Genomic DNA, 115343 nt, shown 5'->3' with positions numbered 1-115343 from the left:
GGCGCATGTGATAATACAGCGCTAACAGGCTGCTTAACTGACGACATTGATGTATTAATTATTTCGCAGCACCTGCGTACAGAACATAACACTGAGATAATAGCAGCAGCGGTAAAACAAGCTCTAGCACGAGATATAGCGGTACTTTATATTCAACGAGATGGTAGTCAAACACCGTTAGGACAAGCCTTGTTTGAGCTTATGAATATAAATGTTATTGCAGATAATTACTGGCATCGACTAGAGCTGAAAGATTGGGATTCAAACGGACTTAACAACACTTTACCCGCAGCGGCTCAAGTAGTTAAAGATCTACTGTTACGATTTAAAAACGATAGCTTCACTGTCGACCTTTCGAGCTGTGATACACGCAGTTGCCCAGATCAAAGCCAGTACCAACAACAGTTTGCTGATGCCGCAGAAATTATCAAAAATGACTTAAGAGAGTTTGATCTTAATAAACGTATGATATTTGAAAGTGAGGGGCATCGTTTTCATAAGTTACTAGCGTTATTAGGCGATCACTATCGCCAAACAGTCATATTTCCGATGGATAAACTAAGTAGTGATACGAATGCTTTTTTTAAATCATTATTTGCTGATCATTCGGTTGTGAATCTACGAAAAGTGAACCCAAAGCAAACCGACATGGGAAATTTTAGCCGCAGCGATTTTAGCCATGTAACGCCTAAAGTGGTAACCGTGACTATGGTAAGCAAACCCAAATTTCGCTCTGCTGGGGTATATGCTTTACCTGGGCAAACGTTTTCTATTACTCGCACTGATAATCAAGCGGTATCTACCAAAATATTTGTTAATTCACTACGCGATGGTGCCACTCATTTTATGAGCGAAAATGGTTATAACCGACCGTCTAAATTACAATCGATTCATGTTCCAGTTGCTAGCAATGAAACGGTATATTTTACGTCACCTTATGGTGGGCCTATCCAAGTTGAGTTTGATAAAAATAATATATCGGTCAGTTTTAAGTTTGAAAGTGTAGGGCAGCATCCATATTGGCGAAGCCCCGTTGATGATGTGCTTTTTGCAGAGCAACTAGAAAAAGGCGATTTCGATTGGGCTGAAGTGGCAACGGATGGCTTTGAAATACATTCAAAACTTGAGAAAATGCGACAATCGATTAATGAAGGTTACTGGCCAATCGCTTCTGACTTTGCTAATGCGGTTGTGCGTTATACGCATAATTACCCTCATGTGTTAGCGGGCTTTAAAGGTCCTGGTATTTCTGTGATTAATGAGATCCATGACTTTGCCACTAGCCGTAATCTTGAAGTGCAAACAATTGATATTGTAAAGCACATGAATGCAGATCAACCTACATGCGGTTGGGGGTGTTCTGGTAATCCATATGATGCAGGTTGGAATTTTAACCCTGTTGGTCATGGTGATATTCATGAGCTTGGCCATGGGTTAGAAAAAGGGCGTTTTCGTATAGATGGGTTTGGCGGTCATTCAAATACAAACTTTTATTCTTATTACACTAAATCGCTTTTTGAAGATGAGACAGGTAATTCAGCAAACTGCCAAAGTTTACCGTTTGAAAGTTTATTTAACCATTTACAACATAGTAAAAAGCAGCCTGATCCATTTGCTTACATGCAAGGGTTGGCTATGTCCGAATGGTCACAAAGTCATGCCATTTACCTACAAATTATGATGGCGGCACAAGCATATAACAAACTTGAAAATGGTTGGCATTTATATCCACGACTACACATTATAGAACGTGCTTTTAGCCAAGCCGATAACAATGAGAGTAATTGGCAAGCGCAAAAAAATGCATTGGGCTTTAATGACTACACACTCGCAGAGGCAAAGTTGATAACTAATAATGATTGGTTACTGATTGCATTGTCAGAGGTGACGTCGCTTAATTTAAGCAATTATTTTACTCTGTGGGGAATGGCAACTTCGGCTAAAGCGCAGCAGCAAGTTAATAGTAAAAATTATCCCGTATTAGGCGATGTGTATTTTGCTGCGAGTGAAAAAGGTTATTGCAGTTCGTTAAATCACACTCAAGTTGAAGTGGATGGTGTGCAAATATGGCCAAACAATTAATAACCTGTCTATAAAAGAGCAGGCCGAAAGTGTTGTTTCGACCTGTTTTATGTCGTTAATTTGATATTACATACCCAAGCCACCTCAAAATGCAGAATTCAGCGTTTCACAGTGGCTTAATATCAGCGTTACTTTGCAACAATGGCAATCCCTTTTAAGAAGTAACAATGATGAGAGTAAGTCCCAGTTAAACGCCCCGCGGGTTGGTTTTAAAGCGATTTATACTAGGTTACTTTTATAAGGGATTGATTTTAAAAATAGAACCATTATTACTAGCAATCAATGCCTTGCCTAAATCGCTTTAAATTCCAACGACGCTCGCATCTTTAGGTGGTTTGGGTATATGAGCTACTTCATTGAGCGCCATGCAAATGTAGAAGCGGCGATTACAACGGCGGTAGCAATACCTAAATAAAGAGTCTCTAAGGCGCCGCCAAATTCAACAGCATGCTCTAAAAATACGATAACCAGTACGACAGAAGTGACTTGCACGAGTGTTATTTTTAAGTCATGAAAGTCCTTGATGTGGAATGCGGCTAAAAATTGAATCTCATTTGACTTAGGGGGCGCTATAAATAGACGATACAAACTGATGGCGATAACTTGTAATGTGATCCCGATTAAGAGTAAATCGAGAATTTTAAGTAACTCTACTATGAGTTCTTTCCCACCTTTAGCCGAGTCAGGCAAATTGAATATAGTTATTTTTACTATATTAAACACAATATTAATGCATGACACGTAAACCAGCAGTGCTGATAATGCTGCGGTGATTACGGCTATGATGACTAAAAATCGACTATTTTGAAAAATCTTTTCCATGTTATCCAACTTATAACTTTACTAATGCCTATACGAATTTTAGTTTAACAAAGTTTACTTAATAGGTATTTTTATTTATTCGTTTTGGGGGGCGTGGGGAATTTGATTGAACCACTACCAGCTTGGTAAAGCTAATAGTGGTTTATGATTCTCGTTATAATGCTTTTAAGCTTTTTTCTAACATTGCTTGAATTTGTTTAACTATCTTTGCTTCTGTTTCTGGTTCAAATTGTGCAATGCGTGGAGTATGGATATGCCCTGTGGGAATGCTTGAATTTAACTCGTTACGCAGGCGAATACTGCGATACGAAATTTCATTCGATAGGTAGCCACCACCACCGCCTTTTACTGCAATGGCATTTTTTAGTTTATTCAAACTGTTGGGTTCAAATGCTTTTTCAAGTGTAATGACTTTGTGGTTATCATTTATGGTAAATGGCCCTTTAGCTTGTTGTATTTGTGTAACGGGTAGGCTGAATTCTACAAATTCGTTACCCGGTAGCGGGCGCTCGTTTAAGCTTGGTATTTTAGGGGCTGTTGCTGTGCCACCATAAACAATATTGGCGTTGTCTGGAGCGGTGACGCTGCGGCGTTTGCCCGGAAAGCGCTCAAGGTCAAAGTCTTTACCCCCCATACTTACAGTTACTATCATATCGACATTATTTAATAAATAGCTGAGTGTCAGGCATGGATCTTGCTCTGACCAAATATTGAGTTGTTTAGTTAAACTAAGACGATTTTATTTTATATAAAAAGGCGAATTTATGTGAATTCGCCTTTCTTAAAATGAATGACGCAACGCTTAATTATGTGTTGCGTAAAGATCATTATTGTTTCTTTTCACTTACAACTGGTTTGCCATAATTAGGCGAACGAGGGCCATGTAATAGACCGTTGTATGCATCTGATGAAAGTAAGCGGGTTGATGCAATGGCTGCAATTTCAAAACCTTTATCAGTTACTGTTTCTGCAATTTGGTTAATTGCAGCAACAACAAGCATACCAATCAGTCCGCCGCCGCTATTATTACTTTGTTGCTCAGCTGAAGAAGCTCTTGCTTTATCTTTCCAAAGTACATCACCTGTACGTAAGTCAACCAGTGAAGCCGAAACTGTCACTGCGGTTTCACTTGAAATAACAACGTAGTTGGTACCGTACTCTTCGATTGTGATGTACAGTGCAGTATCAGCACCAAAAATATCATGCAATTTTTTTACTGGCACTTTATGTACATCACTAGCAACAGTTAGGCCATTGCCTTTAAATGTTTGCTCAACAACAGCAACAGGAAAGACATAAAATCCTGACTCCGCAATAGGCGCAACCATTTGTGTCATAACACTCGAAGAGGCAATAATTTCAGGTGTATTATTAAGCGGTGGCAAGATAATAATTGAGTGAGGATCAGCTTGCTTAAAAGCGGTGTAGTCGTGCGGAGGTGGCGGCGAAACACAGCCTGCAAGTAATGTTATTAATGCTATGGTCGTAATTGATTTTAAGTTAAACATATTAAGAGCCTTTAGCAGAAAGTAGAAGGAAGTCGATATACTGGATTGACTCTGGAAACAGTGACTTTTCAGTTTCAAAATGTGTCGTACCTAATACTGTGTCACCTGTTTCAAAGTACAACATACCTAAATGTGCATGTAGTCCAGGAGCAACCGTTTTACTTTGGTTTGCAGCATCTGTAACAACTTGTTCCAGCATGCTAATCTGTTCTTCAATAGTCACTTGATCTGCTTTAAAATAAGCGTATAAGGCAGTATTGTATTCACCATAATAATAAATAGGCTCTTTAGTTGTCTTGCAACCTGTAAGCGTCATAAAGACTAATGCCAGAATGATTATTTTTTTCACTATTTATTGCCCCATTGACCAGATTCGAGACCGGTTACAAGTTTGTTAACAACTTCACGAATGGCTAAATCTAAAACTTTACCATTTAATGTTGCGTCGTAAGATGCAGTGCTACCAAATCCTATAACTTCGCGCTCTGATAGGCTATATTCGCCTGCACCTTGTACAGAGTAGATGACTTCAGAAGTCGTTACGTCAACAACGTTCAGTGTGACTTTGGCATATGCTATTTGTGATTTACCTTTACCAAGTAAGCCAAATAATTGACGATCGCCAATTGCTTTACGCCCAAATTCTGTTACGTCACCAGTTACAACAAATTTAGCGCCGCTTATTACTTGTTTTGTGCTTGTTAATTTAGCTTCTTCAGCGAGTGCTTTCATATTATCGCGGTCAAGCACACTAAAACGATTTGTCTGTTGTAAATGACTCATTAAAGTTGTTTTAGCTTGACTACCTAAACGATCTTGGCCGGAAGAAAAAATTCCATTTTGAAAACTAGAACGGTTAACAAATTTTCCAACAACCAATTTACTTTTAGCTCCAGAGTAATTAGTGTTGTAGCTTGCAACTGTTGGTGTTTCAATTGATTTTGACGATGTTGTGGCACAACCACTTAAAGTTGAAACAGTAAGTGTAGCAATTAGAATTGTTTTTATTGGTTTCTGGCTTATATCCATAATTTATTATTTCCATAAAAGGTGGTATTGGAGAATCACTTACCTCTCAAGCGATTGATTTTTATGCTGTAAGTGAGTTTTTAGTGCAATGTGCTATTTCATATTAGTTTATAAACAAAATCGAACAAAATGGCAATGTTATTTATTTTCTATGCATAACCCATACTATTTATTTTCAATAAATAGTATGGGTTATGCATAGAAAATACTTATTCAAGCTATCTAGAAGTGCATAATACTTTGTTTCATTGGACTTTAGTGTCAAGAAAGCACATTGCGAGAATGCTATTCTCTTTTACGATGTAGCATAGATGTAACCAAGTGCTAGGGCGTGTTGACCTTTGTTTATTGAAATTTGTTCAATCTAGAGGCGATTTAATCGCGGCGCGAGGTTTGTAACCTAGTGGGCTAAGTAAAAATCGAGCAAAGCTTCCGCGCCTGCTCACGCCGCTTACCTACATCCATGTAGGTAACAAAGAGTCAATCGCCCCTAGGAAGAATCCTTTGGGCAGCGCATGTTTGGAATTTATACTGCGTTATCGCCTATTTATCGGGAACACCACACACCATAGGCGCTGCCTTGCCTAAATACCAAACATACTGCTGCAAAATTAATCACGAAAGGTCAACACGCCCTAGTGATGTCTTTAACTAGTTGGTTTAAATAGGGCTTATACTGCGTTATTGATTTTAACAAGGGGCTAACTATTATTTGCAATCAACACTTTGTCTAAAAAATAAACATGCAGCTGTAAATTTAACCTCGAGAGTAAATAAGGGTCAGTGCAATACTTTTTCTATAAGGCTTCTAGGCTTTTTTCTAACATTGCTTGAATTTGTTTAACTATCTTTGCTTCTGTTTCTGGTTCAAATTGTGCAATGCGTGGAGTATGGATATGCCCGGTGGGAATGCTTGAATTTAACTCGTTACGCAAGCGAATACTGCGATACGAAATTTCATTCGATAGGTAGCCACCACCACCGCCTTTTACTGCAATGGCATTTTTTAGTTTATTCAAACTGTTGGGTTCAAATGCTTTTTCAAGTGTAATGACTTTGTGGTTATCATTTATGGTAAATGGCCCTTTAGCTTGTTGTATTTGTGTAACGGGTAGGCTGAATTCTACAAATTCGTTACCCGGTAGCGGGCGCTCGTTTAAGCTTGGTATTTTAGGGGCTGTTGCTGTGCCACCATAAACAATATTGGCGTTGTCTGGAGCGGTGACGCTGCGGCGTTTGCCCGGAAAACGCTCAAGGTCAAAGTCTTTACCCCCCATACTTACAGTTACTATCATATCGACATTATTTAGTGCGTAGTAAGGTGCAAGTAGGGCTTCAATAATGCCTTGATCAAAATCTTCGTAGCGCACAGGCACCATCACGGTATTTATTTCTGCGCTAATGCCTTTATAAGTGATCACTTGTCCGTCTAATAATAATGCGGCTACGCCAGATGGATTACTTTGGTTGATGTTTCGATCAAGTAAGAATGGGTCAAAACCAGTCAGTAAAATCTTCTTTGCGGTGCTTTTAGAGTAGGCAAGATCAGTGCGGCCACGGCTGCCGTTTTCTAACATAGTTAACAGGGTACTCTGCTGTGCTGGAGTTAAGGGGAATTCAGTTTTTGTGGTGCGAATTACTTTGCTCGAAAGTAAGCGAGCCCAGTATAGTTCGCGATCATCGTAACTTTTACTGGTTACAATACGGGTTTTAGCGTCTTGCCAAAGTTGGCTTGAGTAATCATGTATTAAGTCTGTTGCTTGCTTGAAGTTTTTTAGGCTTTTCCAGCTGTGTTCAAATTGCGTTAAATCATCAGAAAATGCAGCTAAAACCTGTGGCATTGCTGTTGCGGCTTTTTCAAGGCGTAACTCTTCAACTGTTAAGTTAGCGCTCAAGGTAGAAAAAGAAGATAGCATTAAGCTAGTGGCTAATAGTTGTTTGATCATGGAGGTCCTATGCGGTTAGCGCTATTTATTAGACTTACTATCTTATTAATGCGTTGCTGGTGCAAATAAAATCGCTGAGTGCCGGTTAATACAAGCCAAGATGGGAAGTGAGCATATGCAGAGTTGGTATACCTTTGTACTAGCTTAGGCAAATTTAGTAATGAGCTCCGTTAGAAAACTATCATATACCCAAGCCACCTCAAGATGCGAGCGTCGTTGGAATTAAAAACGATTTAGGCAAGGCATTGATTGCAAATAATAGTGGTTCTATTGTTAAAATCAATCCCTTATAAGAATAACGCTGTATAAATCGCTTTTAAGCCAACCCGTTGGGCGTTTCACCGGTGTTCACTCTCATCGTTGTTACTTCTTAAAAGGGACTGCCATTATTGCAAAGTAACGCCTTGATATTAAGCCTCTGTGAAACGCTGAATTCTGCATCTTGAGGTGGCTTGGGTATAAATCAAGAAAGAATAGGTTGGTGTGTAAAAGGTAAAGTTTTAAGTAGCTAAAACTAAAAAGCTATTGGTGCTTAATGGTGGGGTTGGTGGGGTTGGTGGGGTTAATCAAACGAGCTGCGATGAAAATAATATGCACAGATTGCTTTTTGACTGATCTAATAATTAAGTGAAGGCGTATTATGCTGCGTATAGGTTAAGGTCAGTAATGGGTAAGTTTTTGAGTAACTTTATTTTCGCTTTTGTTTACAATTTATTGCAATTCTTTAACTTTCAACCTGTTATAGCACGCTCTTAGCTGAGATAATAAAAATAGCATAAAAACTGAATGGATTAATAATGAATAAATATATACTTACGCCGCTTGTGGCTGCACTTACAGTAGCATTAACAGCATGTGGCGGGTCATCATCTAATAGTGATAATACGACCCCTACAACACCTGGTTCTAATGGTGGGAATTCTAATCAAGCACAGACTATTTCACTACAAGCGCTTTCTTATCAATGCGAGATTGATACGCCTTACCAAGCTGACATCGTTTTTCATAATCAAGATGGTAACTCAATAGGTTCAGCAAAAACGGATGAACAAGGCCTATTTTCTGGTGAATTACCCACTGGCACTAAGCATCTTTCAGTATTAGGTGATGTGACGGACTATCAGCAAGAAGAATACACACAGATATTAACAGAGCTTGATATTGAAAATAGAAACAACCTAGGTAAGTTTTATTTCGAAAACTACAATCAAAATTGTGGTTGTGAGGAATATAGGGTGGATACAATAAACCTAGGTGATATTGCAGCTTACTATAAAGTATACAAAGCAGGGAATGAGCTTACAGATACAGTATATATTTGCCCAGGTGAAGAAAAACTCTATTTAACGGCAATTACTGAATCTGCTGTTGAAGCTAAAGCAGCCGTAATAGCAATACCTCAAGATTCCAAAGTTATCAAATTGACCGAAGCTGATTTTAGCCATGAAGGCGTAGAAGTGGCCGTACAGCAAACTCAAGAAAATGGCTATTCTAGCACAAGAGGTTATATCGAAGAGGCGAGTAAATATCAGTTTGTACAGTTCGTATCTTTTAGTGGTGATGATTCTTTATTCGTATTCCCAACAGTTACTGAGCATAACTTTTATGTTCAAGTTAACTCACAAAAAAGTAATGCGAATAATGTAGAAGTGAGCTTCAACAGCTACGCTCGAAGCAGTGTCAATGCTGATGGCAGTTATATACCTACAGATTTACCAGAGATATCATCGGGGTTGGGCTTCGATTTAATGCAGTTTGCAAACGATTCGCAGTTAAACTTTGATTTTAGTAATGTCGATGAGAGGTTTGCTAGAGCGCGCTGGGGCTATAGCTTTTTGGTGAGTGATGCAGCTGAAACTCGATTTGATTGGGATATCAGTGGCGGTGTTTCAGGGCAAATCCCTAACTTGTCTTTTGGCAGTGTTTTTCCTGAACCTGTAGACCAAGTGGTGTTGGAAGAGTTAACTTTATTGCTATATGGTTATGGTGGCAATGCGACTGATGCTCAAAGCTATGCAAAATTATTAGATACGATAGCTGAAGGTGGGCATATAACTAAACCTGAGTTTAGTAATTATGTGTATTTATTTATGAGTGCACAGCTAGACTAATATAAAAATAACAAAGGCCGTTCTCGTGGCCTTTGTTATTTTTGCAACTGAAATGAAAGATAGAACAGCCATATCGTTTTTTTGAAAATAAGTTCGTCTTTTTATACGCCTGTATTTACCTCTTTAATTACAGCTTATCCGCTATAAAAAAGCTTTTTACTTGTACTTGCTCTTTGATGGTGAGTGGAATATTTAAAGCTTGGCACTGTTCGCGTAAATATTTTAAAAACGCATTTGTGAGTGTTTTAGTACAGTCATTATCAGAAAAATAATGACCCGAATTCTGCAAGTGGGTAATGATATTTTCAATGTGTTTCGTTTTTACAGTATTACCTGACTTAACGACTTCCTCAGTGACAAAATTTGACAGTGCTTTTGGGCAATAAAGGCTTAACGCAATACCTTTAGACAAAACAGAAAAAATGCGCGTAAACACGTTATTATTAAATAAAGGAATTTCTAATCTATCAAGTACTTTTTGTAATTTATCGTTTAACGAAGTCACAGGTTGCTCATTTAAAGCTTGTGAATTTGATGTCTCATCATGAGGCAAATTAATAATCACACAGTTGGGGTGAGCACCCGTGATGAGATGTTTTTTGGGATGAAAAATATAACCGCTATGATAGCATAATTCATCTAGTTTCAAGCTAGCAATAAGCAAAGATATTGTCTTAAAGCCATATTGTTTTCTTGCTGCAATAAACTCAGATAATGGGGTGTTATGTATGCAATTAGATACATGAATAGGCTTATTCGTTAGTGTAATCTGAGTGTTTAACCAATCAGCTATATTGGATTTATCAGTGTCACACAAGACTAGTTTGGTTGTATTATTTAATTTATTAGATGGTGTTAGCGTAATAATTTGCGCATCTGGATAGTTACCTTTTATAGCATGATAAGCAGGGTCATATAGATAGGAGGAATCAGATTTATAAGGGTGCAAATTAAGGTGTTTGAGCAACTGCGTAACATTTTTAAACCCCCAGCGATGTTTTGGAATTTCGATATCCTCTAGTGCACCATTAGTTGTAATATTACCGATGTAAATCGGTTTTTTAATTGTTGCTAAGTAGGACACTAACTTACTTTCTAATTTATGCTTTACTGATTTGGGAAGCGGTGGAGTGTGTGTTAGCTCTAAATGTAGATCATTTTGTGTATAGCCAATAAGCTCATTGAGTTTATAAACGGAGTCTGCAACTGATAGGTAGCACTTACTAGCTTTTCCTGCAAAGCTGATCCCGGTTTGTTTACCAAGTGCACGGGCATTACGTAAAACCGGTGTGAAATCGGCATCGGCACTCATGATAAAGTATTCCTCTATATGAGGCTGCGTTATCAAGCACATAGTTGCATCGACCGCTATTTCTTGATCCGTTGCTGTTTTACCAAGAGTCGTAACGGGTGGGCAGTCGATTACTTTAAATCCATGCTCTAAAAATGGCTGTCGATATTGAGAGAATGAGATAGGGTTCATGTAGACTTGTTTAACATTAAAATGTCGGGTTTGACTGAGCTCTTTGAGCCATGAGGATATTTTATCAATAAACAAATGTCCGATCTCTTCATAGCTAGCGCAAATGAATATATTATCGAAATCAATGAACAGCGCACTATTTAGTTTAGACATGTTTTACCCTATTTATTTTGCTATTACCCTTCAAACATCCTCTAGTTGATTACGCTGATCAAGTTATTTTGTATTAATAATTTTCAGGTGAAATTTTGGACCTTTAATTGAAAATTATGACAGTTCTGCTAGTCGATATAGTATATGGGTAAATTTGTATAATTAATTTAAAAATTGATTATTCGGAAGTCTTTTTTGATTAATTAATGTTCTTCTTTGCAGGCGTTAAAGCTTGTTATTATTTATCCTCTTTCCCATAACTGTTATTCTATGTCCATTAATAAGTAATAAGTAATGAACATGATTAACGATAATGATGTAATAGATACACTTGACGAACTTGAAGCCTTTTTATTTTTAATTGATAACGGCGGCTTGGGTTTAAAAAATGTAACAGGTGTGGCATTGGCCACTAATAATACAAATGGTCGCCCGTTTGTCGCTGTGCTTGATGATCAGCATAAGTTGTTATTAGGTCGCTGGGTAACACAGGATGTATTTGAAAATGGGAAAGATTTGGTTCGCCGAGGGCCTAAAAAATCACATTAATGGGCCGAACTGTTTTTTCAGGTAGCTTGAATATCAAGTCAGGTTACCATTTCATTTTCAATTATTAATCGCTGCGATGTTGGTGCGATTACTCTCTTAGTTTTAATCTAATTTTAATGTTCCCTATAAGTTTTTTTTAGATACTTTCAATAACATGAGTTTATGAACTTTAACAAAAGGCATAAATGAAAATGAAAAAAATGAAAAAAACAATGATTGCAAAATGTGCATGTATTATTAGCTTGTCGGCATTTACTTTAACGAGTGCTATGGCTGGTGCAAAAACAGTGAGTGATAGTGTGATTGCAGAGCAGCGCGTAGCACTTGAAAAAAACACGAATGGCAAAGGCTTTGGGCCACAATCACCACGTGATATAGATCAAGGTTACGGAACTAATTTACGTAGCTTTGGTACTGCGCCTAGCCGTAGCGATCTTAATTTATGTAATATTCATTTTCATAAAAATGCAGAGCATAAAGGTGGCGAGTTTACCTCTTTTGCAGGCAACGGTGATGGGAAAGGTCATCACACCGGTTATATCTATGATGGTAAATTATCAGCAGCCCAGTTAAAACCCGTTAATAGTAATATTTGTTCTGCAAAGGGGGATTCATTAAACGTAGGTGATACGCTAGAAGTTCACTTTGTTTATTCATCAGCACAAGTTACACCAGGGCCAACATTAGGCGCGTGTTTAGCTGAAAGTACGATGAATCCGGGCTTGAGAGTTGAAGGGCAGGTGATTGTTTTAGCGAATGATAAAAATGCGCTTAACTTTTCACAACTTACTGATGTTGAAAAAGTAAATGGCTATTACCAAGCGCCTAATATACCAACTAATATGGGGGTGCCTGTTGAATACCTAGGATCGACTACTGGCCCATCATATAATGAAAAAGCGTCACCGTTACAGGTGAGCTGGAGCGTCCGACCTAATGTTGCAATGGTTGATATTAACAGTGTTGGTAAGTGGTGTAATGATAATGTATTTAATGAAGATCATGCCCACGCTGTGCGAAACTTAGTGCAAAACCCTAAGTTGTTATCGCCTATTTCACTTTAATATAATTAAAGCGCGAGTGACCCGCTCGCGCTATTTTAGACTCATTCTATAACCATTTCCGCGCAATGTTTGGATAGTTAAATCAGGTTCGCTTTCTATTTTCTTTCTTAATTTACTAACATAAACATCAACAATATTAGTATTTGGCTCATTATAGGTTTGCCATACACGGCTCAATATTCGCTCTCGAGATAGTACTTTGTCTTGATTTTCAACAAAATAAAGCAATAACTCAAACTCAATTTTTGTCAGCGGTAACTCTTTATCATTGAGTAACGCTATACGTTGTTGGATCAGTAAAGCGAGTGAACCGATGTTTTGTGTTGTTTGATTATGCTGTTGCGATGTATTCATGCGTCGTTTTAATGCGAGTACACGGGCTAATAGCTCATCAAAATCAAAAGGTTTACATAGGTAGTCATCAGCGCCCATTTCGAGTCCTTTAACGCGTTCAGATACTTCATCCAGTGCAGTTAACATCAAAATCATGGGGGGGGTTGGTAAGGCTTTTATAGCTTCGAGTATTGATAAACTATCTTGTGAACCAAATAGCCTATCGAGGATCACTAGTTGAGGGGAGTGCTTTTTAATAAACGGGAGCACTTCGTGTAGTTCATTTAGGTTTGTACATTCATAGCCTTCAGCTCGTAAACCTCGCGATAAAAAATTTAATAGAGGTAATTCATCGTCTGCGAGTAATATATTCATCATACATGTCCTAAAGGTAAAGAGATTGAAAATACAGATCCCTGTCCTTGGGTAGATATAACGCTAATGCTGCCATCGTGAGCTTCAATAATGGCTTTTGCGATTGGTAGCCCTAAACCTAAGCCTTCACTGTGTTTACTAAAGCGCACAAAACGTTCAAAAATATTATCAACTTCAGCAGCAGAGATCCCTTCACCATGATCTTTTATGGTAATCGTAATAAGTGACTCTGTTTTATGTAGACTGATGTCGATGGGTTGATCTGATTTTGAGTATTTAATGGCGTTGTCGAATAAAATTGCTAGCACTTGCAGTATTCTTTGAGTGTCTATTGTTACGACTAAATCGTCTAGATTTGAGTGAGTTACGCATGCAATGCTGCGACTTAGGTTCAGTTTTTGCCATTTAGCAACTTCAGTTCTTATTAATGGCACTATTTGGGTTGGTAAAACCTCTAAGCCTATTTGGTTCATCTCTGCGCGTGTTAACAGTAGTAGGTCGTCAACTAAACGGCTTAGACCCACGGCTTGTCCGAGTATTGAGGTTAGTGTTTGGTTAAAGTCATCAACCGATACAGACTGCATTCTCAGTGTTACTTGTGCTTCACCTCTGATTATCGTTAATGGTGTGCGTAATTCATGTGAAACATCGGCAATAAATTGACGACGCCTTGAGTCAATTTTAGTTAATAAAAGGTTGGCTTCAGTGAGTTCACTGGTACGTTGTTTTACTTCTTGTTCTAATTGTTTTCTAGATTGTATTGCATTGTTTTCATGCTCTTGAAGGCGCAGAGCGAGTTGATTTATCGAGGTGGCAAGTTCTTCAAACTCATCATCTAGTTTTACAGATATAGGTTTTTGGTAGTGGCCCAGCGCAATAGAATTTGTTGCGTTAGCAATTAGTATAAGAGGCTGATAAAGCTGGTTAAAAAGCCAATAGCAGCCATATAATATTAGTGGAATAGAAAGAGCGCCTAGGCCAATAGCAAACCATAATATAGTGGTGTTGAGCATATCCATTTTGGCATTAATTGCTGTAACAACACGGGTTTGGCGAGCCACGGCTGAATTGATAGCCTCTCTAAACTGATCATCAATGGTTACTTCTAATAAGCGTTTTAGTTGTGCCTGTTGATTTAACGGTGCTTTATTTCCGCTGCTCACAACCGCTCTAAATTCAATGGTGATTTCATCAATCATCCGTACAAGCTCATCTGTATCTTCGATGCTTCCTTTGGTAAAAGATATACCAAGTGCTTTTCGTTGTTCAATTTCGAGCTTTTTAATTTGATTGAGTGACTGCTGAATTAAATTTTGTTTTTTACGTACGTAAGCTTGGTTGGCATTTTGGCCAAAAATTATTTCATCGGTCAGTTGTTTAAAAAGTCGGTATGAAATACTTGATAGCTTTTCATGCTCTACAAGTAATGAGTGCGCTATATTACTTTGTAATAAATTTTCACGTGTTAAATGCGACGATATTGCGGTGCTAAGCAGGGCCAAAAATAAAAAGAAGGCGGTTGTTAGGCCAAAATAAAAAAGTTTACGCTTATACATAATAGTTACTTATTCTAAAAGTCAGGTAAGGGTACATGTAAGGCTTTTACGACGCAATAAAAGCCACTTAGGGTTGTATTGTAATTAACCAAAAATCTGGATAATAAACCTCTCTACGATGGCTATTTTCAACGCTAACAGCCTATTCAAAAGGTGGATATGCCATTTTCCCCAGGTAAAGAGCTAAGTAAGTGGTGAGTAAGCAAAAGTGTTTTCCAAGAGTTTTGCACGTAAGGTCTACAAATAGACAAATTCAGTGTGAGTGATTATTATAATCGAAAATTTATTTACGCGTGCTTACTTATGTCTTTACCCCTTTGCCCAAAATGCCAATCTGAATATGTATACCAAGATCACACTTTATTGATTTGCCCTGAGTGTTCACATGAATGGGATCCTGTCAGTGATGCCTTAGAAGATGCAGTTAACGTTAAAGATGCCAATGGCACTTTATTAGCCGAGGGCGATAAAGTAACTGTGGTTAAAGATCTAAAAATTAAAGCCAGCTCGCTCGTTATTAAAATTGGCACCAAAGCGGTGATCCGTTGGATTAAAGATACGAAAGACCATCAGCTCGATTGTAAGGTCGATGGGGTAGGCGAAATGATGATAACGGCTAAGTTTGTGAAAAAAGCGTAGGACCTGTTTATTTTTTGAGGTTGAGTTTACAGCAGCATGTTAGGCTTTTAGACAAGGCAGAGCCTATGATATGTGACTATTAAAGTAATTATATTATCCCTTGCTGTGTAATTTTTACAGCTAAGCGATTACGAAATAGTTGTTTTATGTTCCTAATTCCAACGATGTTCTCATCTTGAGGTGACTTGGGTGTCTAGGCCAAAGTATGATATTTGGCATTCGCAATTGTGTTGATTGCAGGTACTGGTTGCTATAAAGTGGTTTTTTTAATCAGAAGGAAATGACGTGAAAGAAAAAATATATTGCGTACTGCACTGATCGCTTCTTCGTTAATAATAACGAATACTTTTGCCACAGAAGACCCCTTTCTATGGCTAGAAGAGGTTGAAAGTAAACAAGCTCTTGACTGGGTTAAAAAACAAAACGATGAATCTTTAACGCACCTTAAATCCCAGAAAAGCTATCAAGCAACATTTGATAACACGTTAGCGATTTTAAATGACAAAAAGCGGATACCGTATGCCGCAGAACGTGCGGGTTATTATTATAATTTTTGGCGTGATGAAACACATGTTCGTGGTGTTTATCGCCGTACTACATTTGCTGAATATCAAAAAGATTCACCAAAGTGGGAAACGGTTTTAAATCTAGATGAATTAGCTGAGCAAGAAAATGAAAACTGGGTATATAAAGGTATGAATTGCCATTACCCTCGCTATCAGCGCTGTTTATTATCATTATCTCGTGGCGGTGCGGATGCAACCGTTGTAAGAGAGTTTGATATTAGCACCAAGTCATTTGTTAAAGATGGTTTTAGTTTACCAGAAGCAAAATCATCTATTTCTTGGTATGACGAAAATACAGTATTTGTTGGTACTAATTTTGGCGAAGGTTCAATGACTGACTCTGGTTATCCAGGGGTAGTAAAGTTGTGGAAGCGAGGCACCAAATTAGAGTCCGCAAAAACAGTATTTACTGCGAGTAAAAGTTCTGTATCAGCAGGGGGATATACGGCTTATGACGGCGATAAAACGCATCATTTGATTTATGATGGTACAAGTTTTTATACGCGTGACATGTATGTTTTAGCAAAAGATAAACTCGTTAAGCTTAATCTTCCTAATGATGCGTCTGTAGTCGGATTAAATAACGATAAAGTGTTTGTACAGCTAAAATCGCCATGGAAAAAATTTGTGCAAGCGGAGGTTATTTATACTGACGTCAACTCTTTAATTGCCGACAAAGCTGAGTTTATCAGTTTTATTAAACCTACTGAGCGCGTTTCAATTGAAAGCCTTCGTTTTACAAAGTCAGCTATTTTAGTCACTGTAATGGAAGATGTAAAAAACAAACTCTATCATTATACCCCAGCTAAAAATGATGAATGGAAAATAGAGCAAGTCGATTTTCCTACGACGGGAAGTATCTCGGTCTTCAATACAGATCCAGATAAAGATGATTTCTTCGTAAACTACACTGACTTTTTAACACCTTCAAGTTTGTATTTAGTTGATGGTAAAAACCTCAGTCCTAAAGTAATAAAAAGTGCAAAGTCTCACTTTGATGCAAGTAAGTATGAATCGAAACAACATTTTGCAACGTCAAAAGATGGTACTAAAGTTCCTTACTTTATTGTTCATAGCAAAAATCTAAAGCTCGATGGTAAAAATCCTACCTTGTTATACGGCTATGGCGGTTTTGAGGTATCAATGCAGCCTTATTATTCAGCAAGTTTAGGAAAGAACTGGTTAGCTAATGATGGTGTATATGTATTGTCGAATATTCGCGGTGGCGGAGAGTATGGACCAAGCTGGCACCAAAGTGCACAAAAAGAGAATCGTCATAAAGCTTTTGAAGATTTTGAAGCTATTGCAGAGGATTTGATTGCTCGAAAAATAACGTCACCAAAACACTTAGGAATTCAAGGTGGTAGCAACGGTGGTTTATTAGTTGGGGCTGCATTTACACGTCGACCTGATTTATATAATGCGGTTATTTGCCAAGTCCCATTACTTGATATGAAACGTTTCAATAAGTTATTAGCTGGTGCTAGTTGGATGGGGGAGTACGGAAACCCTGATGTTGCAAGTGAATGGAATTATATTAAAACGTATTCGCCTTACCATAATTTGAAAAAGGAAACAGACTATCCAAAAGTGTTTTTTACTACTTCTACACGTGATGACCGTATACACCCTGCACATGCACGTAAAATGGTAGCAAAAATGCAAGGCATGGGTCTTGAAGTTCTTTACTTTGAAAATATGGAAGGTGGTCATGCTGGCGCTGCTAATAATGAGCAAAGCGCGATGGTGAGTAGTTTAAGCTATGTTTATCTTATGGAAAGATTAAAGTAGAGCATACTTCCAAATAAATAAAAGGTCAGGCTAATATCTGACCTTTTATTTTATAATCAATATATTATCTTTTTTTGAATTCAAGAATTAAGTTTAGTTGTTATGCACTTGTGATACTAATCTATGATAACCCTCGCCTGTTGTTAAGTTTGCAGGGCATTGAACATGACCTGAAAAATATTTGGTTCTTGTATTTGGCTCGTGAGGGGCACCGGCAACTTTTTGATATTTACACGTTGTATATTTATTCGCGGCTTCACTATCAAAGCTAGTTGTAGTAACTAGTGTCACTGCAAAAGCGAGGCTCAATGTTATAAATCTCTTCATTATTATTTCCTATTGATTGTTTACCCTGTTGGGTAATAAAAACTTAGCACTGTGAGTTTGGCTTTAATATTGAATAGTTTTCATATCGTCGAATGAAAATCATACAATTTAAGGTGTTGACTTGATTGGTTTGTTTTACTCAATAAAGATAAAAGGCCACCGTTGGCAAAAACTATTATTTAATGTTGATATAGCGCTATACCCACCACTCAAATAATTTTATTGTTGAGTTTAATGGGATGAGTATTTTTCATCCATTAAGCAGTGTGTTTTTATTATTACTAAGGCGCTATTTGATTTTCTCCAAATAAGTCGACTTGTTTAATAGGCTGACTGACGCTGTTTTTTCGCAGGGCAACATATAGGTCTGAGTGGATGTAGATCCCTTCTTTGCCAGTTGTCATGCCTGCGATTTCAAACCACGTAAGTAGCTGGCGCTTTCTGCCTGCAAGCTCTAAACGAATATCGCGCTTTTTAAAAATCACATCTAAATCGGCTAGCATTGCCATGACACTTAAATCTAAGTGCGTAAAACAGGGCACAGCATCAATAATCACGCATTGTGTCTGTGTGTCGTCTTTTTGTCGTGCGTATTGCTCAAGAAGCCTGCGTTTAAAATAGCCTGCATTAAAGTAGGTTAGAGGAGAATTAAACCGATAAATAAATACACCTTGTACGGCTTTTGCTTTATCTGTGGTGTCTAAACTTCTTACTACGCCTTTTACATCAACGCCGAGCACATTGTCTGTTGGGCGCATTACAGTTCGAATAAATTGAAATAAACCTAATAGTACAGCAAGTGTGATCCCCGGTATTACACCAATAAAGAGCACGGCGAACAAGGTTGCTAAGGCAAGGTAAAATGCGTGTTTGTCTTTGCGTTTTAATTGCCATACAGCTTTTAAATCTAATAAATGAATAGAGGCAATAATAAGCACCACACCTAAAGCTGCGCTGGGAATAAACTCAAGGGGGGCTGTTAAAAACAGTGCAATGATAGCGATTATGCCAGCTGCAATGATTGACACTAACTGTGTTTTACCGCCAGAGTCGTCGTTAACAGCAGTGCGTGAGTCTGCGCCACTGACAGCAAAGCCTTGTGATAAAGCTGAGCCAATATTAGCAACACCCAGTGCTCTAAATTCTTTATCAGCATCTATGTCGTAACCATTTTTTGCGGCAAAACTGCGCGCAGTAAGCATCATACTTACAAAGCTAACAATAGCTAAATTAAGTGCAGGCACCACCAGCTCACGAATAATCCCAAAATCATATACGGGGAGGTGAAATACCGGTAATCCACCTGTAACAGTTCCAATAGTGTTTATATCAAACTGTTTTAAATTAAACAGCCATACGAGTATTGCGCCAAATGCTATGGCGAACATAGATGCAGGCCAGGTGGGCTTTAGGCGTTTCATTGTAAAATAAACAGCAATTGTAAAGAAGGTCATTAAAAGAGTTGGAATATGAGTATGGGATAAGTATGTTGGTATTGCGGCTAAACGCTCCAATAAATACTTTTCATCAAAAGTGAAGCCAAGTATTTTTGAAAATTGACCAACAATAATAGTAATCGCGACACCATTTAATAAACCCATAAGAATCGGCTTAGATAAAAAGTCAGCTAATACTCCCAACTTAAAGCGGCTTGCAATAAAGCACCAAAAGCCGGTCATTGCAGTCATGGTGACAACAAGTTGCCAATGCTTGAAACTATCACCAGCTGCCAGTGGTGTAACGACTGCTGCAATAACAGCGCAAGTTGCTGCGTCAGGTCCGACGATGAGCTGTCTTGAAGTGCCAAATAATGCGTAAAGGATCATCGGTAAAATACAAGAGTATAAACCTACCGCAGCGTTAACACCGGTGAGTTGTGCATAGGCAATCGCAACTGGTAATGCCACCGCTGCGACAGAGAGTGCAGCTCTTACATCATCAGCAAACCATTTTCGTTCATAGTGAAGTAACGTATTTAAGCCGGGCATAAAATTATATAAACGAGAGAGCAGCATAGCTTCCTTTTTACACTTTGGTAGTAAATTTAATCTAATCAGTATAGCGCAGAGTCTGTTTTTTTACTTAATAGCAATAACTTAGGTTATATAAAATAACCTATTTTTATGTAAGCAGAAAATGATTGATTGGCTGACGAAAGTTTAGCTTAAATATAATTTGAGTTAAGATGCTTACTCCCCTATGGATAGAGATATTAAAATGGATTTTTGGACCTGTATTTTTGTATTGTTTGCTTTTTTTGCCGTGCTACAACTTTTGAACTCACTATTTCCTACGCTTAAAAATAAGAGTACGTTGTTTAATTTTTTAGTAAGCCCGTCAATGGTTTTTTCAGGACCTGTTGATAGTGAACGCTCGGATTCATATTATTACTCGGTCAATAAAAAGCAGATCCGTTTTTCTCCAATGGGAAACTGGTTTTCACTCGGTAATAGCTTAGTTGAAGGCGCTGATATTGATTCATTTGAAGTCATCGCGCGTAACTTTGCAAAAGATAAGTATCAGCTTTATTACGGTTGCCATGTTATTTCAGGTCAAGTGGATTACGATAGCTTTGAAATTATAGAGCACGATGTTATTCGCGATAAATACCATGTTTTTATTCATAAGCGCAGCGTGTCTTTTGCCATGGCGAGTCAATTAAGACCAGAACAACAGTTCATCATTCTAGATGGTGCAGATCCTGCCACATTTATCTTAATGAATGATTTTTGGGCAAAAGACTGCAACCACCATTATTATAACTTTGTACGCCAGAATATCGGTTACGACACGTTTTCACATTTAACTGAGTCTATAGTGAAAGATCAACATAGCGTGTTTATTAAATGCGATGATATGTTTAATAGAACGGCTGTCAGTGGCGTTGGAGTAAAAGCATTTGATGAGCGCTACATATACGACGATAACCACTTATATTGGCATCAAGGTAAATATGAGCAGGATATTGATGGTTCTTTTAATACAACAACATGGCTTGAATGCGTGCCATACAAAGATATTAATACACTAAAAGTACTCGACGACGATTACTTTATTATTGATAGTAAAGTGTATTTAGGGGCTGAGGAATTACCTAATGCCAAAGCTAATGAGTTTGAGCTATTAAGTAACTTTGCATTTGGGTGTGACTCACAGCAGGTTTTTTACTTAGCTAAACCACTAGAAAAAGTAGTGCCTGAACATTTTACATTATTATCTCCATCCGGAAATTACTCCAGCGATAAAAATCATCTATATTTTAAACAACAGCTTATTGGTCCTTATAGCGACGAGCGAGTAGAGCTAAGCAACAATGATTTTTTAAAAACGACTGATGCGGTTTACTATCAAGGCACGCAATTGGAATCTGTTGATGTACAGGAGTTTGCGCTATTAGAGCGGTTTGCTATGTATGGCTGTGACGGAAAAACAGTGTATTTTGGTCACCATAAAATACATGGGGTAGATCTTGATAGCATGGAAGTTGTTAATCGAGATAAGCTGCTAAAAGATGCTGATGCCGTGTATTGGCACGAGAAAAAAGTACTTGGAGCTGACCCTAAAACGTTTACTATAAGTCATCGAGACTATGATAAATATGACTGCGAAGACGATTATTATTTTTATAAAGAAGCTGAGCGCGTAGGTAAAAAATAGCGACAAAAAACCCTGCACTACGGGCAGGGTTGTCTGGGTATTATGGGGGTTATTTGGTTTTTAGTTCCCCAGTTGACGACTCTAAGTGCGCACGAACAAACCATTGAAACTGCTCAAGGTCAGCAAGTTGTGCGATGATCATGTCTTCAGACACAGGATCTAATTCAGATAGCTTTTCAAGAGCTTTGCGGTGATCACCATTAATGCCGTTATATACTTTATCAAGTGCTACTAGGTGATCTTTTACCAAGCCTTTGCCAATTGAATAATCTTCCCATGAGCGGCGATCGACAATGGATTTAGGAGTACCGATTGGCACACCACCTAGCGTGGCAATTCGCTCAGCGATGGTGTCGGTCATTTCTCGAACTACCTCCACTTGCGGATCAAGCATTTCATGTACGCCAATAAAGTTAGGACCTACTACGTTCCAATGAATATGCTTTAAAGTCAGTTGTAAATCAATCAGGGCCACCATGCGGTTATCGAGTAGATCAATGGTGCGTGTTGCAGATTCGCTAGTCATACCGGGAGCTGTAAATTCAGCAACTTTACTATTACTCATAATTTCTCCTGCTTAAATAAATTGATGCTTTAAATAATCTATAGGATATAAAGCAATGGTCATGCCGAGGGTGAGTTTAAATTAAATCTATTTAAATACAATTGGTTGGAACTTTAACTTATCACTGTGATTGTTTTTATATAATTTTTTTATGAAAAGTTTGCAGGCATTTGTAAAATCTGCAAACTTCACAAGATAATTATATTAACGTGTAGGTAGAACAATCGTGGCTTGTACGCCGCGCTGAGTATCACGATTTTCTATGTGTAGATCGCCATCATGGTTCATGGCTATTTGCCGACTGAGTACTAACCCTATACCACTACCTTGGGTTTTAGTGGTGTAAAATGGCACAAATAAGTTATCAATATTCGCTATTCCAACGCCTGAATCCAGTAGTTGTATTAATAGCTTTCCCTCACTAATTTTCCATTGCAACGTTAAGCTAATCGCTTCTTTATTGCTGGCTGATTGGTTTGTGTTTGAAGCTTCAATTGCATTAGTGATCAAGTTTACCAACGCTTGTTGTAATTGTTGGCAGTCAACAAAAAAGGAGATGTCTGGGCTTTTAGGTAACTGCCAGTTTATTTGCGGGTAAAGAGCCGTGGTGCTGTGGATAAAATCAGCGACAGACATAAGAGACTTTACTGGTGGTGGAAGGGTAGATAATTGCTGATAGCTTTTAATAAATGTATTGAGCGAATGCGCGCGCTCTGAAATAACGCATAAGCCTTGATGTAAATCTGCTTTATTGTCTGCTTGGGTTAAATCGGCCCTCGTGAGCTTTGCTAAAGACTCGCTTATTGAGGCTATCGGCGCTAATGAATTATTAATTTCATGGCTTAATACTCTCACTAAGCGTTGCCATGCAATTCGCTCTTCTTCGCGCAGCAGTTGCTGAATATCCGTGATAAATATCAAATTATGTGTTTGGGTATTAACTAAATACTTATCAACGTGCAGATACACTTTTTTACGGTGCTGCTTTAATTGAAATTCAACCACCTTTTGACCACCCACGTTTAACGCATCTTGCAAACCTAACTGATTAATTGGCCCACCGATAACGGCTTCAAAACGACAGGCAAAAAGCTTTTCAGCGCTGGGGTTCATTAAAACAATCGCGTTATTATGATCAGTGGTAATAATGGCAACATCGATTTGATTGATGATTTTTGTTAATAGTAGCTGTTGTTCTTTTAGCTCTTGTTTGTGTGTACTAATCGCCGACGATAAACCTGTAAGGGTGTGGTTAAACTCAGCAAGCGCACCTTGTTTGTATCGACTAACAGGGCGCGTCGTGCCATCGCCAAAAATAACGGATTCGATAATGTTTATAGATGTGCGTAATTGGTAGGTTATTTTTTGCCAGATACTGAAGCAGCTATAGCCGGTAACAATAACTACAAAAAGTATAATCAGTATTTTTAAGTAAATTGATATACCTGCTGATATGACAAAATAAAATAACAAAGCACTTGGTAAAGCAGTTGCTAGTAACACTAAACGTATAATATCGCCTTCGTAGCTCTTTACTATTTTGCGTTTAATTTTCGTCATATAGTAACTTATATTTATCTAAACGTCGGTAGTATGCGCTGCGACTTAAACCTAAAGATAGCGCTGTTTCGTGGGCTTTATTATCAAACAAAGCAAGGCGCTTTTTAATTACATGTGATTCGATATCGTCTAATGTTGCTTCATCAAACGCGAATGCTTCGGGCTTATCTTGTGTTGCTAGGCCTAAATCACTGACTTGTATCTCATCGTGCTGGGCTAAAAATAATGCGCGTTCAATAATATGGCTTAATTCTCTGATATTGCCGGGCCAATGATAGCTATGCAATGCTTTAATGGCACCTTTTGAAAACGGTTTGCACGATAAGCGGTATTTTTCACAAAACTGTGTTTGAAAATAATGGGCTAAAGGAAGTATATCAGCAGTGCGATCACGCAGTGCAGGAATGCGTATTTCGGCAGTATTGAGTCGGTATAGCAAATCTTGCCTAAATTGTCCTTGTTCAATCAAACTAGGTAAATCAGCGTTGGTTGCTGAGACTAGGCGAACATTAATTTTTTGGGTTTTAGAGCTCCCCACTTTTTCAAATTGTCGCTCTTCAAGCACCCTTAATAATTTTGCTTGTTGCGATAATGGAATGTTGGCTATTTCATCTAAGAAAATAGTGCCGTTATCAGCCATTTCAAAACGGCCAATACGGGTTTCTTTGGAGTCAGTAAAGGCGCCTTTTATATGACCAAACATTTCACTTTCAAATAAGTTTTCGCTAATAGCCCCCATATTGACGGACAAAAATGCTTGTTGGGCACGGGCAGAACATTGATGTAAATAATTAGCGAGCATACTTTTACCTGTACCATTTTCGCCAGTAAAAATAATATTCATATCACTGAGAGCTAAGCGTTCAAGCTGGTTGATGATCGACTGCATTGCAGAAGATTGGCTTATTATTTGGCTTTTTGGTAGTTGTGATTCTTGTTTAAGTAAGGCGTTTTCTTGGGTTAAACGTTGTCCTTGGCGGGTTAAAGTACTGAGTTTGATTTGTGCGTTAACCTTGGTAATTAGGTCGTTATTTTTCCACGGTTTCTGTATGAAATCGACAGCCCCTAATTGCATTGATGCAACGGCAATATCAATGCTACTAAACCCGGTCATAACGATGACTGGGACTTGTTCGTCAAGCTCTCTAATTGCAGTAAGTAGCTCAAATCCTTCGTGTCCGGATGTGGTATCGCGGTGATAATTTAAATCCATTAATACACAGGCAAAGTCTTTTCGTTTTAATAGCTGTAATACATCAAACGGCTTTTCAACGGTGGTTACTTCAAAACCTTCTGATTTAAGTAGCATTTTTAAAGCGATGAGTACGTTAGCATCGTCATCAGCGACGAGTATCGATGGGGTATTTGGTGTCATTAGTTTACCATTTTAACAGCGAACAACTTATTTAGAGCTGTTCGCATAAAAGAAATATTAAGCATTAATCGTGATGTAATGCGTCACTGGGCTCCATTTTGATCACTTTTTTAGCGGGTATAAAGGTAGCTAATAAGACCATTGCTGTTATTAATAATGGGACACAAATTAGACTTAATACATAACTGGTGTTACTTATCACTAATGTATTAGTCATGGTACTGACTAATAATAGCGACAGACAAACACCGATTGCAAGGCCGATAGCTAACTGCTTAATGGCTTGATTCATAAATAATCTAATAATGTCATTATCAGGTGAGCCTAGGGCTCTGCGAATACCAATTTCTTGAGTGCGCTGAGTAATGCTATTTGCAGCCATTGCGTAAATGCCACTGGCTGCCAAAAATGCAGCGATTACCCCGCACAGTAAAAATATTTTACTCACTGACAGCACCAGTAACATTGGTTGATTAATTAGATCGTCATAATTTTGTATATGATAAATACCAAGATCAGGGTCAACATTATTTACAGCATCCATTAGGGCTTGCTTAATAGCAGCTTCATTGCCTTGATAATGTAATGCGACATATAGCCGCCATGGACCAATGTTATCCATTGAATGATAGGAGTTATAAGAGGCACTAGAGGATCGCATAGTTGAACCATGAAAGGTATCAGATACAACGCCAACAATGGTATACCAATCGTCAGATGCGCCCCTTGCATTAACACGCCTTACACGCTGACCAATGGCATCATTTTCTGGAAAAAACTGCTTGGCGATGGTTTGATTAACCATAATACTAAGCGCACCGTCTTCTCGGTCTCGGTAATCAAAAGCACGACCTTGAATTATTTCCATGCCAATGGCTCGCCATGAATCATGGGCAACGAGCTCATTATTACTGTAAGGGTTTTCATTCCAAACTTGTGCGGCGCGTCCTTCAATTTCAAAATAACTGGTGCCTTCCCCTCGACCAGGTAGTTGTGACATGAAAGAGACGGCTTCTATACTTGGCATGGCTTCAAGTGTTTCCTTTAATTTATAGTACATATCAGAACGATTTATACGGTCTTGGTATTCAAACTCAGTATCGTATCTTACAGGGTATTTTTCAGGTGACAGTTGTACTTGTGCTGTAAGGCGCTTGTCGGTATCAACACCGTAATCAGCGGTGCCTGCAGAGTAACCTGTGACAAGTAAAATAGTGGCAATGACTAATACAACACAGGACAGTAAAATCTCAGAAATGACTAACACTCTGCCAGCTTTAGCTGCTTTTTTACTTAAAGCACCTCGTGTGCCATCTCGTATCACTGCATTAAAATCATTTGATAACGAGCGAATCGCAGGGAGCAGGCCAGTGATTGCAATCATTAACACCACAGAGACGATTAATAGCACTATAGCGCTTGGCTCAAGTGATAGATCCCACCAAAATGGCTTTTTATTTTCGACAGTAAAATTGGCGTTAAGTATTTCGTTACTGACTTCTAATCCGTAAGCGGCAAATAACAATGCAAACAGTCCACCAGTACAGCATATAAAGACGCTTTCCCACAGCATTTGTAAAATTAAACGTTTTCTAGGAATACCGAGAGCAACACGGATCGCGACCTCTTTTAGACGTTCGTTTACACGTGCAAGGAGTAAGTTACTTACATTGATGCAGGCAAGCGTTAATATAAGAAATACCACAACAAACAAGGCAACAAAAATAGTGTAATACTGCACAATACTGGCGTGTTTGTAGGGTTTTGCAATTAGGTATTCGCCGTTATCGCTGAGTCTCCAACGAAAATCCTTCATTAACTCAGGCTCAATTTGCGTATTGAAAGAGGCAACCCCGGCTTCGACTTGTGCGAATGTGGCATCTGGTTTTAGGCGAGCAATACCAAAAGCGCTGTTTCTGGTTGCTTCAATTGGGTTTAAGTAATCAGGACCCAAAGGTTGCCATATTTGTGCATATTGTGGAAATGAAAAGCCTTCAGGCATAACACCAATTACACGTGAGGGCATGGCATCAAGTGATACTGTTTGGCCAACTATTTTAGCGTCGCTATTAAAGTCTCGTTGCCATATTTCATAACTGAGTACAAATACAGACTCCGCACCGTCATAAAAATCCTCAGGTGCGAACCCTCGCCCCAGTATGGGTTGTACACCGGCAATTTCAAAAATATTCCAACTGGTGTAAGTTGCATTATATTTTTTTGCTTGTTGGAGCTTACTATTGGTTGATTTTGCGCCTCCTGCAATAGTCGTTCCTTCATAATAATAGGCAACATCTGTAAATAACCCTAGTTGTTGGTCTAATTGCAGTAAATGAAAAGGATCTGCTTGCATTCGGTATTGATGGTTATAATTATATTTAGCTTCAATGGCGACAAGTGGCGTGTCGCCATTCATGGTCATGGGTTTAAACACCAAATTATTTAAAATTGAATAGGCGTAAAGTGTTAAACCAAGGCCAATTGAGACAATCAAGATGGTTAAAGCAGTAAACATTGGCTTTTTTAGTAACATTCGTGCGGTATATTTTAACTCGATAGCTAATGACATCATTTTGTCCTTTTATACCGTAATTGCAGCTGACTGCTGATTGTTTTCGTGATCGGCAACAATCTTGCCATCGAATATTTCAATTGTGCGTTTTGCACGACTCGCGCCACGCGGATCATGAGTAACCATGCAAATAGTCGCGCCTTCTTGGTGAAGTTGGTCGAGTAAGTTCATCACCGCTTGCGCATTTTTTGAATCAAGGTTACCAGTGGGCTCATCGGCTAAAATAATCGACGGGTTGCCTGCTATCGCTCTGGCTACGGCAACGCGTTGCTGCTGCCCACCTGATAACTGAGAAGGAAAGTGATTAACTCGGTGAGCCATGTCAACTTTGGCTAAAGCATCAGCAACCATGGTTTTACGTTGCTCTTTGCTAATGTCTTTACGATAGGTTAATGGCAGCTCAACATTTTCGGCAACGGTTAAATCACTAATTAAGTTAAAGGCCTGAAATATAAAACCAATTTTTTCATTGCGAATATGTGCGCGCTCATCACGATCAAGGTTTGACACGTCGTGATTAGCTAATAAATAATGTCCTTGCGAAAGGTTATCTAATAAACCCAATAAAGAAAGTAACGTAGATTTTCCACAGCCTGACGGGCCTGTTATTGCAATGTATTCACCTTGGTTAATCAACAGGTTTATGTCATTTAAGGCATGGGTTTCAATGTCATCAGCAACAAAAACTTTTTTCAGTTGTTTGAGTTCGACTAGTACAGGGTTTGAGTGCGTTTTCATAGTGCTTCCTAATTAATTTTTATTTGTTGATGACCATCCCACGCGGAGACATCTGAGACGACAATGTTGTTGCCTGTCGCTAATCCTTGTTTTATTTCAATATGGGTTGCTGACATTTGTCCAAATTCGACTGTTGTTGATTGGGCATATTCGTTGGCTGTATCTAATGCGTAAATGGTGCCTGTGCTGTTTGCTTTAGCAAACATGGGACGTTTTACAAATAACACATCATCGAGTTTTGCTATTTCAATAATGCCGTCAACAGACAGTTCAGGGCGTGCTTCTTTTGGAATGTCACCGACTAATTCAACATCGACTTGTACAGAGCCATTGATCACCGCAGGATCAATGCGTTTGACAATGCCTGTTGTGATATTTGCGCGGGTGTCGATGGTGACGTGTTGACCTAGAGCAACATGGCTGACTTGTTTTTCGGGAACGCGTAGTTCAGCTAAAAATTCGCCACTTTTGGCAAGGCGGGCTAGATTAGTGCCTGCATTTACACGTTGGCCAAGCTCCAGCGGCATTTCTTGTACAATACTATCAATCGTTGCTTTAACCGTTAAGCCGTCCACTTGGCTTTGCATTCTGCTGACTATATGCTGCATGCGTTTTGATCGCGCTGAAAATGCTTTTATTTGTGCTTGCATGTTTTCGCGGCTTTTTAGTAAACGCTTTTGTTCTAGTAGCCAACGCTGCTTAAATTGGTTTACATCAATTTTTACTTCTTCATGAGCTATTTTTGATACCGCGACGATATCTTGTGCAATTAAAGATTCTTGCGCATTAAGTGTTAGTAGGGCACGTTCATAATTTAATTGGCTATTGATCACTAAAGCTTCTTGATCAAATACTTGTGACTCAAGGGCAATTTTTTGAGCATGAAGTTGCGCCTTCATTTCTTCTAATTCCCACTGGCTTTCTTCAAGTTGTTGCTCAAGCTCCGGGTTACTTAAAACCATTAAGATATCGTCAACTTTTACGCTGGCACCGGCTTTAGCATAAATAGCTTCAACACGACCACTGATATTGGTGGCTACCCAGCGAATATCTTTGGGTACAAGCACTCCGATACCACGAACGGTCACCTCAAATTGCCCCCGTTTTACGGTATCGATTAACAAGGTGTCTTTAGTGGCAATTATATTACTGACATTTGAGCGTGATGTTTGCCAAATCACCATCACTAATACTAAGCATATCCCAGCAATAATATAAGGTTTCTTGTTTGCTGCTTTTTGTTTTTTTCGGATTATATCCATTTAAAGTAACTTAAAAATGCTGATCATAACTAGATATAGCAGTTTCAATGCCAATAAAAATAACCTTTAATTATCAATTGACTAATTTTTATTTTGCACAGAGTAAAGTCACAGTGTGTCGATAATGGGACTGATAAAAAGGCGCGGTGTGTCGTTATTGGGATCGCTTTAATTAAAAAATTTAGAGCATACTAAAAAGTACAGAAGCGACGAGCAGTATCGCCATAAAAATATTGAACGCTTGTAGACGTTCAGGGTGACTTAGCCATATTTGTAATTTTTGCCCAAGTAATGTCCACGCGCTGACACAAGGCAAATTTACCAAGCCAAAAATAACACCGACAATCACGATCGCCCCGATGCCTTTAGAAGGCGCATATACACTCACTGCGCTTAATGCCATGGTCCACGCTTTCGGGTTTACCCATTGAAATAAAGCCGCTTGGACAAAGGTAAAGGGTTTAGTATCGCCATTTTCAGCGCCAACAGGTGTTTTATTACTGGCAATTTTATAAGCAAGATAAAGTAAATAAGCAATACAAAGCACTTTTAATAGTTGATAACTTAACGGAAAAACATCAAATAATTGCATTACTCCTAAACCAACCAGCACGAGCATTATCACAAAGCCAATTGTTACGCCCAATAAGTGTGGCAAAGTGCGCCTAAAACCAAAGTTAGCGCCAGAGTTCATCAGCATTAAGTTATTAGGTCCAGGCGTGACAGAAGAAACAAGCGCAAATAGCGCCAATGCTGATAATAATTCAATATTCATATTTAATGCTCACTTAGTTGCTTGTATTTATGCAATTATATGTTTATTACCTCGCAATTTTTGCGCTTATTAATGCAACTAAAATTATTTTTGACAATTTAAAATGAAAAAAGATCGAATAAACGACAGAATATTGCAAGAGCTAAAGCTCAATGGCCGAATTGCAAATGCTGAGCTTGCAGAGCGAGTTGGTTTATCGCCATCAGCTTGTTTGCGCCGTGTGCAAGAATTAGAAAAAATAGGTGTGATCACGGGGTATCGTGCAGTGATAAATAATCATGCGTTTGGGCTGGGGTTTGTTGCATATGTTGGTGTGGGCTTAAATGAGCATTCTACTAAATCACAACGTACTTTTGAGCAAGCGCTGGAGTTTATTGATGAAGTAAAAGAATGTCACAATGTGACCGGTGCATTTGAGTATTTATTACGAATAGAAACCGCAGATATTAAATCTTATAAAGCGTTTCATGCGGATGTGCTAGGGTCGATACCACAAGTGCGTACAATAACCTCTCATGTTGTGATGGATTCACCTAAAGATGAGCGGGCGTAGAAGCTCATTTATCTGCGATTAATTTAGCCATTAAAGTACCTGCGTTAATTTTTGAACGAAGGTACTTTTTTGATAAAGCGACAGCTTAAGCGTTTATAAATCCGACTTTTGAGCTAACTACTCACTTTCTCCACGGGCAGCTTTTGTTAATTTAACTAATGCCTTACGCACAGCCATAGGGCTGTCACAAAGTGCATTAAATGCAATGTAATAGTTACGTTGTTGGCTTTGCAGGTAAAACCCCTGTGGTAATAGGCCGCTCATAATGGGTGATGGGTCATTTACATGGCAGTGTTGTTTTAAAATTAAGCTCATGGCATCTAGATGATCGCCGTTCATATGCTCAATCATATGTTGTTCTTGTTCTTCATCCCACGGCTTAGAGGGTTGTAGCCACTCATCTTGTTCTAACCAAAATATTTTTCCAAAGCCCCCGATATAACGCACGCGTATTGCATCTAATTGCCAAAGATTAAAATCATGAGCGTTACGATAGCTTTGTGCTTCTGGGTAAAGGACTATGTATTTGTCGATTAACGATTCAGCTTTATCGGTGTCAACTAAACGGCCATCCCCCACTATTGTTACACGGCCATGCTCATTTTGATCGCCTTGCTCGGCGGCATCAAATACCGTTAAACTCATGCGGCTATCATGTTGTAGGTTTTTGGTATGCTGGGCGATATTGCTAATAAAAAAGTAAATACGGCCTTGCTCGTCGCACATATAAGGGGCGACGGAGCCAAAAGGGTATCCTCTTAAGTTATGAGAAAGGGTCGACATAACCCCACTACTTTTTGTGAATACTAACGTTTTTGCATCGTGAAGGGCTTGCTGCCTCATAAAAATTCCTGGCGTTGAAAGTCGCAAAATCTAGATTTGTTTATTGTTACACGTAATTCTGCTGTTAAAATTACTATTTTGCAAATGATTCTTGTTTACGGTGGAGTGATTGCTTTATATTAGGCACATTCTTATCAAGTTGCTCATGCATGTTGTTACTTGTTGGCGTTAATCGAAATTTTATCCAAGCACTCATGCGGTGTTAATAGGATAGAAAAGGGAGTTATTTTGAATATTTATAAGTATTGTTGGTATGTATGCTTGATGCTTTTTAGTGCATTTAGCTCTGCGGCTGAGACCGTTAATGTTGTTACCCAGCAAGTTGAGCAGCAGCAACTTGCTCCTAAAGTGACGCTTACGGGGTCATTAAAAGCGCAGCGTCATGCGCAACTTTCGGTACTTGCTGAGGGGGTAGTCACCGATATTTATGCTGAGGCAGGTCAATACCTAAAACAAGGCGAACCTTTACTCGCGTTAGATTCCGCATTAATTAAAGCACAATTACAAGCCAATAAAGCGGCTGTAGCTCGTGCGCAAGTAACCGTTGATGATGCTAAGCGTCGTTATACTGAAGCGCAATCTTTATCCAAACAAAAATTATTTGCAGAGACCGAACTTGCGCAGCGCTACGCAGCCGTTAAAGGTGCTCAAGCAAGTTTACTTGAAGCCCAAGCGAACGAAACTTACCAACAACAGCTTTTAGTGCGTCATCAGCTAGTTGCTCCTTTTAGTGGCATTATTGCTAAGCGTATGGTGAATGTAGGGGAGTGGGTTACCCGTGGTCAAAGCGCCTTTGAATTAGTGAACAATGACAAGCTGTGGCTTGATTTATATATGCCTCAAGAGCACTTTGCAGCAATAGATATTGAAACCATAGTTGAAGTGTATTTAGCTTCACGGCCAAATGAAGCATTTACAGCAACAGTCATTGCGAAAGTACCTGTGATAAATATCACTCATCGTAGTTTTTTATTGCGTTTACAACTTAATAATACGGGTGACTTACAAGTTGGTTTATCGGCAAGTGCAGCAGTGTCATTAAAGCCAACGGCTAAAGCCAGTGTTGTTATCGATAGAGATGCGCTGTTACGCCACCCTGATGGAGGCTTTAGTGTTTTTACTGTACTTGAAGGAGTCGCTGTAAGGCAAAGTGTTCAAGTAGGCGCGCGTATGAATAGCCAAGTAGAAGTAATTGAAGGTCTAAAAGCTGGGCAATGGGTGGTAACTCAAGGCAATGAATTATTACAAGATGGTCAAGCAGTTAAGGCGATATCGCCAACGGGGATTCAATAATGCTCGAAGGCGCAGTTAAACATGCAACATTGGTGACGGTTGCGGTACTTATTGCATGTATTTTAGGATTAGTAGCCGCGTTTAAAATTCCTGTTCAGATGATCCCTGATTTAGATGTTCGCACTATCACTGTGGTGACCCAATGGCCAGGTGCTACACCACAAGATGTTGAAAAAGAAATACTCATAGAGCAAGAACGCTATTTACGCTCGCTCCCAAATTTAAAGCGTATGTCGAGTTATGCTAATACCGGCGAAGCTGAGGTTGAACTCGAGTTCCCATTTGGCGTTGATGTTAATGAGGCGCTTATCAATGTTAGTAACGCATTAGCACAAGTGCCTGATTACCCAGAAAACGTCGATCAACCCGTGCTCTACAGTAGCTCATTTTCATCCAATGCTTTTATGTTTTTTTCATTAAAACCGCAGGCGGGTAATCCGCTTAATATCGATATCGACATGCTACGTGATTTTGCCCAAGATAACGTACGTCCAGAAATGGAACGTGTGGCTGGTGTATCACAGGTTAGCGTTCGAGGCGGGGCGTTGTATCAAATACAGATATTGATCGATCAGCAAAAGCTTGCAAGTCGAAATATTAGTTTGATAGCAGTGCGAAATGCGATACGTAGCCGCAATCAAGATGCTTCAGCGGGTGATATAGATAGCGGAAAACGCCGTTACTTACTGCGTATGGTTGGGCGCTTTCAATCGGCGCAAGAACTAGAAGAGTTAGTCATTGCTCAGCATGAAGACCGCACTGTACGTCTTAAAGATGTTGCGAAAATAAAATTAGACCATTATGAACTGAGAAACATTTCTTATAACGATGGCGAGCGTAATTTAATGCTATCGGTACGCCGCGAAAGTGGCTCAAATGTAATGGCAATTAAAGACGAAATGACGCAAGTTGTACAGCGTATTAACCGTGATTTATTAGCGCAAAATGGCCTGCAATTAACCCTACTCAGTGACGACGTGCGTTATGTAAAAGGCTCAGTTAAAAATGTATGGACTAACTTAGCTATTGGGGCGTTACTGGCAACTTTAGTGATGTTCTGGTTTTTAAAAAGCCCGCGTTCTACGTTGATTGGTGTAATGGGTGTACCAATTTGTACGATTGCCGCATTTTTAGGTTTATTACTCTTTGAGCGAACCATTAATGTTATTTCATTAGCGGGGGTTGCCTTTGCGATTGGCATGACGGTTGATAATACCATTGTGGTACTTGAAAATATTGAGCAAGCTAAACAACGTGGTCTGTCAAAATTAGCAGCCGCTATTGCTGGCGTGCAAGAAGTATGGCCTGCGGTTTTAGCTTCAACAATGACCACAGTATTGGTGTTTGCACCTATTTTATTTATTACACAAGAAGCAGGCCAGTTGTACTCAGATGTTGCGATTGCCATTTCTGGGGCCATTATAGCTTCTATGCTGGTCGCGTTATTAGTTGTACCCGCGGCTTCTGCACGGTTTGCTTGTGTAACAAAGTCTGATGGCACAATGACATCGAAAATGCGACTACCTCAGTTTATTCCTGCATTTTTAGCCTCTAAAGTTCAGCGTTCAGTGTGTGTTGTTGTGGCTGTAATCGGTTTAATTGGTGGCGCTTGGTTATTTATGCCGGAAGCCGAATATCTTCCTGAAGGTGAAGAACCAAAAGCGTTTTCAATGATGATAGCACCCCCAGGATATAACTTGAGCCATATGCAAAAAATTGGTGATGAGTTATTGACCTATTTTAATAATCATTTAAATGCACCAAGCAGTGACTTTGCGCAGGGGAAAACCGATTTACCATCATTAAAGTATTATTCGTTATCGGTTGGGGTGGGCAATATTTGGTTTTTAAGTGAGCCGAATAATCCAGAGCATATTGACGAAATGATGGCGGCGATAACCGCTAAATTTAAAAGTTACCCAGGAATGCGAGCATTTTCATCACGAGGCTCGATTATCTCTAGTAACGACGGTGGTACGCGCGCGGTAGCACTAGATATTAGTGGTACAGAGCAAGTGGACTTATACCGTGCTGCCGATGCTGTATACCGCCTTGCGAGTGAGGTGTTTGATAATCCACAAGTTGACTCTGAGCCGTCTTCACTAACGCTTGATCAGCCATTAATTGAAATTCAACCTCGTTGGCAGCGTCTTGCTGAGGTGGGCATGACCGCCGATGAGCTGGGCTATACCGTTGCAGCACTTAGCGACGGGGCCTATGTTGATGAATTAATTTTAGGTGATGATAAAGTGGATGTGTTTATATTCTCAGAGGCAGGTAACAAGCAAAGCTTAGAGGGGCTTGAGCAAGCACCCGTCGTAACATCGCAAGGTTTGTTGCCGTTAAACGCCTTGGCTAATTTAAGCGAAAAAGCCGACAGTGACAGCCTACGCCGAGTAGATGGACGCCGTACAGTAACTGTTTATATTATTCCACCGAGGGATGTAGCTCTAGAGCGTGCCCAACAAATGGTCCGAGAAAAACTATTGCCACAGCTGCAAAAGCAGGGCGATTTATTACCTGGGGTAAATATAAGTATTGGTGGCGCTGCAGATCAGCTTGAAAAAACACGCAATGCATTAAGCAGTAACTTTATAGTGGCTTTAGCCTTGTGTTATTTGCTTTTAGTGGCAATTTTTAAACACTGGGGACAGCCTTTATTTATTATGGCAACGGTGCCTTTAGGCATGGCTGGTGGCCTACTTGGATTAAATGCAATTAACGCTGTAGGTTCTGTATTTGGTGGGTTTTATCAACCGTTTGATATGATCACTATGCTCGGCTTTTTGATTTTACTGGGCACAGTGGTGAATAACCCAATTTTAATTGTTGATCAAAGCCGTCGTAATTTAGCCGCAGGGCTTGAGGCTTATCAAGCTGTTATTGGTGCACTGGAAACGCGATTAAAACCAATCGTTATGTCAACAATGACGACCTTATGTGGCTTAGCGCCATTGGTATTTATACCCGGTGAAGGCTCTGAGTTATATCGTGGAGTCGGGATCATTGTCCTATGTGGCATTGCTGTTTCAACGGTTGTAAGTTTAACCGTATTACCAGCTTTGCTATTAATGGTTTATAAGCGCAAGGATTAACACCACGAAATTAAGCTCGGCGTTAGTCGAGCTTAATAGTTAAAGCTGTGGTGATATAAATTGAAATTGCACAGCGTATGAGGTTAATGGCTTACGATTTGGCTTATTTATTTAGCTGATAGTATTTTAAAGCTTTGCTTAGCTTATTAATGCTGTCATATTTTAGCCCGTAGTTAGAAGGAGTAGCTAAATGAAGACGGTCGTTGTGTTAGGCGGATATGGTAACTTTGGTAAAAGAATTGTTGAAAATCTAGCAAAAACAGCAGGAATAACAATACTTATTGCAGGTAGGAATAACGATAAAGCAATTGCACTTGCTAAGCATTTACAACCGAAAGTAGCCGCTATTTTAGCGCCTTTAGTTATTGATATTTTTGCTGATGATTTTAAAGCTAGATTAACAAGCCTTGCGCCATTTTTGGTTATTCATACTAGTGGGCCTTTTCAAGGGCAAGATTATAGAGTACCCAATGCGTGCATTGAGTGTGGATCACATTATATTGATTTAGCTGATGATCGCAGGTTTGTTTGCGATATTAATCAGTTGGATAGCAAAGCTAAAGAAAAGGGCGTACTTATAGTTAGTGGTGCCAGCTCTGTGCCGGGTTTATCTTCTGCGGTTGTCGATCATTATCAAAATCAATTTAGTACTATTGAATCAATTAATTTAGCGATTGCGCCAGGCAATAAAGCGGAGCGAGGTGTGGCTACCGTTGCTGCAATATTATCTTATACCGGACATCCGCTAAGTGTGTTTAAAAGCGGTCATTGGCAAGATGTCTATGGTTGGATGGACTCAAGGGTAAATGATTTTGGCAGCTTTGTTGGTAAGCGTTGTTTAGCCAATGTGGATGTGCCCGATTTAGAGCTTTTCCCGAATCGCTATAACGTATCACAGCAAGTGAGTTTTCAAGCGGGTTTAGAGTTGGGCATATTGCATTGGACGATGGTGGGGATGGCTTACTTATCAAAAATTGGCATTGTGAAAAGTTGGGCGCCGTTAGCGAAAGCCATTGTGAGCACGAGTAATCTTTTTTTACCATTTGGCACACAAGATGGTGCAATGGAAGTACTCATTAGTGGGCAAGATCATAGTAATAAAACAAAACAAATTAAATGGACACTGTACGCACCAAAAGGTAATGGTCCATATATTCCAACGCTTTCAAGTATTGTATTAGCCAAAAAATTGTTGAGCAGTGAGGCGTTTATTGCAAAGCAGGGCGTGGGTGCAATACCATGCGCAGGGTTATTTGAGCTTGATGATTTTAGTCATTATTTTGATACGCTCGGTATCACATATCAACAAGAAATGTCGTTAGATAATCAAGTGCAGTACATATAATGGAATATTATTTGCTCTTAAAGTTACTTCATATTCTTGCTGCAGTTGTGGTAACGGGAACTGGCGGCGGTATTGCTTTTTTTATGTTTATGGCAAATCGTTCCAACAATCCACAGGTTATTTATATTACGGCTAAGCACGTTATTTTAGCAGACTGGATTTTTACAACCCCAGCAGTCATTATTCAAATTGTCACGGGCATAATGTTGATGGGCAAGCTAGGGTACTCGTTTTCAGCCCCTTGGTTTTATTGGGTTGTTGGGTTATTTACTTTTATAGGTGTGTGTTGGTTGCCTGTGTTGCGTATTCAATACAAATTACGTGAGCTTGCTAAATTATCGGTAGAGTTAAATCAAGTTACAGCAGAGTTTAAATCATTGATGAAAACGTGGACATTATTAGGAATTCCCGCTTTTGCCGCTATTTTAGGGATATTTTGGTTAATGGTGTTTAAACCATTTTCGCTTGTGTGAGGTGGCTTGGGTATGTATAACTTTAAGCAAGCAACATTGCTGTATGCTACAAAATACGCATTGGCATTTTTGTGGATTTTTACCGGTTTAACCTCCGTATATTTTGCACCTGACGTTGGCTATGAAATTCTTGCGGGCGCCAATATTGTAGGTCTACCAGCTAAAGCTGCAATTTACGCTGGTGGTATGTTAGATATAGCACTTGGGCTTTGGCTCGTTACATCTTTTAAAACCCAAGTTTGCTGTCTTGTTCAAGTGGCGGTAATCATTACTTATACTGCGCTGCTAACGTTGATAGATGCAAGCTTTTGGCTGCATCCGTTTGGGCCAATTACTAAGAATATTCCAATTGTTGTTTTGATCTGTTTTTTATTTAGTGAAAATAAAAGTCAAATTACAATTAAGTAACAAAGGGCTAGCGTTGACTCGCCCTCTATTTATTTACTCATACCCTCTGGCCTTTTTAGTTTTGATTATCGCAATATAGCCATGCCAGCTGGCGTAACTAAGTAGCGGCATAATCACAATAAACCCTGTTGCTCCGGTTGCAAAACCCAGCGCCACAAGTACAAAAATACAGATAGACCACACCACCATTGCAGAGAAATTAGTTTTAACAGCGTGCATGGACGACATGACAGCGGTCATAATATCGACCCGTCTTTCCATCATTATTTGCGGCGTAAACGCTGAAATTGCAAATACAGTGACTAACAAAACCCCGCCAATAATGGAGCCTAAGGTTAAAAATGCTGATAATTCTTCAAAGGTAGGGTTAGCATGGCTTGGGTAAAGTGCATGTACTAAGGCTGCAAGGCGCATCCAAACAATCATAATAACCATCAACAAAATTGCAAAACCCCATTCCCCAACAGGATTCCTAAACATTGATTTTAACGAATGTGTAAGTGTGGGTTTATGCCCTTTTTCAAGCTCCCATGCTACATCATATAAGCCAACAGCAAATGCAGGCCCAATTAGAGCAAACGCGACGGTTGCAGGAATAATCACAATATAAGTTCCTGCAAATACGGCGGTGTAAACAATAGCTAAAGGAATAATAGTAAAAATTAATCCGTAAATTAAGCTCAGTATTGGTGCTCGCGTCATATCTTTAAACGCAAGAGCAAGCCAATGAAATGCAGCGAATGTATTTACCTTATTGCATTGCAAACAGCGGGCAAACTCTGTGTTTTTATCAACCGTATTCGTTGTCGGCATAAAAGTGCTCCATTTGATAGGTACTCTTTAGGTTTAGAACATAGATGTATTATTTACAAATCATCAACTAATTATTTGTAGCTTGCTATTAGGGCGTGTTGACCTTTCGTGATTGATTTTGCAGCAGTATGTTTGGTATTTAGGCAAGGCAGCGCCTATGCAGTGTGGTTGTTCCCCATAAATAGGCGATAACGCAGTATAAATGCCAAACATGCGCTGCCCAAAGGGTTCTTCCTAGGGGCGATTGACTCTTTGTTGCTCGGTTTTGACTTAGCCCGCTAGGTTACAAACCTCGCGCCGCGATTAAATCGCCCCTAGATTGAACAAATTTCAATCCACAAAGGTCAACACGCCCTAGCATCTTCAATGGCTGTTAAGTGGTCGCTTGTTTAAAAACTAATTAATTAGTTGATAGATGGAATTATGCGCGCTATAGTATTTAAAACTAATTAATTAGTAGATTAAAAGAAAGGGTTAAATACGATGACTAGAAATAAATCAAACCAGCTTACCGATGGTGAGCAAAGTATTATGGAAGTGCTTTGGAAAAATGGTGAAGCATCTGTGCGCGACATAACAGATGAACTATCAAAAGAGAAGCAAACGGCTTACACCACAACACAAACCCTGTGTAAGATCCTTGCTGAAAAAGGCTATGCTGATTTTAGAAAAGAGGGTAAAGCGTTTATTTATATCCCTAAAATCACTCAAAAAGAGGCCCGACAAAGTGCATTAACCTCAATGTTAAACAAGTTTTTTGGTGGCTCACCCAAGGTGTTGGCGCAACACTTAATGCAAGAGACCGACATAGACCTTGATGATCTAGAAGCGCTGCAACGTAAAGTCGACCAAAGTAAAGACTAACAAACCAAGATAAGGACGCCAAGGCTATGATGATTGAATATACTTTATTAACAACGTTGGCATTTCACCACCTAATTATTGGTTTTATCCTTTTATTGGGAATTGCGTTGATTAATAAGTGTGTACCATCGAGTGCGGAGCTGCGCAGTTGGTTATGGATGACGGCATTTATTGTCGCAACAGTCATCCCCTTCACTTTGATCACAATGGATGCAGATAAAACTTCAAGCGTTATAAATTCAGTTGCGCAATCGGTTGATTTAAAAATAGAAGATAGCTTTTCAGCAACTGATAATAAAGTCGCTATGAGTGATCAGGAGAGTAACTGGCATTTACCCAGTGAGATTGTATTTAACTTCTCTTTTTTACTCAGTATTGGTGTCCTACTTTGGTTTATAGGTAGTATATGGCGTGGATTTACGGTGTTATCGTCATATGTGCAAACACGAAACTTGCTTCGCTCTACGATAGAAAAAACGCCGCACTTATCGGCCCATATTAATACAGATGTTTATACTTCAAGCAAAGTATCCTCGCCTTTGGTTATTGGGTTTAAGCAACCTAAAATCATCCTTCCAAAAAGCATTACTGAACAACTCAAGCATGAGCAATTACTGGCGATAGTGCTCCACGAAAACGCGCATATAAAACGTAAAGATAACTGGTTTGGCTTATTTCAGGAGATCATTGCTATCTTATTTTGGTGGAGCCCAGTGATCCGCCTGCTTAATAAGCAAATTCATGTAGAGCGTGAAATAGCGTGTGATTTACGCGCAGTGAACGAAATTAAAAATACGCAGCAATACGCGCAGTCACTGATTGATTGTGCAAAATTAATGGTGATGGAGCAGCGGAGCGTGTTGGCAATGGGACTATTTAGTAAGAAAAAAGAGCTGAATTATCGTATCGGCGCGGTTTTAGAAAACAAGCAATTTAAAAAGCCACGTATCACGATCATTATGCTGGTATGTGCAGGGCTAACAGTCACCACAATTCAAGCTACACAGGCCTTTTCACCTAAAGTCAGTATTAAACACACCGTCGTTGATGCTCGACATTACTCACTATTACCGCAATTTGAAAGTACCTTACTGATTGATGCCGTTACTCGTAATGACATTGGCGCAATTAAAGCACTGAAAAATGATGGGGTTGATATTAACGTGCCAGTTATTGGCGATGGCACTGCGTTGATGATTGCGGTGAAACAAAACAACAAAGCAATGACACAGGCATTGATTGACTTAGGCGCTGATGTAAATCAGTCATCAAGTGGTGATGGTAACCCGCTGATAGTCGCTGCGATGAGTAATAATATTGAACTGGCAACGCTATTGTTAGATAACGGCGCTGATATAAATGCAATTGTGCCGCGAGATGAAACACCGCTTATCAATGCAGCGTATTTTGGTTTTTACGACATGAGCCAATTACTAGTTGCACGCGGAGCTGATGTTAACTTAGCGGTTACGACAGGGGTTTCTGATGGTTATCAGCGACGATCGCCTCTAAATCGTGCGCGTACTGAGTCAATTAAAGCGCTACTAATAGCTAATGGCGCACGCGAATGATCTATATCTTACTTCACTTACCACCTTAGCGTGCTTTAAGTCAGTTGGCTTTATTTAGCCTGCATCACATTTATTTAAATTACTTCAATTAATTGTTGATTGATTTTCACCCTACTTTTAGTGGGTTAGCCAAACTCGTTCTAAATAAAGGAAATAGTATGTTTATACCCAAATATTCCTTATCAAAGAACACATATCACACAAGAAATAACAACGAAGGTGACACCATGATCTTTAATACCCCCATATTCTTTTGGTTTTTTGCCATTTTTATTTTGTTTTACGGGTTTGTGTTTTTAAAACAAAAACCCAAAGTGTACTTAATTTTAGTTGGTAGCTTAGTGTTTTACGGCGCGTGGAATTATAGTTTTATTCCCTTGCTGGTGGGCAGTGGGGTAGCCGATTACTTTATTGCCCAAGCTATTTATAAAGCATCAACGCTGCAACGTAAAAAACAATGGGTGACTTTATCTGTGGTGCTTAATTTAGGTTTACTTGCAGTGTTTAAATATGCCGATTTTGCACTTAACTCTGTGTCTGAGTTGTTATCTTCGCTTGGTTACAATGCCTCTATTGAAACATTAGGTTGGGTGCTGCCCGTTGGTATTTCTTTTTATACTTTTCAAAGTTTAAGTTACACCATTGATGTTTATCGTGGCGACATGAGGCCACGTAAAGGCTTAGTTGAATTTGTTGCTGCGTTATCGTTTTTTCCTCAATTGGTTGCAGGGCCTATTCTTCGTGCAAGCCATATATTGCCACAAATGCACGCCATCGCATTACCTAAATATACGGCTGTAAAACATGGCTTTTTACTGATCACTGTTGGGCTTATCAAGAAAACGGGGGCTGATATATTAGCTATCCCAGCGCAACATGCTTTTGAAGCAAAAGGCCCTATTAGCACGCTTGAACTTTGGACTGGAGTACTGGCATTTGCAGGGCAAATCTATGGCGATTTTTCGGGCTATACCGATATAGCAATTGGTATTGCGCTGATACTTGGTTTTAGTATTCCATTGAACTTTAGAGTGCCTTATTTTGCGCTTTCTCCGGTTGATTTTTGGCGTCGTTGGCATATCTCCCTCTCTACATGGTTACGCGATTATTTATATATCTCATTAGGTGGAAACAGAAATAATAACCGTACCCGTAATGTGTTTTTAACTATGTTATTGGGTGGTTTATGGCATGGTGCGGCGTGGACCTTTGTTGCGTGGGGCGCATTTCATGGCGCTATTATTACTGTCACGCACTATTTAGCAGGGTTGAAAATATTTGCACGTTTTAATCAATCCAACGCGCTGCTTGTTACTTTTATTAAGTGGGCCATCACGTTTTATTTAGTCCTTATAGGTTGGGTATTTTTTGCAGCCAACGACTTAACTTCTGCCATAGATATTATTACTAATTTACATGTATTTAATTCAACAATAGCAGCAGGAAGCAACGCAATGATTATTTTTGTAATGACCAGTATATGGGTGCTACTTGTACATATTATGGATTTTTACGTAATAAAGGGCGCTGACAAGCTGGAAAATAAACCCTGGCTATTTTGGCTGTTAATGATGTTAGGGCAAGGCGTGTGTTTATTTATCGGGGAGCCAAGTAATGAGTTTATCTATTTCCAATTCTAATCATCAAGGTACAGCAACAATGACATCACAAAAATTATATGGAAAGTCGATTCTTGTTATTGGCTTATGTATGGCTTTCGCACTTATCAGTATTCATCTTATTTTGCATGGGATGGGGGCAAATTCACAAGGCGTATTAGGCAGGGTCACTGAGTCACGGGCGGCTTTGCCACAGATAGTGAAAGAACCAAACGATGTTGTGATGTTTTTTGGTTCATCAATGACGCGAGCTGGGTTTTCGCCGCGAAAATTTGATGCTGATTTAGCGCAGCGGGGTAAGCAGGTTAAATCGTTTAATTATGGCTTTGGTGGGCTAAACCCATATTTTCAAGATTTTTTGTCACGGCGTATTGCGGATGAATTTATCGAAGAAGATCGCAAAATAAAGCTAACCATGATTGAGTTTAATCCGTTTCAAACCACGCAAACACGCTGGGATAGAGCTGCGCCAGTTTTAGACTCATTTTTAACGTTGCTTGCCAATGACGAGGAGTTAATGGAAATTGCAAAAAATGATCTTACTCGTGGCGTACGGTTATTCAATATAAAGTATTTGCGCGGTAATATATCAGCTGAAATGATCACCAGCTTTTTTGGCAGAGGGATGTTTCCTCCTCAGTCACATCAAACGTTTAAAGATGATGATGAAACTATTGCGCAACGTCGTCGCTTAGGGCGATTGCTTGGTCAGAAGTTTGATGAAGAATACCCTGATCATAAGCCGGTAGAATGGAGCTATGAATGGCAAGGTGGCGGGACTATTCCACAAGAGCGTTCAGCAGAAACATTAGCCATATTTAACGACTATTACCGCGTTACGCAAACCGATAACGCAATGAGAAATGACCGCCTCAGTCGCATTAGTAGTGCCGATATAGAGCAGCTTCATTTTGAGCCATTATTAGTTGATCACTTTATTAACATTGTAAAAAACTTTCAACGTGTATCTGATAACGTTGAAGTGATCATGCTGCCAAAAAACAGCAAGTGGATAAAAACAACACCAGAGGCTGAAAAACGTTTAGCTGCGGTAATTACGCAAATAGAACAAGCTACTGGTATTAAGCTGAAAAACCATCAAAATATACCGCAAATAACCCCGCAAATGTACCGTGATACCACGCATTTATCGCGTTATCGTGGCGATATTGCTTACACAGATTATCTAATAGATCAGTATCAAAGTTTGTTTTAGTTTTTACAGTGGTTAGGCTGAATAAGTTACATGCATCAGCGGGTGAGAAAGATCCTAACTTATCACGTTGATGCTTTTCGCCATTATTTGGTGAGAGTTGTTATTCAATATTGTTTATTTAAAAATTTTAAAATTTAAGTTGTTGATTATTAATTGCTATTTATATGGCTTAATATTTGCTGAATGAGTGTAACTTAATTAGGAATAGACACTCATGCTATTAGATATTCAATCATTACGTCATCAATATAATAAAAGCAAAGATGCAAAATGCGCAATTAATACATTATCGTTGCAAGTTGAACCTGGTATTTTAGCCTTGTTAGGCCCTAATGGAGCAGGAAAATCTAGTTTGATGAGAATTCTGGCTACCATTACTAAGCCAACACAAGGTGTCATTTTATGGCAAGGCCAAGATATTGTTAAATCACCACAATTGTTACGCAAAGAGCTGGGCTATTTACCTCAATATTTTGGCGTGTATGAACAGCTGTCGGGTATTGAGTTTTTGCAATACATGGCAGGGCTTAAAGGGCTTGAAAGTTCCCATGCCAAGAGTGTTATTGATGATTTACTTAATAAACTTAATTTAACTCACGCCGCGCATCAGCCGCTAAAAGGCTACTCTGGCGGTATGAAACAACGCATTGGAATTGCGCAGGCGTTATTAAATGATCCTAAATTATTGATCATTGACGAGCCGACAGTTGGTCTTGATCCGCATGAACGCGCCAACTTTAGACAGTTATTGACCGAGCTTGCGGCGGATCGTTGCATTATCTTCTCTACACATATTGTGTCAGATGTTGAATCGATAGCGGATCGCATTGTAATTATGCGCGGTGGCACGCTTATCCAATCAGCAACAGCAGATGTATTACAGCAAAAAGTGGCTGATAAATGCTGGACACTAACGGTTGAACCATCGGAGCTGAAACAGATCCAGCATGAGTATATTGTTAGCCACAGCATTCGAAAAGAAGGAAAGCTTGAATTAAACCTTGTTGCGGATCATTGCCCTGACTCTAAAGCTACGGAACGGGTGCCATCACTCGAAGATGCTTACTTGTATTTTACCAGCGAGCAATCAGCATCTCACAGCGCAGCGAGGATCCGTTAATGAAACAGATTTGGCAATGTATGGTAGCTGACTTTAAACAACGCACACGCCAACAAAGTTATATGGTGACCTTGTTGGCTATGTCTGTATTAACGTTATTGTATTTTCCATCCCCTGATGCGCAGTACCAAACTTTGGTTATTAATGGCTACCGCGGGATTTATAACAGCGCGTGGATTGGCGTATGTTTAGCGATGCTGAATGTCATGTTCTTACCCATTATTTGTTTTTACTTAGTTAAAAATGCACTTGAGTTAGATAGGCAATCAAAAACGTGTGAGCTTATTGCAGCAACGTCGATTAGCAAACAGGCTTTTTTATTCGCTAAGTGGGGAGTAAATGTACTGATTTTACTTTCAATTGTATTGGCGATGTTGCTCAGTAGTGTATTGATCCAACTTTATTATGGCGAAAGCTACCAGATTGATATGTGGGCACTTGTTTGGCCGCAATTAGTGTTTGTTTTACCGCTGTTATTAGCAATTGCATCAATTGCTATTTTGTTTGAGTCGATAACGTGGCTCAAAGGTGGTTTTGGTAATGTGGCGTATTTTTTCTTGTGGATTGGCTCGATAACGCAAAGCATTGCAGGAGTGTCAGGCATTGGTGCGGTGCTTGAAAGTTTAGATATGGAGGTTGCTGCGCGTTTTCCAGCAGAGCAAGGTGGCACCAATGTTGGCATAACAGCGAGTGAATCTGTAAGCACATTTGTTTGGCATGGGTTTGAGCCAAGTGTTGTGCACCTCTTAGGAATGCTGCCTTTGTTGATGATCAGCTTAATAGGTTTGAGTTTAGCATTTTTATTTTTTGATCGTTTCAGTAATGGCTCACTGAAAGAGGCTAAAAAGCCATGGCGAATAGTCAGCGTAATTGAAAAAGTCACAGGAATACTCGATAGATTATTTGCTGGCGCAACAAAGTCATTCGCTTTTACACGTTTATTACGATTAGAGTTTAAGTTAATGCTCAAAGGGCAAACAAATCTGTGGTTCATCGGGTTGGTCACTTTGAATGTATGCCAAGCTTTTGTTGATCAGGAGCTGTTATTGAGCCTTTTTTTACCTATCTCATTGCTGTGGTGTGTATTGGTTATATCACCATTAGGGCAGCTAGAGAGGCAAACAAATACCTTTGAAATTATGGCTTACAGTAAGCAATCCCCATTATTGCAAAATATGGCGAGTTTTAGTGCTGGCTGGGGACTGTTAGCATTAGCGTGTTTAGGTAGTATTGCGCGGTACGTAGTAATGGCGGAGTGGTTGCTGCTGGTACAATTGTTTGTGGCTATTTCGTTTATGGTTTCATTAGCCTATTTTTGCGGTGCATTTACGCAAACAAAGCGAATGTTTGAAGTCGTGTTTTTAGTTATTTGGTATATAGGGCCTCTGCAAGCTGGATTATATTTAGACTTTTTAGGCGTGAACAGTCAGTCGAGTTGGGGTGCAGGAATGCCTTATTACTTTTTGGCTATTGCTAGTGGATTATTGCTATTAACAATGAGTATTAAACGAACCCGTTAATTAAAAGAGTATCAGGGGACTTTACCTGATGCTCTTTTGTGTACTTGGGGGTTACGAACTTTAATTGTTTACGAGATATAAAGGCTATCATCACTAACACGTAGTGCCATACAATCGCTCTGGCCATTTATAATCATACTTTTATCAACGCGTACCCCAGTACCTGCGTATTTCCCTGCGGCGGTAAAACTACATATCTGTACAAAGTAGTCACCAACTTTAGGCAGTGCAAATAGTTGCTGGTATATTTGATCTTGTGCGGCAAAATGACCCACGGTTTTTTCTATGACTTGCTGTTGTTCATCAACGAGTTGAATATTAGCACCGCATCGGCCAACGATCGGTTTAACTACATAACCTGTTTGTAATAATTCATCATTTAGAGCAAATGCAGTATTGAGTAAAAATCGATGGTTTGGAAATAAGCTCCATAACACAGGTAAAATCGCTTTATTACTTGGGATCAAGGTCCAAAGTGGCTCAAACACCATGACGTTTTTACGCAGCAGTACATCAACTAAACGTGGCGTTTTACCCGCTTGCCACTGAGGTTCAAAATCATCCCCTTGGGATTGATCTGCTTCACACTCTTGCCTTATTTGATCTAATGCAGTTTCCCATGACCATGTTTTCCAGACAAAGTTGAGCTTTTCACCATCAGCATCAACTATATTGCCGGAATCATCCCAGCGTAAACTCTTTAAACCAATAATTACTTTGCATTCAAAACCAGCAGCTTCAATAGCTTCTTTCATAAATAACGCGTGATAATGCTCTTCTGGTTCGTCATCTTGTAAAATATGTATAAGGCCTTTTACTTCACTTTTTCGCCATGCTTTAACTAAATCTTTAAAGAGATCATGGCCTGCATCAACACCTGTTTTAACACCAAAATGTTTAGCCCATTTACCCTGTATTTTACCGCTTTCCATATAGCATGACGCGGAGTCACAGTTGTATTCATATACTTTTAATCCGGCAGGTGTGAGTGCAAAATCAAACCGGCTGGTGATCAGTTGGTTTAAGCGATTATCCCATGATTGGCGAATTTTATTGAGTACGACATCAGGTAAATTAAACTTTTTTAATAATCCAGGGTGCTGCAACACATAATCTGTAGCATGCATAAATAAGCCATGTAACTCATTGGTGGCATGTTCAATCGTTTGTTGTGCAGTATTTGATATAGCAAAGTAATGATGTTGATCAGCACTTACTGAAGTTAGTTTATGGCCTTGCATCATATCTACGTAGGCGGCTTCGTCGTCATTAGCAATGTTAAGCCATGACTTTTTGGCCTGTCCAGAGTCAGTTGCATGTTGAGGTTTGATAGCAAATAGATCTGTACTTACTTCAGGCGTTGGCTCGCTAAATTCGCTCTGATCAGTTTGTGTCATCCAGCCTAAAATAGTGGCATCGCTGTAAGAACACTCAATCCAGTAGTCACCTTGCTGTGTGATTTTAGCTTTGAGTTCACGGCACCATTGCTGGCCCTGCGGCCATACTTGATGGCCAACATTTTGTTCTGCTAGGCGAATTTTATCTGTATGGACTTCAACTATAACAGCAACATGACCTGTTTCTTCAAACTCTCCGCCTTCTTCCCAAATGAGTAAACTTCCCACTGTTGGGTGGTGTTTTGCACCATTACGAAATGCATGCAAAGGAAGTCTAGTTTGGCTGTTTATATCACGTACCGAGCGTAGCTCAAAAATATCATAAGCCATTGCAATGTCATCAAATATATAGCCGTGATTGAGATACATCCAGCGGCGCGCAAATTCAACACATTGCCATTTATAGCCCATGTAAATGCCATCGAGATAACTTCTGTAGGCACTCCTATTTGGGTAGGCTGTTTCATCAGCACTGTCGTAGTCAGACGAATAAACAGCAACATTACCAAGTGCATAGCCTAATAGCTCTCCAAAAGGGCTAGCAGGTACGTGAGATTTTTTAGACAAAGTAGTTCAAAAATTAGGGAGTGATAATCTGCAGACTATAGAAGTGTATTGGTTTGATAGCAAGTTAAAAACAGAGCCTTCAAGTACTTTTTATTTAGTTAAAAGAGTTTAAAATTTAATGCTTTTTGTTAGGAATAATAAGCGGTAATTGGTTGTCTCTTATTATCCGAATTTTTAGGGATGATAAAAATTAATACGTGTTTTTTACAGCACTTAAATAGCACTTAAATAGCACTTAAAAAGTCGCTTTTTAGGCCAGTAAACATTTAAGCAATTATAAACTAGATAGCAAAGTATGTAGTGGCGATGCTGATTAAATAAACTAAACTTATCATATCGCTTCTTTGAGAGCATATTATGTGAAGTATTTAATTATTGCTGTGTTGTCCTGTGCGATGTTTAGTAATGTAAGTTATTCAGCTGAGAACACGTGCCAGATTATTGTTCGCTTTGAAAATTATGCCGCACAATCGCATCAAAATGAAGACTTAACCTGGCATGGACTTGATGTTGATTTTGCAAAAGCATTGCTTGATGAGGCTGGCTGTGAGTATCGCTTTGTAAGTATTCCTTGGGGGCGTTCATTAAAAATGCTCGAAAATGGCGAAGTGGACTTAATGCTTAGCGTATCTAAAACAGCACAACGTATGCGTTTTGCTTATTTCATAGGCCCTCAAAAGCAGGAGAATATTGTATTTGCTATGAATGCAGAACGTTCTTACAGCATAAATACTGTAAGTAGTTTATTTGAACTTGATGCACCAATAGCAATTCAACGTGGTGCTTATTACGGTAGTACATTTGAAAAACGTTTTATAGAAGAGCAAGATACCGATGAGCGATTTATTTACGTACCAGATAACCAATTAAAACTGGATTTGTTACGCCATGGGCGTATTTCTGGCTTTTTAGAAGAAAAATATAACATCGTTTATCAAGTGCAAAACAATCCAGATTTTATGAAAGTGACAATTAGCCCATTTGTAATTAATTCTGAGCCTGTTTATTTTGCATTTAGTAAAACATCGGTGTCAAAGTTACAAATAAAAAAATTTGAAAAGGCATTTTTAAATATTAAAAAGTCAGGGAAATTGGCAGTAATTCTAAAAAAATACAATTTAGAATAAGCATGAAGTTTATCTTCCTGAATTTAAGTTTTTGGGTACATATTTTTTATTAGGATATACCCCGGATGAAGAAAGTAAATCATACCTCTAAGCACCCTGAATTTCTCTTGAAGTCAGCCTTAAATGTGTCCCTCGTTAGTGTAATAGCAATAGCCCCTTTTACTGTGTATGATTTTTATGTGATTAAAAATGGCATGGGTTTTCTGGGGGTTATTGCTATTTTATTTTGCACTTTTAATGCCGTATTGTGTTTTAAAGGGACCTATAGCCTGCCATTAAACTTATTTGCGACGATGCCAATAATGGCAGGCTGTTCACTTGCTGCAATTAATGTATGGGGTGTCACAGCATCGTTTTGGGCATACCCAGCTGTTTTAACTTGTTATTTTGTTTTGCCGCTGCATTTAGCGCGATTAGCGAACATTCTTTATTTAGCCATAATTTTGCCATTCGGTTGGTATAATTTATCACCTGATGTATTTGCGCGTTTTTATGCTGTGTTAATTAGCATTAGTATTTTTGCTTATTTAACTCTTAAAGAAATCGCCCTACAGCATGCTCAGCTACATAGGTTATCTATAACAGATGTATTAACGGGTCTAAACAATCGCTTTTTACTTAGTGACTCTTTAGAAAATGCCATCTTTATAAATCAATGCGAGAAAGCCCCTATGTCAATTTTAATGTTGGATCTTGACCATTTTAAAAAGGTAAATGATCAATATGGACATGACGTAGGTGATGAAGTTTTAAAAGGCTTTGCAGCTATAATGAAAGCAAACTCGAACAGCAACGATATATTATTTCGCTTAGGAGGCGAAGAGTTTCTAATTTTATTGCACAGTGCGGATGAAAACCAAGCAATACAAGCGGCAGAACAGATACGCAGCCATGTGCAAAAGAGTAAATTACTTCCTGAGGGCGAATTAACGGTCAGTATTGGTGTATGCGAACTTGTTTGTAATAAACACAGGAAAGATTGGTTAAAACAGTGCGATGCGAATTTATATTTAGCTAAAAATAGAGGGCGTAATAAGGTTGTTGCCTGTAGCCAGTGTTAAGCATGAACGAAATAATGTTTTAGTTAACTCTTTGTTATATATGGTATATTTAATACTGGGTGACCTTTGTAGATTGAAATTTGTTCAAGCTAGGGGGATTTAATCGCGGCGCGAGGTTTGCAATCGAGTGGGCTCGATAACTGCTCCTGCGTTATTCTACTGGCTCACATCCATGTGAGAATAAGTAAAAACCGAGCAAAGCTTGTGCGCCCTTCTTACGCCCTTTCCTACATCCGTGTAGGTAACAAAGAGTTAATTGCCCCTAGGAAGAGCCCTTTGGGTAACGCATGTTTGGCATTTATACTGCGTTTCGCCTATTTATGGGGAACAACCACACACCATAGGCTCTGCCTTACCTAACTACCAAATAGACTGCTGCAAAATTAATTACGAAAGGTCAACACGCCCTAGAGCACCGATCAGTATACATTCTAACCAGATCGACATTTACTTCAATTCATGATCAAATAGCGTGTCTTAGCTAACGTAGTCATATCATGAAATATAATCGCCATTGGCAATGCCCTGAAGCATTGAGTAAAAAAGAAAAATTAATCTGTAGCCGTTTAAAAACACATGGCAAACTCTTCGTATTTCTTCGTGAATATCGACATGAAATTCTCAATGAAACCATCGAAAGTCAACTTATTGAAATGTATGCCGATCACCCGAAAGGAAAGCCCCCTGTTCCTGCAGCTCAGCTAGCTATGGCAACAATTTTACAAAGTTATAAACAAAAATCAGATGCAGGGGCAACCCTTGATGCAATGTTTGATATGCGTTGGCGAATGGTGCTCAATTGCTTAGATGATGAAAATGCGCCTTTTTCACAAGGGACTTTGTGTGATTTTAGGCATCGTTTAGTGAAGCATAATATGGATGAAGTGTTACTTGAACATACAGTTAATGTGGCTAAATCTTTCAGTAAATTTGGTCACAAAAACTTACGCGTTGCTTTAGATTCGGCACCGTTACAGGGGGCTGGACGTGTCGAAGACACTTTTAATCTCGTGAGTCATGCGCTTGAACTAATTGTAGATTGTTTAGCATATATTCAACAAACTGATGAAAAATCGATTATCTCACAAACGGGTTTGAAACTCGTTGGTCAAAGTAGCGTTAAGGCTGCGCTGGATATAGATTGGTCTGATGCAAATGAAAAGCATCAAGCAATCAATACATTATTATCTGATGTTGAGACGCTTAAAACATGGTTAAAAGCAGCCCCTGTTAGTATAAGGGAGCATAAATCTTTAAAAGAGTGCCTGTCCTTATTAGAAACAGTATTAGCGCAAAATATTACACCAGATCCTGAAGGTGGTGGGCACCAAATTAAAAAAGGAACAGTCCCTGATAGGAGAATTTCAGTCTCAAATAGTGCGATGCGCCATGGTCGAAAATCAAGTTCACGCACTATCAATGGATTCAAACAACATATTGCAGTTGACTTAGATTCTAAGCTCATTCTTGCGACTTGCGTCCGTCCAGCGAATGAACCAGAGCATAAAGCCAGTGAGCAACTCAAACCTAAAGTATTAAACTATGAAAAAGTGACCGAATTAAGTATCGATAGAGGTTATTTAGCAGCAGATTGGACGTTAGATATGTATCAGGAGGGCCTCACGGTAGTTGCCAAACCTTGGACACCTCCAGCAGTCAAAGACAAATTTAGTAAAAAATCATTTTTAATTGATTTAGATGAAAATACAGTCACTTGTCCAAACAATATCACCGCATCAATACAAGGAAGAAAGAAAAAGTTTGTCAGATTTCCAAAATATGAATGCAGTGTTTGTCCTAGTAAATCCAAATGTACGGATTCAGAAAATAGCCGCGTTGTTTCAATCCACGAGCATGAATCTATGATGCAAGATTTAAGTGTATACGTCACGACTGCTGAGGGTCGAGCTAAAGCAAGAGAGCGTGTTAAAGTAGAGCACGCTCTTGCATCTGTATGTAACCGTAAAGGACCTCGAGCACGATATAGAGGAATAAGACTCAATGAATATGATTTAAATCGTACAGCCATGATCACTAATTTACATATATCACTGAAATTAGCTGCATGATTTTTAAACTATATGGTGCTCTAGGCTTTTTTAGCCCTTGCGTATGGATCGTTTGTTACTGTGCATTTGTCGTTTAAGTTGCCAAAAATAGGCGGCTGCTCAATAAGCTCTTCACCTTCAAGTGTCATTACTTGGACTCGCTGACATGTTGTAATTTCAGTGGAAAAATCTAGCCAAACTTGTGCCATGTTACACATATTTAAGAAATAATAGGTGCCACTTGCTTGATCACTAACGTTTGACCAAATAGTGCTTGAGCTAATACTTGCACTTCTTGGATTAAATCCATGTGGTACAGCGCAGGCTGCAACCATTGAGCGTGTTTGTGATACGGCTTTTATTGTTGAATTAACGGGTTCGCTAAGTGATATGTAAAAAGAAGCTCGCTCAAAGTTTTGGGTTGAAGAAACGCCACCAGGCACGGTGTAAAGAGGTCGAGAGTTGGGCGTCTCAGCCTTGCCCCACATGTACTGCCAATACTGATTTATTTCTAGTTGGGTTTTGTAATTAGGTTCATTAGTGGCAACTCTAAATTTTTCGCTTTCATACACAACGAATGCGTTATTATTGACTTCAATTATGGCGGAGTTTCCGGTTTTGTCTGATAAACAAAGGTGAAGTGTTGCGGGGGTTGATTTCCCTAAACCATCAGGAACATTCTCTTCTACAATTTGAATTTTTTGTTTTCTGAAGTACTTTGCAGCAGCTTTGACACATCCGAATTTATCGAGTGTGAACTGCGCCCAACTGAGCACACTTAATACTTTTTTACTTTCTTCAAGAGGGGAGTGCTCAGTTTGGCGTTTATTCAGCAAAGGCGAACTATTGTCTGCGCGTATAGGTATGTAATCTGCTCCTGTATCGTATAAAGCATTGACCACGAGGCCTGCCGAATTAATGCCATCAGCTGTGCCCATTCGTTTATCACCCATTACAGTTGCAATACTTGAGTAATGAGATTTCCACTTGAGTATTTGCCTTTGGGGTACTTTAAATTGATCCGTATCTTCAGGTATGAAGCCGATACGTTTTAATCCGACCGGAAAAGTGTATAAAAAAGCATTTACGCCTGCAAACCAATCCATATTTCTAGCTGTTACTGGAAAATCTGGGTTTAGACTGTTAAAAATACGCGTACACATGTAAGTTATCCTATTATTTTCTGGATTGTTTTGTCCCTATGTTATCTAATTACTTTATTAATACAATGACTATAAAGAATGTTAAAAATGGCTGTTATGGATACGTTTGATCTTGATTACACGTTAAGGCTCAGACTTAAAGTAATAAGGGGTATGACAAGTGTCACTTTATTGCTCGCTTTGGGTTTGGGGCTCCTTAATATCTTTATCGGCCAACATTTTATCTATGGGGGTATGCAATGTCTTTACGCCTTTTTTTCACTTGGTTTATATTTAAACGCGAGTAAAACAGACAGCTTGCACTGGTCAAAGCAGCTGTATGTGTATTCACTCGTTGGGCTTATTGCAAGTGGCGCACATATGGCACCACTAGTGTCATACCTTTTAATGTGGGCGCTCGCTCTGCCAATTGTGTTTTATCTTTTATTAGGTAAGCGTTTTGGGATTGTTTTAAGTGGTTTTTACTTTGTTGCTCAAATCACTATTATCTATTTTAAAACAGAGACGTTTTACACATCACCGTTATTGAACTTTGCTTTTAGTTACCTTCTTGTTTGGGGGATTTCTCATACATATGAGACATCACGCGCAAACTCAGAGAAAGCGCTGCGTACACTAGCATTAAAAGACCCGTTAACAGGGGCTTTTAATCGACTTAGTTTAACCAAAACGTACTCCCAATTAAATAAAAGCCAACCAGTTAGTTTAGCGCTTTTGGATATTGATTATTTTAAAAATGTTAATGACTCATACGGTCACCCATTTGGTGATGAAGTGTTGAAGAAAATAGCGCAGGGCTTGACCTCAGCTACAAATCGAAATAGTGTATTTAGAATTGGAGGAGAAGAATTTTGTATTTTAATGGAAAATGTAACACCTGAACTTGCTGTTATTAAAGCTGAGGAAATTAGATCGAAAGTAGCGGCCGAATACGTTACCCATGGCAAAGATAACATCCATGTTACAGTGAGTATTGGTGTTTCGACATCAACTGATTCTAGTCTTTCTGAACTTTTAAAAGCGGCAGATGTAAATCTTTATTTAGCAAAAGAAAAAGGCCGTAATTGTGTGGTTTATAAATAATAATTTGCAATCTAGATGCTGTTTTTACGTAAAAATACGTTTCATTTTAAAAGTCTTCTGTTTGAGTGTTTAATAATTTTTAGTGCAAGTATCTACATTTCTCTTAGTGCAATAGTGAAAATCTAAGTAGTAGAAAGGCTTTTCAGGTTTCTTATCATTCACAATAAAGTTGTACATTAACTCTGCGCTTAAGCGACCCATTTCAAATGGATTTTGACCAATATTAGATTGCGATAGACCTTGCTTTAAAGCTCGTAACTGCACCTCTTCAGTATCTGCTGAAATAATGACGACATTACCAGATTCTATCCTGCTTTTATGCGATTGTACTGATTTAATGTAATCAGAGTTGAACTGAGCAAACCCTGCAACAGCCAAGAAAAGAGGGGGGTGCTTCATTTTTAATACGTTTTTTAACTGCTCCAAGGAAGTCCCCCTTTTTCCTAAACTGTATAAAGGGCAGCGGCTAAACTCATCCCAACCATTTTCACCTGATAGTCGTTTCTCACTTTTGCCTGAAAGTGCAAATCTTACACCAGCGATCCGCTCATTGAGATTAGGTGTTGTTTGATGGCCAGATTGAATACACACGGTATTTAGGGGAGAATCTTTCGCAAATAATTTAATTTGATTACCAAGTGCAACACCAAACTCAAAATTGTTTGTACCAACATACGCAAGCCTATATTGATGATCTTTAGGCAGTAGATCTGAGTCAAAAGTGATCACGGGGATATTTTGTCTATCAAGATCCTTTAATACCCTGCTTACTAAGTAATCCGAATCCGTCGTTGCTAAGAGTAAACCGTCGATCTCATCTTTTACTAAGTCCTGAATAATGAGTGATTGCGTTCGAATATCTTGATAATCGTCAGGGCCATCATATACGCAGGTAACATCAGGCATTGATTCTGCAAACTTTAGACAACCCTTAAATGATTGTATATAAAAGCTGTCATTTTTTGTTTTCCCGACGATACCAATCACAATTTGTGCCTTGGCATGTAGAGTAAATGTGACACACACCGAGCTAATTAAAAACAACAATGCAATTTTTATGTGTTTAAAACGCACAGATGAACGCTGTGACATAAGTAAATACTCTCTCTTTAAAAATTATCTTAAGCTATAAGTGCTATTAACTAAGTTTGAATGTAGCATTTATTTAACACAATAATTACCTGTTTTAGCTTTTTATTAAAGTCGTAAGGTAACAATAGAAAGCGGCCAGCTAGTCACTGCTTTGAATAATACCTATGCGATTGATACACAATTAATTGGCTGATGCGATTTTAGCAAAGTATTACAAATCACAACGTTGATTGAAGGATAATGAATCTTTTATTGTTGCTTTAGCGTATATGTATAAAAATTATCACTTAAACGCCTTAAAATTACAGGTTGAATAATAAACAAAAAGAGACGTGCATATGTTTAGATTATTAATTATTACTTTTGTATTCATGGTATTGACTGGCTGCTCAAGTCAATACCCAAACCAAGACGTGAGTGGTCAACAGTTCCCAATTGTAAGCGGTGAAAATTTAGAGAAGAAGCGGATAACGATCCCCACTGATTTTAACGAACAACTTAGTTTACTATTGATAGGCTATAAACAAGATAGTCAGTTTGATATTGACCGCTGGTTAATAGGTCTTGATATGACTGGTGTAACAATACCTACTTATGAGTTACCAACAATTCAAGGTATGGCGCCGCGCATGTTTAGCACACTGATAGATAACGGTATGAGAAAGGGCATCCCAAAAGAATTGTGGGGTGGAGTTATCACAATTTATAAAGATGGAGATGCAGTACAAGCTTTCACGGGTAACGAAAACCCAAATAATACTCGAGTAGTGCTACTGGATAGCGATGGAACAATTATTTACTTTTATGACCGTGGGTTTTCAGTTTCAGCACTTAATAAGCTAAAAGCTGTTATTAATAACTAATACAAAGAGTGGGCTATGGATTGTGAAGCTGTAAAAAATAGTGGTTGCGGCCGTCATCAAGCGAGGTAACTGTGTTTTGCTCGGTTTTTACTTATTCTCACATGGATGTGAGCCAGTAGAATAACGCAGGAGCAGCTATCGATCCCACTCGATTGCAAACCTCGCGCCGCGATTAAATCGCCCCTAGATTGAACAAATTTCAATCCACAAAGGTCAACACGCTCTAATAAGATTTTTGCATAAGGGCACAAACATCATATTGCTCTGTTTATGCTGGCGATATGTGAAAGTGTCCGCGAACCACAGATGTTAGAACCTAACAAATACCTACAATGGAAATGATATTAAATAAACTCAAGGAAAATTCATTTAAAGCACAACGCGAGTGATCTTTTCGTACACTCTATCTCCACTACAATTCACCACTACAATTCACCACTACAATAGCAATACGATGAAAATCATTATAAATTTATCACAAGCAGACGTTATCAAACTCCTGGTGTGAATTTATTTAACCAGAACTCGGGTTACTTGCACTATGAGCATTATTGCTGCATTTCGTGACATATTAATAAAAATAGCAATTATTTTTGACTTTTTTAAACCTTTTTTCTAAGTCGATTTATAAATGCTAATACAGTGACTTAGCTTAACTTTCCTATACCACCCTTTGTTCATTCACAGCTTGTCAACCTTGAATTATCAGTTCTATTACTTTAACCTTTATTTTTATTGAACGTTCAATTAATAAAAAATATGCCTAAAGTTGGAATGGAACCTGTTCGTCGTCAACAGTTAATAGACGCCACAATAGAGTCTGTTGCTGAGCGTGGATTACAAGCAACGACGATTAATAGCATAAGCCAAAAAGCCGGTTTGTCGTCGGGTATTATTAGCCATTACTTTGGTGGTAAACAGGGCCTGATTGAAGCAACTGTGCGCTACTTGTTAACTAACTTAAAGCAGGTATTAATTGAACGGTTAACATCTACAACGACGCCCGAACAAAGGCTGATGCTTATCATCGAAGCCAACTTTGCGCGCTTACAGCAGCAAAGCGACACCACCAAAACGTGGTTAAGTTTTTGGGCGCAATCAATGCACGATGTTGAATTACATCGTTTACAGAATGTAAATAGCCGACGACTTTTTAGTAATTTAACCAGCTCATTTAAACAGTTAATGAGTATTGACGACGCCAAATTAGCAGCTGAACTAAGTGCTGCCATGATTGATGGCTTATGGTTACGAGCTGTACTAAGTAAGTCTGATCAAGATCAATTTGAACATTGTGAGCACTTAGCTAAAAACTTTGTACGTTCACTAATCAAGCAGTATGGAGCTTAATGTGACAACGCCAGTTTACCAAAATTTTATTAACGGTGATTTCTTAAAAAACCAAAGCGGTGAAACATTCGCGGTTAAAAATCCTGCAACTGATGACGTGATTTATCATGTAGAAGTCGCTGATAGTTTTGTACAAAACGCCGCGATTGAAAGCGCTAAGCAAGGGTTTGCTGTTTGGTCAGCCATGGCACCCATTGAACGTAGTCGCATTTTATTAAAAGCAGTTGCTTTACTACGTGAGCGCAATGATTTACTTGCAAAAATTGAAGTGCTGGATACGGGTAAACCTTGGCAAGAGGCTGAATGTGTTGATGTGCAAACAGGTGCCGATGTCATTGAATATTTTGCAGGGCTAGCACCCGCACAAGTCGGTCAGCAACAAATGGTGGGCGAGGACTTTTATTACACCCGTAAAGAGCCATTAGGTATTTGCGCAGGTATTGGTGCGTGGAATTACCCGCTTCAAATTGCATGTTGGAAGTCAGGGCCGGCACTTGCTGCTGGTAACGCACTTATTTTTAAGCCATCTGAAGAAACACCACTTGGCGCGATTAAATTGGCTGAAATATTTACAGAAGCAGGCGTACCCGCAGGCGTATTTAATGTTGTGCAAGGTGCAGCAGAAGTTGGTCAATGGTTAACGCACAGCCCTGATATTGAAAAAGTCTCGTTTACTGGCGAAGTGGGCACAGGTAAAAAGGTTGTAGCTAGTGCAGCAGGTACACTTAAAGATGTAACCATGGAGCTTGGTGGTAAGTCGCCATTATTAGTATTTGAAGATGCTGATATATCACAAGCAGTGAGCGCTGCTATGCTAGGCAATTTTTATACGCAAGGTGAAATTTGTACTAACTGTACGCGTATTTATGTGCACAAGAGTGTTTATCAACAATTTATTGATGAGCTAAAAACCCGTACTGAGCAAAACATTGTTGCCGGTGATCCACTCGATCCTAGCGTTAATTTTGGTGCGCTTATTTCAAAAAATCATCACAACTTAGTGATGGGTTATATTGAGAAAGGCATTAGTGAAGGTGCAACGCTATTAACTGGCGGCAAGGCACTTAGGCCTGAGTCTGCGCCAAATGGTTACTTTGTTGCGCCGACAGTCTTTACCGATTGCACCGACGATATGACAATTGTTAAAGAAGAGATTTTTGGCCCCGTAATGAGCGTGCTTGTCTTTGAAGATGAAGACGACGTTATTCGCCGCGCTAACGACACGCACTTAGGCTTAGCAGCTGGCGTGTTTACCAAAGATATTAAACGCGCACACCGTGTTATTCATCAAATGCAAGCGGGTATTTGTTGGATTAACAGCTACGGTAACTCACCGGCAGAAATGCCTGTTGGTGGCTATAAGCAATCAGGTATTGGCCGCGAGAATGGTATTGAAACACTTGATCACTATACGCAAACTAAATCTATTTACGTAGGTATGACTGACATAGAGAGCCCGTTTTAATGACTGCACAAACATATGATTACATCATAGTGGGTGCAGGTTCTGCAGGCTGTGTGCTGGCTAATCGTTTATCTGAAGATAAATCTAAACGCGTTTTACTGCTTGAAACTGGCGGCAGCGATAAGAGTATTTTTATTAAAATGCCTACAGCACTTTCTATCCCTATGAACTCAGATAAATACGCGTGGCAGTTTCATACCGACGCAGAACCATTTTTAGATAACCGCACAATGCATTGCCCTCGCGGTAAAGTATTAGGCGGCTCGTCGTCTATAAATGGCATGGTGTATGTACGTGGTCACGCTAAAGACTTTGACGAATGGCAGCAACATGGCGCGCAAGGCTGGGATTATCAGTCGTGTTTACCGTATTTTCAAAAAGCAGAGTCCTTTTATTTAGGAAAAAATGATTACCGTGGTGATAACGGCCCACTGGGTGTTAATAACGGTAACGAAATGGCTAACCCGCTTTATAAAGCGTTTATAAAAGCAGGCCAGCAAGCTGGTTACGCCAAAACGGACGATTATAACGCCTCACAGCAAGAGGGTTTTGGCCCTATGCACATGACGGTAAAAGATGGCGTGCGCAGCTCTGCAAGTCGAGAGTATTTAGATCCGGTTAAATCACGTAAAAACTTAGTGGTGATAACGGGTGCATTAGCTGAAAAAGTATTGCTTGATGGTAAAAAAGCCACAGGCGTTCAATACAGTGTTAATGGTCATAAAGTTAAAGCCAAAGCGAGTAAAGAGGTCATCTTAAGTGCGGGGCCAATAGGGTCACCCCATATATTACAGCTTTCAGGTATTGGTGATAGTGAAACACTTAAAGCCGCGGGTGTTGAGGTTAAGCATCACTTGCCGGGCGTTGGTCAAAACCTACAAGATCATTTAGAGTTTTATTTTCAATATAAGTGTAAACAGCCAATCACTTTAAATGGCAAGTTAGGTTTAATTTCAAAAGGCTTGATTGGTGCGCGTTGGTTATTAAATCGCAGTGGTCTTGGCGCGACTAATCATTTTGAATCATGTGCATTTATTCGCTCAAAAGCGGGTGTTGAATGGCCTGATATTCAGTATCACTTTTTACCTGCTGCAATTCGCTACGATGGGCAAAGTGCCTTTGCTGGGCATGGTTTTCAAGTACACGTAGGTCATAACAAGCCTAAAAGCCGTGGTGAAGTGACGATTAAGTCAGCCGATCCCACTGTCGCACCAAAAATTCAATTTAACTATCTACAGCACCAAGATGATATTGAAGGGTTTAGAGCGTGTGTTCGCCTAACGCGAGAAATCATCGAACAAAATGCATTTGATGACTACCGAGATGATGAAATTCAACCCGGTAAAGATATTCAAACAGATGAGCAAATAGATGCGTTTGTGCGTCAAGCTGTTGAGAGTGCTTATCATCCTTCATGTTCATGCAAAATGGGCGAAGATGAGCTGGCAGTTGTTAACTCAAATACCCAAGTACACGGTATCAAAGGGTTACGAGTGGTGGATTCGTCAATCTTCCCAACCGTACCAAATGGTAATTTAAATGCGCCAACTATTATGGTGGCAGAAAAAGCGGCAGACCTAATTTTAGGTAAGCCACCCCTTAGTAAATCGCATGCAAAAGTTGTTATTGAATCACAATGGCAAACTGTGCAGCGTAGCTCGGAGATTTAATAAATACCCAAACTACCTCAAGATGCTGAATTCAGCGTTTCACAGGGGCTTAATATCAAGGCGTTACTTTGCAACAATGGCAGTCCCTTTTAAGAAGTAACAACGATGAGAGTAAGTGCCTGTGAAACGCCCTACGGGTTGGTTTAAAAGCGATTTATACTGGGTTACTTTTATAAGGGATTGATTTTAATAATAGAACCACTATTACTTGCAATCAATGCCTTGCCTAAATCGCTTTTAACTCCAACGATGCTCGCTGCTTGAGGTGGTTTGGGTATCAATGTCACCTTGAGTGCATGTTGCACTTTGGGGCTCGCAGTGGCGCGCACCATAAGTTGTTTGTGGTGCGTTAATGCGAGGCTAAAAACACGGAGTAAGAATGACCTATTATCATTTATTTTGGGGAGGAAATTATGACCTTATGGCTTAGTGCTGGCATTATTTTCACTCTATTAGCAATTGTTGCAATTTTAGTTAAATGGGGAAATGTACAGTGTGTTGGGGTTACCCCCGTAAGAACCTTTACCTTTATCGCCATTTTATTTACATCAGGCTTAGACGTTGGCTTGATTATGTTTCCACTTACTGAGTTTGCAGGTTATGCAGACATAAAAGCAAGCCCAGAGTATGCGTTTGCCAATCCATTGGCCATTGAGTTTGGTTATTGGGGCTTTCTGATCTGGGGATTTTACTTTCTTACGTGCTTTTATTTCTGTGTAATAGAACCTAAGGTTAAATTTTTCGAAATTCCTTGGGTGAAATTAATCAATAATGTTGTCATTATTGGTACTTGTGCGTTTACAGCCTTTTTATTGCTCTCTAACCTACCATGGTATTTACCTGCGCTGGGGGATGGCGAATCCATTATTCCAACCTTCTACTTAATTGTATTTGCCGCTATTTGCTTTGCGGTGTATTCAAGCACCGATATTAAGTATGTACGTTTTTTAAGTATTGCAACGTCTTGGTTATTTATCGCCTTAATTGCCTTTATGTGGGTTGGCGCGTTTATGGGCAGTGATGTTCAAACAGCTGCGTTTACAGATAACCTTGTATTAATTGGTAGCTACTTTAGCAATATTCACGAGTTTGTATTACCACTGAACGATTACCATGAGTTTTACTTATTTTGGTGGTTTGCATGGAGCATTATGATTGGTCAATTTACTTCGCGCTTTGTCGGTGGATTAAAAACGTACCAAGTACTCGGCGCTATGCTTATTTTCCCTTCAATTCCGATTGCGGTGTGGTTTAGTGTTCTGTATCAGTACCACGAAGCAGGCATTCCAACAGCAGGATTGAAAAACTTTGCTATGGCGTTTGTAGGTGTTGTGTTTGTGATCAATTCGCTTGATTCATTAATACGTTTATACACAGACAATATGAACTTGACCGTGAAACGTTTAGGTAAATTTAAATATATAGCATTCAACGTTGTGGCTTTATCGTTGTTAACCCTATTATTCAAGCTAAACTTTTTACAAATTCAGTGGGTTGGCGCATTAGTGATTGGTTTGTTCTTTGGTTGTGCTGCGTTTATTGCGTACAGCAAAGTTAAGACTGTGAGTAATATAGACAGCTCGCCGAAAGACAACAAAATTGATTATACAAAAATTGAAACCGCTGACTAATATTAACTAAGCAGCCGTTTAAAAATATGCGAAGGAATTAACATGACAACACAAAAAATAGTACTAGCAGTGGCATTACCATTTGCCCTTTTTTCAACATCAGTATTAGCTGACTGGTCAGCGACTGTAACAGGTGCATCTGATTATACGTTTAACGGCGTAAGCCAAACGAAAAATGATCCTGCACTTCAAGGTAGCCTTGATTATTCATTTGGTGATACGGGCATGTATGCGGGTACTTGGGCATCAAATGTTGATTTTGGTGACGATACAAACATTGAATGGGATGCGTACTTTGGCCGATATGCGCAGTTAAATGATGCGCTGAGCGTTGACTACGGTATAGCCTATTATAGCTACCACGGACAAAGTAGCTCAAGCGAAGGTAATTACTTTGAAGCCTACACTAAATTTGGTTATGTAAGCGACTTAGGCCAAACAGAGCTTAATTTTTGGTATAGCTGGGATTACTTTGGCACAGGTGCTGGACATGTAATATCTATGGTTGCGCATACGATTGAACTTGCGCCTAATCATGCATTACGTGCGAGCTTTGATATTTCAAACTCACTCGATGGTGATAAGTTTGCTTGGGATACGGATGGTAAATCTTACAACCATTATCGTCTTGCTTATCAAACCAGCTTTGAAGGTTTTGATATTGAAGTAGCTGCTGAAAATACCAGCTTAGATATCGATACTGCTGATGAGCGTATTGTATTGTCTATAGGCCGTACTTTCTCGCTATAAAACAGTACTTTAGAATAATAAGAAAGCGCATTAAACTGCTTTTAGAGCAGTTTTATGTGCTTTCTTGTAAGCTTGGTTTCTGTTTTGTTATTCACCATTTATTTTAGCCTTTAAGGTACTAAGTCTGGTACGACCTATAGGGAGCTGTTCACCGGTATGAAGTTGCACGTTATATTTGCTGCCTTCTTCACTGAGTAATGCCTTAATGTTAGATATTGGCAATACATACGAGCGGTGTATCCGGATAAAGTCTGGGCTCAATAACGTGAGTAATTTATCTAAATTCTTATCGTGTAAAATTTGTTTAGTGCCTCTGTTTTGCTGGGCTTTAGTTACAATCACACTGTAATGGCCGTCAGCTTTGATATAGAGAATATCTTCTATTGGAAGTAATTCGATTTTTCCTAAATATTTATAGGTTAAGTATTTGCTAGCCCCATTATGCTGCTGTTGTAACCGGTTTATTGCCTTTTTAATACGCTCTTGAGTAAATGGCTTCGCTACAAAATCGAGTACGCCAATATCAAACGCGTCAATCGCTCGATCGCTATTAGCAGAAACAATAATTGTGTGAAAGCTCTCGCAGAGGGTGTGCTTTAATAACTCAAAACCATCTTTACCTTGCAGGTTTAAATCTAAAAATAAAACATCAATAGGGTGATCGGCTAAGTAATCGTAGGCGTCGTCAAGATTAGTACAAATATGCAATTCGATTTTTTGTTCATCAAAGGCGTTCTCAATAAAGCGCTTTAATCTTTTTGCTACCATAAATTCATCTTCAACCATTAATACTTTTTTCATAGGGGATCCTTGAGGTTGCTATTATTAGCACGGTGATCGTCATAATCTATTAACGGCGTTGAAATTTTTGTAACCCATTGTTGTTTTTCAATATCCTGCAATAAAGACCATTGATTAGAAAAGCTTTCATTTAACCTTGCTGCTATGTATTTATTACCAATACCAGCGCCTATTTTATTCTGTGTACGTTCTTGTGTAGCATTTTTGTTTGAATTATGAGTAATCGCATTTATAGGGACGATAAACGTTAAATACTGCGTGTTATTCATTATTTTTTGCTCAAAAAAGAAGGTAATATGGCCTTGTTGATAATGGTTATGCGAAATTGCGTTTTCTATTAATGTTAAAATAATACCCGGTGGAATGCAGTTATTCGGGTGAGATATATCCACTCTTAGGGAGTAATTTATATTTGAGCGATATGTCATAACTTTTAAATGGGAACGGCATAAGTCGATTTCATCTTGGAGATTGATTATTTTTTTTGCAGACAGTTGCGCCATAAATCTAAACTCATCCGCTAAGGCGTGGATAAATTTTACCGCTGTTGCAGGTGAGTCTTCAATCCACTCTTCAACAGCTGTTAATGTGTTTAAGATAAAGTGAGGTTGTAGATTACGTTTGACTAATTCAAGCTCAAGGCGACTTGCATTAATTTTACTTTGTTCAAGTTGTTTGGTATTAGCACTCATGGTTTGTGCAAGGGTATAGAGCATTAAAAAGATTAACCCAGCAAAAGAGAGAAAAAAGTACTGATCCATGTATGAATAACTATTTATAAAAATAGGTGCAATGAATAGAGCTAAACCCAAAACCATTAATTTTGCATTGGCTTGTTGCGTAATGATAGCTTTGATACAAATGCACACAGCACTAAAAACGCCCACTAAAAATACATATAAGCTTCTATTATCATAACCATCAATCGTGATTAACAACACAGTTTGCAAGCAAATAACAAGTGCTAGCCATGTTGTACGATTTGTTTTTGATAATTTAAAAAACCATGCAAAAAAACAGGTGAAAAGCAGTGAAATTAAGCACGATAATGCTAAAACTATTTGTAAGCGAGGAATTTGCCAATCGTAAGGGTAAGGCATAAGACCACGCCATGATTCTACAAAAATAAGAACCAAAATACTTAAGCATAATATGCTAAATATTAAGTAGCTGGGTTGGCGGTAACTAGTAATAAATACAATCAATGAGTACAAAGCAATTAAGAGTAAGGCGCTGGTCATTATCAACGGTAAACTGGCTTTTTTATAAGGCAGCTGTATTAAATAGTCATATTCTGTTATCGCACTTGTAAACGAGACATAATCTACCTCAGAAGAAACGCGCTGATTAGAAATACGTAAACTTAAAGTATGTGTGCCTTTATCAGTTGCAGTATTAGGCAACAGCATTATTTTATCGATCAGGCCCGCAACTTCAGTGTGTTGAGAATCACCTACAAGGCCATTTTTACCTATTAAAACACCATCCCAATAAGCCTCAAACGATCCCAAAATACTAATAAACAAACCTAGCGAAGACGAGGGCTTTTTTTCAAAATTAAAGTCCATTTGCACCCATCGAATATTTTTTGAATTTTTAATACCGTGAAATGTATTTTTTTGCCACACAGAGCGATTTACGATAGGTAATGAATAAGCAATATCGTCATCATCAATTAAATAATAGTGCTCGGCAAAGATAGCATCAGGCTCTTGCGCATAGGTAGCGAAGCTTGTAAAAAATAAAACGAATATGAGCTGATACTTAAGCATTGTGTTCCCTCTTTTATATTCCCCATCTTAGCAATAAAAAAGGAAAACATTCGAGGTGTTGAGGAATTATACGAGCCGTTCATGCATAAGTTGCTTATTTAAGGCGGCTAATGCGCCACACTGAGGTTTAATTTACAGAACGAGATGCTCCTATGGCTATTAAAAAAACTATCATGACTTTGAGTGAATGTTGCGCAGCGCTAAGTTTAATTGTGGCTAGTGTGTGTGTCGCTAACACTCAAAAAACGCAACTATCTATAACTGGTAATACACATCAATTAACTACTTTTACGTCACCGGTAGGTGAAGAATATAGTTATCAGCAGTTTATTGATAACTACAAAATACCTGGGCTAAGTTTTGCTGTTATTGATGATTATAAAGTGATTTATACTAATTTTGCAGGCGTTAAAGATACTAAAAGTAAGCAGAAAATTGATCAATTTACTGCTTTCTCAACGGCATCTATTGCAAAACCTGTCACTGCAACAATTGCAGCAATGCTCGCAGAGCAAGGTAAATTAGATTTAGATACACCTGTGAGTAACTATTTAAAACGTTGGGCGTTGCCTTCATCAGTGTTTGAGTCATCAAAAAACCTTTCTATTCGGCAGTTGTTGTCGCATACCGCAGGGATGAGCCAAGGCGGATATGCTGACTTTCATTTAGGGGATGATATTCCAACCCTTATAGATGTGCTTGAAGGTAAAAAGTTACCACGATATAAACGTCCGATTTCGATGCTATTTGCCCCTGACACTGATTGGCAATACAGTGGCGGAGGGTATGTAATAGTACAAGTAGCGATTGAAGATATAACCGGTAAACCATTGCAAGCATTAGCTCAAAAGATGCTATTTGATCCATTAGGTATGAAAAATACAACGATGTATCAAAATGGAGATAAACAATTTTTAACTAATGTTGCGAAGGTTCATGATCGTCAGCAGCAGGTTATAAGAGATGGCATACCAATTTGTCCGCAAATAGCACCATCTGGGCTGTGGAGTACGCCACAAGACATGGCCAAATTCACAATTGAATATCAAAAGGCGTTAGCAGGTAAAGTAACGTCGGTTATTTCAACATTCGTAGCACGTACCACTACAGATATTCACACGCTTAAAAAAATAGGTGGGTGGTCACCGGGTTGGATGAGATTTGAGGCCAAAGGTAATTTAGAGTGGTTCTCGCATGGAGGCTCAAACACTGGTACTGGCGGGCATATTATGTCAACAATGCAAGGTGGTAAAGGCATTATGGTTTTTATGAATGCGACAACAGAGCACAGAAACCCTGCAATAGATGCGTTTATTGACAGTACGATAAAAAAAATGAAATGGGCACGTGTAATTTCAGCAACAGCAAAACCCCCCAAGCATCAAATAGAGAAAATGCTCGGCAGGTATTTATCTCAGTTTGATCAAATAGTGACGATTACATTATCAAAATCCGGTAACGACTTGATATATGAAGATCCCCTTCAAAACAAAAAAGGCGTTAAAATGCATTATCAAGGAGGTGGGATGTTTGCTGTAGATAATAACCCTAATCAGATAAGTGTTGTAATGAACCCTTTATCTAATAAATATTTTTTAGTACTAAATAATGTTGGGAGTGGTTTAACTGAGCGTGCGATGCGCAAACTTGAAAAAGATGAACAACTTCCTTTTGAAGTAGCAAAACACGCTGATTTTATAAGCACATTAAAGGCATATAAAGCATGGAAAAAAAACTATCCTGATTCAAAATTGCTTTCAGCTAATGCAATTAATAATGCCGGATATAATGCGTTAGGTAACAAGGACTACCAAGTAGCTATAACGCTTTTTAGGGTTTATAGCCATCTATATCCTGATGATGCAAATGCATTTGATAGTTTAGCAGAAGCGTACATGCTCTTTGGAGATACTGTTAATGCGATAGCAAACTATGAGCAATCTTTGCAATTGAACCCACAAAATTCAAATGCACAAAAGATGATACATACCCTTAAAAAGCAATAAGTAGTTATAGATTTAGAATGTGGAATAGCGGGTGTTAAATCTTTTTGATAAACACCCGCTAAACTAAGCATCGCTAAAGGCAAAGGGTTTTTGAAGTAGTTTATAAGTATTTTATTGTAAAGCGGTTCAAAACAGCCAAAACACTGGCATAAAGTGAAATAAGTAAAAGCTTCAATATGCTATCGCCATGTTCAATCATTACATTGACAGTTCCCATACTCACGCCACACGATAAACATAATAAAACACTCAGTACGTTTATATTTTTAAATACATTGCCAAGAACAAAGCTTGTCAGTGTAGCTGCTATACAGGCTATCGCATAACTTGCAACATTTAGAAGTTGCCATTGTTGATGGGTCAGTAGCAATATAGATGCACTAACGAAGCACAGAACGCCAATTAACAATGAAAATTTAAGTGCACTGTTACTAAGGGCAACTTTAACTGCGTGACTCCCATTATAAATTGGTAAAGTGGTGAGTAATTCCCACGATTGTGAACGTTGTGCTTTTGCCCATTGGCATAACGTAACCGCAGCTAACAGCATTAATGTTAAAGCGAATAATACATGCTCTGCAATGTTATAAAAAAAGTTTATCACTATTGCTATGATAGAAAAGAGCACTAATAAAATAATGTATTGCGATAAACTTGAGCCAACAAAATAACTCAATGGGAATAGTTGTTTATTTATGGCTGTGCCGTAATTTGATAAAAATCCACTTGGTACGGGCGACCAACCTGACTGAAGACCTTGGCGGTAATTTATAAGTGCACCGGCTTGCCATATATAGGGCATACCTAATTTGTTTTTACATAGTAAAATTAGACTTAAAACCAGTAAAGAGCATGGTATTAACCACAAAGGTAAGTGTTCAGAAAAGGTGGGTATAATAATTGCGAATGTGAATGCTAAATAACAACATGTTGTAAATAAGTGGCTTGTAACGCGGCAAATAAACCAAATACTCAAGCCCAAGATGTTTGCTAGTAACAGCATGTTAATGTTATTTAAGCTAGGCGATAGGGCAATACCACACAGCAGAGTGAGGTTTATTAAGGCAATAAAAACTTTACCTTGAAACATTACATGTTTGCAGTAATCAGCGACTAAGCATTGCCATTCAGTTGCTTGCATTCGGATACTTTGCCATGCAAGCGCACAATAAGCACACACAACAGCAAATATCATCATCATAGTTGATAACGATTCCACACGAATAAAAATGATACATGCGGCTGTGGCTAAAATAGCCTGAATTAAGTAGCTGGCGCAGCCCAAATCTTTAAACCAAAAATTGAGACTACCCTGATACCAAGGTCGTTTTACTGCATTCATCATCCATGCAGCTCCACAAATAGTTGCTCTAGTGATAAATGGTTGATGGCAAGTGCGCCCGGAATAGGCTCTCCTTGGTAGCCATAAATAATGGCTGAGTTTGCTTGCAAATTAAGCACGCGGTAGGCACTTAGATCGATGTTTTGCTCTGTAAAATTGACTCTTCTAATGGTATCGCGTACGACATCTAATTCGTCAATCAAGATAAGCTCGGCGTCTTTTATTAGGGCTATATGACTGGCTACACGTTCTATATCGGATGTGATATGTGAGGAAAATAAAATACCAGAGCCTGAGTCTAATGCTAAGTCGAACAAGTCGCCCATAAACTGGCGTCGTGCTATTGGATCCAAACTGGCTACTGGTTCATCTAAAATAAGTAATTTGGGATGATAAGCCATAGCCATGATCAGCGCTAAAGTTTGACGTTGGCCGATAGATAAGTCGTTAATTGCAGCATCAGTCGCCAGCTCAAACCGTTTGAGCCATTTAGCTTCTAATTGCAGATCCCATGTAGGGTAAAAGCTGCGGTGTAGTGCCAAAGCATCAGCGACCTTAAAGCCTTCATAACCAAATGTTTGTTGTGGCACATAACCTATTTGGGCTTTACTTTGTGCGCTGAGCTTATCACTGGGTTCACCAAAAACACGTATCTCACCTTGATCAGGTGCTATCAACCCAAGCGCACTGCGTAATAATGTCGTTTTACCTGCACCATTTTTACCCAGTAAACCAATGACCATACCAGGCTCTAAAGCAAGCGAAACATTGTTTAATACACTGCGTTGGTCATAGCTTTTATAAATATTATTGTAGCTAAGAAGGGGCTGTTCCATGTTTATAATTTCCATCGTTTTTTTATAAGCTCGACGAGCGCTTCTTGCGATACATCAAGCTGTTTTGTTTGTTGAACGAGTTGATCGATAGCCTTAAAAAGCAAGGTGTCTTGTTGATCAGGTTGTTGCGATGTTTTTTGTGCCACACGGGTGGCTTGACCGCGACGACGCTCTAACCAGCCTTGATCGACCAATTGACCTATTGCACGTGATACCGTCATCGGGTTTACAGCAAAGTGATCTGCTATTTTACGCACTGATGGCAGCTCTTCACCGGTTAATAATTGCCCGCCCACAATCAAGCGCACAATTTGCTCATGCAATTGTTTATAGATTGGATCGCCATTATTAGGGTTGACATTAATAAATTCTAGCATTACTCTTTCCCTGCTGTATTAATACATTAATACACCGATACACTAAGGTTAAGTTATCATATTGAGTGTAAAATGCAACAAGGGAAAGATTAATGAAAATCATGTTTAATTTACGTAAAAGCCTGATAAAGCTTACAATATTACCAATATTATTGGCCGGCTCAACAGCTGTATTAGCTGATAATAATAAAAAAAACCAACCATTACTCACACCTTGCTACATGGAAGGGCTTGCTGATAGGTTGATGTGTGGCAGTATTAGCCAGTCTTTATCGCAAAATCCGGCGGATGGTAATATTGATATCCACTTTGCTGTAATTCCAGCTATTAAACCAAGTTACCCTGACGAAGCCATTCTTGGTTTTGCCGGAGGTCCAGGGCAAGGCGCAATTGATCTCGCAGCTATCTTTAATAGAAACTTACAATTTGCCCGTGAAACACGCGATATAGTATTGATTGATCAGCGTGGCACGGGTTATTCAAATAAGTTGCAGTGTGACAGTGATGATTTACAAACGCAGTTTGCATTTAATGAAGCCTTTGCTGATTTACCTGCTCTGGGCGCGCAAGACACGCAAAAGTGTAAAGATAAGCTCAATATTGATTTAAGTCATTTCACTACACCTGTTGCCGCTAAAGATTTTGAAGCGGTACGAAAAGCGCTTGGCTACAAAGGGTTTCATCTATATGGGGTGTCTTACGGCACGCGAATAGCGCAAGAATATACGCGTCAATTTCCAAGTTCAGTGATCACCAGCACGCTTGATGGTGTTGTACCTATGCAACAAAGTTTAGCTGCCATTGGTGAGGCTATTGATAGCTCGCTTGCGGCCCTATTTAGTCGTTGTGAAGCCAACGCACAGTGTGCTCAGCAATACCCTGATTTGAAAACTGAGTTTACAGCTTTATTGGCTAAACTCGATGCTCAACCAGTCGAGGTGCAGGTTTTACATCCGCGTACACATGAGACTATTACACTCGCTGTTACAAAAACAAAGTTTTTCGGGGCAATACGTATGGCTTTGTACAGTCATTCACGTCGTGCGATTGTGCCACTGGTTATTACACAAACTGCACAAGGAAATTATTCAGCATTGGCGGGCTTAATGGCAGGGGCTGATATGTCAGAAATGCTCGCCATGGGTATGCATAACGCCATCGTTTGTGGCGAAGACTGGCCACGATTAAATACACAAACCCGTCAGCAATATAATAAAACGTATGTGGGCAGCTTGATGATAGAGGGGCTCGATATTATGTGCCCAATATTAAATGTAACAGCCGTAGATAAATCATTTTATCAACCCCTTAACAGCTCAACACCTACGTTACTGTTATCTGGTGAGCGCGACCCAGCAACACCGCCAAGTTGGGCTGAACTTGCTATGGTAAGCATGAGTGAAGCAACGCATTTGGTATCACCCACGGCAACTCATGGGATCGGCTCGCAAACGTGTGCGCCTAAAATAATCGCCCAATTTATTGATCAAAAAAATATGCAAGATATTGATACCGACTGTATCAAAGATAAAAACGATAAACAGTTCTTTATGAATATCAATGGTGTTGCACCAATGCATACTCAGACCGCAACTTTAAACGCACAAGACAAGGAGTAAACCATGATTAAAGTAACTAACTTAACAAAGAAAATTGGTGATGTTAATGCGTTAAACGATCTTAGCTTTAGCGCACAAAATGGTAAAATAACGGGTTTACTTGGCCCCAATGGTGCGGGCAAAACAACGTGTTTAAGAACGGTGTTTGGTTTGCTAAAAGCAGATAAAGGTACAGCTGAGATTGATGGTATTGATGTTGCAAAAAATCCAATGGCAGCTAAACAAAATTTGGGATTGTTTCCTGATCCTTGTGGATTGTATGAGAGATTAACGCCCAGAGAATATATAACCTTTTTTGCGCAGTTGAGCGGCATGTCAGAGGTTGCGGCAAAAGAAGCGACAGCAAAAGTGCTCGAAAAATTAAGCATGGATGATATTGCAGATCGTCGTTGCCAAGGGTTTTCACAGGGGCAGCGTATGAAAACAGCACTGGCTCAAGCTGTTGTGCATAACCCATCAAACATTATTTTAGATGAACCAACACGTGGTTTGGATGTTATGAGTACACGTATTTTAAGAGAGTTATTATTGCTACTTAAAGCGCAAGGGCACTGCGTACTGTTTTCATCGCATGTTATGCAAGAAGTGGCTGCATTGTGCGACCACGTGGTGATTATGGCCAATGGTAAAGTGGTTGCAGAGGGCTCAGTAGAGTCGTTATGTGAGCGAACAGGTAAAGACAGTTTAGAAGAAGCATTCATAGACTTAATAGGCAGTGACGAAGGAATTGCAGCATGATTAATTTATTAAAAGTGTTATATAAAAAAGAAGTCATGGATGCCAGTCGTGACAAACGTTCAGTAATGGCAGGACTTTATTATGCAATTGGTGCCCCGCTTGGCATATGCATACTTTTTACATTGCTATTACAACAGCTTGCATCGCCTGATGCATTAAAAATAACGATTGAAAATAGTCTTTCAGCACCTAACTTAGTGGCTCATTTAAAAAACAATGATATCGCAATGGGAACGGATAATACGGATAGCAAATTAAAGCCAATTATATTGCAAATAAGTGATGATTATCAGAATAATATGCGCGAAGGTCGCCCAGCGACTGTAACGCTCATTGCAGATAAATCAGATGATAAGCTACGTAAACATATTCAACGCGTGGAAAAAACGCTTGCTTTGTATAACTCTGAAGTGGCTAGCTTAAGATTAATCACACGGGGTGTCGACCCTCAACTAATGAGAGTGCTTGCGGTTGAGGTCAATGATCAAGCAACACCTGATTCTAAAGGTGGTATGTTCTTGGGGATTGCAACTCTATCAATGATTTTAACTGTATTTTATGCTGCAATGAACCTGGCAATAGATACCAGTGCCGGGGAGCGTGAACGTAATTCTTTATCATTATTGTTAAGTCACCCATTAAGTAGCTTACACATTGTATTAGCAAAATCGGCGGCGATAGCGACATTCTCTATGCTGGGATTAGCGATCATTCTAGTGGTGTCGAAGTTTTCTTACGGTATGGTGCCGTGGCAGCAGCTAGGGTTTAGCGTAACCATTACACCGTCATTTATGCTTTTTTGTGCCGTAGTTTGTTTGCCAATTGCATTTATGTCAGCCAGTTTACAGGTGTTTGTTTCGTTTACGGCAAAATCATTTAAAGAGGCGCAATCATACGTGACGATGGTGTTATTTATTCCGATGGCATTAAGCATGGTAACGACTTACGGTATTGCGACAGATATTGTGCAATGGTTACCTATTGCTGCGCAGCAATTTGCACTCATGGAGTTTATTAAAGGCAACCCAATACCGGTGCCACAATTAGTGCTATCAACATTGATTACAATTATATTGTTTGGCGTATTTAGTTATTTAAGTAGCCGTATGCTTAAAAGCGAAAAAGTAGTGTTTGGTTTGTAAGTTTAAAAACCTTAAAAACATATTAAAAGCGGCCGTTGAGCCGCTTTTAATATGGAATGCGATTAAAGTGAAGTGATTGGCTTATCGCCATCGAATAACTCAAAGATGCTATTTTCGTTTGTTGAATGGTTGGCTATTTGTAATAGCGCATTCGCAACGTTTTCTCGACTGATTTTAGCCTCATTTCGCTCACTGGGTTGTTGTGTGGTAATTTTTAGTGAAGCATCTTCGTCGGTGAGTGAGCCTGGGCGTACGATTGTATAATTTAAGCCACTATTTATTAAATGCTTATCAGCCATGTGTTTTGCCACTAAATAAGGTTTTAAATCGCTTTGGATTGCATCCGGGTTATCTGCACCAATTGAACTGACCATGATAAAGCGCTTAATGCCATATTGTTTTGCATAATTTACGGCTTTAGTTGCCGCCCATAAATCAATTAATAACGTTTTATCATCACCCGTACTACCACCTGAACCTGCGGCAAAGATTACTTGCTCACAGCCATCAAACGCTTGGCTAAAGTCACTTTCAAGATCCTGCTCGATAATATCCAAGTAGCTACTACTTAAATCGCTTAACTTATTTTTATCGCGAACAAGCGCGATAACATGCTGCTGATCATTAAGTAGTAATTGTGTCGTCATTTTACCTATTTGGCCACTTGCACCTATGATTAATGTTTTGCCCATTGTTAACTCCTTTCGTTATAAATGAATCGCTAAATTACTCGCGTAACAATAGAGCTTGGGGGAGATATTTATTTTTAAAGGGGTATATAACAAGTAAGCACTAAACATGCTTTAACTAAGACAGGGTCATCTTTATCTTAAAGTTGCATGAAACGTGCAATAAAAAGTGGAGTAAATGAAATAAGCGTAGTTGCTGTGTTATCATTTTATTTCTTAATTTAATGCTTGCTCGGTCTTTTTTTATTTTTCGAGGCACTATTTTTAGTACACAATAATATGATTAAGTATGGGTTTTATTTTTACAAAAAAGGCAATGAACAATGATGAATACTAAGCTTTATAAAATAGTTTTAAATTTAGCTGGCGAGCTTGTAGATGCAGCACAAAGAAAAAACCAAACTAGGTTTGATGCTCTTTACGCTGAGCTAAAAGCATTGTGTATTGAAAACGAAAGCACCGATAAAGATCATCCCGTTCAGTGGGAAACGTTAGCAGATTTTACTGACGAGTTTGAAGATGCAGTATTATTGTATGAAAAGGCATTAGCAAAAGCGGTAGAAATTAACGCGAAGGATTACATGTCATCAATCGCTTACTCAATAGCGACTATGCAAATAGAGCTAGGCCAAATTGAGGCTGCAATTACAAGTCTTGAAAACGCTAAAGTAAGCGCGAATAAAATCGCAGATAAAGAGCTAAAAACTGAAATTGACGAATTATTAGAAAAACTTTCAGCTAAATAATAGTGAACGCATTATTTAAATAGAAATAATTGGACGCGTTTAGCTTAAAAATAAACATTGCACTTATTAATAATTATTAAAGTTGTCAACATCGTTAATAATTATTAATAAAGTGGGATCTTGCTGCAGGACAATGTTAACAAGGGGAAGAGCTTTTGAAAGTATCAATAACACGACCGTTTGATAGTTTTCTTCGTGTTAATATATAAATAAAATTAAATAAAACTTGTTCTATGGTCGGATTTACTGTTATCCTTCTTCGCATCGGGTTGATAGAAAGCCCTGTTTATTTGTAAGTACCACGTTGTTATTAGTAATAATCCTTCGCGTTATCCTCAGTTAAATATTCGTTTTCTTCCTTGTTAAATTGCCTATTTTAAAGGCGCACTTTTATTAATTCTTAGGATACTATTATGTCTACTACAACTACTGGTTCAGTAAAATGGTTTAACGAAGCTAAAGGTTTTGGTTTTATTGAACAAGAGTCAGGCCCTGATGTTTTTGCTCATTTCAGCGCAATCACAAGTGATGGCTTTAAAACTCTAGCTGAAGGCCAACGTGTACAGTTTACTGTTACTCAAGGTCAAAAAGGCCCGCAAGCTGAAAATATCGTTTGCATCTAAATTGTTTAAATTGATGGGTTATTACTAACCCGTCAATATATAAGTTTGAAAAAAAATTGTTTATTTGTACGTACCACGTTGTTATTAGTAATAATTATACGCGCTGTCCTCAGTTAAATATTTTTTCCGGCTCAATCGTCTGAATTACAGACACACATTTACTATATTTAGGATATCTATTATGTCTACTACAACAACTGGTACAGTTAAATTCTTTAATGAAGCAAAAGGTTTCGGTTTTATCGAACAAGAGTCAGGTCCTGACGTTTTTGCTCATTTCAGTGCTATCTCTGGCGATGGTTTTAAAACCCTTGCTGAAGGCCAACGTGTACAGTTTACTGTTACTCAAGGTCAAAAAGGCCCGCAAGCTGAAAACATCGTTTGCATCTAATTGCCTTATTTAATGGGTTAGCAATAACCCATTAATGTTTAGAAGTTTGAAAGAAAGATTGTTTATTTGTACGTACCACGTTGTTATTAGTAATAATTCTACGCGTTATCCTCAGTTAAATATTTGTTTTTTCCAGCTCAATCGCCTCTTTATGGCACACTTTTATTAATTTTTAGGATATCTATTATGTCTAACACTACAACTGGTACAGTTAAATTTTTCAACGAAGCAAAAGGTTTCGGTTTTATCGAACAAGAGTCAGGTCCTGACGTTTTTGCTCATTTCAGTGCAATCTCAGGCGACGGTTTCAAAACTCTTGCTGAAGGCCAACGTGTACAGTTTACTGTTACTCAAGGTCAAAAAGGTCCACAAGCTGAAAACATCGTTTGCATCTAATTGCATACAATTTAATGGGTTAGCAATAACCCATTAATATTATTATTTAAAATAACCTCTGCATTTTTAATACATTTCACATTCTTTTATTCAGTATCTTATCGTACTCACAGTTTCGCGAAAATAATCCACTTTACCTGCCAACTCATGAGAAATAATATAAGTACGGCTGCTAACGTCTTTTTTTGCTTCACCATACCAAAATGATTGATCAAAGGTTGTTATATGCCAGCCATCCCCTAAAGCTTGAGATCCCATGCTTGTAATAAGGGTTCCTTTAGGAAAAATATCAGTACTTAGACGAGTTAATAAAGTTATAAAGCCAGCTTTGTCATTGCATTGTTGCCAACTGGTTTGCGCATCATCTTTGTAATGCTCTATACGCAGATCAATATCGTCAGCAATTAAATCTAGTAATGCCATATTTCCTTTTTCGAATAAATTTAAAACTTTATGAATTGCAATATCACTATAGCGTTCAATCATTTTTTAGTCCTTTTGGTTAATTGTATTGTTTTCTCAGTTGAAATTAGCAAATTCATAGCTATAGGTATAATATTGTTTATATTATCAATCCATAGGTAAATTATGTGATAGAGGTTAGGCCATTAACTTACTTCATCTCAGCATATGAGGAAGGATCAATCACTGCAGCGGCATCGCGATGTTTCATTGCTCAGCCTTCAGTTACTCATGCTATTAAAACTCTGGAAATAAGTTTAGGTGTTAAGTTATTTGAACGCAGTAAACGAGGTATAAAACCCACCGCTGATGGCCATAAGCTTTACAAACTTGCGAGTGATTTACTGTTACAAAACCAGCAGTTAGAGGCCGCTTTTATACCTAGCAATGTGCACGAGTTAAATCTATATGTGCAGCCGGATATAAATATCGAGCGCTACGCTAATATTCTAGAACTGATAAAAAATACACCTATAAATGTTAACTTATTCATCGTTGATGTTATTGAACAAGCGCAAATAGCGCTGATTGATGAGCAATTATTACCACCACAGTTTAAATTTAAAGGGCTAAACCAAGAAGGCTATAAGCTGATCGTACATAAAGATCACCCTTAGCGAAAAATAAAACAGTGGGTTTGAATGAGTTGCAAGGGTTAGCCTTTATTGAAAGGCCTTACTGCACTAATCGAAAAGCATTTGAAAGACTTATTAGTGATGAAAACATATCAATCACTTATCAAGGCAAAGCTATCCATGACTTTCAGCTTCAAGGCCTTGTAAAGTTAGGTTTCGGAGTTGCTGTTATACCTGAATCATACATTCAAAAAGAATGTGATTTAAAGTATATTCCGATTGTCTTAAATAACCCTATAATGCGCTCGATTGTATTAGCTTATCGAAAGTTACCAAAGAGTGTAGTTGCAGTTATCGAAGGTACCTCACTGATTTAAAGTTTTTATTTTATATCTCAGCCGTAAGGTATAGGTAAGTTAAATTGGCGATTTAGCCTATGCGCTATCTAAGGTATAATGCTTGAATTGTTGGTAATTGCCTCAATATAGTGATTACTTATTGCGATGTTGCATTATTTTAAATACAAGTACACCTCGTGATAATATCACACTTTATAACATCGCATTTATTCTTAAAATTTGGATTTGTCGTGGCGCAAGTAAGAGCTAGAGTCCAGCTTAATGTTGGCAAAAACAGTGATATTCCCGCAGAAATAATCTCATTCAGCGGTTTAAAAGATGGTCAAGAGCATGTTGCATTGGTATTTAACCGTGCAGATACAGAGCAATCTGTACCACTTATCCGTATGCATTCTGAGTGTTTAACAGGCGATGTATTTCATTCATCTCGCTGTGATTGTGGCGAACAACTCAATGAATGTATTGAGATGATGAACCAACAGGGTGGTATTTTGCTCTATTTACGCCAAGAAGGGCGCGGCATTGGTTTATATAACAAAATCGATGCTTATGTATTGCAATCACAAGGTATGAATACCTATGAAGCAAATAATCATTTAGGGTTTGCTGATGACTTACGTGACTTTTCAGACGCCGTTTTGATGCTTGAAGCGATGGGGTTAAATCATGTTAAATTAATGACAAATAACCCAAATAAATTAAATGCACTGCGAGATGCTGGGATTGAGGTTGATTCAGTTGTAGGCACTCACGCTCATATTAAAGCGGGTGTCGTAGGGAATCGTGCTTATTTAGAAACTAAAATTAAGCACGGCGCGCACATGTTAGATATAAAGAAGATTAAAAAACCATAGTTTTGAGCTTTCAACTCTGTGATCCCACCTTGCGCCGAGTTATACTCGGCGTGTTTTGTTGCTAATTTAAGAGCTAGTATGTCAATTGAATTACGAGTATTTAAAGCCGATGCTGGGCTGAAATGGTTTAAAGCTGGGTGGCATATTTTTAAAACACAGCCATTTACCTTTATTTTTATGCACTTATTTATAGGTATTGTCGGCTTACTGTCGCTATTTTTGCCTTTTTTGCAAATATTAGCCGCGCTTGCAACGCCATTTTTAACGGCTGGTTTTTACCAAGCGGTAATTACTAAGCAGCAAGGCGGAAAAATTATGCTGGCCGATATTCTTAAGCCTTTCACGGCTAAAGGTAATCGAATGGGGCTATTACGTTTGGCATTGTACCAAATGGCAGCGGGTATACTGATGGCACTATTAGCCAGTGGTTTATTTGGTGAAGCGGTTGAAATTATGAGTAATCCAAATGTAGATCCAAATATCGCATTGCAGCAAGTCATTAACAGTATTTCGATGGCAAATGTGGCTTTGTTTTTAATTGCTTTGTCGGTTTATTTAACCGCGTTTGCGTACGCTGTACCACTGGTTTATTTTAATAAACAAAAACATATATTTGAAGTGCTAAAAAGCTCATTTATGGTGTTTTATCACAACATGGCTCCACTGAGTATATACGGCGCAATTGCAGCGGGTTTGATGATGTTTTCAATGTTCTTATCATTCTTGCCTCTGTTGGTTTTAATGCCGATTTGTTACATTAGTTTTTTTGTTTCTTATCAAGCTATTTTTATGCCGATTGTACCGCCAGCAGATGAAAAGCCTGTGGCGCAGCAGCATAATGATGACAGCGGTCGTTTTGACGCGTAATGGCTGATGAAATGGATGAAGCTTTACAAAAAAAGCTAAAGAATTATGTACTTTGGTTACTCGGACGCCAAGAATATTCGCGTCGAGAGTTAACCCAAAAATTACAGCAAAAAGAGGCAACGCCTGAATTTATCGAGGCTTTATTAGATTGGTGCGAAGAGCACAATTTTATTAATGAGCAGCGTTATATTGAAGGGTTTGTTCGTCGTCATATTGCTAAAAAACATGGTTTAAAGCGTATACAAAGCGAAGCCATGGGAAAAAGGATTGACCGAACACTTTTAGAAAGTGTTATTGAATCATTTGAAATAGATTGGTTTGAGTTAGCGCAGGATGCGTATTTAAAGAAATATTCAAATTCACAGGACGACTTCGATCACAAAGAAAAAGCTAAGCGCGTGCGCTACTTAATGTATCGAGGGTTCAGTTACGAACAAATAGATTTTGCAATGCAAGCACAGTAAAAATGGGTGAGACGTTCACATGCAGCACATGACTACCGCACAGATCAGGCAACAGTTTTTAGACTTTTTTGCCAGTAAACAACATCAAATTGTTCCATCAAGCTCGCTTATTCCGGGTAACGATGCGACATTATTATTTAATAATGCCGGCATGGTACAATTTAAAGACGTATTTTTAGGCGCAGAAAGTCGCCCTTATAACCGCGCAACAAGCTCACAACGTTGTGTGCGTGCCGGTGGTAAGCATAACGATTTAGAAAATGTAGGCTACACAGCCCGTCACCATACATTCTTTGAAATGTTAGGTAACTTTAGTTTTGGTGATTACTTTAAGCAAGACGCGATTAAGTTTGCTTGGGAATTTTTAACCGACGTAGTAAAACTACCTAAAGAAAAACTGCTTGTTACTATTTATCATGACGATGAAGAAGCATTTGGTTATTGGGCTAACGAAATTGGTTTGCCTGAAGAGCGTATTATTCGTATTGCTACCTCAGATAACTTTTGGTCAATGGGTGACACTGGTCCATGTGGCCCATGTTCTGAAATTTTTTATGATCATGGCGAACATATTTGGGGCGGCCCTCCAGGCTCGCCTGAAGAGGATGGCGACCGTTTCATTGAAATTTGGAACTTGGTATTCATGCAGTATAACCGTCAAAGCGACGGTGCGATGGAGCCGCTTCCTAAGCAGTCTGTTGATACGGGCATGGGTCTTGAGCGTATTGCCGCTATTTTACAAGGCGTACATTCAAATTACGAAATAGATTTATTCCAAGGCTTGATTAAAGCAGCTGCAGAAGTGACCAATGCACAAGATATGGATGATAAATCACTGCGCGTAGTCGCGGATCATATTCGTTCATGTGCATTTTTGATCTCAGATGGTGTAATGCCATCAAATGAAGGTCGTGGTTATGTACTGCGCCGCATTATTCGCCGCGCGGTTCGCCACGGCAACAAACTAGGCGCACAAGGTTCTTTCTTTTATAAATTAGTAGCGGCGTTAATCGAGCAAATGGGTCAAGCGTACCCTGAGCTTGCAAAACAACAAGAAATTATTGAAAAAGTACTGCGTATCGAAGAAGAGCAGTTTGGTAAAACACTTGAGCGTGGTTTAGCTATTTTAGAAGATAGCTTAACGAGTTTAACCGGTGATGTGATCCCTGGTGAATTAGTCTTTAAACTTTATGATACATACGGTTTCCCTGCTGATTTAACCGCTGACGTTGCCCGTGAGCGCTTTATGAGTATTGATGAGCAAGGCTTCCAAGAGTGCATGGCTGTGCAGCGTAAGACTGCCCAGCAAGCGGGTAAATTTGGTGCAGATTACAACCAACAATTAAAATCTGATAAACACACAGACTTTAAAGGCTACACTGCAACACATTATAGCGGTACTGTAATCGAAATGTTCGCACAAGGTGAAACGGTATCAGTACTTGAAGATGGCCAACAAGGTATTGTAGTGCTGGACCGTACACCATTCTACGCTGAATCAGGTGGCCAAGTTGGCGACACAGGCACGCTAACAGTTGCCGGTGGTGAATTTACTGTTACTAATACAACCAAGCTTGGTAATGCTTTTGCACATCACGGAACAGTGATGGGTCGTATTGGTGTGAACGACAAAGTAGATGCAAACATTAATGATGCGCGTCGCGATCGCGTTAAAAAGAACCATACTGCTACGCATATTCTACACGAAGCACTGCGTCAGTTATTAGGCGACCACGTATCGCAAAAAGGCTCATTAGTAGACCCTGAACGTTTACGTTTTGATTTCTCGCATTTTGAAGCGGTTACTAAAGCTGAGCTACGTGAAATTGAGCGTGTAGTAAACGACGAAATTCGTCGTAACTTTGCCCTTAACACTGAGTTGATGGCAATCGATGAGGCCAAAGAAAAAGGCGCAATGGCGTTATTTGGTGAAAAATACGATGACGAAGTTCGCGTAGTCACCATTGGCGATTACTCGATTGAGCTGTGTGGTGGTACTCACGTAAATCGTGCCGGTGATATCGGTTTATTCAAAATCGTATCTGAAAGTGGTATTGCTGCTGGTGTACGTCGTATTGAAGCGGTAACAGGCGCTGATGCCATAGCTTACGTGAGCACGCAAGAGCAGCATTTAAACGATGTAGCGGCACTGGTAAAAGGCGATAGCGCCTCAGTGCTTGAAAAAGTAACCGCTTTGCTTGAAAAATCAAAAGGCCTTGAGAAACAAATTGCACAGTTAAGCGATAAGTTAGCAAGCGCAGCGGGTGCATCTTTACTTGATTCAATCGTTGAAATTAATGGCATTAAGCTACTTGTGGCAAACGTTGAAGGCACTGAATCAAAAGCGTTACGCGGCATGGTTGATGATCTTAAAAATAAGATTGGCTCAGGTGTTATTGCTTTAGGCGTTGCTGATGGCGACAAAGTAAGCCTGATTGCTGGTGTTACGAAAGACTTAATCGGTAAAGTTAAAGCGGGTGAGCTTGTGAACCACATGGCGTCTCAAGTTGGCGGTAAGGGCGGTGGTCGCCCTGATATGGCACAAGCCGGTGGTTCGCAGCCACAACATTTAAGCGCAGCACTTGATAGTGTTACAGCTTGGTTAACTGAGCGTACTTAAGCTTAAGTGGCGCTTATTGTTCAAAAGTTCGGTGGCACTTCGGTAGGCTCTATTGAGCGTATAGAAGCTGTTGCCGACCTTGTTGTGAAAACTAAGCAACAAGGACATCAAGTGGTGGTGGTGCTCTCTGCAATGTCTGGAGAGACTAACCGCCTCATCAATCTTGCCAAACAAATCGATGCTCGTCCGAGCAGCCGTGAACTCGATGTACTTCTAACAACGGGTGAACAAGTTTCTGTAGCACTACTTGCTATGGCTATTATAAAGCGTGGCCATTCTGCGGTGAGCTTATTAGCAGATCAAGTGAATATTCGTACTGATAATATGTTTGGTAAAGCGCGTATTGAAGACGTAGCAGCAACAAGGCTAAAACATGAACTTGAGCATAATCGCATTGCAATTATAGCTGGATTTCAGGGGCGTGATGTTGAAGGTAATATTACAACGCTTGGTCGTGGCGGTACAGATACCTCTGCAGTTGAGATTGCAGGTGCAATAGGTGCCGATGAATGTCAAATCTACACAGATGTTGACGGAGTCTATACAACCGATCCTCGTATTGAGCCTAAAGCGCGGCGTATGAGTCATGTCACTTTTGAAGAAATGTTAGAAATGGCTAGCCTCGGTGCAAAGGTATTGCATATTCGCTGTGTAGAAGCCGCTGGTAAATATAATTTACCGATAAGGGTGTTGTCGAGTTTTAACCCAGATCAAGGCACACTAATTAGCTTTGAGGAAACCGATATGAAAAGTAATGTGGTCTCTGGTATTGCTTTTAATCGTGACGAAAGTCTTATTAACGTTAATGGTGTGCCTAGTGGCACTGAGTATTTAGCGTCAATATTGAAACTTTTTTCAGAAAATGGCATCGAAATAGATATGATTAATCAAGTTAATCATAACTTTGAAAAAATAGACTATGCTTTTACAGTACACACTAATGATTTTGATCAATCGCTTGAAGTATTACGTAATAATCCCCACTGTATTAACAGTGATGATGTTTCAGGTTGTAGCTCAGTAGCTAAAGTATCAGCCGTTGGTGTAGGTATGAAATCACACTCAGGTGTGGCAAGTTTATTTTTTGATGCATTAGCAAAAGAGAATATTCAAGTGTTATTAGTATCAACATCTGAGATTAAAATCTCAGTTTTAATAGATGAAAAATACTTAGAATTGGCAGTACGTGCATTACATAAGGTTTTTTTAACGGAAAATGAATCGATTTAGAGTTTTTACTTACTTTTAAGGCTTATTTTCTTTAAGATACGAACGCGGAATCTTTTAATTTATTGGAATAATGGGAGCAAGAGAATGCTAATACTAACTCGTCGAGTAGGTGAAACCCTAATGATTGGTGACGAAGTAACAGTCACTGTACTAGGTGTTAAAGGAAATCAAGTACGTATTGGTGTTAATGCACCTAAAGACGTATCGGTACACCGTGAAGAAATTTACATGCGTATCCAAGCTGAAAAGTCTAACCCGAATCCGGGCAACGATTAATTAGCCAATTGAATTGATATGAAAGAGCCGCTTATTAAGTGGCTCTTTTTTTTATGTATTGAATAACGTCATCAGTGAGTACGCTGTTTGAAATATATTGCATACCTTTACTACTTTTTAAAACAATGCCTTGATTAGTAAAGATCACTTCATCAATGTTTTGCCATTCAAGTTGATAGCTTTTATACGGATTAACGCTTTTAAACCCTTCTTTATCAATCGTTAGGGTCGCTTCTGAACCTGATGCACGACTGAGCATTTGACGCGTTACCCACCAAGGTCTACGGTAGTAAAAAGCAACACACTCCAATACAGCAGCCATGATCATAAAGTTGCCTAAATAGTGCTTATCCATTACATATATTGCAATCAGCCCAAGGCTTACCAGCAATGCTAAAAAAGCATATTTAGGTTTTGCTTGTCCACTATAGGGCAATGATTCATCAAAACATTCATAAAAATAAGGTTTATCAAGGGTGTAGCTTGTAGTGAATAACATAGTTTTACTATTGATTCTAACAGTTGCGCTATTTTAGCAAGCTTAATTAAAAAAAGCCGTTTCTTTTGGCTTTCATTATGAGATGTTAAACAAAATAATGACGCTTTATGATGGGTAATATGTTTGGTTTAATGAGTTCGATCATTGTGTTGGTAAGTGCAAGCTCACTCAGTGCTAGCCCAATAGAAGCAAAACCGGTGACAGATTTTTTGGTTATGGCAGACATGCCTTATACAATTATTGATCATAAAAACTTAGCCCCCACAGGTCTTTTAGGCAAAAAAATAGCGCAAACTCCTCATGGTTTTTTAATGCACTTAGGTGATATGAAAGCGGGCGCAGAGCCATGCACTGATAAGTTACTTACAACACATAAGCAACTGCTTAGCACTTTAACAGAGCAGCCATTTGTATTTACACCAGGGGATAATGATTGGACCGACTGCGACCGTGAAAACTTAACCCCTCGTTATGATGAGCTAGAGCGTTTGGCTTTTATAAAAGAATTGATGTTTGATAAGGCTTACCTTGAAAAAGTGACTACACTGACGGGCTTTAAACGCCAAACGAGTATGACAGAAAATGCGCGTTGGCAGTTCGCTGACGTTGAATTTATGACGCTGCATATAGCGGGGACTCATAATGGTCGTCGGCAAGTATTAAAAAGTGATAAGCAAATGGCTTATCACCACGCAGACTTAAGAGATAGCAATAACCTTAGCTGGTTAGCGCAAGCAGACCCAAAAGCCAAAGCCTATGTTATAGCTTTTCAGGCAGATATTTATACTCATAAAACAGAGCAAGCTGCATGCAGTGAGTTGGTTACTGCCAATTGTGATGGCTTTAAAATCTATCGTGATGCACTAGCGCAGTTCGCCCAATCGGTGGCAAAACCTGTACTTGTCATTCATGGCGACACCGGTGAGTTTTGCCAACAAAAGTTAGCTGCTAATTTAACTCGTTTAAATGCACCCGGCGACTATATGTTTAGCGATATTGCCCAAGTTAGCATTACTGAAAGTAAAGATAGCAACGGGATAAACTGGCAAATTACGAGCCTTAAAACCAACAAACCATTAGTAAGAATCTGTAACTGAGCAATCTATGTTTAAGTTAATAATTGAATGTTAAGCGCACAGTAAACATATCTGCTTGCTGGGTGACATTATAGTGCCAGTTTAGTTGTTTACAGGCTTGGTTGATGATCATAAAGCCAAGTCCATTGCCTTTTTGGGTAATGTCTTTATTCGTAGTATTAGTAAATGTAATGCCAGTTTCACAAAGAGTTACCTGTAAATCGCCATTTGCATAATATTGATAATTTCTACTGATTTGTTCTAACATTAAATTCAGTAATGGCTTGTAAGTTTTGATTTTTAAAGTTTTTATACTCATTTTAAGAACAATGCACACACCTTTGTTCGCTAAATTAGTTTGCCAATTTTTAAGGTAGGTAGTTAAGTTTACCTCGTGTAAGTGGCATTCTTCTAATTGCCATAATGCTAAAATAGCATCACTACTTGTGGTGAGGTTTTTTTGTGCATGAGACAGTTGATCTATAATAGGTAGAGCCGCAAGTGGTAAATCATCTTGCTGGGCGAATAAAGATAAACAATGGTTTATTTGGCTCAATGGTGTTCGCACTTCATGGCTTAAAAAAGCAGACAGTAAACGCTCTTTTTGTTGTGCATCTTGCTCTTGCGCTCTAATTGACCTCAACTGAATTGCAACAGTATCAAATTCATCAAAATAAAAAGTACGAATTTTCTTATCATGGACAGTGGCATGTAGCTTTAAAGTTTCAGTGATGATTTTTTTCGCACTATTTATGTTGATAACAATAATAACGACAGTGAGTATCCCAGCTATAAGCGCTAACCAAGGGAGTAAAGAGAGGGACTCTGCTTGGGCAAAATAATGAACTACAAATATTGGAGTGGTGTTTGTGCCGTATGGCAAAATATAAACATCATCACGATTGTGTTGTAATAGCGATACCTCGTTAAGCTTTAGTTGCTGTTGCTGCCATAAGTCAATGATCCAAGCTGGTAAGTCGTTTATGTTTTTAGTAACAATTTTAAAATCATCAATGTAAGGCTGCGCCAAATGGTTTTCAGCTAATTGCTCCGCATCATAAAACAGGTAATGTGCGGCGGTATCGTCTAATGCATAGTGATAGCTATTTAATACGATAGCTATCCAAATCACTATAATCGTGAGTAGTGTAATGGCTGTACGTAATACTAAAAATTGGCTGATTGAATGTTGTTTTACTTTAGTCATTTGCCAACCTAAGCACTACGCCTTGTTTTTTTAACGTATGCAGTAGCTCCACTTCGTCATCTTTAGTGAGGTTCGTTCTTAGTCGCGTAAGTAGTGACTTATACATGTTGTTATTTACATCTTGATCTGGCCAAACTGTATTTATTATCATCTCTTTACTCACTGGAGCAGGGCTATGCCTTAGTAATAAAGCGACTAAAGTCCATTGTTGAGGTGATAAAATAATAGTGCGCTGCGCTCGTTTTATAATTTTAGCTTCTAGATCGATACTCAGGGTATCAAGATTAAAGTGTGTGGCTTCACAGCTATGTTTTTTTGCAAGTAATTTTATTCTTATAACTAATTCTTCAAGTGCAAATGGCTTGGTTAAATAATCAAGTGCCCCTGCTGCAAATGCGGCGAGTTTATCTTCAAGCGCACTGCGTGCAGTGAGGAATAAAATAGGCGCGGTGTTAGTATCACGCCATTGTTGTGCTAATGATAAACCAGTGCCATCGGGTAAGTTGATATCAAGGATAATGGCATCATAATGTTGCCCAACACAGATCCCTTTTGCTTGCGCTAAAGAGCGGGCATAGTCCACCTCAATACCTTCATTTTCTAAAAAGGTAATAGCTTGTTGTGCAAGAATTGCGTCGTCCTCAACTAATAATATAATCATGGTGTTCTAGGGCCTGCTTATTTTTAGAGAGTAAATTTACAGTAATGAGTTTATTTTCAGTCATGTAGAGCCTGTGGTGTGTGGTTACTCCCCATCAATAGGCGATAACGTAGCATAAATGCTAAACATGCGCTGCCCTTTGTACTCTGACGCGGGGTGATAAAATAGCCCCTTTATTGAACGTATTTTAATCATACAAAGTCAACTGCTTCTATACTGTTACCTTTAAGTTACCATTACTTTGTTAGTGTAGCGCTAAATATTTGGAGACAACAATGGGTACTATTAAAATGAATTTAGCAACGAGTGTTTTTGCTCTCAGCTGTATGCTGTCTGGCTGCGGTGATACGCCATCACAAGCATCTGAAAAACAAACCGATAACAATAATTCTAACGCGCATGTGGCGACTAAAGTTCTTTATAATGCGGATGTGTATACGGTTAACGGTCAACAACCGTGGGCACAGGCAGTCGCTTTGCAGGATAACAAAATAGTATTTGTTGGCTCTAACGATGACGTTCAAGATTTTATTGGGGCAACTACAAGCGTGCTCAATTTAGAAGGTAAAATGGTGCTGCCAGGGTTTCACGATGTGCATATGCACCCACTAGAATCTGCTTCTACAGCGACGCAATTTAGTATCCCGAGTTATGCTACAGCCAATGAGTACATTGATGCTATTTATAATGCCTCGGTACAAAATCCAGATGCGACATGGCTAATAGGTTATGGGCATGAAATAGCGACTTTACTCGCTATGCGTGACTCGCCACTTTCTGTAATAAATGAAGCCGTTAAAGATAGACCTGTGATCATCATGGAACAAACATCGCACTCTATGTGGGTCAATAGTAAAGCACTTGAACTGGCAGGAATTACGAGCCAAAGTAAAGATCCAATAGGTGGGGTGATTGGTCGCGATGAAGAAGGCTACCTTGACGGTATTTTATATGATAACGCAGGTAATCAGGTGATGGAGCTTGCTATGCAGTCTTTACCAGATGCACAGCAACAAGATTACTTAGGGTTAATTGAATACACTATGCCCGAACTGAACAAGGCAGGCATAACGTCAATCAGCGATGCGCGTACGTATTGGCAGCGCGGGCACATAGAAACGTGGCAACGGGTTGCTGACGAAGATAAATTAAGTTTACGAGTTAATTTAGGGTTGTGGGCATATCCGCAAATGAATGACGAAAAACAAATTGCTAAGCTAAAAAGCTTGTACCAGTCAGACCAAAATAGCTTGTTAAAAGTAAACCAAGTAAAGTTTTATATGGATGGTATTTTAGTTAATACGACCGCCGCAATGCATGAACCTTATGCCATTAATTGGCTCGATTTATATGGTAATAAAGGGCTTAATTACTTTTCTCAAGCGCGTATTGAAAAGTATCTGACAGCACTGGAAAACCAAGGGTTTGATTTTAATATCCATGCCATTGGTGATAGAGGGATCAGCGAAGCGCTCAATGCGATAGGTAATGCGTCTCTGGGTAAATCTCGTCACCGAATTACCCATTTAGAAGTCATAGACCCTGATGACTATAAACGCTTTGCACAGCTTAATGTAATTGCTGATGCGCAAGTTGCGGGAGAGTTTACTAACCCGGCGCATTGGCCTGAAGTCGCTGAGTTTATTGGCACCGAGCGAGCGCAAGATTTAGTACCAATAAAAAGCCTGGTAACGGCAGGAGCAAGGCTAACACTTAGTAGTGATTGGAATGTCAGTACGTTTGATCCTTTAGTAGGGTTAATGCATGCAGTTACCCGTGCACCACAGGCAATTACTTTAGAGCAAGCCATTGCAGCGTACACCATTAATAGTGCGTATGCGATGCGACAAGATGATTTAGTAGGCAGTATTGAAGTGGGTAAACACGCTGATCTCGTCGTACTTGATAAAAACCTATTCAACATTAAACCAGACGAAATTACATCGGTGAAGGTGATGATGACATTGCTAGACGGTGAGCAAGTCTATAAACGTTAATAATTTAATCATTGAAAGTAGCCGTTTTAAATTCGAGTGAATAGCAGTGGCATTCACTCGAGTTTAAAGTTATTACAGTTAGTCACCTCTTAAACCGGCATCTTTCATAAGGTTTTCAAGCTCATCTTGTAATTCAAACAGTTCAGGTTCTATTTGCTCTAGTTCACAGTCATTTTTAAGCGAAGTTTCAATAGTTTCTGAAAGAGCCTTTAACTTTGGCACTCCCGTATAACAACACGCACCATGAAATTTATGAATAATACTTAAAACATGCTCACAATCTTGGCTAGTGGTGGCCTCATCAAGTAGGCGCAATGTTTCTGGCACACTCAGTAGTAACATGTTGAGCATTTCAAGGGCGAGCTCATTTTTACTTCCGGCACGTTGCAATGCCAATGGCCAATCTAGCGATGTGCTAACAAAAGGAGGCTCAATGTATGCTTGGATATTCCGATTTTTGTCACGTTTAAGAGGCGATTGTGGACTATGATCACTAATAATTTGTTTTAGCATATCCTCATCAATTGGCTTGGTTAAATAGCCTTTAAAACCGTCTTTAATGAGTTGTTCTTTTTCACCAGCAAGCGCATGGGCGGTGACAGCAATAATAGGCGTGTCTTCATTTAATGAGGATTCTAAAATTAATTTGCAGGCAGTAATACCATCCATTATGGGCATTTGAATGTCCATAAAAATAATATCGTATTTATTGCTCTTACAAATGCTATAAGCTTGGGATCCGTTATGAGCGGTATCTATGTGCTCTATTTGCTCTTCAAGTAATGTGCAAATGAGTTTTAAATTAGCATCGTTGTCATCAACCACAAGGACTTTAAGCGGCAGTAGCTTTTCGGTGTTTTCTTCAATGTTATGAACAGGGTGATCAAGTCGATACGGTGCTGCAAGTACTTCACATAATTTGCGATGGTTGAGTGGTTTACTAAGGCATGCATCTGCACCGCAGCCTATATAGGCTTCTCGCATATTATGAGAGACGGTATTGAGCATTAAATATAAGTAATCGGTAGAGTCTCTAGCGGCTTTAATATAGCCTTTTAAACGCTGCATTTCATCGACTGCAGCAACATGGCCGATAATACAAATATCGTAATTAAACTCTTTGTTTATCTCTGCTAAAAAGCTTTCTTCTGTAAAGCAGCCCGTCACTTGAGTTTGCCATTCATTTAATAATGACAATACAGCATGGTGAGTATGCTCATGCGGCTCAAGATATAAAATGCGTTTGTTAGCAAGTGATTTACTCGGTAAATCACTATTGTAACTATGATTAGGGATTCTAAATACACCATTAAAGGTAAAGCACGTACCTTGGCCCGGCGCTGAATTGAGGGTTATTCGACCGCCCATCGCTTCAACGATATGCTTAGTAATAATCAAACCTAAACCAGTACCCCCAAACTTACGTGTAATGCTTGAATCCGCTTGGCCAAAAGGGGTAAACAATGCATCTTGCTTATCCATTGGAATGCCAACGCCCGTATCAGTAACTGAAACTAAAACAGAGGCGCGCTCTTCATCAAGCAGTCGATGGCCTATATCAATTTTGATTGCGCCTTTTTCAGTAAACTTAATGGCGTTGCTGATCAAATTGATTAACACTTGCTTAAAGCGAGTTGGGTCACCGGTAATGTTATCAGGTACTTGTGAATTAATATAAATCGATAGTTCGAGCTGTTTTTCATCAGCACTTGGGGCTAGTAAAGTGAGCACTTCGTTAACGTTATCGCGTAGCTGGAATTGAATTGATTCAAGTTCCATTGCACCAGCTTCTAATTTAGAAAAATCTAAAATATCACTAATGATAGTCATTAAACTATTGGCTGATAACTCAATGGTATCGAGGTAATCTTTTTGATGTTTATTAAGCGGTGTTTTATGTAACTGCCGAGTAAAACCAATTACACCGTTAAGAGGCGTTCGTAATTCATGACTCATTTTTGCTAAAAAGTCAGATTTAACACGGTTAGCGTCTTGCGCATCTGTTTTGGCAATGCTGAGTTGAATATTTTGTGTTTCATAAAGCTCTAATGATTCACGTAAATCGCTGGTGGCTTGGTCAATGTGTTTTTGCATCTCATCTTTTTGACCCACCATGGTATCTGAAATTGTATTTAGGCCTTGGCGTAATAATTCAAATTCGCCAACCATAGGCTGCACTAAACCAGTGTCTCTTTTACCTTCTATTAGTTTATCTGTTGCTAAAACAAGCCTGTTTAAAGGCGTCATAAACATATGACTTAAACGAATCGCCAATATCGCAGCAAGTACTAAAGCCAGAATAATAATAATACCGGTAACTAATAACGCGCGTTGTTGGCCAATAATGGCCTGACTTTTATTTAGTTGTACCACAACCGTGCCAAGCGATGCTTGAAATGCTGCGCTGTCCCATTGTGAATCGGGTGTTGAATGATTAATGATGGGAGTAAAAAAGGTAATAAGGTGATTATTGTCTAAAACTTTTGTTGTTTTGGTATTTTTTAAATTTTCGTCATGCATAAGATCATCAAAGTCACGATGATAGTTACTTGTTAGCACGAGTTCATTGCGTTCATCAAAAATGGCAATGGTCTTAATTGAAGGGGAGTGTTTATTATGAGCATGACTGATCAAACGGTTTAGCAGTTGTTTGTTTTTTGCCAATAGGGGTTGTTCAATTGCAATTGAAAGAGGCTCAGAAATAGTGCTGCCTTGCTGATATAAAATTTCATCAAGCTCAATGTAACGATTTATTGTAAAATAGCCGCCAAGTAACAACCCAATAAGCACTGTGGGAATAAGTGTTAGCGTTAAAACTGAGTCGCGCAAACCAAGTTTAGTCATAAGTGAACGTTGTTATCATTATTAGTTAGTTAAAGAGTATATACTTATAAGCTAGTAATCAATCACTCACGTAGAATCAATATTTAAGGTGTTGCCCGATGGCGCAGTTTTTCCAAGCAAAAAAGAAAACCCTCACGCAAGAGTCATTAACATTGGCTATCACAGGCATGGATCATCAGGGGCGAGGGGTCGCAAAGCACCATAACAAAGTGTGTTTTGTAAATGGAGCACTGCCGGGCGAAACCGTTAAAGTTAAACTAACAGAAGATAAAGCCCGCTACAGCGCGGCAAATACGATCAAAGTCATTAGCGCCAGTGAATCACGAGAAAAACCTTTTTGTGAGCATTACCAACAGTGTGGCGGATGTCAGTTGCAACACTTACGCCTTGATCAACAATTAGTTGAAAAGCAAGTTGCTGTGAGCCAGTTGTTTACAAAGTTTGCCAAGTTAGATGGCATGAATTGGCAAGTGCCTTTACTTAGCGCGCCAACGCATTACCGTCGCAGTGCACGCTTAGCTGTTATGTACGACAAAACAGCGAAGAAAATGCGCGTTGGTTACCGTGCTCAAGGCTCAAAGCAAATCGTGTCGGTTAAACAATGTGAAGTGTTAAGCGATGTGTACCGCGATATTTTTAGTGTTTTTGATAAAGTACTAAATCAAAATGGCGAGCTTAGAAGTGTGAGCCATATTCAATTATGCCAAGCTGACAAACATAATTTTGTTGTACTTCGCCATACAAAAAACATTAGTGAGGCGTTAAAAAATACAATTGTAGAACTTGGTTTGGTGCATAAGTGGCGTGTTATTTTTCAAGGTGAAAGCCAACATATTGAGCATAGCCATTTACCTATGCCATTTTATCATTTACCTGAATTAGACTTAAAATTTGAGTTTGGCCTTGATAACTTTATTCAGGTTAACGCGCAAGTAAATCAGGCTATGCTATTGCAAGCCGTAAAATGGCTTGATTTAAAAGGCACAGAGCAGGTTTTAGATTTGTTTTGCGGCATTGGAAATTTCTCATTGGCGATTGCAAACTACGCAAAAAGTGTGATTGGTGTAGAAGGTGTTTCATCGGCGGTTGCAATAGCGGCGCAAAATGCGCAAACTAACCAAATTACAAATGCTCAATTTCATTGTTTTGATTTAACTCAGGCAATGCAACAAGCGCCGTGGTTTAGTAAAGACTTAGATATATTGGTGCTTGACCCTTCTCGTACCGGTGCTATGGCTATTTTAGAGCAACTGCCACTTAAGCAGTTTAAAACAATCTTATATGTGTCTTGCGATCCTGTTACTTTAGCCCGTGACAGCGCGATTATTACGCAAGCGGCATTTTCACTCGAAAAAATAGGGCTAATGAATATGTTCCCGCACACAGGGCATATTGAAACAATGGCGTTATTTCAAAGGAGGTAGAGCGCATTATGGTAGCTACTCGGCAATCACATCAACACGATACACAGGGTGATTTTAATACACGACTTGATTTACTTAATTTAACGCAAGAAAAACGCGACCAGTTAAATAAAGCAAATACCCTTTGTGCAGAGCTTCAAAATCATCACCAGCAAAATATGGCCATGGAAATGGTTGAAATTTTAGTGGAGATGAACCTCGATTCAGACACGCTAGTAACGGCCTATATTACACCGTGTTTTTTAGCTAACCTCATTGAAATAGACACCATTAGTGAAGTAATGGGCAGTCATGTAGCTTCACTGCTAACGGGGGTTTCGCAAATGGCGACCATTAGCACTTTGGCGCATCAAGGAACTGGGACAGTACAAGTTGATAAAATACGGCGTATGTTATTGGCGATGGTTGAAGACGTACGTGCCGTTGTAATTAAGCTTGCTGAGCAGGTGTGCTATTTGCGTGAAGTTAAAAACGCCACTGAAGAAGAGCGTGTTATTGCCGCAAAAGCCACGGCTGATATTTTTGCGCCGCTAGCGAACAGGTTAGGAATAGGTCAACTTAAGTGGGAGCTTGAAGATCTTTCATTTCGCTACCTACACCCAGATTTATACAAGAGCATTGCCAAGCAATTAGACGATAAGCGCCTTGGCCGTGAAGCGTATATGGCTGATATGGTCGAGCAGGTAAAAACAAAGCTAGAGCAAGTGGGTATCAAGGCTGAAGTATATGGTCGGCCAAAACATATTTACAGCATCTACAAAAAAATGGCGCAAAAGAACTACGAGTTTGACCAGCTGTTTGATATTCGCGCAATGCGAATTGTTGTTGATGAATTACAAGATTGTTACGGTGCACTTGGTATTGTGCACACTAATTGGCGTCATCTTAATAAAGAATTTGATGACTATGTAGCAACACCAAAACAAAATGGTTACCAGTCAATTCATACCGTGGTGTTTGGCCCTGAAGGTAAAACGGTTGAAATTCAAATTCGTACCCATGCCATGCATCAAGATGCTGAGCTAGGAGTTGCCGCTCACTGGATGTATAAAGAAGGTGCATTGCCTGGGCGTGGCTCTGGCTATGAGCAAAAAATTAGCTGGTTACGTAAATTATTGCAATGGCAAGAAGAAGTCGTTGATGGCAGTGACCTAGCGGATGAGCTAAAAAATCAAGTGGTCGAAGATCGCGTGTATATATTTACACCGCGTGGCGATATTTTTGATTTACCACTGGGCGCGACCCCTTTAGATTTTGCATATTACATTCATTCAAATGTGGGGCATCGTTGTATTGGTGCAAAAGTATTTGGCAAAATAGTGCCATTCACTCATCAATTACACACCGGTGATCAGGTTGAAATATTAACTCAAAAACAACCTAACCCCAGCCGAGACTGGTTAAACCCATCGTTAGGTTATATTAAATCATCGCGTGCAAGAGCAAAAATACACCATTGGTTTAAGCAGCTCGATCGCGATAAAAACCTCAGTGCAGGTAAAGAAATTCTCGATAATGAATTGCAAAAGCTTGATTTAAACTACAAACATCTTGAACCGGCAATTAAGCGCTTTAATTTTAAAGAGTTAGATGACTTAATGGTCGCGATTGGCGCAGGCGATGTGCGTTTAAATCAATTACTTAATTTTATTACCGACAGAACCGATGATGAACCCGTTATTCGGTTTAAAACGCCTAGTAAAGTTAGCGGTGACAAAAATGGGATCGTGGTTGACGGTGTCGGCAGCTTAATGAGTCATATGGCCAAATGTTGCCGCCCAGTTCCTGGTGATCAAATTATTGGTTATATAACACAAGGGCGTGGCATTGGTGTTCATCGTGATGACTGTGATTCGTTCACCAATTTAAAAACACAGCATCCAGAGCGCGTCATAGCTGTAAGTTGGTCAGATGAAATTCATGGCTCTTACGCATTAGCAATTAAGATAGAAGCCAGCGATAGAGCAGGGCTTATTCGTGATATTAGCTCTGTGTTAGCGAATGAAAAAGTTAACGTGCTGAGTATGAACATGGAAATGGTCGATGCGCGTCAACTAGCGCTCTTTACCATGCAAGTGGAAGTGCATGATCTGTCCAGTACTAACAGGCTTTTATCAAAGTTAGATCAAATCGAAGGTGTACATGAAACCAAGCGCAGTCACTAATATCACAACTAGGAAATTAAATGAGCCAAACAACTAGTACCTCAACAAATGCTTTAACTGAGCTATTAGCTATTATGGCCAAATTACGTGATCCTAAAACAGGCTGTCCGTGGGATATAAAGCAAGACTTTAAATCAATTGTGCCACATACCTTAGAAGAGGCTTATGAAGTGGCTGATTGCATCGAAAAAGGTGATTTAGGTGAGCTTAAAAGTGAACTCGGCGATTTACTTTTCCAAGTGGTTTTTTATGCGCAATTAGCACAAGAGCAAGGTCTGTTTGATTTTAGTGATGTAATGGCTGGATTAAATGACAAGTTGGTTCGTCGTCACCCTCATGTATTTACTGAGCAACAAGCATTAACCGATGAACAACTCAGTGAGCAGTGGCAAGTAATTAAAGCCCAAGAGCGCGCCATAAAAACAACCCCACAAAGCGCATCAATTTGGCAAGATATTCCGGCAAATTTACCGAGTTTAAGCAAAGCCAAAAAGATTCAAGAGCGTGTTTCAGGGTTAGGCTTCGATTGGCCAAATTATCATGGTGCGTTAGATAAGGTAATCGAAGAAGTGGATGAAGTAAAAGAAGCATTAGCGGTTGATCCACTTTCTGCGCACAGTGCTGAAGAAGTTGGCGACTTACTTTTTGCCACCGTCAATGTTGCGCGGCATATCAAGCGTGATCCCGAGCAATTGTTACGCAGCGCGAATGATAAATTTTCAGCGCGATTTGAAAAAGTGCAAACTTATTTGCACCAACGTGGGCAGTCGCTTGATACAGCAAGCCTTGTTGAAATGGACGCCGCGTGGGATGCAATAAAAAAGCAGAAGTAAATAATACGAAACTCCGAGTGCGTTTTTTGTGCAGGGAAATACTAACTTTCACTGGATTGATGGCAGTGCCTTTGCTATAATTTCGCCCCGTCTTGATCATATTCCAAAATCACTTGTTTGGGTATTATATTCCTTTTAATTCCTGATATTCTAGGGTTCGCATGAGTACAAAATTTATCTTCGTTACTGGCGGAGTTGTTTCTTCGTTGGGTAAAGGTATTGCAGCAGCATCGTTGGCAGCTATTTTAGAAGCCCGTGGTTTAAATGTAACCATTTTAAAGCTGGATCCTTACATCAACGTTGACCCAGGCACAATGAGCCCAATTCAACATGGTGAAGTATTTGTCACCGAAGACGGTGCTGAAACTGACCTTGATTTAGGTCACTATGAGCGTTTTATCCGTACCAAAATGACAAGCCGTAACAACTTCACACAAGGCCGTGTATATGAAGATGTACTACGTCGTGAACGTCGTGGCGAGTACCTTGGTGCAACAATTCAGGTTATTCCACATATAACTAACGACATTAAGCAACGTGTATATGACGGTGCTGTAGGCCATGATGTGGCTATCGTTGAAATTGGTGGAACCGTAGGTGATATTGAATCACAACCATTTTTAGAAGCAATTCGTCAGCTTGGCACAGAGATTGGCCGTGAGCGCGCATTGTTTATTCACTTAACGTTAGTGCCATTCTTAGGCCCTGCGGGAGAAGTGAAAACAAAACCTACACAGCACTCAGTTAAAGAGTTACGCTCAATTGGTATTCAACCAGATATTCTTATCTGTCGTTCAGATCGTAAATTACCAAACAATGAACGTGCAAAGATTGCTCTTTTCACTAACGTTGAAGAAAAAGCGGTTATTTCATTACCAGATGTAGACAGCATTTATAAAATTCCTGCGCTATTAAAGTCGCAAGAGCTTGATAACTTTGTATGTCGTCGCTTCCACCTTGATTGCCCTGAAGCTGATTTAGTTGAATGGGAACAAGTGTTATACCAAGAGTCTAACCCAACAGGTGAAGTGACTATTGGCATGGTTGGTAAATATATTGAACTCCCTGATGCATACAAATCAGTTAACGAAGCACTTAAACATGCTGGCCTTAAAAACCGCTTAACTGTAAATATTCAATACGTTGATTCACAAGATGTTGAAAGCAAAGGAACAGAGTTACTTGCTAACCTTGATGCAATCTTAGTCCCTGGTGGCTTTGGTAGTCGTGGTGTTGAAGGTAAAATTTTAGCGGCAAAATATGCCCGTGAAAATAAAGTACCTTACCTTGGTATCTGTTTAGGTATGCAAGTTGCGCTTATCGAGTACGCACGTAATGTAGCAGGCCTTGAAGACGCAAACTCAACAGAGTTTAATGCTAATTCAGCAAGCCCTGTTGTAGGTTTAATCACTGAGTGGTTAGATGCAGAAGGTAACGTTGAAACACGTAGCGAAAAATCTGATTTAGGTGGCACTATGCGTTTAGGCGCACAAAAATGTCATTTAACACCTGGCTCTAAAGTACATGAAGTGTATGGCAGTGATGAAATTGTAGAACGTCATCGTCACCGTTATGAAGTTAACAACAACTTTGTTGAAAAACTTGAGCAAGCAGGTTTGAGCTTTACTGGCTTATCAGAAGATAAGAAATTAGTAGAGATCATCGAAAACAAAGATCACCCGTGGTTTATTGCGGCTCAATTCCATCCGGAATTTACCTCAACACCTCGCGATGGTCACCCGCTATTTGAAGGGTTTGTGGCCGCAGCACACGCCTATCAAAAAGCGTCGTCGTAATAATTATTAAGCCGTGCTAGTTGCACGGCTTTTTTGTTTTAAAACCGACTGCGTTAAGGAAAATTAATAAAGTCGGAATATGCTCACCATTTTGGGAAAAGAGGAATCAAGATGTCAAATATCGTAAAAGTGATCGGTCGCGAAATTATGGATTCGCGTGGTAACCCAACTGTAGAAGCGGATGTACATCTAGCTGACGGTTCATGGGGTCGCGCAGCTGCACCATCAGGTGCATCAACAGGTACACGCGAAGCATTGGAATTACGTGATGGTGATAAAGCACGTTATCTAGGTAAAGGCGTATTAAAGGCTGTTGGTTTTATTAATAATGAAATCGCAGGCGCATTAGCAGGGCAAAACGCATTAGAGCAAAGCACTGTTGACCAAGTAATGCTAGATTTAGATGGCACTGAAAATAAAGAAAAATTAGGTGCAAATGCAATCTTAGCTGTGTCATTAGCAACTGCAAAAGCGGCTGCACAATCTAAAAAAGTAGAGCTTTATGAGCACATTGCTGATCTAAACGGCACGCCTGGTGTGTACTCTATGCCATTACCAATGATGAATATCATCAACGGTGGTGAGCACGCTGATAACTCGGTAGATATTCAAGAGTTCATGGTTCAACCTGTTGGCGCTACTAACTTCCGCGAAGCACTTCGTATGGGCGCTGAAATATTCCATAGCCTTGCAAAAGTACTTAAAGCTGATGGTCACTCTACAGCTGTGGGTGATGAAGGTGGTTTTGCACCTAACCTTGCTTCAAACGAAGCTGCACTTGCGGCAATTAAAGTTGCAGTTGCAAATGCAGGTTATGAGTTAGGTAAAGACGTAACACTTGCGCTAGATTGTGCTGCATCTGAGTTTTATGACAAAGAAGCAAACATCTACGACCTTAAAGGTGAAGGTAAGCAGTTCACGTCTGAAGAATTTAACTTCTTCTTAAAAGACCTTACAGAACAATATCCAATCGTATCCATTGAAGATGGTCTTGATGAATCTGATTGGGACGGCTTTGCGCATCAAACTAAACTAATGGGTGATAAAATCCAATTAGTGGGCGACGATTTATTTGTTACAAACACGAAAATCTTAAAGCGTGGTATTGATAACGGTATTGCTAACTCAATCTTAATCAAATTTAACCAAATTGGTTCACTAACTGAAACGTTAGCGGCAATCAAAATGGCTAAAGATGCTGGTTTTACAGTTGTTATATCACACCGCTCTGGTGAAACAGAAGATTCTACAATTGCAGATCTAGCTGTTGGTACTGCTGCAGGCCAAATTAAAACGGGTTCATTAAGCCGTTCTGATCGTGTTGCTAAGTACAACCAACTTCTTCGTATTGAAGAGCAGTTAGGCGCTAAAGCACCGTACAACGGTCTTAAAGAGGTTAAAGGTCAGTAACTCTTTTATTAGAATCTGATTTTTACTCTTAGAAAATCCTCGCTTCGGTGAGGATTTTTTTGTTAAACCTTAATTTTCGCAGCATAAAGCCCCACCGATATAAATTATTCTGACACCCGTAGGAACCCGCTTTAGCCGTGGTTATTAAACGAGTTTTAAATAGAAAAATTATTAAACATGCGTAGAAGGCACAAGTTTACCTCGCGCATTATTTAAAGGTATTTTAAAGCTGAAACTGCTGTTTTAAAATCTCACCGGTAAAACTGGTTTTCAAGTAAAAACCACGAGGTAGGGTTTTTATAATTTGCCCATTTGGCCCGATGGCATCTGTAACAATGCGACTATTCGCCGCTTTTGGGCGAATTTGCATAGCATCCCCTAAGTGCCCCGATATTTCATCAACGCGTCCTAATGCGATGAGCTCCATTTGTTCTTCCCAATCGCGTTGTAGTTGCGCGTCTTGAATAGCACTTGGTTGCCATAAAAAGCCACTGCCGATGGTTCTATCAAATGGAGTTATTTCTCGCTCACCTAAAATGGGTAGCCATAGCACATGAGCCAGTTTTTTACGTACATTGCTTTGTTGCCACGTCATGCCTGTGACATTTAAAAGAGGGGTAACCGAAACAAAAGTGGTTTCAAGTGGCTTACCTTTAAATGAAATAGGTAATGTTTTGAGTTCTATTCCAAGATCCTCAAAATCAGGCACTGGTTTTGAGCCCGCAGTAGCCCCTAATACATACTCAATTAACTGCCCAGCCCAGCCTTTTTCGCGTAATAAGTCTTCGGGGGTTTTAAATTGATATTGTTGTGCTAACTGGCCTAACGTCATACCGGCAATATTATTAACACGTCGCATTAATTCATTGATTGAATGTGGCTTTATTACTCGCATAACCGCTTTATTCTATTGTATAAACTCATCGGTCATGATAGCAAAAGTGACTAACCGTGGATATCTTTGGTTTTGTGTGTTTTTTGTACCGGTGTGGTTTGGCGTGTTTTTGAACGTTTTTTATTGCGGGTTTTAAAGTTTAATATACTGAATTTTATAGCTTTTATACTAATTGCCTATAGGTGGCACGTTGTGTTCTGAATAGTTGCGGGGATAAATACAGAACTATAAACAATGTTATCCACAGAATCTGTGGAAAAGGCTGTGTTTTAGATCATTCATTGTGGACTTGTTTGCTAAATGAGCTGCATAAACTAAAGTTATGCACAAGCTGTGGGTAAGGTGCGTAAAAGGTGTATACCTCGCTTTCTCAAAATAGGAGGTTTGAGGTAACGGGTTGATTGTAAATCATCGTGTACCTATACCAAAGCCACCTCAAGATACAGTTTCAGTTGGAATTAAAAGTGATTTAGACAAGGCATTGATTGCAAATAATGGTTGCTCCCTTGTTAAAATCAATAACGCAGTATAAATCGCTTTTAAACCAACCCGTAAGACGTTTCACTGAAACTAACTCCCTATGTTGTTATTTTTTAAAAGAGAATACCCTTATTGTAAAGTAACACCTTGATACTCAGTCCCTATGGAATGCTCAATTCTACGTCTTGAAGTGACTTGGGTATAATAGTGTTTGCCGTATTGCAGCTAATGTGGAACAATCATTAAAAATCGACTTACAAATGAGGCACTAAGGTGATTGATGCCGAAGGTTTTCGTGCCAATGTCGGAATTGTAATTTGCAATAATCAAGGACAAGTCTTTTGGGCTCGACGTTATGGTCAACATTCTTGGCAATTTCCGCAAGGAGGTGTCGACAGTGGTGAAACGCCAGAGCAGACCATGTTCCGTGAATTACACGAAGAAGTCGGCTTGCGTCCGGAAGATGTAGAAATTGTCGCAAGTTCAAAACATTGGTTACGTTATAAATTACCCAAGCGTTTGATACGCCGCGACTCAAGTCCGGTGTGTATTGGGCAAAAACAAAAATGGTTCTTACTGAAACTTCGCTGTAAAGACGAAGATGTAGACTTACTTAAAACACATCACCCTGAGTTTGATGATTGGCGCTGGGTGAGTTATTGGTACCCAGTTAGGCAAGTGGTGTCTTTTAAACGGGATGTTTATAGGCGAGTAATGAAAGAGTTTGCTCCATTTGCAATGCCATTTAACAAGCGTGAACAAACCAAAGACACGTGGCGTCATAAAAGGTAAAAATATAAAGGAGCAGTATTATGCTGGCTACACTCAGAGCTATTGCCGAATCTGTCTCGCATCAAGCGAGTTTAGAGAGTGCATTAGCATGTTTTGTCGAAATGGTGAAAGATGCCATGAATACCCAGTGCTGCTCCATTTATTTTGCTGATTACAGTCAAGATAACTTTGTACTAATGGCTACTCGTGGGCTCAATCCCAAAGCTGTTGGTAAGTTTAGAATTGGCTTCACAGAAGGTTTAGTTGGCCTAGTTGCGCAACGTGAAGAGCCTATTAATATTGCATTTGCTAAATCGCATCCTCGCTTTAAGCTCTCCCCAGAAGTAAACGAAGAAGGTTATAACGCATTTTTATCAGTGCCTGTTGTACACCAAAAAAAAGTGTTGGGCGTTATCGTGGTGCAGCAAAAAAGTGCGCGGTTATTTAGCCAAGATGAAGAATCGTTTTTAATTACTTTATCAGCTCAGCTAGCATCACAATTAGCGCATGCTGAAATTAAAGAAGTACTGCGACAAGATGAATTCTCTCACCAAACGTCGGTATTGAAAGGGGTCTCAGGCGCACCTGGGATTGCTATAGGGCATGCATTTGTTACTTTACCAAAGCTAGACTTTAAATCGATAGAAGTAAAAAAAGACGATAACAGCACAGAGCAACGTCGTTTATTTACCCAAGCGGTTGCGGCAACACGAAAAGAGTTTAATACGCTATCAATGACTTTAAGTGATTCAATTCCTAAAGAAGCACTGGCGGTATTTGATGTTTACCAGCAGTTACTTGATGCAAAAAGCTTAGGGCAAAATGTTGAAGCACAACTGCAAGAAGGTTGGTGTGCTAAAAGTGCGTTAAAAATCGTAATAGAACGACTAATAGCTCAATTTAATGCCATGCAAGACCCTTATATAAAAGAGCGAGCAGTTGACGTTAAAGATATTGGTTTACGGGTTTTACATCATTTAGTTAATACTGAGCATGCAGTAAAAAATTACCCTAAAAATACGGTGTTGATCGCAAACACACTTACGCCAGCAATGCTTGCTGAAGTTCCTAAAGGGCATTTAGCTGGGGTTGTCAGTGTTAATGGCGCAGCCAATAGCCATGCGTCAATTTTAACACGCGCAATGGGGATCCCAGCAATTTGGGGGATTGAAGATTTACCGCTGTTGCAGTTTGACGGCAAGTTGATGATTCTAGATGCTTACGCTGGGCGTTTATATATTTCTCCTTCGCAAATGCTGCAAGATGAATATCGCCAATTAAAGCACCAAGAAAATTTATTAAATGATAAGTTTGTAGCGGAACAAGAATGTGACGCGATCACTTTAGACGGCGAGCACATCAGTCTATTGCTTAATGCAGGGCTTGATCTTAATACCGAAAAAGCAAATACCAAAGTATGTGATGGTGTCGGGTTATATCGAACCGAGGCATGGTTTATGCAAAAAGGCCAGTTTCCATCACAAACGGAACAAGAAAACTGGTATAGAGAAGTGCTCGCCAGTTATCACCCTGAGCCAGTGGTCATGCGTACGCTTGATATAGGCGGTGACAAAGTACTCGATTACTTTGATATCATAGAAGAAAACCCATTTTTAGGCTGGCGGGGAATACGCGTAACGCTCGATCACCCAGAGCTATTTTTAGATCAACTCAAAGCGATGATCAAAGCCAATATAGGCTTAGGTAATTTAAAGATCATGCTGCCAATGATAAGCGGTATTGAAGAGGTAGATGAGTCTTTTGCATTGCTTGAGCAAGCTTACTTTGAGCTGGAAGAGCAGTTTCCAGAACACGTTATTGAACGCCCAGAAATAGGCCTAATGCTAGAAGTTCCCTCCAGTGTTTTTATGTTGCCCGAGTGGTCTAAAAAAGTAGATTTTTGTTCAGTAGGCAGTAATGATTTAACGCAATATTTACTCGCAGTCGATCGTTCTAATGCACGTGTGGCAGAGCTATTTAATCCTTATCACCCCGCCGTTTTAAGAGTGCTGCAAAAAGTGGCGACAGAATGCCAACAATACGAACTCCCATTTAGTTTGTGTGGTGAATTAGGTGGTGAACCTGAGGGGGCAATCCTACTGATTGCAATGGGTTATCGTCGTTTAAGTATGAATAGCTCCTCATTGAGTAAAGTGAAGTGGGTTTTAAGGCGTTTAAAGGTAAGTGATATGGAAATATTACTTGCTGAATGTTTAGCGCAGTCAACAGCTAAACAGGTACTAAGGCTAACACGCAGCTTTATGATTGAGCATAATCTGGCTGAATTATTTTATACCCCTAAAAACCGTTAATATCCCGTGTCATTTTTTGCTGTGAACATGCAATATAATCTATTAGTATATGTATATAACAAATTTATATTTAAGAGTGTACTATGCAGGATTTAGCCATACTGATTATCAGCTGTGCAATATTAGGTAGCATTGTAGGGTTTTTAGCTGGGTTGCTCGGAATTGGTGGCGGGTTAATCATTGTGCCTGTTTTAAGCCTTTTACTTGTTAAATTTAATGTGGCATCGGTTGATCATGTGTTAGTAATCGCAATCGCGACATCCTTAGCCTCTATTTTATTTACTTCGACATCTTCCGCATTAGCGCATCATAAAAATAATAATGTTCCGTGGAATATTGCACCTTGGGTTATGTCAGGTGTAGGGCTAGGCGCATTGATCAGTGGTTTTGCCGCAAGCTATATCCCAGAGCAACTACTGCGCGTAGTGTTTGCAACCAGCGTGGTATTTATAGCAGCGCGTATGGTGCTATCTACTCGTAGTAAAACACAGAGTGAAAAGCCCATGCCAAGCGGTCCTGTTATTGGCTCGTTAAGTGCCATAATGGGCGGACTATCAGGATTAATAGGGATTGGCGGAGGAGCACTTATTGTTCCGTTACTTAATTATTTTTCAGTTGATATTAAAAAAGCAATTGGCTGCGCCGCTGCGTGTGGTATCGTCATAGCCCTATTTGGCTCAGTTGGGTATGTGTCTGCTGGGTGGCAAGTAACCGATTTAGAACATGGTTTTGCAGGTTTTGTTTATTTACCCGCATTATTAGGTATAGTTATTACGTCGTGGTTTATGGCACCAATTGGTGCAAAAGCGACACATTATTTACCCGTTGCAACGATTAAAAAAGCGTTCGCAGTATTATTAGTCATCATCGCACTTCAAATGGTTTTTAGTTAAGGTTTAATTTTTATGGCTCTTGAGTTTCCACAAATCGATCCGATCATTTTCACAGTCGGCCCGTTAAGCGTACGTTGGTACGGTTTAATGTATTTAATAGGTTTTGCTTTTGCAATGTGGTGGGCAAATCGCCAAGCTGCAAAACCAAACTCAGGTTGGACAAAAGAGGAGGTCGGCGACCTACTTTTTTATGGCATGTTAGGGGTTATTCTTGGTGGTCGGATCGGGTATGTACTGTTTTACCAGTTTAGTTACTTTTTAGAAAACCCACTGTATTTATTTAGAATAGATCAGGGTGGCATGTCTTTTCATGGCGGTACATTAGGTGTGATCACCGCGATTTGTATTTTTGCGTGGACCCGTAAAAAGCAGTTACTAGAAGTTGGCGACTTTGTTGCACCTCTTGTGCCTGTCGGCTTATTAGCTGGGCGCATAGGTAACTTTATTAATGGCGAACTCTGGGGACGAACAACCGATGTGCCATGGGCCATGGTGTTCCCAACGGGCGGGCCGCTTGCTCGTCATCCATCGCAGCTTTATGAAGCATTTTTTGAAGGCTTAGTACTGTTTATTATCCTTTACCTATTTACTAAAAAGTCGCGCCCTGCGGGCAGTGTAGGAGGCTTATTTTTATTAGGTTACGGCGTATTCCGCTTTGGTATTGAATACTTTAGAGAGCCTGATGCGCACTTAGGTTTATTTGGCGGGTTTATCTCAATGGGGCAAATATTGTCATTGCCAATGGTCATCGGTGGCCTAGGTTTGATAATATGGGCGTATAAAAAGCCACAGCCAACTGTTGCTAGCAAAGCTTAGGGTCTTTGTGGATTAAAATTTGTTCAAGCTCGGGGCGGTTTAATCGCGACGCGAGGTTTGGGATTGAGTGGATTAAGTAAAAACCGAGCAAAGCTTGTGCGTCCTGCCCACGCCCCTTACCTACATCTATGTAGGCAACAAAGAGTAAATCGGCCCGAGGCAGAACCCAAAGGGCAGCGCCTGTTTGCATTGATGCTGCGTTATTACCTATTTATGGGGAATAACCACACGACATAGGCGCTGCCTTGCTTAAATACCAAACAGGCTGCTGAAAATTCAACCTTGAAAGGTCAACAGACCCTAATAAAAGAAGCGAAGAATGAAACAATATTTAGAGTTATGTCAGCGTATTGTTGACGAAGGTGTGTGGGTTGAAAATAAGCGCACAGGTACACGCTGTTTAACTGTGATTAATGCTGAACTTGAATACGACGTTGCGAATAATAAATTTCCAATGATCACAACGCGTAAAAGCTACTATAAAGCAGCAATAGCAGAGCTTTTAGGTTATTTACGTGGATATAGCAGTGCCGCTCAGTTTCGTGATATTGGGTGTATGACATGGGATGCCAATGCCAATGACAACCAAGCATGGCTAAACAATCCAAATCGCAAAGGTGATGACGACATGGGCCGCGTTTATGGCGTACAGGCCCGTGATTGGAAACGCCCTGACGGTACGCCACTGGATCAGCTTAAAAAAGTGATTGATAACCTTAAAAATGGCATTGATGATAGAGGTGAGATCGTTACCTTTTTCAACCCTGGTGAGTTTGATTTAGGCTGCCTTCGCCCATGTATGCACACGCATACATTCTCGTTGCTGGGTGATACCTTGTATTTAACCTCGTATCAGCGTAGCTGCGATGTACCACTTGGCCTAAACTTTAATCAAATACAATGTTTTGTATTACTCGCTTTAGTTGCACAAATTACTGGCCACAAAGCAGGTAAGGCCTATCATAAAATTGTTAATGCACACATTTATGAAAATCAACTCGAGTTGATGCGTGATGTGCAGCTTAAACGTGAACCGTTTGAATCACCCACATTAACTATTAACCCTGATATTAAATCACTTGAAGACATAGAAACATGGGTTACCCGTGATGACTTTCAAGTGCATGGCTACCAATGCCATGACGCAATTAAATACCCGTTTTCGGTTTAAACGACAAGCGAGTAGTTATTTATAAAAAGTGTCATTGGCACTTTTTATAAATCATCAGTTACATTATAAGCATCCTTTCCTTAACTAAAAATAATCTAATACCAATCGTGTTAAGTTACTGGCCATTAATAACGCAGTTAGCGCTTGATTTAACTCGCTAGAATGGTTAAATATTTAAATCGATTGGTATAAATTATAAGTAATAAGCCTATTGTCGGTTTGAGAGTATAAAGCACTTTTGTACTCTTAAATTAATGTAAAAAAACTGCCAAAACATTGTTTCTATTGAATATTGCTCGTGTTAACGAGCTGGGTAGTGTAACAGCGGTGTTTAAAATTCATTATCAAGCGCTAAATTGAGTTACTAACTTAATCCTATTTCTGGCTGACTATGCCAACTTCCCTCTATTGTTACGTTTTAAGCTTGTTTTTGCTGATAAATGGATGCGTCATAGCAACTTTATTATTATGTTCTTTTTTATCTCATAGTGATAATTGCTGTTTTTGCACCTCACGTATGGTTATTAACATTTTACTAATGTAAATTGGTAAAAAGGTATTGAAATGCCTGTAATTAAAATTTTTAGCTGTTAAAAGGAGTAAACGCTTAGCAAAAAACCATGCAATTGAATGTCATGGAAATTGTATGTTCAACATACAGGAACTTTTATGCACAATACAACTCGTTGCTTTTCTTTTATCGGCCTTTTATGGGTTGGTTTATCAATATCAAGCTGTCATTATCAGCCCAAAAAAAACACTGATAACACTCAACCAAAAATAAGTGCACCAACGAAGGTAACTCCAAAATTTAGTCGCAGTTATGCATCTTTTACTGAAATGAGTAATTTATCTTATTTATATATTCCAACAGATAGCGCTGAATATATACATAAAAATAAGGTCTTGGATGCTTTAATAGGGCCAGCGGCCTTAATGCTAGAAAAAAAAGAGCTTTTTGTACAAAAGCCAATCCAATGGCGATTTTCACTGCAAATCGCATCGGTTAATAAAAAATCTAACTTAATGACCACTTTAGCGTCGTTAAAAAGTAAAGCGCCAAACTTGTTTCAAGGCAGTGTAATTGCCAATGTTGAAACCGCGCTGGTTAAAAATACGAATGTCTATAGGCTTAAGTTTGGAGCCTACAAATACTATAAAAATGCACTCGCGGATTGCCAAACTTTTAAGCACTATCAAGTTGATTGCCTAGTTAGTAACTATACAAATAAACCCTTTGATTATCAGAGTAAATAATAAACGGTCTAGCCTTTATGTAAATAGGCATAATAATTGCTTTGTATTTGTTATGTTTATAGAGGATGGCAATTATGCGCCTTTTATTATGTTTTTTATTGCTGAGCTTAACGGCCTGCAGCTTAACGCCAGAGAAGCCGCCAGCTCGTAGTACAGTAGCACCCAAGTCAGCAATGGCGCCGTTTACTGTTCATCAATATGTTGGTGATTTGAGCGCACAGCTAAGCCATATCAAAGGGCCTTTTAAAAGCTCTGCACGTATAGCGGTGACTAGCTTTTACTTTGCCGATGGGCTTGATTCAGAGCTTGCGCAAGGGCAGGGGGATGGCCTTAGCCAGCAAATACAAGAAAGCCTACTAACGCAATTTACGCAACTAGGCTACAACATCATTGAGTATCGCCTTGAGAATAACCTTAACTTATCGCCCATAGCAGATGGTATGTTAAGTCGCGATATAACCAAACTACGTAAACGTCAGAATATTGACTTTGTGATCACCGGCACGCTAACACGGCAACAACATGCCTATATTGTTAATGCCCGCATGGTCAATACACATGACAGCGCCGTTGTATCAGCAGCAAGTACCGAGATCCCTATTAACGTAATGTGGGGAGATGAAAAAATTCAGCAGCGCGATGGGTTTATCTATCGCAGCGAATACTAATTAGGAGCCCATCATGAAACGCTTAATATTAACTTTATGCTTGCCGCTGGGTTTTGGTTGTTCGCACATAATGAATGACAACGACACCACTGCAAAAAAAGGCCCCCCTCAATTAGCTAATCAAGAGCGCGGCGTTGCAGCGCCCGGCGATAGCAATGCCTTGTATCAAAACACAGCCGTTATGAACGACAACAGCCATATCAATGTACCAACACGTAAGAACATTAATCATTACGTGCGCGGTATAATGCAAGACATGGCTGAAAACCTACAATACGTGAACACCAAAACACCGTTGGCAGTATCCAGCTTTATATTTTTAGATGACGATTACAACGACGGCACATTACTAGGCAATCAGATTGCCGAAAGCTTTATGCACGAACTGCATAACTTTGGCGTGCCAGTTATTGACTTTAAAACCACCGACTATATGCGTGTTACTCCCAATGGCGACTTTGTATTTAGCCGTGATTACTTAGAGCTAAGCCAAGATCAAAACTTTAATTATGTATTAGCTGGCACCATGGTAAATCACCAAGGTGGAGTATTAATTAATGCGCGTATTATTGGTTTAACAAGCAAAGCAGTTGTAGGCTCAGCCCAAGGATTTATTCCGCAATCAGTCGTGGACGCACTCGATAGTAGCTACCGCACAGATGGTGTCATGCTAAAACAAGTGAATAAGTGAGGTTATAATGACAACACTCATCAAGCGTATAGCGTTTATTAGCTCAAGTGTAGCAATACTATTACTTGCAGGTTGTAACCTGTTTGACGGCTCAGCCAAAGCGCAGCCGACACAAAACGACCACTTAGATCAACGGATCAGTCAAGCAGAGGAGAAAGAGGGCGAAGCGTACCAAGACTCAACGCAATTCACACCTCTTAAACACCATAAAACCTTGGTGAACTATGTAGAACAAATAGCCCTTGATTTGGTTGATACCATGCTCACTGATGAAGATATTTCAATCGGAGTCGCGTCGTTTGTAGATTTAGATGCAAATTTAAACAACAGCAGCCAATTAGGCAACCAGTTGTCAGAGAGCTTTATTCACCAATTACAAAAATTTGGTTACGGTGTGGTCGATTTTAAAACCACTGACCATGTTTTAGTAAACAAACGTGGCGATTTTGTTTTTTCACGCGATATTGAAAAGCTAGCCCGCAGACACCTTGCCAGCCATGTACTGTCAGGAACGTTAATCTACCGTGGTAACGGCGTTGAAGTAAACACCCGCATAATCGACGTAAACAGCAAGCGCGTGGTTGCCAGCAGCCAAAAAATTCTACCTTATTTTGTATTAAATAACGCAGATATAAACCTGCAACGAGCAAGTGTTAACTAACTTAATTAAAGAATCAATTTAACTGCTTGATTGTAAATGGGATAAACCGTTATAATTTCTTATCAGCTATCAGCTATCAGCTATCAGCTATCAGCTATCAGCTATCAGCTATCAGCTATCAGCAGCGCAAAGCTAGAATGTGGCCTCTTAGTTAAATGGATATAACGGCCCCCTCCTAAGGGGCAGTTGCAGGTTCGATTCCTGCAGGGGCTACCAATTAAATCAATGGGTTATGAGTTTATTTCTGTTTTTATTTGTTTTTTTGTAGCGCATTTATAGCAGTCTAAATCGAAATTTTCTAATTTCAAAAAAGTTTATTCGCGCGCCAGTTTTCAAAATATCCAAATTACATTTAAGGCAGCTTACCCTAATAGCAAAAGTTAATTAACCGTGATGTATGATCAAGATTTACTCCCTTTATTTCTAGTCTTTCATGCTATTACTATAGAATTTTGGTTGTTAAGTATAAATTGAGTTCTTTAGTCGCGGTGATCTATAACTGTGCTTTAAATGGGTTAGTTGTTTTAAAGTAATAAATTAGGTTTAATAGAAGCAGAATAAACGCTGGACAATGCAGTAATAGCTTGGAAGTGACTGTCACTTTATCACTGTGTTTATTTTGGGCAAGTTCAAAATCCCCAAATCATCAGCAATACCATTTAGTTGCATCTAATGTTATTGCAGTTTCAGTTCGGTACAAATATTAGGGTGTTAGTAAATAAATGGAGGTTTAGTTTGGAAATGAGTGCAGCCTTAAAGTCAGCGAAAGCTCTATATGATATCAGAAGTAATTATAAACAGAATCAACTGTTTGAGCTGTTGAAAAAGGGAGAGCTTTCAATAAATGATTCTGAAGTGAAATATAATAAAATAATTTCTGTGATCATTGTAACTCAAGAGGCATTAGAAAGGGCTAATTGCGAAGAGAAATTTGAAATATTAATGAGCTTCTATATGGCAAGTACAACGTCAAAACTCATTGATGAAGACCCCGATTTTTATCATGAAGCTTTAGCTGCTTTAAGTAACTTATCTTTTCGTGAGCTTACTGTTTTATATCATTTAGATGAATATCAAAAAAAAGTCTCTCATCGTAGCGAGATTAATTATAAACCTGAAGATTATATCGCAGATAAAACTCACATATTGATTGATGATGTTTATGCTCTTTTTCACAGGCTGCTCAGTAGTGGTTTAGTCATTCAATGTCCTTTGATGGGCGGTTACGTCAGGGTATATACATCACCTATCTTTAGCAGAATTCAAAGGTTAATAACCTATGATTATTTTAAATAGCTACGAATTTAGTAACTTACTTTTCTAACTCATCAATATTTTAACTAACAACCTTTTTCATTATTAGTGCGCTAAATAGTATGGGTGGAACTTATAAGGATATGAATTTAAATGAAATTTTGCAAGAAAATTTTAATGCTAACGATGCAATTAAAATTCAAAAATATATCGAAAAGAATGCGAGTTATTATATTTCTGAAGGTGAAAGGTATTCCTTAGATTTCGCCTTTTTCATTGATGTTGCTTCAAGGATGAAAGTAGGTGGTGAATTAGTAATATTAAGTAAATTCATAAAATTATTAGATGCATTTGAAATTAGTGATTCAAGTGAAGAAAAACACAAAAACTACTGCCTTATCGCCAGCTTATTATATCCTCTTACAGAGGTAGATAGTAATTTTGATGAATTATTCGAGTATTATTGCGAAAAAGTAATATTACTTTCTGGTGGTATAGCAAAAGCACTTAAAAATAGACTTATAGAAATATTGCCTAGGCACGGCACTTTTGAGTTGTATGCTAAATATTTATTTTTTAAAAAGCGTTACCATGAGGTTGATGCTGTATGTGAACACGCTAGAGCACAAGAGTGGAGAGGTAATTGGAATAAATGGAAAGGAAAAACGGTTGGAGAGGTCAAATTATCAGTTAAAAAAGCAACTAAAGTGCAAAAAATTGGATTTGATGGTGAGATGGCAGCCATCGTAAAGTTGAAAGGTATGGGGTATGAAGTAGCTAGGTTCGGTAAAGAACGAAAAAATAGTAGTCTAAATCATAAGTTACTCAATATTGTTCCAGATACGCACGTTGGACTTTCGCATATAAATATTTTTAAAAATAACTTGGGTCAAAAAAGGGGGTTAGGTATAAATATTTCGTCTGAAAATTTAGAACAAAATACCTACCCAAAAGAGTTAGACTATACATTTGAGGAGTTTATAGAATTAGCTAAAACTTGCTCATCAAAATATCCTTGTCACTTATACCAAAAAGACAGAAAGCAGGCTCCTTGTAGCTTGGGAAGAAATTTATTTAACCCTATCTATTTAGATGGATTAACCCCGCCCCTTTATACAGGGCACTTTCATAAATGTGCCAGTATTCAAAAGTGCCAAGGAAGGTTTGGCTTGATTTCTGCTTTACAACGAGGAAAAATCGGTAGCCTCAATGTAACTAACCAATTTTTGCAAGATAATATTCGGGTTCATTTATATATTCAAAAGTGCTTCCTAGAACATCAAAATAGTAAAAAAACTCCCAAAGAGATTTTGGATGGTGGGAAAAAATATAAAAAATTAGGGCATCCCGGGAGGTATGATTTTATTGCATACAATTCAGAAGAATGCGTCGCTGTAGAAGTAAAGGCAAACTGTTGTGATTCAATGAAACCGGACACAAATTTAGGTGGTATTATTACCACTCAAACAGAGGTGTTCTATGACAAAACAACGTCGCTCTTTTTCTCAAGAGTTTAAACTTGATTCAGCAAAATTAGTC

97 protein-coding genes, 1 tRNA gene and 1 pseudogene (1 of these 99 running past the window's edge) are annotated in these 115343 nt (G+C 39.2%); 64 read left to right on the top strand and 35 right to left on the bottom strand.

The window, feature by feature from the left end; all coding sequences use genetic code 11:
* Nucleotides 1–2082 carry the 3' portion of an ImpA family metalloprotease gene (locus HJP15_RS02805; protein WP_170173026.1) on the top strand. 1197 nt of this gene lie to the left of the window's left edge, so only the last 2082 of its 3279 coding nucleotides appear in the window; the start codon falls outside the window, past its left edge; its stop codon occupies nucleotides 2080–2082.
* Between the two features lie 348 nt (nucleotides 2083–2430).
* Here HJP15_RS02805 and HJP15_RS02800 read toward each other — a convergent pair whose 3' ends face one another.
* The 6 genes and pseudogenes from HJP15_RS02800 to HJP15_RS02775 form a co-directional block, all read right to left on the bottom strand.
* On the bottom strand, nucleotides 2431–2904 hold the full coding sequence (locus HJP15_RS02800) for a YqhA family protein (protein ID WP_054203463.1): 474 nt from the start codon (nucleotides 2902–2904) through the stop codon (nucleotides 2431–2433).
* 154 nt (nucleotides 2905–3058) lie between these two features.
* A pseudogene (locus HJP15_RS02795) lies at nucleotides 3059–3577 on the bottom strand (PA0049 C-terminal domain-containing protein); the annotation flags it as partial.
* A 154-nt stretch (nucleotides 3578–3731) separates the two neighbouring features.
* Nucleotides 3732–4412 (bottom strand): DUF799 domain-containing protein, encoded by a 681-nt coding sequence (locus HJP15_RS02790; protein WP_170173025.1) that lies wholly within the window; start codon nucleotides 4410–4412, stop codon nucleotides 3732–3734.
* Between the two features lies 1 nt (nucleotide 4413).
* A complete protein-coding gene (locus HJP15_RS02785; RefSeq protein WP_170173024.1) occupies nucleotides 4414–4761 on the bottom strand; it encodes a DUF4810 domain-containing protein in 348 nt (115 codons plus the stop codon).
* Entirely contained in the window at nucleotides 4761–5441 is a 681-nt protein-coding gene (locus tag HJP15_RS02780; protein WP_170173023.1) for a CsgG/HfaB family protein, read from the bottom strand. Before HJP15_RS02780 ends, HJP15_RS02785 begins: the two co-directional genes overlap by 1 nt.
* A gap of 797 nt (nucleotides 5442–6238) precedes the next feature.
* Nucleotides 6239–7387, bottom strand: coding sequence for a PA0049 C-terminal domain-containing protein (locus HJP15_RS02775; RefSeq protein ID WP_170173022.1), 1149 nt, complete (start codon nucleotides 7385–7387; stop codon nucleotides 6239–6241).
* Between the two features lie 797 nt (nucleotides 7388–8184).
* On the opposite strand from HJP15_RS02775, the gene HJP15_RS02770 reads away from it, so the two are divergent.
* The gene (locus HJP15_RS02770; protein ID WP_054453747.1) at nucleotides 8185–9498 is read left to right on the top strand and encodes a hypothetical protein; all 1314 of its coding nucleotides are present in this window, start codon (nucleotides 8185–8187) and stop codon (nucleotides 9496–9498) included.
* 127 nt (nucleotides 9499–9625) lie between these two features.
* On the opposite strand, the gene HJP15_RS02765 is transcribed toward HJP15_RS02770, so the two are convergent.
* Entirely contained in the window at nucleotides 9626–11134 is a 1509-nt protein-coding gene (locus HJP15_RS02765; RefSeq protein WP_170173021.1) for an NYN domain-containing protein, read from the bottom strand.
* Between the two features lie 300 nt (nucleotides 11135–11434).
* Between HJP15_RS02765 and HJP15_RS02760 the strand changes: the two genes are divergently transcribed.
* The gene (locus HJP15_RS02760; protein WP_054453752.1) at nucleotides 11435–11683 is read left to right on the top strand and encodes a hypothetical protein; all 249 of its coding nucleotides are present in this window, start codon (nucleotides 11435–11437) and stop codon (nucleotides 11681–11683) included.
* A gap of 200 nt (nucleotides 11684–11883) precedes the next feature.
* Complete coding sequence (locus HJP15_RS02755; RefSeq protein WP_502706965.1) at nucleotides 11884–12747, top strand: delta-class carbonic anhydrase; 864 nt, start codon at nucleotides 11884–11886, stop codon at nucleotides 12745–12747.
* A gap of 30 nt (nucleotides 12748–12777) precedes the next feature.
* On the opposite strand, the gene HJP15_RS02750 is transcribed toward HJP15_RS02755, so the two are convergent.
* On the bottom strand, nucleotides 12778–13455 hold the full coding sequence (locus tag HJP15_RS02750; RefSeq protein WP_054453754.1) for a response regulator transcription factor: 678 nt from the start codon (nucleotides 13453–13455) through the stop codon (nucleotides 12778–12780).
* Nucleotides 13455–15011 carry a sensor histidine kinase gene (locus HJP15_RS02745; RefSeq protein ID WP_170173019.1) on the bottom strand — a complete coding sequence of 519 codons (1557 nt, stop codon included), beginning with the start codon at nucleotides 15009–15011 and terminating at the stop codon, nucleotides 13455–13457. The genes HJP15_RS02750 and HJP15_RS02745 overlap by 1 nt, the downstream gene beginning before the upstream one ends.
* Before the next feature lie 303 nt (nucleotides 15012–15314).
* Between HJP15_RS02745 and HJP15_RS02740 the strand changes: the two genes are divergently transcribed.
* Both HJP15_RS02740 and HJP15_RS02735 read left to right on the top strand, forming a co-directional pair.
* Nucleotides 15315–15650 (top strand): zinc ribbon domain-containing protein YjdM, encoded by a 336-nt coding sequence (locus HJP15_RS02740; protein WP_054203488.1) that lies wholly within the window; start codon nucleotides 15315–15317, stop codon nucleotides 15648–15650.
* Nucleotides 15651–15952: 302 nt separating this feature from the next.
* Nucleotides 15953–18007, top strand: a complete 2055-nt coding sequence (locus HJP15_RS02735; RefSeq protein ID WP_212760614.1) for a prolyl oligopeptidase family serine peptidase — start codon at nucleotides 15953–15955, stop codon at nucleotides 18005–18007.
* 93 nt (nucleotides 18008–18100) lie between these two features.
* Here HJP15_RS02735 and HJP15_RS02730 read toward each other — a convergent pair whose 3' ends face one another.
* Both HJP15_RS02730 and HJP15_RS02725 read right to left on the bottom strand, forming a co-directional pair.
* Nucleotides 18101–18334, bottom strand: coding sequence for a hypothetical protein (locus HJP15_RS02730; RefSeq protein ID WP_054203456.1), 234 nt, complete (start codon nucleotides 18332–18334; stop codon nucleotides 18101–18103).
* Between the two features lie 281 nt (nucleotides 18335–18615).
* The gene (locus HJP15_RS02725) at nucleotides 18616–20346 is read right to left on the bottom strand and encodes a SulP family inorganic anion transporter (RefSeq protein ID WP_170173134.1); all 1731 of its coding nucleotides are present in this window, start codon (nucleotides 20344–20346) and stop codon (nucleotides 18616–18618) included.
* A 205-nt stretch (nucleotides 20347–20551) separates the two neighbouring features.
* Here HJP15_RS02725 and HJP15_RS02720 point away from each other — a divergent pair, with 205 nt between their 5' ends.
* The gene (locus tag HJP15_RS02720) at nucleotides 20552–21991 is read left to right on the top strand and encodes a DKNYY domain-containing protein (protein WP_170173018.1); all 1440 of its coding nucleotides are present in this window, start codon (nucleotides 20552–20554) and stop codon (nucleotides 21989–21991) included.
* 49 nt (nucleotides 21992–22040) lie between these two features.
* Here HJP15_RS02720 and dps read toward each other — a convergent pair whose 3' ends face one another.
* From dps to HJP15_RS02685, 7 genes are all read right to left on the bottom strand, one after another.
* Nucleotides 22041–22556 (bottom strand): DNA starvation/stationary phase protection protein Dps, encoded by a 516-nt coding sequence (gene dps, locus HJP15_RS02715; RefSeq protein ID WP_054203454.1) that lies wholly within the window; start codon nucleotides 22554–22556, stop codon nucleotides 22041–22043.
* A 204-nt stretch (nucleotides 22557–22760) separates the two neighbouring features.
* Complete coding sequence (locus tag HJP15_RS02710; protein WP_170173017.1) at nucleotides 22761–24116, bottom strand: sensor histidine kinase; 1356 nt, start codon at nucleotides 24114–24116, stop codon at nucleotides 22761–22763.
* Nucleotides 24103–25491, bottom strand: a complete 1389-nt coding sequence (locus tag HJP15_RS02705) for a sigma-54-dependent transcriptional regulator (protein WP_064435302.1) — start codon at nucleotides 25489–25491, stop codon at nucleotides 24103–24105. The genes HJP15_RS02710 and HJP15_RS02705 overlap by 14 nt, the downstream gene beginning before the upstream one ends.
* 64 nt (nucleotides 25492–25555) lie before the next feature.
* Nucleotides 25556–28060, bottom strand: coding sequence for an FtsX-like permease family protein (locus tag HJP15_RS02700; protein WP_170173016.1), 2505 nt, complete (start codon nucleotides 28058–28060; stop codon nucleotides 25556–25558).
* 12 nt (nucleotides 28061–28072) lie between these two features.
* Nucleotides 28073–28801, bottom strand: a complete 729-nt coding sequence (locus HJP15_RS02695) for an ABC transporter ATP-binding protein (RefSeq protein ID WP_064435303.1) — start codon at nucleotides 28799–28801, stop codon at nucleotides 28073–28075.
* An 8-nt stretch (nucleotides 28802–28809) separates the two neighbouring features.
* Nucleotides 28810–30063, bottom strand: a complete 1254-nt coding sequence (locus HJP15_RS02690) for an HlyD family secretion protein (RefSeq protein WP_170173015.1) — start codon at nucleotides 30061–30063, stop codon at nucleotides 28810–28812.
* A 181-nt stretch (nucleotides 30064–30244) separates the two neighbouring features.
* Entirely contained in the window at nucleotides 30245–30838 is a 594-nt protein-coding gene (locus HJP15_RS02685; protein WP_170173014.1) for a LysE family translocator, read from the bottom strand.
* A 103-nt stretch (nucleotides 30839–30941) separates the two neighbouring features.
* Between HJP15_RS02685 and HJP15_RS02680 the strand changes: the two genes are divergently transcribed.
* Complete coding sequence (locus tag HJP15_RS02680; RefSeq protein ID WP_054203447.1) at nucleotides 30942–31391, top strand: Lrp/AsnC family transcriptional regulator; 450 nt, start codon at nucleotides 30942–30944, stop codon at nucleotides 31389–31391.
* A gap of 117 nt (nucleotides 31392–31508) precedes the next feature.
* On the opposite strand, the gene HJP15_RS02675 is transcribed toward HJP15_RS02680, so the two are convergent.
* On the bottom strand, nucleotides 31509–32234 hold the full coding sequence (locus HJP15_RS02675) for a HugZ family pyridoxamine 5'-phosphate oxidase (RefSeq protein ID WP_170173013.1): 726 nt from the start codon (nucleotides 32232–32234) through the stop codon (nucleotides 31509–31511).
* Nucleotides 32235–32462: 228 nt separating this feature from the next.
* Between HJP15_RS02675 and HJP15_RS02670 the strand changes: the two genes are divergently transcribed.
* The 5 genes from HJP15_RS02670 (at nucleotide 32463) to HJP15_RS02650 (ending at nucleotide 38848) form a co-directional block, all read left to right on the top strand.
* Nucleotides 32463–33527, top strand: coding sequence for an efflux RND transporter periplasmic adaptor subunit (locus HJP15_RS02670; protein WP_231658955.1), 1065 nt, complete (start codon nucleotides 32463–32465; stop codon nucleotides 33525–33527).
* Nucleotides 33527–36622, top strand: coding sequence for an efflux RND transporter permease subunit (locus tag HJP15_RS02665; protein WP_054203445.1), 3096 nt, complete (start codon nucleotides 33527–33529; stop codon nucleotides 36620–36622). The genes HJP15_RS02670 and HJP15_RS02665 overlap by 1 nt, the downstream gene beginning before the upstream one ends.
* 190 nt (nucleotides 36623–36812) lie before the next feature.
* The gene (locus HJP15_RS02660; RefSeq protein WP_170173012.1) at nucleotides 36813–37967 is read left to right on the top strand and encodes a saccharopine dehydrogenase family protein; all 1155 of its coding nucleotides are present in this window, start codon (nucleotides 36813–36815) and stop codon (nucleotides 37965–37967) included.
* Between the two features lie 11 nt (nucleotides 37968–37978).
* Complete coding sequence (locus tag HJP15_RS02655) at nucleotides 37979–38440, top strand: DUF2269 family protein (protein WP_235575736.1); 462 nt, start codon at nucleotides 37979–37981, stop codon at nucleotides 38438–38440.
* Between the two features lie 12 nt (nucleotides 38441–38452).
* Entirely contained in the window at nucleotides 38453–38848 is a 396-nt protein-coding gene (locus HJP15_RS02650; RefSeq protein WP_054203442.1) for a DoxX-like family protein, read from the top strand.
* A gap of 33 nt (nucleotides 38849–38881) precedes the next feature.
* Here HJP15_RS02650 and HJP15_RS02645 read toward each other — a convergent pair whose 3' ends face one another.
* A complete protein-coding gene (locus HJP15_RS02645) occupies nucleotides 38882–39661 on the bottom strand; it encodes a DUF2189 domain-containing protein (RefSeq protein ID WP_054453771.1) in 780 nt (259 codons plus the stop codon).
* Between the two features lie 483 nt (nucleotides 39662–40144).
* Between HJP15_RS02645 and HJP15_RS02640 the strand changes: the two genes are divergently transcribed.
* The 6 genes from HJP15_RS02640 (at nucleotide 40145) to HJP15_RS02615 (ending at nucleotide 47571) form a co-directional block, all read left to right on the top strand.
* Nucleotides 40145–40525 (top strand): BlaI/MecI/CopY family transcriptional regulator, encoded by a 381-nt coding sequence (locus HJP15_RS02640; protein WP_170173011.1) that lies wholly within the window; start codon nucleotides 40145–40147, stop codon nucleotides 40523–40525.
* A gap of 26 nt (nucleotides 40526–40551) precedes the next feature.
* The gene (locus tag HJP15_RS02635; protein ID WP_064435307.1) at nucleotides 40552–42096 is read left to right on the top strand and encodes a M56 family metallopeptidase; all 1545 of its coding nucleotides are present in this window, start codon (nucleotides 40552–40554) and stop codon (nucleotides 42094–42096) included.
* 227 nt (nucleotides 42097–42323) lie between these two features.
* Entirely contained in the window at nucleotides 42324–43736 is a 1413-nt protein-coding gene (locus HJP15_RS02630; protein WP_170173010.1) for an MBOAT family O-acyltransferase, read from the top strand.
* Nucleotides 43711–44931, top strand: a complete 1221-nt coding sequence (locus HJP15_RS02625; RefSeq protein WP_054453776.1) for a hypothetical protein — start codon at nucleotides 43711–43713, stop codon at nucleotides 44929–44931. Before HJP15_RS02630 ends, HJP15_RS02625 begins: the two co-directional genes overlap by 26 nt.
* 214 nt (nucleotides 44932–45145) lie before the next feature.
* The gene (locus tag HJP15_RS02620) at nucleotides 45146–46051 is read left to right on the top strand and encodes an ABC transporter ATP-binding protein (protein WP_170173009.1); all 906 of its coding nucleotides are present in this window, start codon (nucleotides 45146–45148) and stop codon (nucleotides 46049–46051) included.
* A complete protein-coding gene (locus tag HJP15_RS02615) occupies nucleotides 46051–47571 on the top strand; it encodes a hypothetical protein (RefSeq protein WP_170173008.1) in 1521 nt (506 codons plus the stop codon). The genes HJP15_RS02620 and HJP15_RS02615 overlap by 1 nt, the downstream gene beginning before the upstream one ends.
* A 68-nt stretch (nucleotides 47572–47639) precedes the next feature.
* On the opposite strand, the gene gss is transcribed toward HJP15_RS02615, so the two are convergent.
* The gene (gss, locus tag HJP15_RS02610) at nucleotides 47640–49535 is read right to left on the bottom strand and encodes a bifunctional glutathionylspermidine amidase/synthase (protein WP_170173007.1); all 1896 of its coding nucleotides are present in this window, start codon (nucleotides 49533–49535) and stop codon (nucleotides 47640–47642) included.
* Nucleotides 49536–49894: 359 nt separating this feature from the next.
* Between gss and HJP15_RS02605 the strand changes: the two genes are divergently transcribed.
* From HJP15_RS02605 to HJP15_RS02595, 3 genes are all read left to right on the top strand, one after another.
* Complete coding sequence (locus tag HJP15_RS02605) at nucleotides 49895–50662, top strand: substrate-binding periplasmic protein (RefSeq protein ID WP_231658954.1); 768 nt, start codon at nucleotides 49895–49897, stop codon at nucleotides 50660–50662.
* A gap of 65 nt (nucleotides 50663–50727) precedes the next feature.
* On the top strand, nucleotides 50728–51723 hold the full coding sequence (locus tag HJP15_RS02600; RefSeq protein ID WP_170173006.1) for a GGDEF domain-containing protein: 996 nt from the start codon (nucleotides 50728–50730) through the stop codon (nucleotides 51721–51723).
* Nucleotides 51724–52220: 497 nt separating this feature from the next.
* Nucleotides 52221–53792 carry a transposase gene (locus HJP15_RS02595; RefSeq protein WP_170173005.1) on the top strand — a complete coding sequence of 524 codons (1572 nt, stop codon included), beginning with the start codon at nucleotides 52221–52223 and terminating at the stop codon, nucleotides 53790–53792.
* 20 nt (nucleotides 53793–53812) lie between these two features.
* Here the strand turns inward: HJP15_RS02595 and HJP15_RS02590 are convergent, their stop codons facing one another.
* Nucleotides 53813–54934, bottom strand: a complete 1122-nt coding sequence (locus tag HJP15_RS02590) for a linear amide C-N hydrolase (RefSeq protein ID WP_054453785.1) — start codon at nucleotides 54932–54934, stop codon at nucleotides 53813–53815.
* A gap of 78 nt (nucleotides 54935–55012) precedes the next feature.
* Between HJP15_RS02590 and HJP15_RS02585 the strand changes: the two genes are divergently transcribed.
* Nucleotides 55013–56017 carry a diguanylate cyclase gene (locus HJP15_RS02585; RefSeq protein ID WP_082355632.1) on the top strand — a complete coding sequence of 335 codons (1005 nt, stop codon included), beginning with the start codon at nucleotides 55013–55015 and terminating at the stop codon, nucleotides 56015–56017.
* A 69-nt stretch (nucleotides 56018–56086) separates the two neighbouring features.
* Here the strand turns inward: HJP15_RS02585 and HJP15_RS02580 are convergent, their stop codons facing one another.
* Nucleotides 56087–57109, bottom strand: a complete 1023-nt coding sequence (locus tag HJP15_RS02580) for a substrate-binding domain-containing protein (RefSeq protein ID WP_054453789.1) — start codon at nucleotides 57107–57109, stop codon at nucleotides 56087–56089.
* Nucleotides 57110–57447: 338 nt separating this feature from the next.
* Here HJP15_RS02580 and HJP15_RS02575 point away from each other — a divergent pair, with 338 nt between their 5' ends.
* The 6 genes from HJP15_RS02575 (at nucleotide 57448) to HJP15_RS02550 (ending at nucleotide 64838) form a co-directional block, all read left to right on the top strand.
* Nucleotides 57448–57972, top strand: a complete 525-nt coding sequence (locus HJP15_RS02575; protein ID WP_054203428.1) for a hypothetical protein — start codon at nucleotides 57448–57450, stop codon at nucleotides 57970–57972.
* 759 nt (nucleotides 57973–58731) lie between these two features.
* Nucleotides 58732–59322, top strand: a complete 591-nt coding sequence (gene betI, locus HJP15_RS02570; protein WP_054203427.1) for a transcriptional regulator BetI — start codon at nucleotides 58732–58734, stop codon at nucleotides 59320–59322.
* 1 nt (nucleotide 59323) lies between these two features.
* Complete coding sequence (gene betB, locus HJP15_RS02565; RefSeq protein ID WP_170173003.1) at nucleotides 59324–60787, top strand: betaine-aldehyde dehydrogenase; 1464 nt, start codon at nucleotides 59324–59326, stop codon at nucleotides 60785–60787.
* Entirely contained in the window at nucleotides 60787–62457 is a 1671-nt protein-coding gene (gene betA, locus HJP15_RS02560; RefSeq protein WP_170173002.1) for a choline dehydrogenase, read from the top strand. The genes betB and betA overlap by 1 nt, the downstream gene beginning before the upstream one ends.
* Before the next feature lie 413 nt (nucleotides 62458–62870).
* A complete protein-coding gene (locus tag HJP15_RS02555) occupies nucleotides 62871–64088 on the top strand; it encodes a choline transporter (RefSeq protein WP_054203425.1) in 1218 nt (405 codons plus the stop codon).
* A 42-nt stretch (nucleotides 64089–64130) separates the two neighbouring features.
* Nucleotides 64131–64838, top strand: coding sequence for a TorF family putative porin (locus HJP15_RS02550; protein ID WP_170173001.1), 708 nt, complete (start codon nucleotides 64131–64133; stop codon nucleotides 64836–64838).
* A gap of 87 nt (nucleotides 64839–64925) precedes the next feature.
* Here the strand turns inward: HJP15_RS02550 and HJP15_RS02545 are convergent, their stop codons facing one another.
* Together HJP15_RS02545 and HJP15_RS02540 are read right to left on the bottom strand one after the other, a co-directional pair.
* Nucleotides 64926–65639, bottom strand: coding sequence for a LytR/AlgR family response regulator transcription factor (locus HJP15_RS02545; RefSeq protein WP_054203423.1), 714 nt, complete (start codon nucleotides 65637–65639; stop codon nucleotides 64926–64928).
* Entirely contained in the window at nucleotides 65636–67411 is a 1776-nt protein-coding gene (locus HJP15_RS02540) for a histidine kinase (protein WP_169327295.1), read from the bottom strand. The genes HJP15_RS02545 and HJP15_RS02540 overlap by 4 nt, the downstream gene beginning before the upstream one ends.
* Nucleotides 67412–67563: 152 nt before the next feature.
* On the opposite strand from HJP15_RS02540, the gene HJP15_RS02535 reads away from it, so the two are divergent.
* Nucleotides 67564–69417 (top strand): serine hydrolase domain-containing protein, encoded by a 1854-nt coding sequence (locus tag HJP15_RS02535; RefSeq protein ID WP_170173000.1) that lies wholly within the window; start codon nucleotides 67564–67566, stop codon nucleotides 69415–69417.
* Between the two features lie 100 nt (nucleotides 69418–69517).
* Here the strand turns inward: HJP15_RS02535 and HJP15_RS02530 are convergent, their stop codons facing one another.
* Genes HJP15_RS02530 through HJP15_RS02520 form a run of 3 tightly spaced genes read right to left on the bottom strand, consistent with a single transcriptional unit; the run spans nucleotide 69518 to nucleotide 71972 of the window.
* Entirely contained in the window at nucleotides 69518–70762 is a 1245-nt protein-coding gene (locus HJP15_RS02530; protein WP_170172999.1) for a hypothetical protein, read from the bottom strand.
* Complete coding sequence (locus HJP15_RS02525) at nucleotides 70759–71595, bottom strand: ABC transporter ATP-binding protein (protein WP_170172998.1); 837 nt, start codon at nucleotides 71593–71595, stop codon at nucleotides 70759–70761. The genes HJP15_RS02530 and HJP15_RS02525 overlap by 4 nt, the downstream gene beginning before the upstream one ends.
* A gap of 2 nt (nucleotides 71596–71597) precedes the next feature.
* On the bottom strand, nucleotides 71598–71972 hold the full coding sequence (locus HJP15_RS02520; protein ID WP_008167164.1) for a GntR family transcriptional regulator: 375 nt from the start codon (nucleotides 71970–71972) through the stop codon (nucleotides 71598–71600).
* Between the two features lie 92 nt (nucleotides 71973–72064).
* Here HJP15_RS02520 and HJP15_RS02515 point away from each other — a divergent pair, with 92 nt between their 5' ends.
* Genes HJP15_RS02515 through HJP15_RS02505 form a run of 3 tightly spaced genes read left to right on the top strand, consistent with a single transcriptional unit; the run spans nucleotide 72065 to nucleotide 75471 of the window.
* On the top strand, nucleotides 72065–73591 hold the full coding sequence (locus HJP15_RS02515; RefSeq protein WP_170172997.1) for an alpha/beta fold hydrolase: 1527 nt from the start codon (nucleotides 72065–72067) through the stop codon (nucleotides 73589–73591).
* 3 nt (nucleotides 73592–73594) lie between these two features.
* Nucleotides 73595–74329 carry an ABC transporter ATP-binding protein gene (locus HJP15_RS02510; protein ID WP_054203417.1) on the top strand — a complete coding sequence of 245 codons (735 nt, stop codon included), beginning with the start codon at nucleotides 73595–73597 and terminating at the stop codon, nucleotides 74327–74329.
* Complete coding sequence (locus HJP15_RS02505; RefSeq protein ID WP_170172996.1) at nucleotides 74326–75471, top strand: ABC transporter permease; 1146 nt, start codon at nucleotides 74326–74328, stop codon at nucleotides 75469–75471. Before HJP15_RS02510 ends, HJP15_RS02505 begins: the two co-directional genes overlap by 4 nt.
* A gap of 62 nt (nucleotides 75472–75533) precedes the next feature.
* On the opposite strand, the gene HJP15_RS02500 is transcribed toward HJP15_RS02505, so the two are convergent.
* Nucleotides 75534–76163, bottom strand: a complete 630-nt coding sequence (locus tag HJP15_RS02500; protein ID WP_054203415.1) for an SDR family oxidoreductase — start codon at nucleotides 76161–76163, stop codon at nucleotides 75534–75536.
* A 320-nt stretch (nucleotides 76164–76483) separates the two neighbouring features.
* On the opposite strand from HJP15_RS02500, the gene HJP15_RS02495 reads away from it, so the two are divergent.
* The 4 genes from HJP15_RS02495 (at nucleotide 76484) to HJP15_RS02480 (ending at nucleotide 78316) form a co-directional block, all read left to right on the top strand.
* Entirely contained in the window at nucleotides 76484–76906 is a 423-nt protein-coding gene (locus HJP15_RS02495) for a hypothetical protein (protein ID WP_054203414.1), read from the top strand.
* Between the two features lie 413 nt (nucleotides 76907–77319).
* The gene (locus HJP15_RS02490; protein ID WP_054203413.1) at nucleotides 77320–77529 is read left to right on the top strand and encodes a cold-shock protein; all 210 of its coding nucleotides are present in this window, start codon (nucleotides 77320–77322) and stop codon (nucleotides 77527–77529) included.
* A 181-nt stretch (nucleotides 77530–77710) separates the two neighbouring features.
* Complete coding sequence (locus HJP15_RS02485; protein ID WP_016706518.1) at nucleotides 77711–77920, top strand: cold-shock protein; 210 nt, start codon at nucleotides 77711–77713, stop codon at nucleotides 77918–77920.
* Nucleotides 77921–78106: 186 nt separating this feature from the next.
* Nucleotides 78107–78316, top strand: coding sequence for a cold-shock protein (locus HJP15_RS02480; RefSeq protein WP_054203412.1), 210 nt, complete (start codon nucleotides 78107–78109; stop codon nucleotides 78314–78316).
* Nucleotides 78317–78406: 90 nt separating this feature from the next.
* Here HJP15_RS02480 and HJP15_RS02475 read toward each other — a convergent pair whose 3' ends face one another.
* On the bottom strand, nucleotides 78407–78802 hold the full coding sequence (locus tag HJP15_RS02475) for a hypothetical protein (RefSeq protein WP_054203411.1): 396 nt from the start codon (nucleotides 78800–78802) through the stop codon (nucleotides 78407–78409).
* A 104-nt stretch (nucleotides 78803–78906) separates the two neighbouring features.
* Between HJP15_RS02475 and HJP15_RS21810 the strand changes: the two genes are divergently transcribed.
* The 8 genes from HJP15_RS21810 to csrA all read left to right on the top strand — a co-directional run bounded on the left by HJP15_RS21810 (nucleotide 78907) and on the right by csrA (nucleotide 86023).
* Complete coding sequence (locus HJP15_RS21810; RefSeq protein ID WP_349304607.1) at nucleotides 78907–79395, top strand: LysR family transcriptional regulator; 489 nt, start codon at nucleotides 78907–78909, stop codon at nucleotides 79393–79395.
* 20 nt (nucleotides 79396–79415) lie between these two features.
* Nucleotides 79416–79730 carry a LysR substrate-binding domain-containing protein gene (locus HJP15_RS21805; RefSeq protein ID WP_249365779.1) on the top strand — a complete coding sequence of 105 codons (315 nt, stop codon included), beginning with the start codon at nucleotides 79416–79418 and terminating at the stop codon, nucleotides 79728–79730.
* Nucleotides 79731–79942: 212 nt separating this feature from the next.
* On the top strand, nucleotides 79943–80566 hold the full coding sequence (locus tag HJP15_RS02465) for a GTP cyclohydrolase II (protein WP_054203409.1): 624 nt from the start codon (nucleotides 79943–79945) through the stop codon (nucleotides 80564–80566).
* 78 nt (nucleotides 80567–80644) lie between these two features.
* Entirely contained in the window at nucleotides 80645–81433 is a 789-nt protein-coding gene (locus HJP15_RS02460) for a BPSS1780 family membrane protein (protein ID WP_054203408.1), read from the top strand.
* Nucleotides 81434–81444: 11 nt separating this feature from the next.
* A complete protein-coding gene (locus HJP15_RS02455; RefSeq protein ID WP_054203484.1) occupies nucleotides 81445–81897 on the top strand; it encodes a regulatory protein RecX in 453 nt (150 codons plus the stop codon).
* 19 nt (nucleotides 81898–81916) lie between these two features.
* Nucleotides 81917–84517, top strand: a complete 2601-nt coding sequence (alaS, locus tag HJP15_RS02450; RefSeq protein WP_054203407.1) for an alanine--tRNA ligase — start codon at nucleotides 81917–81919, stop codon at nucleotides 84515–84517.
* 6 nt (nucleotides 84518–84523) lie between these two features.
* A complete protein-coding gene (locus HJP15_RS02445; RefSeq protein ID WP_054203406.1) occupies nucleotides 84524–85747 on the top strand; it encodes an aspartate kinase in 1224 nt (407 codons plus the stop codon).
* An 84-nt stretch (nucleotides 85748–85831) separates the two neighbouring features.
* A complete protein-coding gene (gene csrA, locus HJP15_RS02440) occupies nucleotides 85832–86023 on the top strand; it encodes a carbon storage regulator CsrA (RefSeq protein ID WP_054203405.1) in 192 nt (63 codons plus the stop codon).
* A gap of 34 nt (nucleotides 86024–86057) precedes the next feature.
* On the opposite strand, the gene HJP15_RS02435 is transcribed toward csrA, so the two are convergent.
* The gene (locus HJP15_RS02435) at nucleotides 86058–86522 is read right to left on the bottom strand and encodes a YcxB family protein (protein ID WP_054203404.1); all 465 of its coding nucleotides are present in this window, start codon (nucleotides 86520–86522) and stop codon (nucleotides 86058–86060) included.
* Between the two features lie 107 nt (nucleotides 86523–86629).
* Between HJP15_RS02435 and HJP15_RS02430 the strand changes: the two genes are divergently transcribed.
* Entirely contained in the window at nucleotides 86630–87619 is a 990-nt protein-coding gene (locus HJP15_RS02430; RefSeq protein ID WP_231658953.1) for a hypothetical protein, read from the top strand.
* A 16-nt stretch (nucleotides 87620–87635) separates the two neighbouring features.
* Here HJP15_RS02430 and HJP15_RS02425 read toward each other — a convergent pair whose 3' ends face one another.
* Nucleotides 87636–88805: an ATP-binding protein gene (locus HJP15_RS02425; RefSeq protein ID WP_170172995.1), complete on the bottom strand. Its 1170-nt coding sequence runs from the start codon at nucleotides 88803–88805 to the stop codon at nucleotides 87636–87638.
* Nucleotides 88798–89466 carry a response regulator transcription factor gene (locus HJP15_RS02420; RefSeq protein ID WP_170172994.1) on the bottom strand — a complete coding sequence of 223 codons (669 nt, stop codon included), beginning with the start codon at nucleotides 89464–89466 and terminating at the stop codon, nucleotides 88798–88800. Before HJP15_RS02420 ends, HJP15_RS02425 begins: the two co-directional genes overlap by 8 nt.
* 275 nt (nucleotides 89467–89741) lie before the next feature.
* On the opposite strand from HJP15_RS02420, the gene HJP15_RS02415 reads away from it, so the two are divergent.
* Nucleotides 89742–91463, top strand: a complete 1722-nt coding sequence (locus tag HJP15_RS02415) for an amidohydrolase (RefSeq protein WP_249365778.1) — start codon at nucleotides 89742–89744, stop codon at nucleotides 91461–91463.
* A gap of 78 nt (nucleotides 91464–91541) precedes the next feature.
* Here HJP15_RS02415 and barA read toward each other — a convergent pair whose 3' ends face one another.
* A complete protein-coding gene (barA, locus tag HJP15_RS02410) occupies nucleotides 91542–94307 on the bottom strand; it encodes a two-component sensor histidine kinase BarA (protein ID WP_054453818.1) in 2766 nt (921 codons plus the stop codon).
* A 98-nt stretch (nucleotides 94308–94405) separates the two neighbouring features.
* Between barA and rlmD the strand changes: the two genes are divergently transcribed.
* The 5 genes from rlmD (at nucleotide 94406) to eno (ending at nucleotide 101935) form a co-directional block, all read left to right on the top strand.
* Entirely contained in the window at nucleotides 94406–95731 is a 1326-nt protein-coding gene (gene rlmD / locus HJP15_RS02405) for a 23S rRNA (uracil(1939)-C(5))-methyltransferase RlmD (RefSeq protein ID WP_169327286.1), read from the top strand.
* An 8-nt stretch (nucleotides 95732–95739) separates the two neighbouring features.
* Nucleotides 95740–97896, top strand: coding sequence for a GTP diphosphokinase (relA, locus tag HJP15_RS02400; protein WP_054203398.1), 2157 nt, complete (start codon nucleotides 95740–95742; stop codon nucleotides 97894–97896).
* Nucleotides 97897–97916: 20 nt separating this feature from the next.
* Nucleotides 97917–98729 carry a nucleoside triphosphate pyrophosphohydrolase gene (mazG, locus tag HJP15_RS02395; protein WP_064435324.1) on the top strand — a complete coding sequence of 271 codons (813 nt, stop codon included), beginning with the start codon at nucleotides 97917–97919 and terminating at the stop codon, nucleotides 98727–98729.
* A 161-nt stretch (nucleotides 98730–98890) separates the two neighbouring features.
* Nucleotides 98891–100525 carry a CTP synthase gene (pyrG, locus tag HJP15_RS02390; RefSeq protein WP_054203396.1) on the top strand — a complete coding sequence of 545 codons (1635 nt, stop codon included), beginning with the start codon at nucleotides 98891–98893 and terminating at the stop codon, nucleotides 100523–100525.
* Nucleotides 100526–100636: 111 nt separating this feature from the next.
* On the top strand, nucleotides 100637–101935 hold the full coding sequence (gene eno, locus HJP15_RS02385; protein WP_054203395.1) for a phosphopyruvate hydratase: 1299 nt from the start codon (nucleotides 100637–100639) through the stop codon (nucleotides 101933–101935).
* Nucleotides 101936–102158: 223 nt separating this feature from the next.
* Here eno and mutH read toward each other — a convergent pair whose 3' ends face one another.
* The gene (gene mutH, locus HJP15_RS02380; RefSeq protein WP_064435325.1) at nucleotides 102159–102830 is read right to left on the bottom strand and encodes a DNA mismatch repair endonuclease MutH; all 672 of its coding nucleotides are present in this window, start codon (nucleotides 102828–102830) and stop codon (nucleotides 102159–102161) included.
* 753 nt (nucleotides 102831–103583) lie between these two features.
* Between mutH and rppH the strand changes: the two genes are divergently transcribed.
* The 12 genes from rppH to HJP15_RS02320 all read left to right on the top strand — a co-directional run bounded on the left by rppH (nucleotide 103584) and on the right by HJP15_RS02320 (nucleotide 115321).
* Entirely contained in the window at nucleotides 103584–104102 is a 519-nt protein-coding gene (gene rppH, locus HJP15_RS02375; protein ID WP_054203393.1) for an RNA pyrophosphohydrolase, read from the top strand.
* A 20-nt stretch (nucleotides 104103–104122) separates the two neighbouring features.
* Complete coding sequence (gene ptsP / locus HJP15_RS02370) at nucleotides 104123–106393, top strand: phosphoenolpyruvate--protein phosphotransferase (RefSeq protein ID WP_054203392.1); 2271 nt, start codon at nucleotides 104123–104125, stop codon at nucleotides 106391–106393.
* 83 nt (nucleotides 106394–106476) lie between these two features.
* Nucleotides 106477–107286, top strand: a complete 810-nt coding sequence (locus HJP15_RS02365; protein WP_170172993.1) for a sulfite exporter TauE/SafE family protein — start codon at nucleotides 106477–106479, stop codon at nucleotides 107284–107286.
* 12 nt (nucleotides 107287–107298) lie between these two features.
* On the top strand, nucleotides 107299–108102 hold the full coding sequence (gene lgt / locus HJP15_RS02360; RefSeq protein ID WP_170172992.1) for a prolipoprotein diacylglyceryl transferase: 804 nt from the start codon (nucleotides 107299–107301) through the stop codon (nucleotides 108100–108102).
* Between the two features lie 319 nt (nucleotides 108103–108421).
* Nucleotides 108422–109273, top strand: a complete 852-nt coding sequence (locus tag HJP15_RS02355; RefSeq protein ID WP_170172991.1) for a thymidylate synthase — start codon at nucleotides 108422–108424, stop codon at nucleotides 109271–109273.
* A 669-nt stretch (nucleotides 109274–109942) separates the two neighbouring features.
* Nucleotides 109943–110530: an SPOR domain-containing protein gene (locus tag HJP15_RS02350; protein WP_170172990.1), complete on the top strand. Its 588-nt coding sequence runs from the start codon at nucleotides 109943–109945 to the stop codon at nucleotides 110528–110530.
* A gap of 74 nt (nucleotides 110531–110604) precedes the next feature.
* A complete protein-coding gene (locus HJP15_RS02345) occupies nucleotides 110605–111198 on the top strand; it encodes a FlgO family outer membrane protein (RefSeq protein ID WP_054203387.1) in 594 nt (197 codons plus the stop codon).
* Between the two features lie 13 nt (nucleotides 111199–111211).
* Nucleotides 111212–111889, top strand: coding sequence for a FlgO family outer membrane protein (locus tag HJP15_RS02340; RefSeq protein WP_054453835.1), 678 nt, complete (start codon nucleotides 111212–111214; stop codon nucleotides 111887–111889).
* A 7-nt stretch (nucleotides 111890–111896) separates the two neighbouring features.
* A complete protein-coding gene (locus HJP15_RS02335; protein WP_170172989.1) occupies nucleotides 111897–112550 on the top strand; it encodes a FlgO family outer membrane protein in 654 nt (217 codons plus the stop codon).
* 141 nt (nucleotides 112551–112691) lie between these two features.
* A tRNA-Arg gene (locus HJP15_RS02330) sits at nucleotides 112692–112766 on the top strand.
* Nucleotides 112767–113285: 519 nt separating this feature from the next.
* Nucleotides 113286–113846 (top strand): hypothetical protein, encoded by a 561-nt coding sequence (locus tag HJP15_RS02325; RefSeq protein ID WP_170172988.1) that lies wholly within the window; start codon nucleotides 113286–113288, stop codon nucleotides 113844–113846.
* A gap of 101 nt (nucleotides 113847–113947) precedes the next feature.
* On the top strand, nucleotides 113948–115321 hold the full coding sequence (locus HJP15_RS02320; RefSeq protein ID WP_170172987.1) for a hypothetical protein: 1374 nt from the start codon (nucleotides 113948–113950) through the stop codon (nucleotides 115319–115321).
* Nucleotides 115322–115343: the final 22 nt, after the last annotated feature.

The organism is Pseudoalteromonas sp. NEC-BIFX-2020_002 (assembly GCF_013002825.1).
GTDB lineage: Bacteria > Pseudomonadota > Gammaproteobacteria > Enterobacterales > Alteromonadaceae > Pseudoalteromonas > Pseudoalteromonas neustonica.
This window is presented reverse-complemented; position numbering and strand designations above follow the sequence as displayed.

Excerpts from the sequence above, each read along its gene's own strand:
- HJP15_RS02800 (WP_054203463.1), bottom strand. The coding sequence starts at position 2,904 with ATGGAAAAGATTTTTCAAAATAGTCGATTTTTAGTCATCATAGCCGTA.
- HJP15_RS02790 (WP_170173025.1), bottom strand. The coding sequence starts at position 4,412 with ATGTTTAACTTAAAATCAATTACGACCATAGCATTAATAACATTACTT.
- HJP15_RS02780 (WP_170173023.1), bottom strand. The coding sequence starts at position 5,441 with ATGGATATAAGCCAGAAACCAATAAAAACAATTCTAATTGCTACACTT.
- HJP15_RS02775 (WP_170173022.1), bottom strand. The coding sequence starts at position 7,387 with ATGATCAAACAACTATTAGCCACTAGCTTAATGCTATCTTCTTTTTCT.
- HJP15_RS02770 (WP_054453747.1), top strand. The coding sequence starts at position 8,185 with ATGAATAAATATATACTTACGCCGCTTGTGGCTGCACTTACAGTAGCA.
- HJP15_RS02765 (WP_170173021.1), bottom strand. The coding sequence starts at position 11,134 with ATGTCTAAACTAAATAGTGCGCTGTTCATTGATTTCGATAATATATTC.
- HJP15_RS02760 (WP_054453752.1), top strand. The coding sequence starts at position 11,435 with ATGATTAACGATAATGATGTAATAGATACACTTGACGAACTTGAAGCC.
- HJP15_RS02755 (WP_502706965.1), top strand. The coding sequence starts at position 11,884 with ATGAAAAAAACAATGATTGCAAAATGTGCATGTATTATTAGCTTGTCG.
- HJP15_RS02750 (WP_054453754.1), bottom strand. The coding sequence starts at position 13,455 with ATGAATATATTACTCGCAGACGATGAATTACCTCTATTAAATTTTTTA.
- HJP15_RS02745 (WP_170173019.1), bottom strand. The coding sequence starts at position 15,011 with ATGTATAAGCGTAAACTTTTTTATTTTGGCCTAACAACCGCCTTCTTT.
- HJP15_RS02740 (WP_054203488.1), top strand. The coding sequence starts at position 15,315 with ATGTCTTTACCCCTTTGCCCAAAATGCCAATCTGAATATGTATACCAA.
- HJP15_RS02730 (WP_054203456.1), bottom strand. The coding sequence starts at position 18,334 with ATGAAGAGATTTATAACATTGAGCCTCGCTTTTGCAGTGACACTAGTT.
- HJP15_RS02720 (WP_170173018.1), top strand. The coding sequence starts at position 20,552 with ATGGATTTTTGGACCTGTATTTTTGTATTGTTTGCTTTTTTTGCCGTG.
- dps (WP_054203454.1), bottom strand. The coding sequence starts at position 22,556 with ATGAGTAATAGTAAAGTTGCTGAATTTACAGCTCCCGGTATGACTAGC.
- HJP15_RS02710 (WP_170173017.1), bottom strand. The coding sequence starts at position 24,116 with ATGACGAAAATTAAACGCAAAATAGTAAAGAGCTACGAAGGCGATATT.
- HJP15_RS02705 (WP_064435302.1), bottom strand. The coding sequence starts at position 25,491 with ATGACACCAAATACCCCATCGATACTCGTCGCTGATGACGATGCTAAC.
- HJP15_RS02700 (WP_170173016.1), bottom strand. The coding sequence starts at position 28,060 with ATGTCATTAGCTATCGAGTTAAAATATACCGCACGAATGTTACTAAAA.
- HJP15_RS02695 (WP_064435303.1), bottom strand. The coding sequence starts at position 28,801 with ATGAAAACGCACTCAAACCCTGTACTAGTCGAACTCAAACAACTGAAA.
- HJP15_RS02690 (WP_170173015.1), bottom strand. The coding sequence starts at position 30,063 with ATGGATATAATCCGAAAAAAACAAAAAGCAGCAAACAAGAAACCTTAT.
- HJP15_RS02685 (WP_170173014.1), bottom strand. The coding sequence starts at position 30,838 with ATGAATATTGAATTATTATCAGCATTGGCGCTATTTGCGCTTGTTTCT.
- HJP15_RS02680 (WP_054203447.1), top strand. The coding sequence starts at position 30,942 with ATGAAAAAAGATCGAATAAACGACAGAATATTGCAAGAGCTAAAGCTC.
- HJP15_RS02675 (WP_170173013.1), bottom strand. The coding sequence starts at position 32,234 with ATGAGGCAGCAAGCCCTTCACGATGCAAAAACGTTAGTATTCACAAAA.
- HJP15_RS02665 (WP_054203445.1), top strand. The coding sequence starts at position 33,527 with ATGCTCGAAGGCGCAGTTAAACATGCAACATTGGTGACGGTTGCGGTA.
- HJP15_RS02660 (WP_170173012.1), top strand. The coding sequence starts at position 36,813 with ATGAAGACGGTCGTTGTGTTAGGCGGATATGGTAACTTTGGTAAAAGA.
- HJP15_RS02650 (WP_054203442.1), top strand. The coding sequence starts at position 38,453 with ATGTATAACTTTAAGCAAGCAACATTGCTGTATGCTACAAAATACGCA.
- HJP15_RS02645 (WP_054453771.1), bottom strand. The coding sequence starts at position 39,661 with ATGCCGACAACGAATACGGTTGATAAAAACACAGAGTTTGCCCGCTGT.
- HJP15_RS02640 (WP_170173011.1), top strand. The coding sequence starts at position 40,145 with ATGACTAGAAATAAATCAAACCAGCTTACCGATGGTGAGCAAAGTATT.
- HJP15_RS02635 (WP_064435307.1), top strand. The coding sequence starts at position 40,552 with ATGATGATTGAATATACTTTATTAACAACGTTGGCATTTCACCACCTA.
- HJP15_RS02630 (WP_170173010.1), top strand. The coding sequence starts at position 42,324 with ATGATCTTTAATACCCCCATATTCTTTTGGTTTTTTGCCATTTTTATT.
- HJP15_RS02625 (WP_054453776.1), top strand. The coding sequence starts at position 43,711 with ATGAGTTTATCTATTTCCAATTCTAATCATCAAGGTACAGCAACAATG.
- HJP15_RS02620 (WP_170173009.1), top strand. The coding sequence starts at position 45,146 with ATGCTATTAGATATTCAATCATTACGTCATCAATATAATAAAAGCAAA.
- HJP15_RS02615 (WP_170173008.1), top strand. The coding sequence starts at position 46,051 with ATGAAACAGATTTGGCAATGTATGGTAGCTGACTTTAAACAACGCACA.
- HJP15_RS02600 (WP_170173006.1), top strand. The coding sequence starts at position 50,728 with ATGAAGAAAGTAAATCATACCTCTAAGCACCCTGAATTTCTCTTGAAG.
- HJP15_RS02595 (WP_170173005.1), top strand. The coding sequence starts at position 52,221 with ATGAAATATAATCGCCATTGGCAATGCCCTGAAGCATTGAGTAAAAAA.
- HJP15_RS02590 (WP_054453785.1), bottom strand. The coding sequence starts at position 54,934 with ATGTGTACGCGTATTTTTAACAGTCTAAACCCAGATTTTCCAGTAACA.
- HJP15_RS02585 (WP_082355632.1), top strand. The coding sequence starts at position 55,013 with ATGTTAAAAATGGCTGTTATGGATACGTTTGATCTTGATTACACGTTA.
- HJP15_RS02580 (WP_054453789.1), bottom strand. The coding sequence starts at position 57,109 with ATGTCACAGCGTTCATCTGTGCGTTTTAAACACATAAAAATTGCATTG.
- HJP15_RS02575 (WP_054203428.1), top strand. The coding sequence starts at position 57,448 with ATGTTTAGATTATTAATTATTACTTTTGTATTCATGGTATTGACTGGC.
- betI (WP_054203427.1), top strand. The coding sequence starts at position 58,732 with ATGCCTAAAGTTGGAATGGAACCTGTTCGTCGTCAACAGTTAATAGAC.
- betA (WP_170173002.1), top strand. The coding sequence starts at position 60,787 with ATGACTGCACAAACATATGATTACATCATAGTGGGTGCAGGTTCTGCA.
- HJP15_RS02555 (WP_054203425.1), top strand. The coding sequence starts at position 62,871 with ATGACCTTATGGCTTAGTGCTGGCATTATTTTCACTCTATTAGCAATT.
- HJP15_RS02550 (WP_170173001.1), top strand. The coding sequence starts at position 64,131 with ATGACAACACAAAAAATAGTACTAGCAGTGGCATTACCATTTGCCCTT.
- HJP15_RS02545 (WP_054203423.1), bottom strand. The coding sequence starts at position 65,639 with ATGAAAAAAGTATTAATGGTTGAAGATGAATTTATGGTAGCAAAAAGA.
- HJP15_RS02540 (WP_169327295.1), bottom strand. The coding sequence starts at position 67,411 with ATGCTTAAGTATCAGCTCATATTCGTTTTATTTTTTACAAGCTTCGCT.
- HJP15_RS02535 (WP_170173000.1), top strand. The coding sequence starts at position 67,564 with ATGGCTATTAAAAAAACTATCATGACTTTGAGTGAATGTTGCGCAGCG.
- HJP15_RS02530 (WP_170172999.1), bottom strand. The coding sequence starts at position 70,762 with ATGATGAATGCAGTAAAACGACCTTGGTATCAGGGTAGTCTCAATTTT.
- HJP15_RS02525 (WP_170172998.1), bottom strand. The coding sequence starts at position 71,595 with ATGGAACAGCCCCTTCTTAGCTACAATAATATTTATAAAAGCTATGAC.
- HJP15_RS02520 (WP_008167164.1), bottom strand. The coding sequence starts at position 71,972 with ATGCTAGAATTTATTAATGTCAACCCTAATAATGGCGATCCAATCTAT.
- HJP15_RS02515 (WP_170172997.1), top strand. The coding sequence starts at position 72,065 with ATGAAAATCATGTTTAATTTACGTAAAAGCCTGATAAAGCTTACAATA.
- HJP15_RS02510 (WP_054203417.1), top strand. The coding sequence starts at position 73,595 with ATGATTAAAGTAACTAACTTAACAAAGAAAATTGGTGATGTTAATGCG.
- HJP15_RS02505 (WP_170172996.1), top strand. The coding sequence starts at position 74,326 with ATGATTAATTTATTAAAAGTGTTATATAAAAAAGAAGTCATGGATGCC.
- HJP15_RS02500 (WP_054203415.1), bottom strand. The coding sequence starts at position 76,163 with ATGGGCAAAACATTAATCATAGGTGCAAGTGGCCAAATAGGTAAAATG.
- HJP15_RS02495 (WP_054203414.1), top strand. The coding sequence starts at position 76,484 with ATGATGAATACTAAGCTTTATAAAATAGTTTTAAATTTAGCTGGCGAG.
- HJP15_RS02490 (WP_054203413.1), top strand. The coding sequence starts at position 77,320 with ATGTCTACTACAACTACTGGTTCAGTAAAATGGTTTAACGAAGCTAAA.
- HJP15_RS02485 (WP_016706518.1), top strand. The coding sequence starts at position 77,711 with ATGTCTACTACAACAACTGGTACAGTTAAATTCTTTAATGAAGCAAAA.
- HJP15_RS02480 (WP_054203412.1), top strand. The coding sequence starts at position 78,107 with ATGTCTAACACTACAACTGGTACAGTTAAATTTTTCAACGAAGCAAAA.
- HJP15_RS02475 (WP_054203411.1), bottom strand. The coding sequence starts at position 78,802 with ATGATTGAACGCTATAGTGATATTGCAATTCATAAAGTTTTAAATTTA.
- HJP15_RS02460 (WP_054203408.1), top strand. The coding sequence starts at position 80,645 with ATGTCAATTGAATTACGAGTATTTAAAGCCGATGCTGGGCTGAAATGG.
- HJP15_RS02455 (WP_054203484.1), top strand. The coding sequence starts at position 81,445 with ATGGATGAAGCTTTACAAAAAAAGCTAAAGAATTATGTACTTTGGTTA.
- alaS (WP_054203407.1), top strand. The coding sequence starts at position 81,917 with ATGCAGCACATGACTACCGCACAGATCAGGCAACAGTTTTTAGACTTT.
- csrA (WP_054203405.1), top strand. The coding sequence starts at position 85,832 with ATGCTAATACTAACTCGTCGAGTAGGTGAAACCCTAATGATTGGTGAC.
- HJP15_RS02435 (WP_054203404.1), bottom strand. The coding sequence starts at position 86,522 with ATGTTATTCACTACAAGCTACACCCTTGATAAACCTTATTTTTATGAA.
- HJP15_RS02430 (WP_231658953.1), top strand. The coding sequence starts at position 86,630 with ATGATGGGTAATATGTTTGGTTTAATGAGTTCGATCATTGTGTTGGTA.
- HJP15_RS02425 (WP_170172995.1), bottom strand. The coding sequence starts at position 88,805 with ATGACTAAAGTAAAACAACATTCAATCAGCCAATTTTTAGTATTACGT.
- HJP15_RS02420 (WP_170172994.1), bottom strand. The coding sequence starts at position 89,466 with ATGATTATATTATTAGTTGAGGACGACGCAATTCTTGCACAACAAGCT.
- HJP15_RS02415 (WP_249365778.1), top strand. The coding sequence starts at position 89,742 with ATGGGTACTATTAAAATGAATTTAGCAACGAGTGTTTTTGCTCTCAGC.
- barA (WP_054453818.1), bottom strand. The coding sequence starts at position 94,307 with ATGACTAAACTTGGTTTGCGCGACTCAGTTTTAACGCTAACACTTATT.
- rlmD (WP_169327286.1), top strand. The coding sequence starts at position 94,406 with ATGGCGCAGTTTTTCCAAGCAAAAAAGAAAACCCTCACGCAAGAGTCA.
- relA (WP_054203398.1), top strand. The coding sequence starts at position 95,740 with ATGGTAGCTACTCGGCAATCACATCAACACGATACACAGGGTGATTTT.
- mazG (WP_064435324.1), top strand. The coding sequence starts at position 97,917 with ATGAGCCAAACAACTAGTACCTCAACAAATGCTTTAACTGAGCTATTA.
- pyrG (WP_054203396.1), top strand. The coding sequence starts at position 98,891 with ATGAGTACAAAATTTATCTTCGTTACTGGCGGAGTTGTTTCTTCGTTG.
- eno (WP_054203395.1), top strand. The coding sequence starts at position 100,637 with ATGTCAAATATCGTAAAAGTGATCGGTCGCGAAATTATGGATTCGCGT.
- mutH (WP_064435325.1), bottom strand. The coding sequence starts at position 102,830 with ATGCGAGTAATAAAGCCACATTCAATCAATGAATTAATGCGACGTGTT.
- ptsP (WP_054203392.1), top strand. The coding sequence starts at position 104,123 with ATGCTGGCTACACTCAGAGCTATTGCCGAATCTGTCTCGCATCAAGCG.
- HJP15_RS02365 (WP_170172993.1), top strand. The coding sequence starts at position 106,477 with ATGCAGGATTTAGCCATACTGATTATCAGCTGTGCAATATTAGGTAGC.
- lgt (WP_170172992.1), top strand. The coding sequence starts at position 107,299 with ATGGCTCTTGAGTTTCCACAAATCGATCCGATCATTTTCACAGTCGGC.
- HJP15_RS02355 (WP_170172991.1), top strand. The coding sequence starts at position 108,422 with ATGAAACAATATTTAGAGTTATGTCAGCGTATTGTTGACGAAGGTGTG.
- HJP15_RS02350 (WP_170172990.1), top strand. The coding sequence starts at position 109,943 with ATGCACAATACAACTCGTTGCTTTTCTTTTATCGGCCTTTTATGGGTT.
- HJP15_RS02345 (WP_054203387.1), top strand. The coding sequence starts at position 110,605 with ATGCGCCTTTTATTATGTTTTTTATTGCTGAGCTTAACGGCCTGCAGC.
- HJP15_RS02340 (WP_054453835.1), top strand. The coding sequence starts at position 111,212 with ATGAAACGCTTAATATTAACTTTATGCTTGCCGCTGGGTTTTGGTTGT.
- HJP15_RS02335 (WP_170172989.1), top strand. The coding sequence starts at position 111,897 with ATGACAACACTCATCAAGCGTATAGCGTTTATTAGCTCAAGTGTAGCA.
- HJP15_RS02320 (WP_170172987.1), top strand. The coding sequence starts at position 113,948 with ATGAATTTAAATGAAATTTTGCAAGAAAATTTTAATGCTAACGATGCA.